Source organism: Paenibacillus dokdonensis (assembly GCF_004916975.1).
In the GTDB taxonomy this organism is placed as follows: Bacteria; Bacillota; Bacilli; order Paenibacillales; family Paenibacillaceae; genus Paenibacillus_AQ; species Paenibacillus_AQ dokdonensis.
This window is the reverse complement of record NZ_STGQ01000001.1, coordinates 1-115,343: the sequence shown is the minus strand read 5'-3', so window position 1 is coordinate 115,343 and position 115,343 is coordinate 1. Positions and strand designations below refer to the sequence as shown.

Below are 115,343 nucleotides of genomic sequence, written 5' to 3'. Positions count from 1 at the left end.
CCGCGTCCGCCTTATGTGCATACTGCCGAGCAGGACGGCATTCACTATATTGTGCTGAACGGTCTGCCTGAGCTGCTGTGGCTTGGCAATCTTGCAGCACTCGAGTTCCATCCATCCCTTCATTACGCCGGAAGCACCTTGCCGTGTGAGTGGATGATCGATCTGGATCCCTCACGGGAAGTCGAGCCGCGTATTATGGAAGCCGCATCCATCGTCGGTAATGTGCTTCATTCGCTGGGAATTGATTCGGTGCCCAAAACATCGGGAGCTACAGGCGTGCAAATCATCGTTCCCATCCATGAGGGGATTACTTTCGATGAGCTTAGGGTCATTGGACTTTTTGTAGGAAGGTTTGTCACCGAAAAGCATCCGGATCTGTTCACGCTGGAGCGTCTAAAGAAAAACCGCGGCGACAGAATCTATTTTGATTACCTTCAACATTATCAGGGTAAAACCCTTGCGGCACCCTACACCCCCCGCGCCAGACCCGGCGCTACCGTATCTACTCCGCTCCACTGGGATGAGGTTGAGAGCAATGTGTCACCGCTGGATTTTCACCTGCTGAATATCGAAGAACGGCTCCAAGCGACTGGTGACCTGATCGCCGCCCTTCCACCGCAGCCGCTAGAGCAAGTTATAAGCCATTTGAACACCAAATAACCCCGTTATGCGGGGATCCTCCGAGGTCCATCCATGTACTTTGCGGGGACCCCGTAAATGTATACATTCTTATATGTCAAAAAGCCCGGAAGATGAATTCTTCCGGGCTTTTGTTACTACACCCCACTGCTCAATAAGAAGTTGGCTTTTGATTGACGCCTAGGGAGCGGAGGAGCGGAATCGTTCTGAAGAAGCGCAGCGTTCGCCTTGGTCAGCGGATTTCTACAGTTGCAACTACTTCATTCAAGAAATCCGGGGACAACAGCGATCGGAAGAATGATCCGCACCGCAGCGGTTTCGCACGCGTCGGTCAACAGCTAACCTTTTGATGAGCCCCACTTCTAATGAATGTCCTTTTTCTTGAACCTTCCACCCTTAACGTCATGGATATTACCAACCGCAAGAAACGCGTCCGGGTCCCAGTCACCGACGATCGACTTAAGTTTTGCTTCTTCGAGGCGGGTGATGACAACGAAAATCACTTTTTTGCTGTCACCTGAGTAGGCACCCTCCCCCTCCAGATAAGTCACGCCGCGTCCAAGACGCTGGGTCAGAGCATCGCCAATCTCTTTGTATCTGTCACTGATGATCCATACAGATTTGGATTGGTCGATACCTTCGTTGGTGATATCAATCACTTTAAAAGCGATGAAATAGGCGATGAGAGAATACATGGCATTATTCCAGCCGAACACAAAGCCCGCACTGGTGAGAATAAACACGTTGATGAACATGATGATCTCGCCAACGGAAAAAGGAGTTTTCTTATTGATCAGAATCGCGACGATTTCACTACCGTCTGTAGATCCCCCTGCACGAATTACCAGGCCTACGCCTGCTCCAAGAATCACGCCACCGAAAATAGCGGCAAGGAGCGGATCGAAGGTAATGGGTTTTACAGGCTCAAGCAGTGCCGTACCTACGGACATGACAATTACGGCTCCGAGAGTTGAGAATGCAAAGGTTTTACCAATTTGCTTATAACCGAGAAACAGAAAAGGAATATTGAGTAAGGTCAGAAAAATACCAAGCGGCAAATGAAAGAGGTGGGCTAACATAATGGAGATACCGGTAATTCCGCCATCGATAATACTGTTGTTCACCAGAAAAATTTCCAGTGCGACAGCGACCATACTTGCTCCGATCAGCATGGCGATGATGCGCGATAAAATCCTAAGCTTAGAAGTCGGTGCGTTAAGCGGTTGCTGCTGTCCATGCGGAAGTTTGGCCCTATCCGCAGTTTGGGCATTAGAAGATCCAGCCATCGAATTCCCCCGATTCTTATCAATTTGGTGTGAATATAAACACGAAAGTTCCATGAGAGGAAAGAAAAGCACTATAAAAGATCCTCCATCAAGTCTTTTCGTGATAAATGTTCTTATTTATTATATCATAGTTTCTGTCTAAGTATTAATGAGATGGGAGATATTCTGTCATGAGAGCATTATTTTTATTTTTAGCTGCTGGTCTGGCAGAGATCGGCGGAGGTTACCTGGTATGGCTCTGGATTAAGGAATCCAGACCTTGGTGGTATGGATTGGTCGGCGCTTTGGTGCTGATTCTGTACGGTATTATCCCCACGCTGCAGCATTTCCCCTCTTTCGGGCGCGTGTACGCAGCGTACGGTGGTGTCTTCGTTGTACTTGCCCTCCTATGGGGCTGGGGGATCGACAAAAACACCCCGGACCTGTACGACTGGATCGGGGCTGCATTTTGCCTGGTAGGCATTTCTATCATCCTGTGGGCTCCCCGCTCCTGAAGGAGCAGGAGTATCTGACAGGCCGAAGCTACAGGAGCGGAGATAGCATACGGCAGAGCATTTCTGCTTTCTTATGTAAAAATGCCCGCTCCTGAAATTCCTTCTTCACTATTTCATGACTGACCCGCATATCCTCCTCAAAGTCCGCAGTGAGCCGGTCGATCGCTGACTGTTCGAACAACACGGCTGTAAGCTCGAAATTACAGAAAAAGCTGCGCATATCCATATTTGCGGTACCCACCGAAGCCAGCATATCATCCACGATCATCACCTTTGCATGAATGAAACCTTTCTGGTATTGGAAGAACTGGACACCGGCCAGCAGCAGCTCCTCCACATAGGATAGCGAAGCCAGGTGGACCAGCCTTGAGTCCGATCTCCACGGAATGATAATACGCACATCCACTCCGCTGACAGCAGCTGTCTTCAGTCCCTCATAAATGCTCGGATCCGGAATAAAGTAGGGCGAAGTGATCCAGATTCTTTTTTTTGCAACGGAAATGGCTGAGAAGCATAGCTCCTGAATCGCATTCCAGTTCTGATCGGGACCGCTGCTGACAATCTGAATCTGTTCGCCCGCTTCGCATTCATGCTCGGGAAAGAGCGCAGGATCGACGATCTTTTCTCCTGAAGCCAGCTGCCAGTCATTCAAAAACACGTTTTGCAGAAAATAGACGGCATCCCCTTCGATCTTCATATGCGTGTCTCTCCAGTAACCCATTTTAGGATATTGCCCCAGGTAATCATCCCCGACGTTCATCCCGCCCACGAATCCCGTCGTTCCGTCCACAACAATGATCTTCCGGTGGTTCCGGTAATTGATGCGCCGGTCGATAAAGGCCAGCAGTGGTGGGAGAAAAAAGTGAAACTCCACTCCTGCCTCCTTAAGTTTGTTCACAAACTCCCGCTTCAATTTATAACTGCCCAGCCCATCGCACATGAAACGGACCTTGACGCCTTCCTTCGCCTTGCGGATCATGATCTCCTGAAATTGGGTCCCAATGACATCATGCCGGAAAATATAGAACTCGATATGTATATGCTTTTTCGCCGCTTCCATCGCTTTCAGCATGGCACCAAACGCTTCTTCCCCATCCGTCAGCACCCTACTGGTATTACAGCCTGTGATCGGGCTTTCCGATAGTCGTGACAGCAGATTGAACAGCCTCTCCTGATGCTCGAATTCGGGATTGTGCATTTCTTCTATTTTCTTGACCGTCACCGCCTGGCTCCACAGTATGGAACGCATTTGGCGGAACAGCCGCGAACCCCGGGTACGTACCCTCCTGCGCGCCTTATAATCTTGAGCTACAAAATAGTAGACTACAAAACCGATAATCGGGCAGCAGAAAAGAATAAACATCCATGCAACCGTTTTGGAAGGATTATGGAACTCGAACAGCAAAATGGTAGCGATTTGAAAAATAAAAATAATTAGTGCGAACAGCAGCCACACCATAGGGCAGCCTCCTTGCCGAAAAATATCGCCGATCGGTTATTTATCCATCATTCACCAAACCAAGCCTTCTTTATTCAATACTTACCCTCAAGAGCGCCCGGCAGACGCAAACGTAAAATGGTAACATTTTAGACATGTTCCGAGCGTTCGTCGAATACATAGATTATAAGACAAGTATAACGACGCTACAGAAAGGAGCTGCCATGAAAGGTGCAACCGCGAATCGACGTATGACACTGCTGGTCATGCGGGATGCCCAGCATTCGGTGAAGCAGATTCATCTGTCCAAACCATTGATGTTGGCCGTACCCGCAGCCGCGGTCCTCTCGCTGTCCGGTCTCGTTCTTGCCATGCAGGCCCATTCCTCCCAGGTGATTACCCAGCTGGAGCAAAAGGTTAACCTCGAAAACATGAAGAACCTTCAGCTTCAAGGCTCGGTCAACAGCCGCGAGCAATCGATCGAGCGACTGCAAAATGAAATTATTAAGCTTTCGTCCCAGGCCAAGGATATGCAGCTGAAAATGGAGCATGTGGATGAGCTCGAGCAGCAGCTGCAGCAGTTTATCGACAAACACAGCACAAGCATGTCCACGGATGATTCCGCTGTTAAAGCGTCTTCCCTGTCCTGGGATGCTTCAGAGCATGTCGGGGGCGAGTTCATTGCCGTGCATGAGAATGAAATGCTGGATCTGGCCCAGGAGACGAAAGACGACTTTCAGGAAATGCAGGAGCTGCTGAAAGCAATGGAAAGCCAGGTCCCCCATACGCTGAAAAAAGCCCAGGAAACCCAGACGCAGATATCAGGTAACCCCACGTTATGGCCAACCTCATCCCAAGTGCTGACGTCGAGCTTCGGATACCGGACAGATCCTTTTACAGGTAAAGCCGCCTTCCATGCAGGTATCGATATTGCCGGCGAGAACGGTGGTCCTGTCTATGCGGCAGGTGCCGGTAAAGTGGTCACAGCTGATGAAAGCGGCGCACGCGGCCGCTATATCATCATCGAGCATCCGAACGGGCTGCAAACCTGGTATATGCATCTCAGTAAAATTCAGGTGGATGTGGGTGAATCGGTAGACAAAGGCGAGCAGATCGCCCTCCTCGGCTCGACCGGCCGCAGTACCGGTCCACATCTTCATTTTCAGGTCGTCAAGAATGATAAGCCCATGAATCCACTCCCGTATATCCGTCCGGAAAAATCCGAATTGTATTAAGGAGGTCCTATGTTGAGCAGATCCAAAGCATCCAAAAATGCGTTTATGCCCACCGATTCCCTGATCGGAAAAGGAACCGAGGTTGAAGGAGCTCTCGCCTGTGAGGCTAATGTGCGTATTGAGGGCAAATTCAACGGAGTCATAGAAAGCCGCGCCTGCGTCACGATCGGGGAGCATGCTGTTGCCCGCTCCGATATCAGCGCCAGGGAAGTCGTTATTGCAGGAAAAGTCTATGGAGATGTACAGGCGGAAGGCAAGCTGACGATCACCCCGACCGGCCAGATGTTCGGAGACGTGCTCGCCGCCTCTTCCCTCGTGATTGCCGAGGGCGGTATTCTCAATGGTTCCAGCAAAATGGAACCGAAGAAGGAACAAGCGGAAGCATTGCCGGCTGTCGATATGCATCTTTTGGAAACGGAAGCAGGCTGACCATTTTGCACCATGCTGCCGGAATCTTTATTTTGCATAGAAAAAAGCCCGCCGCAGCGGGGTGTGCAGAATCAAACACACTCCGTTCCACGGTGGGCTTTTTTTGAACCATCAGCGTTTTATGCAGCGACATCCCTTTTCTTGAAGACATACCAGGAGATCGCCATAAAAACGATATAGTACACGGCAAGCACAGCAAGTGAGAAGCCCAGCGTAATTCCTCCTGGTCCCACATCCGACTGCAGATAACTCGTGAGGTCCATATGCGTGAAAATCAAATACTTGGCCCATGTATAACGCTCAGGACTGAACAGAGTCATAAAAATCCCTTTGGTAAACATGATGAACAGCGCAAGTCCAATCGCGAGACCTCCGGCACGAAATACCGTTGACAGCATAAAGGCAATCGCGACCGTAATAAACAAATTGACATAGTCGCACAGAATATATTGAAGTGTGAAGACAAGCCCGCTCTTCCCTGGCGTGAACATATTGCTATCCGCGCTGCCGGAGAATAAGAGACTGGAAACCAGAAGCGAGACCCCTGTAAGCAGAACTGTGCAGAGCAGGCTGAACAGGATAACCGATACATATTTGGACAGCAGAATTTTCGAACGACTCCACGGTCTGATCAGAAGCAGCTTGATGGTTCCCCAGGAAAATTCGCCTGCCACGGAGTCGGCTGCAATAATCACCGAAAAGATCGTACACAGGAAAAATGTAAAGGTTGAGCTGAGGATTACGCTGTCCCAAATGGAGGTTGCCCCTTCGGAGTCCACCATCGAAAACAGCAACGGAATCACCAAATTAACGACGACGAGAATCCCAAGCATCACCCAAGTCCGGACGCGCCGGTAGATTTTCATATTTTCATTTTGTACGAGACTGAAAAAATTACCCAATTTGGTCACCCCCCGTCATTTCCAGGAACTGTTCTTCCAGTGAACGGGTAACGGTATGTATGCCATACACCTTGATTCCTGCCTGCACCAGTCTGGCATTCGTCTCAGCAATCTCGTCCCGGGTAATCTTTAAGGTGATCATGCTGTCTTGGAGGGCCGCGCCTTCAAGGATAGAGAGCGCCTTTTTCGGATCATCCACCAGGAATCCTGTTTCTATCGCCGCCGATTGACTATCCGCACTGCGGTCTTTGAGCGATCGCACATCAATCAGACGGCCATTTTGTATAATCGCCACACTGTCGCACATCAGTTCCATTTCGGATAACAAGTGGCTGGAGACGAAAACGGTAGTCCCTTCTTCATGGCATAAAAGTCGCAGATAATCGCGAAGCTCCCTGATCCCTTGCGGATCCAGTCCATTCGTAGGCTCGTCCAGAATTAGCAGCTTCGGCCGGTGAAGAATGGCCTGGGCTACCCCCAAACGCTGTCTCATCCCGAGCGAGTAGGTCTTCACCTTGTCGTGAATCCGGTTGTTCAGACCTACAAGTCCGACCACTTCTTGAATTCTGGCCTCGGTAATGCCGGTCATCATGCGGGCAAAATGGCGCAAATTCTGATATCCTGTCAAAAACTTGTACATCTCCGGATTTTCGACAATGGCTCCGACATTGGAAACCGCCGTCTCGAAATGCTCCTTAATGCTGTATCCGCAAATTTTGATATCTCCCTGACTGATTGAGGTCAAACCGACCATCATCCGAATCGTCGTTGTTTTCCCGGCACCGTTGGGTCCAAGGAACCCAAATACCTGTCCGGGCGGAATGTCGAGTGTAACATTTTCTACCAATGTCTTGGAAGAGACCTTCTTCGTCACACCCTCCAGCCGAACCACTGGTTCATGCTGCATTCACTTCACTCCTTTTCGCTTGGTTATCGCCTCATTGTATCATATCCTTTTTGCATATGCTCCATATACTGGAATCTTGTCTCTTTTTCCCCCTGCTTATAACAATTTTTACAATAACCCAAAGGAACAATGGTACGATAATATCCCGTCCGGAAAATAACCATGGTATCCGACACAGGCACCTTTCTCTCACAGCACAAGCAATAGACATACTGCTGATCGTTCATCAGAACCAACTTCCTCTCCTTTGGTATGAAACAAACGCAAAGTGTATCATTCTGCATTTATGGGTTACGAATTGTATCATTACCAGAAATCTACAACAATCATGGATTGATGTCAAGATATTCTGTACGAAAAACAAGGAACCGCCATGGATTATTCATCCAGGACGGTTCAGCTTAGCTTTTTTCTATTGCAAATGCTCTTTAATCAGATTATGGATTCTGCTGCGTTCCTTATCGCTGACGGAGTAGTACCAGATTCCCTTAATCCTTTCTCCTTGACCGCTAATCTCAACCTGTTCAATCTCCTTCAGATCTGTGCGGTAATTTGTAAGAAAGGCCTTCATATCATCAAAAGTAATATCCGTCTTAACGCTGTCTCCCACATCGCCCAGAAGCGACTCTATCTTAACCACATTCGTAATTTTCAACGAGTTTTTAATCACCTGATTCAAAATTTGCCGCTGTCTTGTATTCCTGCCCATATCGCCGCGTGGATCATCGTAACGCATCCGGGAATAGAGCAGCGCTTCTTCCCCATTCAAATTCAGATCCCCCTGATCAAACTGATGCCCTTCATAATAGAAGGAAAAGGGATTGTTTACCTCCACGCCTCCCATAGAATCAATCAAATGGGCGAAGCCTTCCATATTCACTTTGATATAGTAGTTCACGGGATAATCAAGAAAATGCTCAACGGTTTTGACCGACATGCTCACGCCACCGAACGCATAGGCATGATTGATTTTATCCACGGTGCCATGTCCGACAATCTCCGTCCGTGTATCCCTCGGTATGTTGAACATGAGAATGCTCTGCTTCGCCGGATTGACAGTCAGGAAGATCATCGAATCTGAACGACCCCTATCATTTTCCCGCTGATCGACACCCAGGACCAGCACAGTGAAAGGCTTCTTCTCCTCCAGATTGATGGGCTGCACAGTTGTCTTGACAGAGCCGGGCTGTACGCTCGTATCCTTGCCAGTACTAGCCACTGCCGTATTCGGAGATGAATTCCCCTCCTTGCTAACTGGCTTCGGCTGAACTGCAGCATCCCTGCTCTCATAGATCTGATGGGCAGTGGTTTTCACGGATTGATAAATATATGCTGCATATCCGGCCACGCCCAGTACGACGACAACAAACGCAGACGTGAGGATTACAACCCATTTTTTCATGAATCGGATTTTCCACCTTTCTGTTCACGCCTTGTTGATCACAACCGGAAACTTGTAATCAGTAGGCATTATCAGCTCCGAAAAGTACCTTAACGGTCTTGAACATAATAATGATATCCTTCATAAGGGATTGATTGCGTATGTATTCGAGATCGAGCTCCACCATTTCCTGAAATCCCACATGATTTCTGCCGCTGATTTGCCACAGTCCTGTGCAGCCAGGCACGACCAGCAGTCTCATCATGTCATATGAGGTATAGTCGTCAACCTCCCTTGGCAGCGGGGGTCTTGGTCCCACCAGACTCATATGCCCCATGAGCACATTCAGCAGCTGAGGGAGCTCATCCAGGCTTGTTTTACGGATAAACCGCCCCACACGGGTAATCCTGGGGTCATTTCTCATCTTAAACATGGCTCCGCGTATCTCATTCTGATCCATCAGCTTCCCGAGCAGCGTCTCGGCATCACTGACCATAGAGCGGAATTTGTACATTTTAAATACCTTTCCGTTCTTGCCAACCCGGGTTTGAGCAAAAATAACGGCACCTTTAGGATCTTCAGCCTTAATCAGGAGTGCAATCAAGAGCAGCAGCGGCGACAACACCAAAAGCCCGAGAAGGGAAAAGCATACATCCTGTATTCGTTTACTAATCAAAAATAAATTTCGGTTCTTCATTTCAAACAGCGGAACTGCTTCAAACTGACGGCCGGCCTCCAGGGTACTTTTTAACGGATTTATACTGTTCATGAGGAACCTACAGGGCAGTGATATTAAATAGAAGAATTTTTCGGGGGAGCTTTAGTTCGTCCAAAACGGCTTGTTTATCATAAAAATTCACACTGCTCAAGATCCATCCCTCGCTTAATAGATTCCTATTCCCGATTTATACGGCTATTTTGCAAAACCTCCGGCAAAAGCACTATGCAGCCCTTTGATAAATATAGTAAAATGACTTTATCCCATGCACTGCACTTTTTAATTACAGGATTTGAGCAAAAATCCTACGTAAAGACATCAAAAACTTGGCCGCTGCCTTTATCATTCAGGAATTCCATGTAAAAATCATACTTTTGAATGCTGACTCTGCCGCCCATTACGGAACGGGTTATTTTTTTTGCTATGTTCACCTCCCCGTGCTCTTCGGGCTCAAGGAGAACCCCATATTGTTTGGCCTCCGTCAGGCTGTCCTCTTTCCAGAGCAGCTTACCATAAGTCCGGCATATGGGCTGGCCTTCACAGATGATATCGAAGCAGAGCCGTATTTCAGGCACAAGCGGGAAATTCAAATCACTGATGAATACGAGCATCCTGGATTCAATTTCCCATAGAACGACCGGACGGGAACGATTTAAAACGACGGAAGTTTCACCAATTTGATAAATGGATATGTACATTTGCAGATGTATGCCGTATGCCGTCAACATATTCATTGCTTCGACCCTGCCTTATGGTATAAAAGTGTGAATATTGAACTACACTGTTTACTGATACATATTGTTTACCATAGATACAAATAGTATCGATTACATGTTCACTTTACGATACAAACTGTAACAAGTCAATCCCTTTTTAAACATATAGACCTATATTTGATACAATTCGTTACCTTTGCTGAGCAACCATGCAGGCAATTGGAGGAGGTTTATTCATGAATCATGATAATCGCATCGCAGAATTGCGGGATCAACGAGGATGGACTCAGGAAGAATTAGCCCAATCGATCGGCATCACGAGAGCCGCACTCTCCCACTATGAAAAGAACCGCCGCAAACCTGATTTTGAGATTCTGACCAAGCTTGCCGATAAATTCGAAGTAACTATAGACTATCTGATTGGCCGTACGAACCAGTCCAACCGTGTTATGGATCAGGAAGTTCGTGATTTTGTAGATCAATTGGAGCTTTCTGACGGGGATCTGCTGGAGCGGTTTAATCTAATGGTTGACGGACGCAGTCTTACAGAAGAAGAAGCTAAACGGTTTATTGCTTTTGTTCGTATGGAGCGTTCCATGAAATAAACAGAAAAATACCTCAGTGGCCTTAGAGCTGCTGAGGTATTTTTAACTTCTGCTAAAGACGGACTGAAATCTTTGAATGTACGTTGATTACTTCTATCTATTTCTATTGATCCTGTTGTTTGATGTAGTTGTGCCAGCTTTCGGGGTGTATCCCGCATTGTTCCAGCACTTTCAGGATATCCAATTGTTTTTGTGCCTGATGCTCACCATTGGACCGGGCCTCGGTACCAAATTCCTTCTCATCACTCATTGAAGATACCCCTCGCTCCACTCATCAATTTAACAATATAAGATCAGAATGCTGTATTGAATACCCTAAAACAGGTCATTTAGAACCTGGGCGGATAGGACTTTTTTATTATATCTCAAGTGCTTTTATGATGCTGTCGTCTGATGGAAAGTTTGTCTTCTAAATCCGGTTCTATTTTTGTCGAAAAAAATGGGCCTGCGATTTCAGTCTCCATAAGGAGTTAAAATCGCAAACCCATTTTTGGTCAAGCCTGCATGTTCATGTAAAATTTATGACTTAATGACTGCCGGCTCTGGCCAGCTCACGCATGTTAGCTTCAAACGCGGCCAGCAGCGCCGCTTCTCCGGTCAGTCCTTTTTCTTGGACCTTGCGGATGTGCTGAGTCATTCGTTTGTAATCCTTCGGAATAACCCTTACGAATTGCTGCAGGCTTTGTCCCCAGTCCTCCAGCACCTTCTGCCCCATCGCGCTTCCGGTAGCGGACACATGCTTCTGAATCAGCTCTTTCAGTTCTTCTGCCTCTTCGGCTTCTTCCACCCGTTCAAGCAGCACCATTTCCAGATTGCAGCGCTGAATGAAGGTGTTCTCCGGATCATATACATAGGCGATACCACCGGACATACCGGCAGCAAAGTTGCGTCCTGTGCCGCCAAGCACAACTACGCGACCGCCTGTCATATATTCGCAGCCATGGTCGCCAACGCCTTCAACGACAACCGAGGCGCCGGAGTTACGGACTGCAAAACGTTCACCTGCAATCCCGTTGATGTAGGCCTCTCCGCTTGTTGCACCGTAGAACGCAGTATTACCGATAATGATATTTTCCTCAGCCTTAAAGGTCGATTTTTCCGATGGCTTCACAATCAGTTTCCCGCCGGAAAGCCCCTTGCCTGTATAGTCATTGGCATCGCCCACAACCGTCAGCGTCATTCCTTTCGGAACGAATGCCCCGAAGCTCTGGCCAGCGGTACCTGTAAACGTAAAGGTAATGGTATCTGCCGGAAGTCCGGCTGCTCCATATTTCCGCGTTACCTCGCTGCCTAGAATCGTGCCTACTGCCCGGTCTACATTGGTAATCGGCAGCATGCCCTGAACAGCGGCTCCGCTCTCAAGAGCAGGGGCAGCCAAATCAAGCAGATGGCGAATATCCAGCGTTTCTTCCAGACCATGATTTTGAGTTTTACTGTTGAAGCGTGTGCTTCCTTCCGGCATTTCCGGGATATGCAGCAGCGCGGACAGGTCGATGCCCTGCTTCTTCCAGTGCGTGTTCACTACATCGGCATCCAGGCAGTCGGTGCGCCCGACCATTTCCTGAATGGTGCGGAATCCGAGCTCAGCCATCCATTCACGCAGATCCTCCGCCACAAATCTCATGAAGTTCACGACATGCGCCGGATCCCCCATGAAATGCTTGCGCAGTTCCGGATTCTGGGTTGCGACGCCCACCGGACAGGTATCCATCTGACATACGCGCATCATGATGCAGCCAAGGGCAATCAGCGGTGCCGTAGAGAAGCCATATTCTTCTGCGCCGAGCAGCGCTGCCACGGCCAGATCGCGGCCGTTCAGCATTTTACCGTCCGTCTCCAGCACGACACGGTCACGCAGATTGTTCAAAATCAACGTCTGATGCGTTTCCGCAAGACCCAGCTCCCACGGCATACCTGCATGACGGATCGAGCTTTGCGGCGATGCGCCAGTGCCACCATCATACCCGCTCACCAGGATAATGTCGGCTCTGCCTTTGGCTACGCCTGCGGCTATCGTGCCGACCCCAACTTCGGATACCAGCTTCACGTTAATGTTTGCACGTGGATTCGCATTCTTCAGATCATAAATCAATTCCGCCAAGTCCTCGATGGAATAGATATCATGATGCGGCGGCGGTGATATCAGACCGACACCCGGCGTGGATCCGCGGACCTCGGCAACCCAAGGGTACACCTTGCGTCCTGGCAGCTGGCCGCCTTCGCCTGGCTTCGCGCCTTGAGCCATCTTGATCTGGATTTCGTCGGCATTCACCAGGTAGTTGGATGTTACGCCAAACCGGCCTGATGCAACCTGCTTGATCGCACTGCGGCGGGAATCACCATTAGCATCCGGAGTGTAACGGGCAGGATTCTCTCCCCCTTCACCGGTGTTGCTCTTGCCACCGATGCGGTTCATCGCAATCGCCAAGCTCTCATGCGCTTCTTTACTGATCGAACCGAAAGACATCGCGCCCGTTTTGAAACGGCGCATGATGGAGTCGATGGGTTCAACCTCATCAATAGATATCGCAGGTCCAACCGGCTTCAGCTTCAGCAGCGAGCGGATCGTCATCTTCTGCTCATTCTCACCCTGCACCAGCTTGGAGTATTTCTTATAAATCTTGTAGTCTCCAGTACGGACTGCCTGCTGCAGTAAGTGAATGGTTTGCGGGTTGAACAGATGCTCTTCCCCGTCCTTACGCCACTGATATTCACCACCGGAATCCAGTACCTTGTCGTTTCCGTCTTTTTCTGTAAAAGCACGTTCGTGATGGGCAAGCGCTTCAGCCGTTACTTCTTCCAGACCGATACCGCCGATACGCGAAGGCGTGCGTGTAAAGTATTGCTCTACGAATTCCTCTTTCAAGCCAACCGCTTCAAAGATTTGAGCGCCGCGGTAGGATTGAATCGTAGAAATACCCATTTTGGAAAGTATTTTAACCACGCTCTTGGTCGAGGCTTTAATATAATTTTTCACAGCTTTCTCATGCGTTACGCCGCGAAGCAACCCTTGATGGATCATGTCGTCCAGCGTTTCAAAGGCCAGGTACGGGTTGACCGCACTGACACCATAACCGAGCAGCAGCGCGTAGTGATGCACTTCACGCGGCTCACCGGATTCGAGCAGGATGCTCACCTTCGTGCGCGTTCCTTGACGAATCAGATGATGATGCAAGCAAGAAACGGCCAGCAGCGCTGGTATAGCTGCATTTTCACGGTCCACGCCGCGGTCGGACAGAATCAGGATGTTATGGCCCTTGCGGATGACCCGGTCAGCCGCTTGGCAAAGTCCATCGAGCGCCTGACGCAGGCCTTCGGCCCCGTCAGCTGCGGTAAAGAAGATTGGGATCGTCATAGATTTGAAGCCCGGACGGTGCACATGACGGATTTTTGCAAAATCCTCATTAGAAAGAATCGGCGTATCCAATCGGATCTGACGGCAGCTTTCCGGCTCCGGATGCAGCAGATTGCGCTCCGGTCCAATGGTTGTCCCCGTCGCCGTAACGATTTCTTCACGAATCGCATCGATCGGCGGGTTCGTTACCTGAGCAAACATTTGCTTAAAGTAATTGTACAGCCGCTGAGGCTTATCGGACAGCACAGCCAGCGGAGCATCATAGCCCATCGAGGCGAGTGCTTCCATACCGGTCGAGGCCATCGGCTCCAATACCTTACGCAGCTCTTCGAATGTATAGCCAAAGGCCAACTGAAGCTGTGTTACATTGTCATGCTTCGGATTCGGAAGCTCCGGCGCATCCGGCAGCTCATCCAGATTGACCAGATGCTCGTCAAGCCATTCACGGTATGGCTGTTCGGAAGCAATCAATGCTTTAACTTCCTCATCGGAAATAATGCGTCCTTCCCTGGTATCGACAAGCAGCATTTTGCCTGGACGCAGACGGTCTTTGTACAATATATTTTCCGGAGCAATATCAAGGACACCCGCTTCGGAAGACAGAACAATCAAGTCGTCCTTGGTCACATAGTAACGGGAAGGCCGAAGACCATTACGGTCAAGGATTGCTCCGATCTGCACGCCATCCGTAAATGCCATAGCGGCAGGTCCGTCCCAAGGCTCCATCAGTGTGCTGTGGTATTCATAAAATGCCTTTTTGGTTTGACCCATACCCTCGTCGTTGTTCCACGGCTCAGGCACCATCATCATGGCCACATGAGGAAGGGAACGTCCGCTCAGGTACAAAAATTCAAAGGTATTGTCAAACATCGCGGTATCTGAGCCGTCCGGATTAATAACCGGCTTCACTTTGTTCAGATCAGCCCCGAAGACATCGCTCTTAAATAGGGATTGGCGGGCATGCATCCAGTTCACATTACCGCGCAGCGTATTGATCTCGCCGTTATGGATCATGAAACGGTATGGATGCGCACGTTCCCAGCTTGGGAAGGTGTTCGTACTGAAACGGGAGTGAACCAGCGCGATCGCGGTCTCCACCGTTTCGTTTTGCAGATCCAGATAGAATTGACCCACCTGTACCGTGGTCAGCATGCCTTTGTATACAATTTTCCGGCAGGATAAGCTTGAAATATAGAAGGTATCCCCTTCCGGCGTTCCACCATACCGGATATCGAGCTCAACGCGTCTACGGATAATGTACAGCTTACGTTCGAAATTGAGATCTTCTTTCAGGTCGCTGCTGCGGCCAATAAATACCTGGCGCACATACGGCTTCGCTTCCTTCGCCGATTTGCCCAGCATTTCATCATAGGTCGGCACTTCGCGGAAACCGAGGAAGGTCTGGCCTTCTTCCTTAATAATCTGAATCAGCCGGCTCTCATGAGCCTCACGAACGGCCTCATCATGGGAAAGGAACAGCATGCCTGCTCCGTATTGCCCCGGCTCCGGAAGTTCAAAGCCAAGCTTTCGTGCCTCTTCGGCAAAAAAACGATGTGGAATCTGCAGCATAATACCGGCTCCGTCACCGGAATTAGGCTCACTGCCTTGGCCGCCGCGATGTTCCATATTTTCCAGCATCGTCAGCGCCTGACTGACAATTTCATGGGAAGCCCGGCCCTTGATATGAGCAACAAACCCCATGCCGCAAGCATCCTTTTCAAACTGCGGATCATAAAGTCCCTGTTTAGGGGGAAGTACCGTATGTCTCATGGAAAGCAACCTTTCTATCTTCAGAATGAATAATGACTTAAATCCGGGTACGACAAACACAACCCTAGGCGAGACGGCATTGGCTACAAGAACAAAACAGTGACTATAATTGGGGAATGGGGTAAACATACAGCAGCGGACAACCTCGTTGTTATGGGGGAAAGGTTATTCATCTAAATCATCGATATTTATTCAACAAGAATTGGTTTTATTATTTTAACATTGCCCTCTGGGTCTGCGCAATTTAAAGTTTTTATGATCCTGATAAATATTGGTTTGCACTGCCGTATTAAAGTATAGTCAATTAAATAATACATTTAGTGAATAAATATTCATTACCGTGGCTTATATTTCCTTATTTTATTTCCCTCTTTACTAATAGAAGAAATAAAACTGATTTATATTTCATCAGTTAAATAAAAGGGTTATCCCGAAGCCACCATGGCTTGGGATAACCCCTTTTTCACCTTTGTATCTATTATGCGGACACGCTCGGCGCTTGCTGCTGATCAAGAATACCTTTATGCGATTTCATGGAGAAGTATACGAACGTCAGGGCCAAGAATACGATGCCCACGGCGCCGAGTACAGCGGCTTGCTGCCACATCAATGTGAAGTCGCCGGTAGATATAACCGCTTTGAACCCTTTGACACTGTATGTCATTGGCAGAAGCGGATTGAGGCTCTTCATCCAGTCTGGAATCAGCTCCAGCGGGAACGTGCCTGCACTGGTTGTCAATTGGAAGATCAAGAGTACGATGACGACAAAACGTCCAGGCTGATCCAGCCAGGTAACAATGGCTTGAATCATAAACATAAAGGACAAGCTCGTGATAAATGTAAAGAGATAGAAGAGCGGAACGCTCTGTACATCAAGCTTCAATCCGTACAAGATGACAAGAGCAGACAATAAGGACTGCAGCACACTCATCAATACGAAGGAGAATGTCCGGCTGATGAACCGGTTGAAGCCCGAAGCACCCATCACGGATGTATCTCTCATTGGAATAACAATAGTACTAATCAAGGCACCCACAAACAACCCTAGAGACAGGAAGTATGGCGCAAAACCTGTTCCATAATTCGGTACATTGGAGAACTTATTCTCTTGGATGTGAACAGGTTCCGCAAACATTTGGAAGTTCTCGTCACCAGCTTTAACTTCACCCGTTTTCTTAGCTGCTTCATTCAGCTTAGAGGCCAGCTCTCCGGAACCGTCTTTCAGCTTGCCGAGTCCTTCGGTCAATTGGCCAGCGCCGGTATCAAGCTGCTTCGAGCCATCCGCTAAGACAGTTACGCCGCTGCCTAGCTGGCTCATACCGCCCTTCAGCTTGCCTGAACCATCGAATATTTGAGCTGCGCCGCTGGATAATTGCTTGCTGCCAATAGCCGCATCGGCCAGCTTCGTGCCGAACAGCTTCATTCCGTCTTCCAGCTTGGATTGACCTGCTTCGAGTTGGGTTGCTCCTTGAACCAGCTGCTGCTGTCCTTGATGCAGCTGATCCACACCTGTTGTCAGCTGCGTTGCTCCTTCGCTGAGCTGGGTCGCACCACCGGATAGCTGCTGCAATCCATCATGGAGATCGGAGGCTCCGCCTGAAAGCTGCTGTTGAGACTTATGCAGCTGCGAAGCTCCTTCGCTGAGCTGCTGCTGTCCTTGATGCAGCTGTTCACTGCCTTTGGCTACTGTCTGGCTTGCTGCGATCAGCTTTTGCACTGCCGGGTTTTGAGCAAGCTCCGGACTTGACTGAGCTAACTGCTGCAAGCCCTGTGCTACGCCTTGGGCACCCGATGCCACTTGAGCCCCGCCAGCTTCGGCGGCTTTCATGCTTTCGGCCAGCTTGGCGCTGCCTGCTTCCGATTGCTTCAGCCCATCCTGAAGCTTGCCGCTGCCATCCATTGTCGATGCCAACCCGGCTTGAAGCTTGCTGCTGCCGTCTACTGCGGATTGCAGTCCCGCTTTCAACTTTGCACTGCCAGCTTCAGACGCGGTCAGCCCGTCTTTCAATTGTACGGATCCCTGATGCGCGGAGACAACGCCGTCTTCCAGCTGCTTATGTGCTGAACTCAACTGACCCAGACCACTTGCCAAAGTCGTTGAGCCTTCCTTCAGGCTCAAGGCGCCTTTTTGCAGGTCACCTGCTCCGTTTGAAAGCGGCTGAATGCCTTCCTGCAGCTTAACCGTGCCTGCCACCATTTTGCTCAAATTTTCTTTCAGCTTGGCAGCTCCTTCATCAAGCTTCACAGCTCCGTCTGAAATGTCGGATGCACCGCTGCCTGCTTCACCCAAGCCATCAGATACCGTTTTGATTTGATCGAACAATGTCTTGGAATAAGCTTCGGTTACCTTCTCGGATACTTTTGTTCTGATTTCCTTTACGGCTGTTCCTCCGATTTGCGAAGCCAGGAAGTTATACCCTTCATTCGGTTCGAAGATGATTTCGGAAGGCTGCGGATGCTCATCCAGTACCGTCGCGGCTTTGGATGAAAAGTCTTCAGGAATGACAATCGTCATATAATACTTGTCTTCCTCCATCCCCTTCTCCGCTTCCTCGCGGCTTACAAACTTCCAAGCAAAATCATCGCTTTTCTTCAGCTCATCAATGAGCTCTTCCCCAACATGCAGCGACTGGTCCCCATACTCTGCACCGGTGTCCGTATTAACAACCGCCACTGGCAATTGATCCATTTTACCGTAAGGATCCCAGAAGGCTGTCAGGAATAATCCGGCATACATAACCGGAATACAGAGCACAGCTACCATGGAAATAAGCAGCTTCCGGTTGCGGACCGTCGCAGCCATATCCTTGAAAAATACAGATAATGACTTCATGAATGTTTCTCTCCTTATATTCTCTATTGTTTCTTAATACTAAATGACCGTTTTGATCATTTGGTCATTTTGAAGCTAATAAAAACTTCCTTTTCCGGCCGCCTTCTTAGGCTGCTCGTACTTGGAAGCAAGGTCTGCCCCGCTATTTTGATGTGTATGCTGCTTCAGGAAGACTCCGCCAGACCATCTGCTAAAAACAATTGGATATAATGATGAATTTCTTCCTTGCCCAGAGGTTCCCGTATCTGATTAAAATCGGAAGTCAGAGCAATATACAGCTTGAACATAACAATGGCAACCACTTGCGGATCACAAGGTTTGATTTCTCTATGGTCAAGCGCAGAGGTGATTTCTCTCTCCAAGTAATCCAAAATTACACGCTCCAGCTTGGCAATCCCTTCCCTGGCTTTCAGTGTACCGACATCCCGGACCTCTTGGGACAGCTTGATGAACAGCTCATGGTCATCCCTGAATTCCAGCAAAGCGTCCAAGACCCTGTACAGGTTCTCAAAAAAGGTATGCTCCCGCCTGATTTTACTCTCAGCAAGTCCTTTCATCTCCACGATCACACTGTACAAAATTTCATCAAACAGCTCTTCCTTGTTCGTGAAAAATGTATAGATGGTCCCTTTGCCCACGTTCGCGATTTTTGCCACCTGATCCATCGTCGTCGCCTTATATCCAAACAGGGCAAAAGACTGCGCTGCCGCTTGAAGGATTTGCTTCCGACGATCTACCGCAGGCATATCCTTCTCCTCCTTTTCTTTAGATTATTCATTCATTGTACTGACCAGATTTCCAATCCGGTCATATGGTCAATTCATACTTTATCACGTTCAAAGACTGCTGGCAACCCCTCCCAGACATTTTTTTCAGAATCTTTTCTTTTATTTTCACACACTCGTTTTCCATCCTGCTGAAATGACAGCCGTTTATAGATTTTTACCATATCCTCCTGTAAGATAGAGGAAGGAAAAGTGGGTGAAAACATGCGGAAAAAGAGAGTGCTGCTGCTGTCTGAGGGCTTCGGCACAGGCCATACGCAAGCAGCATACGCACTGGCGGCCGGGATGAAGAGGCTCGACCCCAATCTTCAGTGCCGCGTCATCGAGCTCGGTAAATTTTTAAATCCGAAGATGGGTCCCTTAATCCTGTCGGCATACCGTAAAACGGTCAGCAGCAGCCCCAAACTGGTCGGGATGCTCTACCGCAAGCAATATAATAAATCGCTCAACCGACTGACCAAGCTCGCCTTGCATCGGCTCTTTTACACGCAGGCGGCTCAGGTCATTAAACAGCTTAAACCGGATTTGATCGTATGTACGCATCCTTTTCCCAATGCTGTGATCTCACGCCTCAAAAGGCAGGGGATACCCGTGCCGCTCGTTACGCTAATTACGGATTATGATGTCCATGGTACATGGGTTAATAAGGAAGTTAATCAATACCTGGTGTCTACAACCAGGGTCAAAAACTTGCTATTACGCCGGAACGTTCCTTCCTCATCTATTCAAGTGACCGGCATCCCTGTTCACCCGAATTTCTGGGAAAGAGCGGACAAGGAACAGCTGCTTCAAGAGCTTGGACTAAGACGTATGCCGACGGTTCTGATCATGAGCGGGGGCTGGGGCGTTTCCTTTAACAAAGAAATGATAAGTCTGCTGATATCCTGGGCGGATCAGATCCAGCTGATATTATGCACTGGAAGCAATGAAAAACTCCTCCATAAAATGAAAAGCAGTCCTGTACTCAATCATCCTAACATCCACCTGCTTGGCTATACCAATCAGATCGATAAATGGATGGATGTCTCCGATCTGCTCATTACCAAGCCCGGAGGCATGACATGCACCGAAGGCTTGGCCAAAGGCATACCGATGCTGTTTTACGAAGTGATACCTGGCCAGGAGGAAGAAAACGGCCAATACTTCGTGGAGCTTGGAAGTGCAGAAATGATCCACTCCCCCGCTGTCCTGGATCGCTGGCATCATCGCCTGATTCATGAATATGAGTCTGTGGAAAACAGCAGGCTGAAATCTCTGGTTAGTCCTGAGCCAGGCAGCGAGCCATTTTATTGCGCGCAGCAGGTTTACGAATTATTACGACAGTGGAGCCCGCAAACTTCTTCACGAAGCAGCAGGCTATAAACTCGCAAAAACAGCTCCCTCCTAAAAAGGAGGAAGCTGTTTTTTTATCACACCGATGAGCCCTTTGCTTTTAACCAAATCACCATTCTCCAGCATATAGCTGCTGTACAAGAAGTTCAGACGGGCAGCCAAACGGTTCTCCCCATTCATGGCACGCTGCAGTATACGCTGAAGCTCGGGTTCCTGCGCACGGTCCAGCAGTACTGCATAGAGATCGGCGGCATCAAGCGCATCGAAGACAGATGCTTTAAGTCCTGACACATAATCTTTTGGCGGCTCCACTTTGGTGAACACGGGATAACAAGCGGTTAAATGATAATACAAACGTGTCCAGACCGCGAGGCGTTCCTTCTGTTTCACTTCCACACTCCTGCTGAAATGCATCCGGTGTTCCGGAGGTGCTAGATGCAGCAGGCGCTGTGCATTGATCATGGAACGATACTCTGCCTGAATAATATACTGCAGGTGGTGAACGGCGATTGTACCGCTTCCGTTTGTCCGGTAGTTCATCGGGGCTCCCGCCTTTCCTGTAGGCCTATTCAATCATAGTATATGCCCAGGATAGAGAGTGGTGTTTGCTCGGGCAGCCTCAGATTTCGAAGCTCCCCCCCGCCTTCAGTGGATATCCCTTAATCCCTTCCTGACTGAGCCGCTCACAGAAAAGAAGCCCATCCTGATGGATACCCGAAAATGTATTGTAGTGTACCGGCAGCACTTTCTCCGCGTTCAGCCACTTGGCCGCCAGCAATGCATCCTCCGGTCCCATGGTCAGCGCATCTCCGATCGGGAGTGCAGCAGCATCAATTTTGTTCATTTCACCAATCAAACGCATATCACCGAACAACGCTGTATCCCCGGCATGGAAGAAGGTCTTGCCACCCATCGTCAGCAAAATGCCTCCAGGCTCTCCTGCATAAATCCAGGAATCCCCCACCGATACTGAGGAGCTGTGAAAGGCCAGCGTATATTTCACTTTAAAACCGTCAAACGACTGGCTTCCGCCGATGTTCATGCCATAGGTTTGAACACCTTGGCTCCGGCAGTATTCCGCCAGTTCAAACACAGCTATAATCGGGCATTCATTCCCCTTGGCAATCTCGATGCAGTCTCCAAAATGATCCGCATGTCCATGCGTCAGCAGTACAGCATCCACATGAATATCCTTTGGTGAAATTCCCGAAGCGGGATTTCCCGTCAAAAAGGGATCAATAATAACACTTCTGCCTTCAGCCTCAACAAGTACACAAGAATGGCCGTAATACGTAATTTTCATGAATGTGGCACCTCCTACAATAAATTACCCAACATGAACCGGATTGATAAGAAAAAACCTCAATCTAACCCTATTCTATCTAATTGGTATTTATTTGTAAAAAGAGTGGTTTCCGATCCGCTTCTCAAATGTGCGTGTATGATGTACTGTCAGATCATCTGCCAGCTTAAGGGAAAGAAAATAATACGTATCATCCGTCACTGCCTTCTTGCCGTTCAACGCTTCATTGGCAGCATGAATACTATCCTGGTTCGGCTTCACGCGATCAAACCGTCCGTTAGCCACAGGACTGAACTGATATTTTTGATATATAACCTTTTTAATGGTATTGGGAAAATTGGCTGACCGCAGCCGGTTCAAGACAACATTCGCTACTGCAACTTTGCCTTGGTACGGTTCGCCTTCTGCTTCTGCCATAATAATTCTTTGCAGCAGGAGCACATCATCAGCGGATACATTGTACTGCCAGGTCGATTTTGCCTGTTCCGATGGACTTAGCAGTTTGGTCCGGCTGAAGAATAATTTTTTAGGGGGAGTAAGCTGAGGATTCAGCTCTTTCTGATGAGTCGCCTCCACTTTTGTCACCTTCGGTTTTGCGTTCAGCTGCTCAATTTCCAGCTTCGTCTTTGCCTGTGGCGATTTCGCAGGAAGACTTTCGATAAAAATAACCTTCGATTTATTTTTCCACGGATTCAAATTATTTACATTTTGAAGACGCAGGGGCAGTCTGTTATGGGATGATTGTGACGTAATCTGTATATTCGCCGGTTTAGCGGCCTTGACTTCGGTCTTGCTTAAAGAAATCGAATCAAAGCGATTCAGATTCATACTGCTTTTATTCTGCAATTTATTGGCCTGTTCATTTTGAAGAAGCAAACAAATCGCAGAGAAACACACTAGAAGAACTCCGATAAGCAAAGCCATCCAGCGGTTTTGTCGTAGAGTGTACATATTTCTCCTCCTATATTCCGGCACATTCCCTTCTTATGTAACCGAAAACAGAGGGTTTGAAAACCCAAAAAAATTTTCGGTGACTTGCTGCATCCGCGAATACGAGAGTAAACGGAAAAACATGGGTACTTTTTTACAACATCAACAGCTTCGTGACGGCACAATTTTACGGTTCACAGGATACGGCTAAAGGGAAAAGCTATTGTTTTATGTGCAGGAATTTTTTATATGACTAAAAATAAAGCTTGAAAAGTTCAATCTCCTAATCTTCCATGCGGAAGGATTCTAGTATCTCATACATTGGACGATCGTGCAAATGCGTGGAAAAAAGTACAAATTCGTTTATAGTCCAGAAGGCCTCCCCCTCTTCTTGCCCCTTGGGCGCTGTTTGCGGAAGTAATGAGGGCACTGAATCCATTTGAAAAGGCTCATTTCCCGTGTATTTTTGGGCAATTGTGATATGGGGATGATATGGACGGGACTCTTTCACAAACCCGAACTCTTCCATTCCATTAGTCACAGCTTCCTGCAGTTGATTGAGCATATGATTGTAGTCAATTACTCCAGCCCAAAGCACTTTTGGGGAGGTCTCAACACCAAAGATACCGGCTTTCCCAAACTTAAGTTTAAATGGATGAAATTGGTGAGCTATGGTCTGAAGCTTTTTCGAAATGGCAGGTAAGCGGACTGGTTCTACATCCCCCAGAAACTGGATAGTAATATGATAATCCTCCCTGTGCGTCCATTTTTTGAAAGCGAATTCTGTCTGATATTGTTCTCTCCATCCTTCCAGCTTGGACTTTAGTTCCTCAGATAATTTTATGGCTATAAACAGCCGCATCGGCTGCTCCTTTATTTGCTTATCCATGTAAAATATACCCCTTTCCGTAAATTTTCCTTCTATATAATAGCCTCATTTTAGTATATCCCAAAAATGCCTATGTCCTCCAAAAATATAAGACCACAGGAAAACTTTCCCGCGGTCTTGGTAATGATCATTTTCATCCAAATTGTGCTTGATGCAGTCTTGCATACACGCCCCCGCTTTGCAGCAGTTCCTCGTGGCGTCCATGCTCGGCGATTCCCTCTTCCGTTACGACGATAATCCGGTCAGCATTACGGATGGTAGCCAGTCTATGCGCGATCACAAGCGTGGTCCGGTTGACCGCCAAGATTTCCAGCGCTTCCTGGATAATTGCTTCTGTCTCGGTATCGAGTGCAGATGTCGCTTCATCCAAAATTAATATCGGAGGATTCTTGAGAAACATGCGCGCAATGGCCAGTCGTTGGCGCTGTCCGCCAGACAACTTCAGGCCGCGCTCACCAATAATGGTATCAAGCCCAGCCGGCAGTGATGCCACGAGGGATTCCAGATGAGCTTTTTGCACCGCATCCAGCAGATCCTCTTCGCTCGCATTCAAATCCCCGTAGGCGATATTTTCACGGATCGTCCCGCTGAACAGGAATACATCCTGCTGTACCATACCGATCTGTGAGCGGAGCGAATGCTGGGTCATTTCACGGATATCCAGCCCATCAATCATGATGGCTCCTTCTTCCACATCGTAAAAGCGCGGGATGAGACTGCACAGTGTTGATTTTCCGGCACCTGAGGGTCCGACCAATGCTACCGTTTCACCGGCTTGAACCGTCAGATTGATATCCTCCAGAATCCTTCTGTGATTTTCGTAGCCGAATGATACGTCACGGAATTCAATATCACCACGAAGCTGCTTCACTTCCACCGCATTCGGCTGATCCTTAATTTCAGGGTCGGTATCCATCAGGTCACAGAGCGTTTGAAGCCTGCCATCCCCTTTGGATAGCTCTCCATCAAGGCATTGATTTTGTCGATCGGCTTCAGGAAAATATTGACGTACAGCAGAAAAGCAACCAGTTCGCCGTAAGTCAGCTTATTCCGATAAGCAAACCAGGCTCCGCAGATCAGCACGATCAACGAGATCAGTCGTGTCAGCATATACATCCCCGAGACACTAAAAGACATGACCCAGTACGAGCGCAGCTTCGCGAGACGGAAACCGGCATTGCTTACGCGAAAACGCTCGATTTCAAATTTTTCGTTGCCAAAGGATTTGACGACCCGAATCCCGGAAACGCTATCTTCGACGCCAGCATTCAGCTCCGCTATATTGCGGAACATTTCCGAGGAGGCATGGTTCAGCCTCTGATTAAAAAATACAATCATCCATACGATAAACGGCATGATAATGAAAGTGATCAGGGCAAGCTGCCAGTTGACCGTCCACATGATGCAAAACGCTCCGAAAAAAGTCATGACGGCAATAAACATATCTTCCGGCCCGTGATGGGCCATCTCCCCGATATCAAAAAGATCATTGGTCATTCGCGACATCAAATGCCCTGTTTTTGTGTTGTCAAAATACTTGAACGACTGCTTCTGCACATGGTTAAACGCCTGCTGGCGCATATCCGATTCGATATTGATGCCCAGCTTATGCCCCCAGTAGCTCACGATAAACTGCAGCCCCATGCTGATCAGATAGAGGGCGAGCAAGCCGCATCCCGCTGCGATAATCGTTCCCCATGCTCCATCCGGCAGCAGCTTGTCCACCACCCACTGGACTGCGACCGGAAATCCCAGCTCAAGCAATCCCGCTACCACCGCACGCCAAAATCGATCATAAACAGTCTTTTATGTGGACCATAATACGCTATAAACCTTCGAATCAGGCCCGCACTTTGTCCCGTAGCCTTTCCTGCTGCATTTTGCATCATACGCTTGCTAAGCCTCCACATCTATATGTAAGTAACCTGATTATATCGTAAAGATCAAAGTCGGAGACATACCTTTCGTGATAAAATCTTTATATAGAAAAGTTCCCCTTCTTTTCACTGCCTGTTTAAATCTGGTATTCTAGTAGGTAATCAATAAGTACATATCACAGAATGAGGAGGCTTAAGCATGAAACAAATCGTATGTCTTCATTCCCTGACACCGGAACAAATTCATCAGATCGAGCAGGCCGCCCCCGGCTTTGAAATGATTGTAAAGAATAAGAAGGAGCTCGACCCAGAGCAGATCAAGAACGCGGAGATCATCGTCGGTTGGTCGAAAACGATTGCCGAACATGCCCTGCAGGAGGATAGTAAGCTGAAATGGGTACAGACTTGGTCTGCGGGTGTGGATACCCTGCCTTTAGAGCGATTAAGGGATCGGGGCATCCTGCTCACCAACTCCAGCGGTGTGCATGCCATTCCGATCTCGGAAAGCATATTTGCTATGATGCTCTCCTTCTCCCGTCAGATGCATATCGCCGTCCGCCATCAGCTGCAAAAGAACTGGAAATCGGATCTGACCGTTCCTGGACACAGTACGCTGGGCGAGATAAACGGCAAAACATTGGTTATCGTCGGCGTGGGGGAAATCGGCCGCGAAACTGCCCGACTGGCCAAGGCCTTCGGCATGCATGTTATTGGGGTCAGACGCTCGGATAAACCGGAGCCGAACGTAGATCAGATGCTTACGATGAATGGCTTGCATGAGGCTCTTGGGCAAGGTGATTACATCGTGAATGTACTGCCTCTAACGGAGGAAACTCATCATATGTTTGACGCCGCAGCCTGGAAGGCAGCCAAAAAAGGCGCATGCTTCATCAATGCCGGCCGCGGGCCGACGGTTGATACGTCTTCGCTAATTGATGCCTTGAACAGCGGACAAATCAGCGGTGCTGGCCTGGACGTATTCGAACAGGAACCGCTCCCTTCAGACAATCCGCTGTGGACGATGGAACAGGTGATTATTACTCCGCATGTTGCCGGAAGCAATGACCGTTACACCGAGCGGGTGGTTGATATTTTCACGGAAAATGTTAAAGCCTACACCCAAGGGCAAAAGCCGCCGCGCAATCTGGTTGATTACGAACGGATGTATTAATAATAAAAGCCCCAGTCTCTCATTTAGAAGAGACTGGGGCTTTACTATATTAAGCCTCGCACAGCCACACATGGCGTACAAAGCTACCCTTCCATACCTTGCATTCATCCTTGATGCGGTAACCCGCTTCTTCGATTCGGCTTCGCACCTCTTCTTCGGTGGATACGACCACCGCCCGCGGCGCCAGACGATGAAGGCTCGCCAGCATATGCCTCTGATCTTCCGTTGGCAGCACAGAGCAGAGATTATAGGGCATATCTAAAATTGCGGCATCGAACGGACCATCCAGTTCATTCATATCCCCCAGCGTAACCAGCTCCACAGGATAACCGTAGTGCTCCAGATTCGTTCTGGCTCCGCGGATGGCAAGCGGATTGATATCTCTTCCTAGGATGTCCAGCCCCATGGACAAGGCTTCAATCAGCACATTGCCCATCCCGCAGCAAGGGTCCACCGCCCGTAAACCTTCTGTATCCGGTGCCATAATATTAACCAGCGTTCTGGCTGTGGCGGCGCTGAGGCCCGTGGAATAGTTCTGCGGTTTATGGATATGCGAATGCCATGCCCGCTTAGGGTAGTGACATACGCCAAGCAGCCAGGTCCCCTGTATAGAGATCAGCCCTAGCGTAACATCCGGCTTCCTCATATCGGCCTTTCCCTGAATGCGGCTTCCGACGAGCCGTTCAAATGCCCTCTGTTCCTCATAAGGATAAAAATCACCTGATTTGATAAATATCACTTTGAAGGTTTTTTTATCCTCAACAAGCTGTCTCAAACCTGCATGCTCCGCAATCTCTTCCACTGAGCTTCCGCTAAGCAGCACATCCATACGCAGAGACAGGAACGGACTGCGGTCGGGATCGATATCCTGTTGACTTAGCAGCAGTGATTCCTTCCGGTATTCCTCGCTGCTGCCAAATAAAGCCCGCATCTCCATACGGCAAAGCTCCGCTTCCGTCTCATGGCTGGCATACGTATAGAGATAAACCGTTTGACCCTCTGCCAAAACCTGTTGTATATGTTCTTTCATGAATAACCTGTTCCTTTCCCGAGGCCAAATGAACTATATATGATCTCCTAAACAACAGGAGGCTAGCATGCGATAAGAATCAAGCCGCTTCTGATAATCCTGAACAGGCGTAAACACAAGGAATTCATCGCATTCATAGGCGTCTGCAATCAATGCGAGCCGCTCCCTTACCTGCTCCGGTGTGCCGTATACAAGCCGGTTTTGTGATTCACCTCGTACTTCTTGGTCTCCCTGCCCGCTCCGTTCTGGTCCCGGCAGCTTAGCAGCCCGCAGCAGATGCTCTGCCTCCTGCTCCGTCCCGGCACAAATAACCCCAATCGCCACCATCATGCGCGGCTTGTCCAGCAGAGCAGAAGGTTGGAAGCTCTCGCGGTACGTTTTCAGCACCTCGGCTCCGTCACGTTCGCTCATAAATTGTCCAAAGACATAACCTGTGCCATACTCGGCAGCAAAACCTGCACTCTTGCTGTTCGTGCCCAGCATCCACAAATCCGGCTGGATCTGCGGAAAAGGTCTAGCCTGAACCAGCTGTTCTTCATAGACATATCGGTCATTCAGAAGCTTAATCAAGGCACGCATTTTCTTCGGCATATCTGCCACGTTCTGCAGAAAGTTACCGCTAAGCGCCATCGAAGCATGGGCTGAGCCGCCAGGCGCGCGACCAATCCCGAGATCCATGCGTCCCGGATATAAAGCAGCCAGCAGGCGGAAGCTCTCCGCGACCTTCAGCGGGCTATAGTGAGGCAAGAGCAGAGCGCCTGTCCCCAGCCGGATCCGGTTAGTCTTTGCTCCGATATGTGCGAGGAGCAGCTCCGGTGAGGCGCAGGACAGATTCTCCAGATCATGATGCTCAGCTGCCCAATAACGCGAATAGCCCCACTGTTCCGCCGAAGACGCAAGCACCACTGCCTCCCGAAGCGCGGTTTCATAGGAAACCTCTCCTATTCTTGGTACCAATCCAGCGCGCTTAGGCTTATTCCCGTCATGATTTCAGCCCCTCTCACACGAAACGTTTATGAATCTTCTATTTAATCCAGATCGTAAATGGAACCTACCTTTAGTCCGTACAATTCATTATAGATCTTTTCCGCAAAGGCGTCCGTCATGCCGGCGATATAATCGATGACCATGTGCTCCCATGTCCAGATCGGGCGGCTGCTAGCCTGATCCCTCTCGTAACGCTGAAGCCAGTCGGACGGAATAATGGATTTGGATGTGACAGGATCGAGAAAAGCATCCCAGAGATGCTTAATCATCCACTCGCTTCGTTTTTGCAGACGCTGCACGCGCAAATCCCGGATCATGGTGACCCAGGCAAAGCTCTTCAGGACGCTAACGGTACGAAGCATGTCGAGATTTTCTTCATTATCCTTGATAAACGTAACCTTTTTCCAGTCCCCGTCTTCGATGACCCCAAGGTTACTGACGAACAGACTTACCCAGAAGGCCTTGACCTCGCGCCGAGTCCGGGAATAATCATGCTCGCAGGAAGGCAGCTTATCATTCCAGACCTGCAAGAAGGAGGTCATGACCTCTTCTACTTTGAGGCGGATACGGTCCGCGTCCCAGCCTTTCCAGAAAAAATCCTCCAGCGTCATGATCTTCTCTATAATCAGGCGGATAATATAAGGATCATGCAGAAAATGCTCATGAACCTCAATCTTCCCGGCCTTGATCCCATCTTCCAGGTCATGCGCGGAGTAGGCAATGTCATCGCATAAATCCATGAGCTGCGATTCCAGCGTTCTTTTATCGGAGGGAATGCCCCAGTCCCGGCGGATCTCCGAAATATAACTCCATTCATGCTGGTAGAGCCCCTTCTTATTCAACGTACCCGGAAACGGATATTTGTTAATTCCAAGCAGCACCGCATCGGATAAATTAAGGCCGTCCACGTTTTCCCGTTTTTCCAAAAACATAATCAGCCGGAAATTATGCGCGTTGCCTTCAAAATGCTCATATTTATGCCGCATGCGGATGCGCACATCCTGAATTTGCTCGGAGTTCATATATAAGCCTTCAACCGCTTCTTTCGTCTTATCCTTGATAAGCTGATCCAGAATGCCATCCAGCACTTCTTCACCTTTATGTCCAAAAGGCGGATGTCCAAAATCATGGGCAATCGCCGCGCATTCCACGACCTCCGGATCGATCACAAGTCCAGGATTATCTGCCATCTCCTCCGTAACTTCAGGATGTGCACGCACCAAACTTTTGGCCGCTTCGCGGGCAATCTGCGCGACTTCGAGTGAATGTGTCAGGCGTGTGCGGTAGTAGTCACCGGTCCCCGCGCCAAAAACCTGAGACTTGCCCTGCAACCGGCGAAATGTCGGTGAATGAATCAGCCTTGAATAATCCCGTTCATACGTAGCTCTGGACGCATCCAGTCTGGTTTGTTCAGGGTACTGGCGGTGTTCTCTTTTCTCTTTGATATTCATATACAGCACTCCTTGGCTCCAGTTTTTTATTTTTTTCATTATAAGACATTTCGAACCCGCTGTACTTGTAAATTTATAAACGCGTGATGCTTCTTCTATTCGAACATTGCCTTCCTTATCATAAATCTGCACAAAAAAACCGCCTTTCAGACCGTTATCATGGTCCGCATCGACGGCTAATGGATACATAGATTGTAAAATCAGTCCAATCAGTCCATTACTGCTCCTGGCTCCAGTTCCACAATGTGACTTTTCCAATGTGAATACCGGACACGGCAGGGTCATTCTTCAGCTTTAGAATTTCTTTGGTAGGGCCGGTCACTACGGCTCCATAGATTTTAACCCCGTTCTTTTCCACATAATTAAGAGTATCACTTATATCCACAAAAGGAATCAAACTTCTCGCCGCTAATTTATGCTTTTCCAGAATGCGCAGGGTATTGATAAAGTTCTCATTTCGTAGCTCTCCTGAGCCGTAGGAATCCACACCAGGATATGAAGTTGAAGTTGTACTTATTGAGGTGAAGAGTCCTGTTTTTTGTTTTGAACTACTCGTTACCTTCCCATCACCAGGATGCCATATAGGATACGCCGAAAATCCAATTGGGCTCGTCACCATTCCGTAATCGCGTTTTGCCGATCCGCCACCATTGTCTACAGCAAACCAGAGTGGATCAAACGGCTTGCCCTTGAACAGCTTCAAAAAATCATCTGTTGAATATAGCTGTTTATAAGATACATACGCCTCCGTTACCGTGCCTTCAGGCAGCTTCTCCAGCCTTTTCCATTCTCTATCGCTGTCTATGGCTTTATATCCAGGATATTGAAAAAGAACCTTTCCGGTTGCTTCGGCATCTGACCAGGAGAAATCATATAATCGCAGCCAGCTGAATAGAAATGATCCCGAGAAATCTCCTACCTCAAGATTTTCATCCCCCACGCGTTTCATCATTTTCCCGTTTGCTTTCATATTAAAATATGATCCAGCATTGCTGCTCAGATTAACTTTAATATTAGGATAGCCGACAGCGATAGCCGACTCCACCACATCCTTATTAACTTCATTACGATCCGGGTCTCCTGCTGAAAAGTAAATCGCGCTCCCAATCGAAGACAAGAACGTAAACCATATAAATAAACTGATTAGTGTTAATACCGTGCCAAAACGTGCCTTCCATTTCCCTCTTCGGAGCAGTCTTGCTTCCCGCTTATGCATTTTCATCTCTTCAGCAGATAACTTACCGTGCCCCGTGTTCTTCTTGTTTTCTTCACTGTCCAGCATGTTATCCAGATAGGACTGGTAGACTTCCATCTTCTCCAGCTCCTGCTCCAGCTCTAACTTTTCATCGTCCGGCAGTTTTCCATCCCGGTAATCCTGCAGCCTTCGTTTGAAATCATCGCTCATCCCGATCGTTCCTTTCCCGGATCTTCCTTAGCTGCTGCCTGGCCCTAAACAGCAGAATTTTAAAATGCGACAACGTAATCCCCATAATATCCGCGCTTTCCTGGTATGAAAACTGATGCAGATCATTTAAAATCAAAGCCTGCTTCTGCAGATCAGGCAGCTTAGATATCCAATCCTGCAGCGTATCCCTGGCTTCCTTTTGCAACATGACCGATTCGGGTCCTTTCCTGTCATCATCAGGCAGATTATGAAAAAAATCATCCGACGACGTGATACTGCGGCTTTCTTTACGTTTCATATCGATAAAAGCATTGTAGGCCACGCGGAAGAGCCAGGGCTTTATCTTCTCATCCTTGTAATTTTCCAGATGCAAATACGCGCGGTAAAAGGTCTCCTGTACCAAGTCCTCCGCGGCAGCCTCTTCTCCGCAAAGGGTCCGCAAATATCGGTACACTTCAGGCATATATTTCCGGTACACGCTTTCGAGTGTGCTGCGCTTCATCATTTAATCCCCTCATAACAACCACGTTTCAAACAGACAAAAGTTACAGCCTTTTGGAAAAAATATCATTTGGATGTTCTGTGCCTACTTCCATCCCAGCCCTTCAATTCCTCCATGCATCTACAAATCCAACCAAGTAAATGAGAATCAGGACGCAAAAAAGACGGCCATCACCTCATCCAATGAGGTCATGACCGCCGCATTAACAGATATTAATTTTTCATTCTTGGATCCAGTACATCCCGCAGGCCGTCCCCGAGGAGATTGAATCCGAGCACCGTCAGCATGATCGATACACCCGGAAAAACGACCGTCCAAGGCGCCTTCTGAATAAACTGGCGGGAGTCGGACAGCATTTTGCCCCACTCCGGCTCCGGAGGCTGGGCGCCAAGACCAAGGAAGCCGAGGGCCGCCGCTTCGATAATCGCCGTCGCAATACCAAGCGTGCCCTGCACGATGATCGGCGTCAGGCTGTTCGGCAAAATATGGCTGAGGAGAATACGCATATTTTTCATTCCAATCGCCTTTGCTGACGTGATGTACTCCTCATTCTTCAAGCTGAGCACCTTCGCCCGGACCAGCCGGCCGTAAGTCGGAATGTTAACGATTGCGATGGCGTACAGCGCATTTTGCAGCGAAGGCCCCAGAATGGCCACAATCGCAATCGCGAGCAGGATGCTCGGGAATGCCAGCAAAATGTCGAAGAGTCGTGAAATGACCATATCCGCCCATTTGCCAAAGTAGCCCGCAATAATTCCCAGCGCCGTGCCGGCCACAATGGAGCCGATCACTGAAAAGAAGCCGACCCAAAGCGAAATTCCTGCGCCATACAATACCCGGCTGAACAGATCGCGTCCGAGGTCATCCGTCCCGAACCAATGGGCCGAGGATGGTGCCTTCAGGCGGTCCATCAGCTGCTGATCCTTGTAATTAAAGGGGGCAATCAGCGGCGCGATCAGGGCAATCACAACGAAGAAAATAATAATCATGAGCCCGATCATCGCGATTTTATTTTTACGAAACGCCCTCCACGCATCACGCCAGGGGCCTGACACTTCCTCCATGACTGGAGCGGCGGCGTTTGGTTTGACCGTAACTTCTGCCATGTTCTTCCCCCTTATTTGTACTGGATGCGCGGATCAATCAAGGCGTACAGCAGATCCACTATCAGATTAATGACGATAAAAATGAATGCGATAATGAGAATACCACTTTGGATAACCGGATAATCACGGGAGCTGATCGCCTCGAAAATATAACGGCCCACACCCGGCCATGCGAAAATGGTTTCCGTCAGCACCGCTCCGCCGAGCAGCGAACCTGTCTGCAGACCGATGACGGTCAATACAGGAATGGACGCGTTCTTCAGAGCATGCTTATACACCACGAAAAACTGGGATAAACCTTTGGCTTTGGCTGTGCGGACATAATCGGATTTCATGACCTCGAGCATGCTCGAACGCGTCATCCGTGCTATGATCGCCATTGGAATGGTACCGAGCGCGATACTTGGCAATACCAGATGCTTCATGACCGTCCACAGCTGATCCCATCTGCCGGCAATGATGGAATCTATGATGTACAGATTCGTGACCGACTCCACCGGATCGCGCTGGTCCATCCTTCCAATGGAAGGGAGCCAGTGCAGTTTAATGGAGAATATCCACTGTTCCATCAGACCAAGCCAAAAAATCGGCATGGAGACCCCAATCAGTGCGATCACCATGATAATGTAATCAAACCAGGAATTTTGCCTCCATGCGCTGATAATACCGGCATTCATCCCTACAAACGTTGCGAATAACATACTCGTAAAGGTCAGCTCCAGCGTGGCTGCAAGATACGGCATGATCTCTTTCGCAATCGGTTCCTTTGTCCGGACCGATTTTCCCAAATCACCTTTGGCCAGATCACCCAGGTAGGTAAAATACTGCTGCAGCCAGGGCTTATTCAGCCCCAGCTGCTGGCGCAGCGCCTCCTTGGATTGTTCGGTGGCCTTTTGGCCGAGAATCGTTTCTGCCGGATCACCGGGAATGGCATGAATAATGGAGAAGACGATAATGGTCATTCCGATCAGGACCGGAATCAGAATCAACAGGCGTTTCAATACATATGAGCTCAAAGCAATTCACCTGCCGATTATTCAAAGTAAATGTTGCTGTAGGCTTCAGTACCTGTTGGCGACGGCACATACCCTTTCAGATTGGCTTTGGCGGCCAGAATTGGCGTGGTATGCACAAGCGGAATCCATGGAATATCTTTTTTGATAATTTCCTGGGACTTCTTGTACAGCTCTACGCGCTTGTCCTGGCTAACTTCCTTCTGGGCTTCAATCAGAATTTTGTGAAGGTCTTCATTCACATAGAAGCTGCGGTTGTTGCCTGGGATGGAATCCTTATCAAGCAGCGTATAGATAAAGTTATCCGGGTCGCCATTATCGCCTGTCCAACCCATCATATAAATGTCGTCCTTGGCGCCTGCTTTCGTATCATCCAGATACGTTGCCCACTCCGGAGATTGAATGTTGACCTTGACTCCGATCTTTTCGAAATCCGCCTGGATTGCTTCTGCCACCTTCTTGCCATCCGGCATATAAGGACGGGATACCGGCATTGCATAGAATGTGACCGGATCCGGCAGTCCATTCGGATATCCGGCTTCGGCAAGCAGCTGCTTCGCGGTGTCCAGGTTATAGTCATAATCCTGAATGCTGTCATTATGACCCCATAACGTAGGCGGCATTGGATTCACGGCTGGTTTAGCCTGTCCTGCGAAGAAAGCATCCACAATGCCTTGTTTGTTCACCGCATGGCTGAGCGCCTCTCTAACCTTCACGTTATCAAACGGTTTTTTCTTCAGGTTAAAGCCGAGGTATGCGATGTTGAAGGATGGGCGGTTGATTTTTTGCAGATCGCTCTTGCTTTCGAGCACGGACAGGTCATCCGGATTCAAATCCTCCATGAGGTCGATTTCTCCATTTTGCAGCGCATTAAAGCGTGCGGAGTTGTCCGGAATGGAACGTACGATAACCTTGTTCAGCTTCGGAAGCCCTTGCTTCCAGTAGTTCGGATTCTTATCCAAAGTGATGGAATCATTACGCTTCCATTCTTTAAATACAAATGGGCCTGTGCCAACCGGCTCGCTTTTAAAGTTCTCTTTTTTCTCCTTGATCGCTGCAGGACTGCCAATGCCAAAACAGGTCATGGCGATATTTTGCAGGAATGGTGCCTGCGGCTGGGCGAGCGTAAACTCTACCGTATTCGTATCCACAGCTTTCACGTCCTTAATGACCCGGGAGCCCTCAGGACCAAACATGGAATCATAATAGTCGAAGGAATCGCCTTCGAATTTGAATTCGCTCTTTGGATCACTCCAGCGCTGGAAGTTGAACACGACGGCCTCTGCGTTAAAGTCCGTGCCATCATGGAACTTGACCCCCTGGCGCAGCTTGAACGTATACTTCAGACCATCAGGGGATACTTCCCAGCTCTCTGCGAGTGCCGGCTGAACTTCCGTTTCCCCTTCCTTATATTCCAGCAGCGAGTCGAACACCTGATGTCCGATCTTCAAGGACTCTCCATCCGTGACAATGGCTGGATCCAGTGCTACCGAATCCCCGCCGCGTCCAAATACGAGTGTATCCTGCGTCTTTTTCTCCTCTGGCTTCGGATCTTCTTTCTTCTCCGTGCTGTCTGTCGTCTTCGGCGTCTCGGATGCCTGCTTTCCGTCGCTCTTGCTTCCGCATCCCGTTAGCGTAAATACCATCACCATCGTCAGTGCCAGGAAAACGCTCGTCCATCTTTTCATCGTTTTTTCCCCTTTCTTTTCTTACAGATCGATTATGGATACAGTGTTTATATGCGGGACTTTGCATAGGTTCGATTGAACCATTCATTTGCAAAGCCTCAACCAGCGGCTATAAGCCGCATGAAACCGAAGTCATCACTACTGCCTGCCGGATAACTCCGGAGTATACAAATGGCAGGCCGTCATATGCCCGCCTCCGGTATCCAGAAGCTGAGGACGGACCTCACTGCACACCTTCATGGCTTTTGGACATCTCGTATGAAAAGCGCATCCGATCGGCGCATTGGCCGGACTCGGCACTTCCCCCTGCAAAATAATCCGCTGCCTTTTCAAATCCGGATCAGGCTCGGGCACTGCGGAGAGAAGCGCTTGGGTGTACGGATGCTGCGGTGTAGCATACAACTGATGCTTGTCCGCAATTTCCACGATCCGCCCGAGATACATGACGGCAACGCGGTCACATATATGCTTCACCACACTGAGATCATGCGCGATAAAAATATACGTTAGCTTGAACTCATTTTGCAGATCCTGCAGCAGGTTAATGACCTGTGACTGGATCGATACATCCAGCGCGGACACCGGCTCATCCGCCACAATCAGCTTAGGCTGCAGGGCCAGTGCCCTGGCGATGCCGATCCGCTGCCGCTGCCCTCCCGAAAACTGATGGGGATAACGGTGCAAATGCGTCCGGGTTAGGCCAACGACGTCGATCAGCCGCTCAATCCGTTCCTGCCGCTCTTTGCGGCTTGAGATACCGTGAACGATGAGAGGCTCCTCCAGAATGCGCTGCACGCTATGCCGCGGATCCAGCGAAGAGAACGGGTCCTGAAATACAATCTGCATGTCCCGGCGCTGCTTCCGCATGGCCTCCATGGACAGGCCTGTAATCTCCCGGCCTTCGAAGAGCACCTTGCCCTCACTTGGTTCAATCAGCCGCAGAATCGAGCGTCCGGTCGTGGATTTGCCACAGCCCGACTCACCAACCAGACCGAAGGTTTCGCCCCGGCGGACGGAAAACGAAATATCATCGACGGCCTTTATATATCCCAGCGTTTTGTTCCACAGTCCTTTGCGGATAGGAAAGTACTTTTTTAGATGCGAAACCTCAAGCAGTGTCTCACTCATACGGCATCCTCCTGCGGGGTTTCATGAAGCCAGCATCTGCAGCTGTGACCGGTTTCCTGCTCCGTTAAATTTGGCAGCGCTTCCAAACATCTTTGCATGACATGCGGACATCTTGCGGCAAAGCGGCAGCCCTGCATATTTTTGCTGAGGATCGGGACATTTCCGGGAATGGAATACAGACGCTCCCTGGTCTCATTCATACGGGGAACCGATTGAATCAACCCCTGGGTGTACGGATGAAGGGGATTTTTGAAAATGTCATGCACGCTGCCTTCCTCCACAACCTTACCGGCATACATCACCGCTACCCGGTGGCACATTTCAGCGACCACGCCCAGATCATGCGTAATCATCATGACGGCCATTCCCTGCTCTTCATTAAGCCGCCGGATCAAATCCAGAATCTGAGCCTGAATCGTTACATCCAAGGCGGTGGTCGGCTCATCAGCGATCAGTACTTCGGGACTGCAGGCGATGGACATGGCAATCATCACCCGCTGCCTTATCCCTCCTGACAGTTGATGCGGATATTCATCGATAATGGACTCCGCTCTTGCGATACCGACCTTTTTGAGCATATCGAGAGTGATCGAACGCGCCTTTTTCCTGCTGATGCCTCTGTGCAGACGGACGGTTTCCGTAATCTGCTGTCCCACCGTAAACAGGGGATTAAGCGAGGTCATCGGTTCCTGAAAGATCATCGAAATCGAGTTGCCGCGGATTTTGCGCATCTCCCATTCCCTAAGCGGAACGATATCTTTGCCTTTGAATCGTATGGATCCGCTTACAATTTTGCCTGGCGGATTCGGAACCAGCTTGAGTACCGACAATGAGGTCACGCTTTTGCCGCAGCCGGATTCACCAACGACACCAAGCACTTCACCCGGATTCAGATACAAATCGACACCGTCAACTGCCGGAATTTCCCCACGGTCTGTGAAGAAATGCGTCCGGAGATTCTTGATCTCGAGTATTGGCTTGCCCATGCAAAAACTCCTTTGTGCTAAAAATGGGTTGCTCGGGATGAACAATTGAACTTTGGTCAAATGGGTGCAAAAAACAGTCCGCCTGTTCTTCAGCGGCTTCTCATTTAGGTTACATTCGTTTTTAGATTGTCTTTTCGATAAAATCCCCTTTTCTGTTTATTTTGACAAAATTATAACGCTTAAATTTTCGGATAAAGCATTCATCATGTCTGCCATTTCATGCTTTGGGTAAGGTAGAGCCAAGGTAGGTATTATGCCGGGAAAAGTCTGCGAAAGGTTCTGCATGATTGTGAAGTGAAGTCATAGAAGTAAGGAGTGACTTCTGTCTGCATGCGAAGTGAGTAGAACTTTAGATGGATGGATCAAGATCGAAGTAAATCGTTTATTAGCATCAGAAACATCGATTACTATAAATATTTCGTTATTTAATACAAAACTTTACTACAAGAAATAAGCAGTTACAAGAAAAATTTTACAGCATGTAAAATTATATTCGGACAGGATTCTACATTTTTCTACAAAATTAATCATAAAACAGCAGAAATGCAAAACAAAGTACCTTTTTAAGGTCTTCATTTTGCATTTTACGATCTTTTTCGTCTATTTTACCGATACCCGCTTATACCGTTAAATCACCGATGGGCGTCACCGCATCAACGAGCGCCTTTTCCAATTCAATCGTGTACCGCGTTTGGGCTTGCGGACTCCACTTCAGGCAAGAGGACATCATATCAATGACAGGCTGCTTCATTTTTCGTGCCATATCGATGTTGAACAAGGTCAAGCCAGAGCGCCGAGTAAAGAAATCTACCGGAGATGCCACCATTTCTTCATCCAATGCGTAGGCCAGCTGTCCATAAAGCATCAGCGGAAGCTTGAATGTCCCCGCTTTGTCCTTGCCCTCTGCAATGCGCTTGTACACTTTGGAGGCGTTCGTCCCGTACATCCGTGCGATCCTGACCGCCTCCGCTTGCGAAAGTCCTGCCTGTACGCCCATAGGCGTGGTTTTTTGTACAAATGCGTCAAAAGCCTTGGCCCCGCCCATATCTCCGCCTGAAATAGGAAGATGCTTGGTTTGGCATGGCTTGAAAGATCGCTGCTGCGATTCTCCCAGCTTTTTGGCTAACACATCGACAATCGTTTCTGCCATTTTCCGATATCCGGTCAGCTTTCCGCCTGCAATGGTCAGCAGCCCGCTGTCAGACTCCCAAATCTCGTCCTTCCGGGATATCTCCGACGGGTCCTTTCCTTCCTCATAGATGAGTGGACGCACCCCGGCCCAGCTGGATTCAATATCCTTCTCGGTGATTTTCACATCCGGGAACATAAAATTAATGGCATCAATAATATAGCTCCGGTCGCTCTCCGTCATTTGCGGATGCACCGGATTCTGGTCATAAAAGGTGTCCGTGGTGCCCACGTAGGCTTTTCCATCACGCGGGATGGCGAACACCATTCTTTTATCCGGAGTATCAAAATAAACCGCCTGCCGCAGCGGAAACCGGGACTGATTGATCACGAGGTGAACTCCCTTGGTCAACCTGAGCGTTTTACCTTTTTTGGAGTCATCCATCTCCCGAATCCGGTCAACCCATGGTCCGGTAGAATTGACAACCTTGGCCGCCTTGATTTCATAGGCATCCCCTGTCAGAAAGTCCCGCACGACGGCGCCCTTTACCTGTTTCTTGTCACTATAGATGAGGTTTTCCACTTTGGTGTAGTTTAAGGCCGTAGCCCCGTGCTCTACAGCAGCTTTCATGACTTCAATCGTAAGACGGGCGTCATCCGTGCGGTATTCGACGTAGTAACCGCCGCCTTTGAGGCCATCTTTTTTGATGAGCGGCTCTTTTTCTAGCGTTTGCTGGATGGAGAGCATGGAGCGTCGCTCACCCTTTTTCACACCCGCCAGAAAATCATACACCCGCAGTCCGATCGACGTGCTGAACTTACCGAAGGTGCCGCCTTTATGCATCGGGAGCAGCATCCATTCCGGCGTGGTCACATGCGGTCCGTTTTCATACACAATCGCTCTTTCCTTGCCGACCTCCGCTACCATGCCAACCTCAAACTGCTTCAGATAACGCAGTCCGCCGTGAACCAGCTTCGTCGACCGGCTGGAGGTGCCTGCAGCAAAATCCTGCATTTCCACCAAAGCCACTCTCATGCCGCGGGCTGCTGCATCCAAGGCGATTCCTGCCCCCGTAATCCCGCCGCCGATCACCAGGACGTCAAACGTTTCGCCGCTCAGTGCATTTTTTATCTGTTCCCGTTCCGTGTTCGTGAATGTCATGTATGCTCATCTCCTCTGCATGCACTAAAGGCCATAAAGGCGCGCATTTATTCTATCATTTCAGGATTTTGCAAAATTTCACTTGAACGCCATGGCTGCGTTAACTGCTTTTTTCCAGCCTCCATACAATCCTTCGCGCACGTTCTCGTCCATGACCGGCTCAAATTCATGCTGCTTCGCCCACAGCTCCGAAATTTCCTTCTGGCTCTCCCAGTAACCAACCGCGAGTCCCGCCAGATAAGCTGCACCGAGTGCCGTTGTTTCGTTGACGACCGGTCTTTCCACCGGCACACCCAAAATGTCGCTTTGGAACTGCATCAGGAAGTTGTTATGCACAGCACCGCCGTCCACGCGCAGCGTTCTCAGCTCAATGCCGGAGTCCCCCTCCATCGCAGAAATCACATCCCGGGTCTGGTAAGCAAGCGACTCGAGCACTGCCCGGATAAAATGTTCCTTCGAGGTGCCGCGTGTGAGGCCGAAAACCGCTCCGCGTACATCGCTGTCCCAGTATGGAGTGCCGAGACCCACAAAAGCAGGTACAACATACACACCGTCCGTACTGCTGACCCGCGCGGCATAATCCTCGCTTTCCTTGGAGTCCTTGAGCATGCGGAGACCGTCCCGAAGCCACTGCACGGCGGATCCCGCCACGAAAATACTGCCCTCCAGCGCGTATTCCACACGTCCGTTAATGCCCCACGCGATCGTAGTCAGCAAGCCATGCTCGGAGTGTACGGCGGTTTCGCCGGTATTTTTCAGCATAAAGCAGCCCGTTCCATATGTATTCTTCGCCATTCCCTCATCGAAGCAGGCTTGACCAAACAATGCCGCCTGCTGGTCGCCGGCCGCTCCGGCAATCGGAATCTCCTGGCCAAAAAAGTGATGCTTTACCGTGTGGCCGTAGACTTCGGAGGATGGACGCACCTCAGGCAGCATGGATGACGGTACGCCAAGAATCTCCAGCAGCTCCTCGTCCCATGTTAATTCGTGGATGTTGTACATCAGTGTACGGGAAGCGTTGGAGTAGTCCGTCACATGCCGCTTTCCCCCGGTAAACTTCCAGATCAGCCAGGAGTCAATTGTGCCGAAGAGCAGCCGGCCCTGCTCGGCTTTTTCACGGGCGCCTTCCACATGGTCGAGAATCCATTTCACCTTGGTACCCGAAAAATAAGGGTCAATGAGAAGGCCTGTTTTTTCGCGTACGAGGTCGTTATATCCCTTGGATTTCAATTCCTCACAGATCCCGCTCGTCTGCCGCGATTGCCATACCACCGCGTGATATACCGGCTCTTCCGTTTCCTTGTCCCACACGACGGTGGTTTCCCGCTGGTTAGTGATCCCGATTCCTTCGATCTGCTCCGCCTTGACGCCAGACTCCGAGAGAAGCGAAGCAATGACTGACAGAATCGATCCCCAAATCTCGTTGGCATTATGCTCCACCCAGCCCGGATTCGGAAAATATTGCGTGATCTCTTTTTGCGCGGTGTAGACGATTTCTCCCGCTTTATTGAATAAAATCGCGCGCGAGCTCGTTGTTCCCTGGTCCAAAGACAATATGTATTTTTCCATAGCTCTCCCCCGGTTTGTGTAGAATGGATTGTTAAGGTCATGTAAACGCTTTAGTGAATATTGATAAAAAAGAATCAAAATGATTCAATTTATATGCTTACCTCTTATGCTATTCGAAAACCTTTCATATTTGAAGAAGAAAAATTAATTATTTAATTATTGAGCATTGTTGAAGTTCCTTTACTTCGTGCAAGGTGACCGCTACGGTGACGGATCGTTCTTCCGATCGCTGTTGTCTCCAAATTTCTTGATTTTATTTCACTAATGTAAAAATTTGGAGACAAAGGCGACCGCTGGCGCTTCTTCAGATCGATTCCGTCCCCTCCGCTAATTCGATTTGTCTGTTGCTACTTGTGATGTGACACTAATTAAATTAGAAACCTAGGAGTTCAATATCATAATTGTCCACAGAAGCTTTGACTCTTCCACAAAAAATGAAACGGGGCTGTTGTTGTCTTAATCATACCGATAATCTGGAGCCACGTTAGCCGTACATGAAAACATGAATTCCCTCCTGTCCCGTTCAGATGCTTCGAAATCTACAGCAGTTTCAGACGCTGCAAAACCGCCAGCATCCGGTAGAAGTCGTAGCTTCCAAGGACAGGCGTATCGATCAAACCGGCGCTGGTTGCAGATTGCACCGCGGATTCGGCCCATGCCGGTGTTTGCATTTGGTCTTTAACTGTTAAACGGGACATCTGCCCTTCTAAATCATCTACCCTTTTCTGCATAACTTGAAGCTGCTGCTGAAGCTCGGCAACCTGCATCGAATCTCCATCTCCTTTATATTTGTCCGTTGTATCGTACTGTGTCAGATTGTATGTTTTCATAATGGCGATCAGTTTGGCAGGATACTCCGGGTCGGTGGCGTAACCGCCCTTCCCGATCTCTTTGGCAGCTGTTTTGTAATCTGCGTGAAGCACGCCATGGTAACGGGTCGGATTATCACGGGTGCCTTTAAGTAGCAGCTCGGAGTGATCCGCGACCGATTCCGTCCAGGAATGATATTTTCGGAAGGAAGCGTTGACCTTAACCGGCTTACCCTTCACATACTCCGTCGTCGGCATGTCTACGCTTCCCGCCGGCCCCTTACCCTTGATGCCGAACAGATTGTTAGCCTGCTGCGCCAGCCCGCTCGTTCCCCAGCTCGATTCGAGAATCGCTTGGGCGATCGTGAGTGAGGCGGGAATGCCGGTTCGCTGCATGTCGGAGACGGCGCAGGGGAAGATGGTTGAGATGAAGTTAGTTTTGTTCAATGCGGCTCACCTGTTTTCCTGGATTGTTTTAACACCTGATTGCCGTATACCGCAAAAGCTCCGGAGAGTATGCCTTGAATGATTGCTTCAGGGCCAAACCGCGTGAGCCAGATCGTAAGCACTACCGCTGCTACCGTTACGATGTAAACGATTGTCCAGTCAGGGATTTTCGGTGTCTTTTTCAGTATGAATCCGATAATCCAGCATGCCGCTACGACGATTATGAGTTTGGGGTCAATCAATTGCCAAATGGTGTTCCAATCCATTATTGGTTCATCTCCTTTTTGTTATTGTCCTGATAGCTTGATTGCAGTCACGATAGCAGTCATAAAAATAGTAATCGTCGTACCGCTAAGGGTCCGCCACAGCCACTTTTGTCCCTCTTCGATTTTGTCCAAGCGATCCAACGCAGCCTCTGCTTTCTGCAGAGCCGCTTTTGAGGTGTCCCGGGCGAATTCCACATTCGTTGCCAAGGCAGGGACTGACTGCAGTGTTTGTTCAATCCGGGCTAATTGAATTTGAATATCGACAAGCAGTTTCGATTCCGTATCTGCCATTGCATTCACCCTTTCAATATCAGTCATGGGTAACCTCCTTTCGGACCTGAGATTAAAAGCCCTCGAAGGAAGTCGAGGGCATAAATATAGCGCTCCATTTTCGGAACACTTGCTAAGCTACTGTGCTATCTACGACTTCTTTGAGATTAAATAGTACTAGAACCTGTTCGAGTTTATATGCATTTATCATCACTAAACTCCACCCAAACATTCAGCAGCCCACTGTCCTTTGTATACAAGTCATGATTGTCACTTCCTTTCTTTAAGCACCCACATCAGCTATCGTCACCTGATTTAAGCCAAATTATTGAAATTAATTCCTTATAACTAATTTATTGATAATGATACCTGAATAAGTTAGGAGCAATGATATAGCGTTTTGGTTAAACCCTATTTGGTATTCAGCCGACGGGTAGATAGTAGACCCATTGGGGTTTATTGGGTAACTGCCGCTATCAATTCGGGGCATACTTGTTGTACTTTCTATTCTGTATTTGTAAAACTCGCCCGACGTTATCAACACTAATAGTTCATCACCAATCAAGGTCATTGCCCATATGATTCCGGGAACACTGATTAGTGGTGTGTGCGAAGAAGCGATATTTGATGTGTTTAGCGCATAAATGGTACTACTCACTGCACAAAGAATTCGGTTGAATTTATCTTTAACAAACCCAAACAAGCCTGTGACAGGTACCGTCGCTACCGTGTAAAACGAATTAGTTGACAAATTAAATTTTAGGAGCTGATCGCGGAATTTAGCATAGTAATATGTGCCATCATTAGCTACTCTGTAAACAGGGTCACCGTCAGAGAAAGCAGTTACCATTGATACAAAATTCAGTGTGCTCAAATTAAAGAAGCTAAAAGTTACAGCGAATGGGGACCCTCCAGTTCTGCCAGGTACAGCGATGTAATACCCGTCAATAGTCTTGAATGGCATCCCATAAGTAGCCCTGCCATAAGAGCCGCTGTTGATGCCTCCAGCTCGTATGGTAGTAAGAGTGAATGGGTTAACCTCCACTAGGAATGTGGTATTACTGGGGGCGTTACTTGAATAACCTACTGCGATTATTATCAGTCTGCCATCAATTACCGCAGCGCCCCCGATTGGGTAACTTTCTATTCTGGTTGCGCTTGCCACTATCCAGCCATCGCTTCTGTATACTCGAATGAGGCTACTTCTTCCGTATGGGTCAGAGGTAACGCTTACAGAGTAATCGTAACTCCCATCATTAAAAACAAAAGTTTGCGTGAGATCAGCAACGGCTTCCTGATACGCTGCAATATAATTCTTGTTAAATACTTTGGATACTTCAATAATCCTGCCTTTGTTTCCTACCGCAGGGATAATCGTATTCCAGCTATCATTTACGGACACATTCCCTCCAGAGGCGTTGATCGTGTCCACGACCCGTTTTTTTACATCAACGCCAGATTGAAAAACATCTTGCGACCACGTGCCCCAGGTTCCGTTGACGCATATACGCATATAAAGAGATGGCGTTGTGCTGTTTAGCTCAGATGCGGTCTGTACAACATACCCTTCAGCCATGGCTTCCACTCTGACATGATACCAACTACCCGTTTGCTTAAAAGGTGCGTTTGTTAAGTTTTCGCCGGAGTAAAAGCCAACAGTAACAACCGTATTTAGATCCTTATTCGATATGTTAATAGATACCCCTAAATCGTGTGTGAGCTTTGCCTTCTGCCATGGTTTCTCATCCACGTAGGATTTAGCTTTCTCTTCGGCCGCCTTCACCGCCCTCTCCGTAGCCGCCACATCTTCCCTCTCACCGTCCGTCGCATTCGACAGCTGCACGATCCCTTTCTGCGTCGTGCTCGCATCCGGTACATTGACCTTAATCCCCCCCACAGCCTCATCGATCTTATCCCAGTTGTCATTCAGCATCGTTTTAATATTAAAAGTCTCGTTCCCATCTGTTGCCGGGTCTTTCTTCAACAGCCCCAGATTCGGTGTATTGCTCGCCATACTCAAGCACCTCCTGCAAATTTGTTTAATGGTATTTGTTCCATTTGAGCCAACGTCAAAACCCCATGAATTTCGCGAATCAACAGATAGTTAAAGGCATACTTCACCGCCAAGTGGGCTGGTTTGATTTCTTCCAAAGCCGCTTTCAAGTCTTCGAGATTCAGTGGAATGCCGACGGTATCGATAAATTTGACCGTAAAGCCCCATTCTTCCGGCTGAAACGATACTTCAACCTTTCCACCGTCATAGGCTTCGGCCACGTTTTTGACGAGAGCCCCGGAGAATTGGCCCGCTCCGCGCAGCTTGGATTCCACCACGGCGCGCCTTTGCTCCAAAGGCTTTGCCGGATCAGTGGGAATACCCAATTCGAACTCCCAGCGGCCCAGCCCCCAAGTAGCTGTTCGAACATAAAACTGCGCGGCTGCCCCTTCCAGTGCCTGATACAGCAAATCCATCTCCCTGCCCTTGGCATCCAAGTCCGAGTGCATTACCCGAGAGTTCTCGTAGTACGCTGGCAGATAATAAAACAGCTCGCGTCCCCGCAAGCTGCTCCATTCGTTTTTATTCACTTACGCTCACCATCCCCAGTACCGCCACCTCGCCAGACCCGATTTCAATATTCTGCTGAGCTGTGTTCCCGTTAATGGTCAGATCCGAATAATCCACGATGATCGGAATGTCGAGGAGTACGGCGGCAATCCGCGTATAGCGCACCAAGGGATCTTTGCGGTTAAAGGCAATTTGCTGCAAATAAATCTGAATCCCCTCGGCGATAAGCTTCCGGATCTCCTCCAGGGTCGACGGCTTTTCCTGCGTCCGCTGGACTTTGACGGTGATATCGATCGCAACCTCCTCCGCAGGCATCGCGGTCACCACGGGGCCTGCAGGTGCCAGCCCTTCGCCCTGCCCGTCCCGGGTCGGATCGATATGCTGCTGCACGACTTCCACAATTTCTGCGCTTGCCGCGCGCTTGTCTGTATCCAAAAGGTACAGTGCAACCGTGCCTGGCCCCTTCCACAAAGGGACCACTTCAACGCCGCCAACACCGGCGATTTCATTCGCCCACTGCATATACTGTGCCTTGTTTCCACTTGTCCCTTGGCTGCGAACCTTCGCGTAGAAACGTTCCAACAGCGACTGATCCGTCTCGGTATCCGCTCCGCTTCTTGTCGGTTCGGGATTCGTAACAGATGTAATACCGCTTACCGACGAAAACATCACCTGTATCACGCCTGCGGGTACGTTGCTGTTTTTCCCGGGCGTAACTGCCCGTATGGCTGCCGATGCTGCACCATTCTCGTCCAAAATAACCGCTTTCGTAGTGACGAATTCCACCGCGAGCTCACCAGATACGTCATCCGCCGGGGTAGAAACAAAAGTTCCTAAAGGCACCTTCGTTCCTGGTTTTCCTGCAAATACTACACGCCCTGATGAAGCTACCGCTTCACGTCTTGTAATGCCATGCTCTGCTGTCCGCAAATCCAGTTCAGCCGAGCGGAAATTGTCAGTATCGCTGGCCGCCGTGCTGGCAAACCCACGTCTCAGCAGCTCTTGCGCCCAAATCGCTGCCTCAGACAGCATAAACGCGACCGGAGCCTGTGCATCCCAAATAAAAGAACCTTCAGATTTATCGATATCCGAAGGCACCTTATCCAGCATGCGGTTTAATATTTCTTCTTCCGTTTGTTCCTGCAAATATTGCGGCATGTCTGCCATTAGATCACCACGCTTTCGATTGTTTCCATTTCATCATGGATGTTCGTAATGCGGCAGCTGAAGCGGCATGCCTCTCCTTCCCAGTCAAAGGCAAACTGGTCCACGCTTTGCGTCCTAGCATCCGCGAGCAACGTTTCGGTAACCATGCGCCGAATTTCGCTTTCCTGAAGCGCCCGGCTGCTGCTGCCGATCAGACCCTCCAGCTCACTGCCGTAATCCCGGGAATAGATCACATAGCGGTACCGCGGTGTACGGATGGCCTTTTCGCACCAAATGACCCAAGCCTCCTTATCACCTGCCACCGTCATTTTGCGTGTCGGCGACATGATAAATTCGCCAGCCTCAAAATCAAAGCGCCAGCTTCGCCCGAAAACTGCCCCGCTCTTCTCAAATGCTTCCGGTTCTGTCACGTCCGTCCACAGCATATCTCCCGTTTCAGGAAATAGATTAGCCATGTCCGCCCACCACCTTACTGACAATGACCACATCGTTGCCTCCGTTTACCCGAACGGCAAGTACCCGGTCACCCGGTTTTAAGGCAAGCTTGAGACTGACATCTTCCACTTCATTTTTGTCAAAATAAAAAGAGGTGTTCATCTGCTTATTGTCCCAATTCGGCTGCTCAGTCTGGACGGTCGTCCCTGTCACCATATATCGGGGCACCGTAAACAATCCCGGCAGCTCTGCGACCATATAATCCTGAAGCTCATGCTTGAAATCATCCAGTTTGAGGCCAGTCCCTGTAATCGTGCCCATCACAGCGCCCGTGCCTCCGAATGCCTGTTTTGCATGCTTACCGACAGAAGAGTATAGTGCGGATGCCAGCTGTCCGTAAGGATCTTTATTCAAGGTAAAACCTCCTTTTCACGTCATCATAGGTACCAAGCTCGAGCGACATGCTTCCCGGCTCCCCCAATTCCCGGCTGACCGAAATCACCAGCAGCTTCATCCCGCCCAGGATAACGGCATCTCCCGCCCGTACCGTATTGATATCCGGTGCATTCAGGGATATGGTCTGCGAAATCCCGCGCAGCTTGCTATTCGCCAGTTCTTTTGCGGCTGCATTCGACTTTACTTCATCATCCTGGATAATCGCTTGGAGCTGCCCGTATTTATCGATGTCCTTTTCCACGATCGCCATCACTTTAGCTGGAACCTCTTGCCCGCTCTCGCTGGCGGTCGTTGCGAGCACCTTCACTTTGGTTGCGGCTCCTTCTAACGTGCGGGATTGCGTCGTATCCGTTACATGTTCGAGAATATATATTTCTTTGTTCGTTCCAAGCTCATACAATTCCAGCCCGGACGAGATCATACGGGGATGATATAGCTTACCGCCAGCCTTTGCGGTTTCTCTCAGATCAGCAAACATGCTTGCATAGATGGACTGTGTCCGGTAAACCGAACGCCCCAGATCTTTGCCCGTATCCGGCAGTTTGGCGATTTTCAAGTTCCAATCGGATGCATACTTTTTAAAGCGCTGCGTCGCCGTCTGTTTGGCCGGGAACAAATATTCTTCCTCGGATTTATCCAGATAAATCGTCCGGTCATAAACCGTCAGCGTCATCCGCTTGTTTCCGTTATTTGAGCTTTCTACCTCCCACACCACGCCCGGATTCAGGAGCGGAACATAGTCTTTTTTCCCGTAGGGTACGCCGCTGATCCGGATGGCCATGCCTGGACTTATCACCGGCATATCCGGCGTCACTACCAGGTTAACAGTACCTTGATAAGCAACCTGTTCGAGTGAATCGCGGAGATTGATCGCCTCAACCAAGGGAGACAGATCATACTTATCCTGCAAAATCACTTTATAGCTCATGGCAGCACTAGCTTCTGCCCGGGTTTAATAGCACTTGGATTACTGCCGATAATCTTTTTGTTCAATTGATATATTTTCTGCCACTCTGAGCTGTTCCCGAGCTCCAGCTTGGCTATTTTAGATAGCGAATCACCCGATTTGACTATATAGCTCTTGTTCTTTTGCTTCATATCCACACGTGGTTTCTTATTAACCGCTGTCGCAGATTGGCCGCTACTGCCGGCCGCCGTTTTGGCTGCCTTCATTTCCCTCCAGGTCCGAAGCGTAATGTCAAAATAGACATCTCCCGGTTCGCCGCCGCGAAAAGTCGACTGATGAGAGGATACAAATACGGGAACATTCACGGCCGTCTCCGTGATGATAAATCGCAGAGGTGCTTTTAATGACAAAAATTCATTCAGTGTGTTCATGGCGGTTTGCGGGTCCGGTAAATCCTGCTCGCTTCCTTGGCAGAAGGATTCATCGAACTCTTTTGGAAAAAAAGAAGCGAAGGAAATTCCCTTCACTTTATCTCCCTGAGGGAAATCGAATTCCCCATACGACAGGATCGTTGTCGTATCGAAGCCCTTCTGCCGCGAGATCGATACCTCTTCCGGGTTTACCGGAAAAGTGAACTTCTCCCCCTTGCCGTTAATTAGAATAAATTCCATCGATCTACCTTCCTCCTTTCAAGTAGGGCATCCACAAATCATTCATGATGTTTACGGAATATGCTTAGAGGGCGTAAGCCCTTGCCGCAGGCTTTTGATTTTGCGTTGCCTTTTGGAATTCGGCTCTGAGCCGCTGACCAATTTGCTGAATCAAGCCCTCAATGTCAATTGGGTGTTCCTCGTGAACCGTCACCTGCACTGCTCCCGGCGGTAGGTTATAGTTCACCGTCGTTTCTGTTTTAAAATCCTGCAATAAGCCCGAAAAAGTGCTCATCTGCTCAGGGCTGATCTGGACCAGCTGTGGGATGGTTTTGCTGGCAGAAGTGACCGGGGCTGCTGCTGATTGCAGACGGGGACCAATTAAGCCGTCCGTAGCAGCTGCGCTGGCTCCAATAGGGTAAACAGGAACTGGCGGCCCAAAGGAACCACGTGATCCGCTGTGCGTCGGTTGACTGATGATCTCATTCGGTTTTTGGGAGATGTCTGCTTTAGGTTTGTCCTTTTTACCGGAGAAGGTTTTAGAGAACCAACCGTTCACCGAAGAAAAGGTCTCTTTGATCTTAGGAGCATAATCTGCAACCATCCCTCCTACTTTTCCACCAACAAAATCCCCTACCGCTCCCCCAACAACAGAACCGATTGCGGTGCCTACTACAGGAATAGGTATTAAAGATCCTACGGCTCCGCCTAATACAGAACCTATGGCACCTCCGGCGGCCGAGCCTATGGCTTGAGCGCGTTCTTTGCCTGGCTTGGCCTTTACTATATTAAAGGCATCGACAGCATAACCCAACGGACCGAGAAGTTTTTTTCCTCCGCCTTTTAGTAACTTACTGGCGATTCCCGAACCGCTTCCAGCTACCTCGCTTACGGAATGGGTAATGGCACTTGAGGTGCTTGACCCTCCTCCCGAGAAAAGGCCCATGACGGAGTCGGCGACCCCGGTGCCTCCTTCAAGGGTTTCGGTTACAGAAGAAGCAAGATCTACGATTCTCCCTTTGTTGTTCCATATTTTTTTCGCGGTACTCGCAGCCTTCTCTCGTGACGTTCTTCCGCTAATTGGATCCTGTTCTCCCCAATCTTCCTTCAAGTTCCCCCAGTTTTCTTTAACGTCTTTAGCTCCTTTTACCGTCGCGGTTGCGTTTTTGGCAAAAGTCACTCCTGATTTAAACTTTTCCCAAAACGACTTTGGCTGGTTTTTTTCTTCTTCTTTTGGTCCCGAGCCGCCAATTTTAATTGAGTTTAAAGCATTGGCTAAATTAGCAAGATAACCTGCGTTTATAATTAATAGGCGGGAATTGATCATCGATGCTACCGAGTTTGCATTCACGGCCTGGACCATCGGGGTAAAATCCGGAAAGATCAACACTGCCTGCGGCATTGATGGAGCCTTCATCGCGTGCTTCTTTCCGTTGGGCTGTTCTTGTCTGGACTGTTCCTGCCTTACCTCCACCCTCACCGCCCCCGAAGCATTAATAATCTGCGATTTCACCCGATTGATCTTACCGAGAATTCCATCCAGCCCTTTCGAAGCCCGATCCTTCAGCATAATTTCAGGTGCCATGCGGGTTCTTCCGATTCGCATCACACGCCCCTGAATGCGCTCGAAGTAGCGCTCCATAGCGCGCAGCTCCCGGTTGGCCTTGATGACGTTTTTCGGGTCGATGACCAGGTTCATGCGGTAATTCAACGTTTCAGCCATTTGTGATTCACCTCCTTCGATTCATTAATTTTTGGCCGCCATGCGGTCCAGCTCGTCCTCTGTAAAAGCCAGCAGCAGCAGACGTTCACCACGTGGCAGCCTCCAAAAATCTCCGGGACGAAGGTGATGCCGCACCCACAGATGATACAGCATCGTCGTCATTCCCCCGGAGTTGATTAGTTTTTTAAGTCTTCGATCTCAACACCAAAACCGGACAGCTCCAGCACCTTGTCCCCAACGGCGTCCAGTTCTCCCGCAAGCAGCATGCGGCGCACCGCCTGCTCCCCGCCGGACAGCTTCATCCGGCTCGTAATACGCGGGTCACCCCAGCCGCTCAAGGACAAGCCTTTCACTTCGAGCTTGCCGGTCGCTTCCGCAATCAGCAGCGCATTAAACGTCTCGCTGTCCACCTTCTCATCCACCGAACCCTTTACCGTCCGGCGGATCATGCAGCGTTCGCGGATGCTGTCCACTTTGCTGGACGTCAGTCCATGCAGCACAATCTGCATATCCAGACGCTTGATGCGGACGGTTTCCTCCGGCAGCTTCTCGGCGGCCTCAAACAGGCTGTCCAATATTTGTTCCTCTGTCATATGTTCATGCAAGCTCATACATCATTTCTCCTTTATGATGAAATTTAACAATGCTTAGTCTCCGACAATCGGATCTACCAGCTCATAGCCCTCAAAGGTAAACGTGGTCTCCTCCTGCACCTCTTCACCGGCTGTCCAGTTGGCGAGCTGGATTTTGTCCGGCATGCAGCGGATGAGGCGCACGCGTTCGTGGCCAAAAGATTCCGGGTCATCCAGCTTGGAAATGATATCGAATTTGGTGAAGCCGCGCTGAATCATATCGGAGGTCACCTTGTAGCCGCTCATCGTCCCAGTGCCTTTTTTAATGCCGTTTTTGTGCACCTTCCAGTCGTTGCCGACCAGGTTCAGCTCTCTCTTTTCCAATTCCACGCTGGCCTCCAGCTTGTTAATATGCGTCTGCCACACCCCATCGATATAGGCCTGGCCATATGTCCCTAAAATCACTCTTGAAGCATCCAACATTGTTAGTTCCTCCTTATAATTTGAAAGATATTAAATAGATGAATGATTAAACAGCTAAGCATTACTGCACGTAAAAGGTTCCGAACAATTGCTCCATCACGTCGGTCAACTTCACGTTCCACTGCAGGAAAACCTGATCCGGCTCCAGTTTATTCACCGCACTGTCACCATAGTAGGCAGGGTCAAGAATCACGTCATAGCCGTTTGATTCGATGACACCACTGAGCGACAGCTGAGCCAAATATTCCTTCACTGCGCCAATCAACGCCAGGCGACCTTCCTCGGTGTTATTCACCTTGCCAATATATGTCTGTTCCGCAGCACGCTGAAGATCGGCGTTGATCGCATCCATGACACGGATGGTGCGGATTTTCTTCCAAGCATTGTTCTGGCCTTCTGCAGGGCTGACCAAGCTGTTAATGCCGCGCAGCGCCTTGACTTGACGTCCATCGAAAAAGAGCAGGAATACGCCGTTTTTCACTGCTTCTTCCTGTTCAGAGCGGGCCCAGCGGCGGGTCACATCGTCAAAAGGCGTTACCGTATACGTTGCCGATTGATTCAGGCGCTGACCCGCAATCAGACCGGCCACATAAGCAGCCGCCTGTGCAGAGCTGTAATCTGTTCCGGCAAGACGCACGCCTGTTCCGACGTTGATGATGCCTTCATGATTCAAGGCCAGCGAGCGGGCTGATACCAGCTTCACCGCATCCTTGGATACATCATCGGAAGCCGATCCGCCGAAGACGGCCGTCACGCCTCTTCCTTCACGGCGAAGCCGTTTAACCCAAGCCGCGAAGCTTTGCAAAAGCGCCATATCAGCGGCATAATCCAGTGCCAGCACATCAAATTCCTGACCTTCCGCCGCTTCCTGCATGGCGATATAATCAGCATTGGTCAGCTTTCCGCTGCCGCTTGAACCACCCGAAAGTGCAGCACCGCTGACATCGGCCGGAATGCCGCCTTGGCCAAGCACCTTGGCCGTAATCCACACATTGCTGCTGTCCTGATTGATTTGCTCCGCGATGGAAGCCGCCGTACCGTCCGTTCCCTTGTAGGTGCCCAGCAGCTTGGTGCCTTCATATAGTCGAAGCTCACGCGCATCCGGTTCTCCGAGCGATGGCTGTACCGTGACGGCAAGGCCGTTGCCGCGGCTGCCCGGATATTTGGCCTGAAGCTGCAAGACTTCTGCAGGAGAAGCATCCGCATTTTGAAGTGTAATGCTTGCCGCAGCAGCGGTATCATCCGCCAAGCGGTACGCCAACAGCTTTTTCGGTCCGCCAAGAAGGGCGAGATAGAGTGTCGGATACGCAGTTGCTCCATCAAGGGTATCTGTGGAAAAAACTTGCGCAATCGCCGTCTCGCTGCTGATCTCCACAAACTCGCGTACAGGACCCCAATTGGCTTTGACCGGCACAACCACCGTGCCGCGCATGCCTCCTTGAATGGCGGATGCTGCCGCCGCTTTGAAATTCATATACAGCCCCGGCAATACCGGTTTATTCGTGTTTTCCCATGTTCCGCCTGCCATAATTAATCCACCTTCGCTTTCATGAATTGTTCGATTTTTTCCTTGGTCTCGGATACAGTGAACAGCTCGCCTTCCGAGTCATAAAAGGCGCCCGCCATCACTTCCGGTTTGACATCAAACAGATCCTTGGAATGGGCAATCAGCTCCGTGAGCTTATAGCGGGGAGCGCTGTTTCCTTCGGTTTCGTTTTTAATCGTTTTCTTCACAGCCATGTAGGCCACCTCACTTCAAAATGGGATGAATTTCGACGCTGCGGATCAGCGCCGCTTCTTCTGCTGGACGCATCTGCCGCTGCACCAGCGTCAGCCGCAGCTGGCCGTCCAGAAAGGAATCCGCCTGCAAGTCGGCCGACACTTCCGCCACCGACATGTACCTTCGTTGATCGGCATTGATGGGCAGCTGCACCTTCGAACCTAATCCTTCAATCAAGGACACGGCCGTCAGCTGCTCGCTAGCTGCATCCGGTGCGGTAATATGACCGCTGTAATGTTTGCGAACTTCATATAAGGAAGCTCCCGCCATCTTCGTCTCGCATCCGGTCATCCGCCACATCATGGCGAAGTCAGCGGGACCGGATGGCCATGCCGTATAATAGACCGACCATGGCTTACCCAGCAGGCCGCCAGTCCAATCGGTCAATGCTTGCAGCCATTCGTCTGGACCAGCCACAGCATCGCCTGCACCTGCCTCCGGGTTATACACACCAAAGCGCAGCGTACGGCATGCCTTTCCGGTGGCAGGTTCCAGCCTTTCGGCTTCCCTAGCCCCCAGGTAATGCAGCCTAAAAGGAGAATCATCTACGTTCTTCACACGCTTGTGATGCAGACCGCTGATTAGCGCAGCTGCCCAGGTATCCGCCTGATCCAGACCGGCATCACCCGCGTACAGCTTGAGCCGGATCACTTGCCGGTATCCCGCCCAGGAAGATTTCCATATTTCTTCGCCGAAGGCGATCACACCATAGGGCTCCTCGCCCCCTTCGACCGGAGGCTGCACATCGTACAGCCGGTCCTTCAGTATAGGAACAATGCCGATTATCGCTTGCTTGACCGCCGCTCTCATGCTGCAGCCAGCCGAACCTTTTCCCCCTTGGCCCTAAATCCTGCTTCTGCGTTACTAAAGTCTGTTCTCTTTCTCAATACGGCCCCTCCTTCCCGTCGTCATATGCACCGGAAATGCGTTCAAAAGACAATCACCGCATATAAAAACCGGCCCTGATGGCCGGCTCGCATTTGACTGTTTTTGTCTTCGGATTGTCCTCTTGTCTTCATTTCCGATGCTATAATCTTACACCCCTGAATGGGATGCGCTGACGGTGAAACGGATGGATTAAAGAGCATCGGCGGATGAAAATAGTACGAATGTATGTTCGTATTTTAAGGGTGTTGTTTTATTACGATATAAGGATGTGAAGTCCTCGACGTTTACCTTTCTTGAAATTAAAAAACCGGCGACCTTCTCAGGCCCCCGGCTGCTCTTTAGCGTTCTCTCTTCATATCATTATGATCATCGAACAGGCAGCTTCTCATCCCAGCCTCCCCTTCTGCAGATCCCCCAGCTTCAACAATCCTCTGTCCGCAAATGCCAGCGCCATTTTATAAAAAGCCTTGGTCCGGACCTTCGTATACGTGTCCTTACTGACCGGCGGATCCAGAATATAGTTGTAGATCTTATAGTCGAATACATCGTCCTGCTTCAGATAACGTTCGCGGATGATCAGCTGTTCCCGTTCTCCAAGCCGCTCCACTATCGACTCAATTATCTCGCAGTACGCTCTTCTTGCCGCGGGCACGTCCACATTATGAACGGCAATCTGAGCGGTCTGATCCGAGGTCACGTTCGTCGGGCCATGAAAGCGTTCCGTATAAGAAGCCGTCATGCTTGCCTCCCTCGCCTCAAAGGTGATGGTTTTATAAATACGGTATTTTTCAAGCAAAGCCTCGACGGCGGTTTGCGTTTTGCGGCGGTCCAGTTCCGGCAGTCCCTTTTCCATAGGTATGCACTCCTTCTTATTAAATAATTGAATTTACTTCTGGTGTGTTCGTATTTTTGTTCGTATAATAATGTTAACATACCACTTTTTGGTTAATGACGTAAAACAGCAAATTTGAACCTTTTCAGAGGATAAAGACAAGATTATCTCCTCTTTTATGCCTTTTGGTATAAAATACACATCTTTTCTTTACCTTTTGGTAACACAAGGGTATAGTTACGAAGAAAGTGCAGGCTTTATATCGAAGGAGTGGGCATATGGTGGAGAACGAATTTGGAATGATGATGAAGCAGCTGCGAGAGCAGCAAGGTTTAACGATCAATCAATTGGCGGAAGCAGCCGGCATCAGCAATTCGCAAATATCCAGAATGGAGAACGGTGTGCGCGGCATACCCAAAGCCACTACCATCCGCAAACTGGCCGATGCGTTGGATGCTTCATATGGAGAGCTGATGAGTGCGGCGGGCTATCTGGAAGAGGCAGACGGCATGAACGCGGCGGAACAATCACCTGCGTGGGCCACCTACAAGGACAAGCGTGATTTTAAAAAAATGCTGGAAGAAGACGGCGAGCTGATGTTTGACGGGATTCCTCTCGATCAGGAGGATAAGCAGCGGATCAAGGATGTACTAACCGGATTGTTTTGGGAGGCCAAACAAATGAATAAGAGGAAGAAAAACCATAACGGAACTCCGGATGGGAAATAGCTCACCCCAAGCTGGCGACTTTCGACTACAACCGACAAAGCAGGTGAACACTGTGGATGACATCATTCGAAAGTTAACCCGCAAACACAAAACCAGCTGTCCCTTTGAGCTTGCAAGCGCGCTTGGCATACATATCCGCTACACTGATCTTGGCACATCAACCAAGGGGCTGTACTACCGCAAGCTGCGAAGACGGTTTATTGTGATACACAACCAGCTTTCTCCCGAATGGCAGCGATTCGTATGTGCGCATGAGCTCGGACACGACAGGCTGCATAAGGGCATCAACCGTTTTTTTCTGGAAGAGCACTCCTATTTTTCACCTGGTAAGCTCGAACGGCAGGCCAATCGTTTCGCCATTCTGCTGTTGACGGCGGGAACAACTTTTCAACAGGAAGAGACTGTGCAGGATTATTGCAGGCGTAATGGCATCCCGCAGGAAATGCATACTTTTTTTCAACCATAGGACAATAAATGATTCGTTAGTCTTATTACACCTTTCCAATAGTCTATTAAAATATAATAGAAGGAAATATTATCTATTTACTATAGGGAGGTCATGAAGTTACATGGTCAAAAGTAAATGGTTCACTTCTATTCTGCTGAGCACCGGGCTATTGGTCGGTTCGATCGGAACAGCTGCGGCGGCGGATGGAACCTCAGGCGGAACGGCGCCAGCTGCTCCAAGCGGCAAGCATATTACCATCCTGCACACGAATGACATGCATGCGGGCGCAGTCGCTTCTTCACCAGAAATGGGTTTCGCTAAGGTTACGGGGATATTCAATCAATACCGCAGTCAAAATCCGGATACGCTTACGCTGGATGCGGGTGATGCCCTTCACGGTACGCCATTTGCCACACTGGTCCGCGGTGAGAGCATCGTAAAGGTCATGAATGAAATGGGCTACGATGCCATGGTTCCTGGCAACCATGAATTCAACTACGGCTGGAACCGTCTGGTCGAGCTGTCCCAGATGCTGAAGTTCCCTATGCTAAGCTCCAATGTAAAAAAATCGGATGGATCTGATCTTTTTAAACCTTATATCATTAAAGAAGTGGACGGCGTGAAAATCGGTATTATTGGCTTCAGCACACCGGAAACCGCTTATAAAACCAGTCCGAAAAACGTGGAAGGACTCAAGTTCGCCGATCCAGCGGTCGAAGCCAAGAAAATGGTGGATGAGCTGAAAGGGAAAGCGGACGTCATCGTTGCAGTCGGTCATTTGGGCGAAGACAAGTCCAGCATCGATACCAGCCTGAAGCTGGTAAAAGAAGTACCCGGCATTGATGTCTTCATCGACGGCCACAGCCATACCGTACTCGAACACGGTTTGAATGCCGACAACAACACGCTGATTGCCAGCGCCGGTGAATACACCAAATATGTCGGCGTCGTGGATCTGTGGGTAAACGGCGGCAAAGTCGTGAAGAAGGAAGCAAAGCTGGTCGACGAAAAACAGGCTGCAGACATCAAGCCTGATGAAAAAGTCGCCTCTCTCGTGGCTTCCATCCAAAAGGAACAAGAGCCGATCCTGAAGGAAAAAGTCGGTGAAACACCAGTCAAGCTTGAAGGCTCCCGTGAAAAGGCACGCACCAGCGAAACGAACCTCGGCGATCTCTTAGCCGATGCGATGCGCGATGTGAGCAAATCCGATGTTGGCTTGACCAACGGCGGCGGTATCCGCGCTTCCATTGAAGCCGGTACCATTACCAAAGGGGATATCGTAACCGTCCTGCCTTTCGGCAACCAGATCGTACAGCTTAAAGTAACCGGCGAAGATATCGTGGCCGCTCTGGAAAACGGCGTATCCGACTATCCGGAATCCAAAGGCGGCTTCCCGCAGGTATCCGGTGTCAGCTTCAAAATTGATAAGTCCAAGCCAAAGGGAAGCCGCGTGCATTCCGTCATGGTCGGCGACAAAGCGATTGACCTGAAAGCAACATACACACTGGCTACCAACGACTTCATGTCCATTGGCGGCGACGAATACACCATGTTCAACAAATATCCGCAAGCCGGTATGTACGGCGCGCTGGATGAAGCGTTGATCTCTTATATTCAAAAAGGCGGCAATGTGCCAGCTGAGCCGCAAGGACGTATCACCGAAGGTGCAGCGTCTGCAGCTCCTGCTCCACAACCTGAGCCAACCAAGCCGGAAACTCCGGCTCCAGCACCAGAACCGGAAAAGCCGACAGCACCCGTAGTGAAGCCGCAGCCTGAGCCGGCAAAACCGACACCGGTTCCTGCAGCAAGCGTGTATGTAGTGAAAAAAGGGGACTCCCTTTACTCCATTTCCCTGAAATACGGAACGACCTGGAGAGTCCTGCAAAACCTGAATCATATTAAAAATGCCAGCCTGATCTATCCAGGACAAACCATCAAACTGCCAGCTTAAACAAACGGCTGTGCAATAATAAAGGAGCTGTACCCATGCCAGCTAAGGCATGCGGTACAGCTCCTTTTCTTTTCAATACCCAGGTTTATGTGAGGACACCGTCCCGAATATGCGTCGCCGCAAAATTCGGTGGATTGAACCAGTTGCCGCTTTGGGCCCAGGTTGGATCCAGCGGAATCCATTTTTTATTCTCACTCAGGTACACTTCATTCCAGGCATGCGGTCCGTAGCCGCCTTGTCCGTTGTATCCCTGCCCGGTAACCACCCGAACCTGCAGTCCTTGCGAACGGGCCATAACCGCATACAGACGGGCATAGTCAATGCAGACCCCTTTTTTCGTATCAAACGTATTCTGCGGATCCTGCTCATGCCAAATTCCCTTTTGCTCATAGTCATCGACCTTGCCGTAATCGTATTGCACTCTTGAGCCTACCCAATCATACAAGCGCCGAGCCTTTTCCTCATCCGTCTTCGCTCCTTTGACGATATCGGCGGCGGCCGCATCAATATCATCCGGAATCGCATGATCGATGACTTCGTATTTGCGCTGCATAATGCCGCTGAGTTCTTTTTCCACGGCCTTCGTGAATACCGGCAGCTTATCCTTCACCAAATGTCCGGATAATGGCTCAATGACCCGCTGCGCCCCCTCCTGATAAATCGGAGATGCTTCGACATAACGGGTAAAATCAGAACTCGGATACAGTGATACATACACAAACAGCAGCGCCACGACAACAATACAGCGTCCTGCACCGATCAAGAGGCCGATGAGCGCCCCTGACATGCGGCTAAAAATCGATGAGGACTGCCTTGTCCCCGGCGCGAACAGAGCGCCCTTCCCACCAAAAACGAGTACCGTAAGCCAGCGCATAAGCAGGCGTATCATGCTATAGCTCAATATAAACAGCACAGCAAACCGCAGCAGCGGAAAATCAGCCATGGAAGACATGAACGTATAGTAAATCTGTTCCCAGGCTTTCAGGTTACGGTTCGGCATGGAGCTCGTGTACTGCGTCAGCCATTCCTGTACTTTAGGCGATATCCATAGCGTAAAAGGCACGGACAGCACCAGGGCCACCACAATAAAAACTCCCTCCCTGAGCAGGGAGAGGAGTCTTCCGGCCGAACGCGATGCTCCACGGCGCCAGCCTTGAAACAGCGAAACGAGCATAATCAGCAGCAGAAAAATCGAGATGATATTGAATTCCTGCAGACTCTTCATCCATGATTGCAGCATAAGATGACCTCCCTCCAGGTTGCGGCATGGAAAAAGCCTGCTCTACTTACCAGAGGTAACATTTGAGTTATTCTTGGATTCAGCGATAAACGACTGGACGTTGTCGCTGATTTTCCACTGCCCGAGCGATACGCCCCGGAGTGACACATCCACCTTGTCCTTGCCCTTCTGGCCTGTCATCTCCAGATTAGGCGTCGTAATCGTAAAGTTCCCGGCCGCATCCGATGTATATTTCGCTTCTTTGGCTTCCTTCATCATGACATTTGTCGCTTCACTTTTCAGGTTATCCACGGCCTCCGTCTTCACATCGTTCACAACGTCCTTAATTTTCTCCAGTGAAACCCCGCTGTAAACTACCACGGCCACGATGATGACAATGACCAGAGCCCATTTCACCATTGTTTTTACTAGATTCAGGACCACAAACAGCACAATGAGAGCAATAACGATCACCAGCCAGTTTTGCTGCAAAAAATCGGACCAAACCTGCGTATTCATTCACTTACCACTCCCATCAGCCAAAGCTTGTTATCAGACTCTCAATCTATCGAGCATGAGGTCCGCCTTATAGATTATACATGATTACCTTATAGGCTGTCAGCCTGCACTGGTGTGGTCCTCACTCTTCTGAAGTACAGCCATATTGAAAAATAGGGTCTATTCCCCCAAGTACAAGCGTACATGTAGATCATAACTTGTCTTTTGCACAGAAAGGAGCCGCTCACGTGAAAACCGCAATTTGGCTGTACATGTTTTTGTTTCTGGCTTTCTTTGATCTTCATGCCCAATATCCCATCTTAACTCCTTTTGCAGTGTCACTCGGGGCTGCGCCTGTCTTTATCGGCTGGATGATGGGCATTTACGCCCTCACGCATCTGCCGGGTAATTTGATCGCCGGAACCGTCATCGACAGGCATGGCAGCCGCCGTTATATTATTTTCAGCCTCGTTTCAGCCGGAATCGTGCTGCTGCTGCAATCTCAGGTTCATTATCCATGGCAGCTGCTCGTGCTGCGCTCTATCAGCGGTTTTGTCCTGGCCTTTCTCTCCCCCGCCTGCCTGACACTGCTGGCTTCGCTGTCCTCCGACAAAGTGACCCAGGGCAAATTCATGTCAGGACATGGCGTTGTACATACGCTTGCCTCCGTCGTATCACCTGCAGCGGGCGCATTTATCGTTGCCAAAGCCGGATATTCAGCTACCTTCCAAAGCCTGGGATGGCTGCTGATCGCCACCGGACTTATGGCCATATTCAGTGTGCCCGGAGCTGCCCGTAAAGCGGCTCACTCTGCTGCTGAAGCACCTGAAGCGGCGGTTAACCCCACCTCAACAAAAGTCCAAGTACCTTGGCGCATATATATTCTGCCTTTCGTCATTTCATGTTCACAGGGAATACTATTCTTTGAGCTGCCATTACGCTCCACCGGCATGGAGGGAATCAAATCAACCGGCATTCTGTTTTCCATTATGAGTATCGGTGCATTACTCACGCTGAGCATGCTTTTTGTTAACCGTTACTCCCCTTACAAAAGAGTGCTCAGTGGAATCCTGCTGCTCGCAGTTTGCTTCTATAGTCTCGCCGCACTTCAATCCATCCCTTTGACTGCAGCGCTATTCGTTCTCGGGATGGCGAAGGGCGTTATTTTCCCGGCGATGGCCTCATTGTTTATTCAGCTGAGTGGAGGCATTAAACTGGGCAGGGTCTTCTCGCTGCAGTCCATAGCCATGTCCATAGGTTCCTTTATCGGGCCCATCGCAGCCGGGCAGCTGCGCGACTTTGTCTCTCCTTACTTTATTGCCTTTGTACTGCTGATGACAGGACTTATGCTGCTCCCAATCAGCCGCAAGCCGGGCTCCCTGCTGTATCCCAATGTCAATCAAACTCCAGCATCATAGGTTAATACCTAAATCTCCCTCCCTAGGCCTCTGCACAATACTTATGACCTCTACCCACATAAGATACATTGTGTTATGCGACCAGAAAAGAGAGTGGGGTGATAGGTATGGGTCATATAGGTCACTGTGGCTGCGGTCCTGTAGCACCAGTTGCTCCTGTAGCTCCAGTAGTTTCGCCAGTCATGGGAGGATGTAATAACGTTGGAGTTATCCTGGTGCTCTTTATATTGTTGGTAATTATTCTGCGCGCCTTCTGGTGCTAGTCTAATCGATTCTTCAAAGACGGTCTGCCTCCACCCGGACAGATCGTCTTGTTTTTTTTGCATGGCTTGCCGGAAAAGAGCTACACTAAGGGAGAACCGGGGACGAAAGTCATTGTCCTTTCAACATTTCCCGGGGAATTTCGATAGGAGCTTGTCGGCTCCTGTACCCGAGGTGAGATCGTCATGTCCATATTTATTATTGTCGAGGGAAAAAATGACCGCAGCAAGCTCCGCCGGCTGCTTCAAGATGAAATCCGGATTTTATGTACTTTTGGCACGCTCAATTCCATCAAGCTGGAGTCACTGCGCAAAGAAATCAAAGATGAAGAAGTATATTTATTTATGGATAATGACAGCTCCGGTAAAAGAATCCGCGGCGTGCTTCGCGATGCCTTTCCTGATGCGGGTCATATATACACCCGGAGAGGGTATCCCGGGGTTGAAGGTACACCCGTCGAATATCTGGTTGCCCAGCTTGAAAAGGCGGGACTGGAAGAATATATCCTCTATCCCGATCCTCCCTTCTATTCCTGATGGAAAAGCAAATGAAAAAGCGCCCTTGATGTAAGCCTTAACTGGCAAATCAAGCGGCGCTTCCTATGTTATAGCTATATATATTACTGCTTGGCTAGGTCTTCAACATCCTTGGCAAGCGATTCTGCGGTGACATTGTCGGTGTCATTCGCGTTATACAGCTTACGGACATTATTGTCACGGTCAACCAAAGCAATGACATTCGAATGAGCAAAGTTATCTTTGTTGTCGCCCATAATTCCAATTTTAAATGATTTTTCGGCAATATCCCTGATTTTTTTGTCATCGCCTCTCAAGAAATACCAACCGTTATAATCCACGTAAAATTTATCGGCGAACTCTTTAATCTTCTCCCGTGTATCCACCTTCGGATCGAAGGAGATGGAGACAAATTCTGCATCCTTGGCAAAAGTACCGTCTTTAATGAGCTGCTTTTGCGTCTGGGAGAGCAGGAAAGTCGTTACCGGGCATACATCTGGACAACTGGTATAAAAGAAGTAAAAGAGCCTTACTTTCCCCTTGGTATCATCACGCGTTATAGTCTTGCCATCTACATTCTCCAATGAAAAATCTTCAACTTGACCTATCACAGGCAGCTTGGATTTGCCAATCCCTGAGCTGGTATAGATTAGGTAACCTGCCATAATGATAATGACAGCAAGCAAAATCCATGTCCATTTATAACGTTTCAACATTTAGATAACTCTTCCTCTCCCACATTCTACGAGCATCATTACAGTATTAAAATAACCCTAATTGCAAGATCAGGTAGAAGCTATTTGGCAAACTTCTACCTGATCTCTAGAAAAAATCCCATGCCTCCATGGGATTTGTCCGTTATCTATTTTTAATGCACGGTGTTAAGGATCATTACGATAAGGCTTAGGGTCAAGTAGTTAATCGAGAAGATAAACAGCTTCTTAGCCCATGCATCATCATCTTTTGCAGTGAAGCCCTTAAAACCAAGGAAAAGCCAGAAGAGCGACAGCAGCGTTCCGATGATCATAAAGTAAATACCCGTATAACCGAACACATACATCAAAATCGGAATAGGGAGCAGCAGCACCAGATACGGAATAATCTGAATTTTAGTGCGCTTAATTCCTTTCACAACAGGCAGAAGCGGGTAACCGGCTGCTCTGTACTCTTCCACACGGCGAATGCCCAATGCCCAGAAATGCGGCGGCTGCCACAGAAACAACCAAGCGAATAAAAGAATGGCTCCCATATCGACGTTATGGGTCACAGCCACATAACCGATCAATGGTGGCATAGCTCCGGAGATCGCACCAACCGAGGTACTCCATGTCGAAGTGCGTTTGAGCCACATGGTGTACACAATCGCATAAACGAACATCCCGACCATACCGAAGATACCGGCAAGAACACCTGAGAAGATAAACAGGTCAGCCAGTCCAAGTGCACCGAGTATAAAGGCATACCAGAGTACTATGGAAGGCTTCAAGCGTCCGGATGGAAGTGTACGGTTGCGTGTGCGCTCCATCTTCGTATCGAGTTCACGATCAAAATAATTGTTATATACACAGGCAGAAGCCATGACAAGCACGGTTCCCAGCAGCGTCAAGATCATTTTGCCAAACTGAATGTCCCATTGAGACGCGACCCAATAGCCTGCAAAAACAGCAATTAAATTAGAACGGATAATCCCGGGTTTCGTAAGTGTTATGAAATCTTTCCATGTTGCCGACGAATCCGGGGGTGTTTGTTTGATGGAAAGCGTTGCGGAATCCGAAGGAGCCTGGTAACTTAAATGATTGTCCACGCCTTAAGAATCCTCCTTATTCTGTCATTGTGGAGGAAAGATGCCTCCGCTATAAAGTTTATCATATCAAAAGTTAAAAGTGTTTGACAATCCTCTCCAAAATCATTCACCATTTTGACAATTTGGTGACACATTTTAGTATGGTCAATCCCTTATATATTCATCCAAAAGTGGGTAGTAACTATAATAAGGAAAACATGCACTGCAAAATTTGCAAAATTCTCACATGAATTCCCCGCAGGAGCAGGAATTGCATTTCCGGATTTGTTACAATAATAACAAGAACAACATGAAGGAGACATGGTAATGGATACAGCCACACATTTTGTGATGGGACTTAGTCTGGCCGGTCTCGCCTACGTTGATCCAGCGGTAGCTGCAAGCCCAGCGCTTGCCACTGCTGTACTTCTGGGTACGGTCATCGGTTCTCAGGCCCCTGATTTCGACGGGCTATTGCGCTTCAAGAGCAATGCCCTGTATGTAAAGAATCACCGGGGCATCACGCACTCGCTTCCGTTTCTTGTCATCTGGACCGCGCTTATCAGCAGTATTCTAGCGTTGTTGTTCAGTACAGTGCCAGCAGGACACATTATCCTCTGGACAGGAGTCGCCGTATGCGTCCATGTATTCAGCGATTTGTTCAATACGTATGGAACCCAGGCTGTACGGCCATTTTCTGAACGATGGATATCCTGGAACATTATTCACATTTTTGATCCGTTTATCTTTACGACCCATGCTGCTGCCGTTCTCTTATGGAGCACCGGAGCAGCCAAACCGGCCCCGTTATTTTTGGGTCTGTATATCCTGACCGCTATCTACTATGTCTGGCGCACCGTCGTCCATTCATTCAAGACAGCAGAGGTCAAGCGACTTGATCCTACCCGCCAAGGGGGAGAACGTTACTATGTCATACCCACCGTATCCTTTCATAAATGGCATGTCGTCAAAGCTCTGACCGACGGAAGCTATGAGATTGGTGTTATGAACGGTAACGAGCTGGAATGGCGTAAGCATGCATGCAGCGAGCAGCACCCCGCTGTTGAGCATTCCAAGCAGCATCCGGATGTGCAGGCATTTCTCTATTTTACATCATTCGCTGTTGCGGAGGTTGAGAATCTGCCCTGGGGCTATGTCGTTCGCTGGGCGGATGTGCGCTACCGCCACCGGAAACAATATCCGTTTGTAGCCGTGCTGGTGATGGATAAACAATATCAACCCATTAATACGTATGTCGGATGGCTTAGCGCCAAGAAAATGGACAAAAGACTGTCCATTAATTCAGGCTAAAACCTTCATATTAAAATAAGAAGGCTGTTTCCAATTCGGAAACAGCCTTTTCTATGTTTTCCTCCAATTCAAACTTGACGAAAATTGCCCGGTAGGAGAGAATCACCCTAGAGACTCATTTTTACACAAGAAAGCCCGAAGCGCTTTGCGCTCCGGGCTGGCGAATTTATCAGATTATTGACGACCGGACATGGATTGTTCAGCCAATTGAACGAGACGCTTGGTAATATATCCTCCAAGAGAACCAGTTTCACGGGAAGTCATATTGCCGTAATATCCGTCTTGAGGAATTTGAACACCCAGTTCTTGAGCAGCTTCCATTTTCATTTGTTGCAAAGCTGTCTTTGCTTGCGGTACTACCAGATTGTTAGAACCAGATTGAGCCATGTTAAGATCTCCCTTCAATTCTGCGTGTGTGTTAGTAACAAGCTTGCAAGCTTAGTATGGCTCGGTAGCTGAGAGTTATACAGAAAAGAATTCATATCTTGTCTGGAGGTTTTTTACAATGAGTAAAGGATTGTCCCTATGGTTCGCATGCTCGTCCATCCTTCTTCTGGCAGCAGCCGCCATCGCCATGAGCTATAACGGCTGGATTGCAGTTCTTCTTGGCGTGATCGCCATTGGTAATATTGGCTGGGGCTTCGTAATCAAGGCCAAGAAAAACCGTTTAAATGGGCCGGAACCCGAATAATCTTACTTTTTGGGAAGCAGGAAGCCCATCCGTTCCTTGACATCCGTTACGGTGCGTGATGCGGTTTCCATCGCTTTATCGGCGCCTTTTGCAAGAATATCGTACAGCTGCCCGGACTCCCGGATTTCAAAATATCTCTTCTGCAAAGGTTCCAGCACACTGACAACCACTTCAGCCAAGTTTTTCTTAAAGCCGCCGTACATTTGTCCTTCATACTGATTCTGGATCTCTGTCATAGACATGCCCGAACACTCGGAGTAAATACTCATCAGATTGCTGATTTCTGGTTTTTCAGCAGGATCGTAGCGTACCTCTTTTCCAGAATCCGTTGTGGCACGGCTGATTTTTTTGCGAATCTCATCCGGTGTGTCAAGCAAAGTGATATGACTGCCCGGATTCGGGTTGCTTTTACTCATTTTTTTGGACGCATCATCAAGTGACATAATCCGCGCACCCACTTCAGGGATATACGGCTCAGGAAGCGTAAAATACTCACCGAAGCGGTGGTTAAAACGTCCTGCCAGGTCGCGGGCAAGCTCAAGATGCTGCTTTTGATCCTCACCGACAGGTACGAGATCCGCATTGTATACCAGGATATCTGCTGCCATCAGTGATGGATATACAAACAAGCCTGCACCGACGGAATCTTTTCCTGCAGTTTTATCTTTAAACTGTGTCATGCGTTCTAGTTCACCCATGGAGGTCAGGGTCGTCAAGATCCAGCCAAGCTCCGCATGCGGCGGCACATGGGACTGCATGTATACATTTGCCTTATCAGGGTCGATCCCGGCTGCGATGAACAAGGCTGCTACAGCCTCAGACTGCTCTCTCAGAGCCTTAGGCTCCTGTGCTACCGTAATGGCATGCAAATCCACGACCATAAAATTGCAGGCATAATCATTTTGCAGCTTCACAAAATTTTTCATGGCTCCAATATAGTTTCCCAGCGTCAGCTTACCGCTCGGCTGGATTCCGGAAAGTACTGTTTTCATGAAAACCCCTCCATTAATTCGTTTAAATATACAAAAAGGCCCCACGCCCTGAAGGGACGTGAGACCGTGGTGCCACCCTTATTTGCTGACCGGCTTTAGTATGTTGCTCTACTTGAGCAAATAAACAAACTAAAGGTCCGAAACAGCCTTGAATTCCTTAACGTGGAATGATCCGGCCGGCCTACTCGGGAAGAAGCTTCTTCCGTTCAACTCGGCACTCATGGGTCCATTCAGCAAAATCGGCTCCACCGGTTCACATCAACCACCGGCTTTCTGAAGGTTATGCCGTCTTTGCTTACTTGTCCCTGTCATCGTGTTACCATAATCATTAAAAGCCTTTATGCAATGCCTATGATATAGCTGAACTTGGCAAATTGTCAAATCCCTTTTTTATGAATTTAAGATTTCTGCGAACTGCGGGCGAAGGCGTTTTTTTACGTATCACCTCAAAATCTGTTATGATAACTCTATAAGTTTCAACGTAACGATCTGAATTATAGTGGGAAAAGGAGCATCGATATGAAACAAGTGACCAAAGGGCAATGGAATGGTTACGACACGTACATCCTTCATAGTCGTGAGCTTGAAGTCACGCTGCTGCCGTGGCTGGGGAACAATGTGATTTCCATTTGGGACAACATCCAGAGCAGACAAATCATCCGAAGACCCGATGAAAATGATTTGGCATTTTATATGCAAAAACCCTATCATTTCGGTATGCCGATGCTCATTCCGCCAGGCAGAATTCGCGGAGGCCATTTTGAATATGAAGGCCGCGAGTACCAATTCGACCGCAATACCGCTGGTGACAATCATATCCACGGGCTGCACCGTACACAGCCATGGAGAGTCAGCGATATTGAGGAAGATGAAGACGGCTGCGCGGTTACCACCGAATTTCTGACCGCGGACGATCCGCACTGGATGGAACAGTTTCCGGCTCCTCTAAAGCTTGAGATGACCATGCGCCTGCAGGGCGATCGTTTGACCCAGCGTTTAAGGGTTACACATTTGGGTGATCAGCCTGTGCCTTTCGGCATTGGTTTTCATACCTGGTTTCTCCTTGACGAAAAGCCCGGTGACTGGACCCTCCAGCTGCCAGTGGATGCGATTTACGGTCTGGATCAGGACTTGCTCACAACGGGTGAAGTTCTGCCTTTAGGACCGCTGGAGCAGCTTAATGAAGGACTAAATATGCAAGGAACCAATTTTGACACACTGCTTCGAATCGGAAAAGGCCAGCCTGTAGAGGCGACTCTGATGCGCAGTGATGGCTATGGATTCAAATATTCAGCAGATCCCGCGTATTATAAGCACTGGGTACTATATACCAAGGGTGAGGCCAATGAGTTCCTCTGCATCGAACCTTATACTTGGCTGCCGAATGCCCCTAACCTCCCGGTTGGTCCGGATGTTACAGGACTGATTCGCTTGGAGCCCAAGCAGTCCATAGAAATGGATTTGCATTTGAATATGGTTTACCCTGTTCAATCATAAAATAACAATGAAACCAGGCGGTTTTCCGATGCATGTCGGGAGGCCGCCTTTTTGATTTTTCATCTAATAATTTCCAGTTATTTTTGTTCTCTTTTGCTGTATGTTTTCAAATCTTTATATCCATAATAACTTCAACAAGTTCAAAGGAGGTGACAACACATGGGTCAAGCAGGACAAAACCAAGGACGCAGCAACCGTTCCAACAACCTGGTAGTACCTCAAGCAAACTCCGCACTTCAACAAATGAAGTATGAAGCTGCTCAGGAGCTGGGCGTTCAAATCCCTCAAGACGGATACTACGGTAATATGACTTCCCGTGAGACTGGTTCTTTGGGAGGTTATATCACAAAACGTCTGGTGCAAATGGCAGAACAGCAGCTTTCTGGTCGTCAATAATCTGCTTTCGGCATTTGTAAATGTGATATCATGTCGATCAGCGGCAAGGCGGGAGCCGCACCTGCTGATCAAACGGTCTAATCCGTAAGAAAAGGCAACCTTTGTAAAAAGGTTGCCTTTTTTGCGCTTTAACTTACAAAAACTCTTATTATGTCGTCTAACTAATCAAGCTTTTCGCCACTCGGAAAACATTATCGTTTGTGCTGCTATGATAAAAAAACAAGTAATAAATGAGTGCTGTGTAATTAAAAAATTTCTGTAAGTGGATCCGGATATGTATTTCTTGGGTAGCGAATCATCAAATTAGCCATGTTATAATTGGATTCCAGCGTAGCATCGACTACTATCATGCCCTGCCGTACAGCAAATTCGTAGCTAATTTCGCCATGGGTCCAATGCCGTTTGTATTTCAAACTTTCCAGCGCCATCATTCGGAATGAAGAATGTTGAACCGGGGAGAGCCCTGAATCTGCAGAGCGGAGCTCTCCGTTTCGACCTTCCAGCGGATTATGACGGATCCCGAATTTGCCAATAGCATTATTGCGTATTTGCACAAACACCGTCCCTGAGGAAAGCCCGGAAAGTTCTTCTTCAAGCTCTTTAAATACCATATCAAGCTGTCTTGCTAGGGATAATTGCTCGGTTTTTATCATTTTCTTCCTCCTCTCTTCAACTTTCGTCAAAACTCTTTAGGGCTTATGACTCATTATAAGACAGGGTGCTGAATCGCACAACAATTTCAAACATAATTGGGTATTTATTACTATTATTTTCATTTTTTTGATTTATTTTTCGCCGAAAATCCGCTATTTTTCTGGTTTATCTGACAAAATAAATGATTTCCTCTAGGGTTTCATGCCGAAACACAAAAAAACAGGAAGAAGCGCGATTAAGCGGATCTTCCTGTTTTTTATTTACAGATATAATGAGCTTTTTTGCAAACTGCAGAATGTTACGCCAATGTTTCCGTCATGCTCAAAAATTCCTCAATATCTTGCTGTAGCAGATCAGAAGCACTCTGCCAGAAGTCATGTCCTGTTAAATCAGCGTTCAGATGCTTCTTCGCAAGCTCCTCAACCGTCATCGCACCGGTATCCTGAAGCAAAGCATCATATTTATCCGCAAAGCTTGCACCCTGCTGCAGAGCTTGTGCATAAATGCCTGTGCTGAACATATAACCGAAGGTGTACGGGAAGTTATAGAACGGTACGCCAGTGATATAGAAATGAAGCTTAGAGCACCAGAACGTTGGTTCATAAGCAGACAGCGCATCGCAATAGGCTTCCTTCTGTGCTTCCTCCATCAGATCGTTCAACTCTTGAACGCTTAATAGTCCGTTTTTACGTTTTTCGTAGAAGCGGGTTTCAAACAGGAAGCGGGCATGAATGTTCATGTAGAAGGCTACGCTGCGTTGGATCTTGTCTTCCAGCAAAGCCAGCTTCTCCTGCTCATCGCCTGCTTTCTTCACCATTGCGTCAGCAACGATCATTTCGGCAAGGGTTGACGCCGTTTCAGCGACATTCATTGCATAATTCTGGTTGAACACAGGCAGATCATCCATCACATGCTGATGGTAGCCATGTCCCAATTCATGTGCGAGCGTGGAAACATTGGAGGCCGTTCCGCTGTACGTCATGAAAATACGGGTTGCTTTACTGACCGGAAGTGAGGTACAAAAGCCACCAGGACGCTTGCCAGGGCGATCTTCCGCTTCAATCCATGATTTATCAAATGCCATTTCGGCAAAGTCGGCCATTTTCGGGCTGAATTTACGGAACTGTTCTACGATGGTCTCAGCTGCTTCCTGATATGACACCTTCGTAGAAACCTTTCCAATTGGAGCATCAACATCTACCCAGCTCAGCTTCTCAACTCCGAGGAGTTTTGCTTTGCGTTCCATGTATTTCAAAAGCATCGATTTGTTGTCTTGAATAACGCTCCACATCGCATCCAACGTTGCATTGGACATGCGGTTAATAGCCAAAGGCTCCTTCAGAACCTCATCCCAGCCGCGGCGCTCATACAGCTTCAATCTGAAGCCGCCAAGATGGTTCAGTGTATCTCCGCAGTAATCGGCCTTATCAGCCCAAGCTTCCTTCCATTTCACGAACATGGCATCACGGACTTCCTTATCCGCATCATAGAGCTTGTTATGAGCTTGTCCGGCGGAAAGCTGCACCGTTTCACCATTGACCTCAAATGGAATTTTCACATGGCTCACAACCGTGTCATAATGGTCGCTCCAACCATGGTATCCGTCCACGGCCAGATCCAGCGCCAGACTTTCAAGCTCCGGACTCAGCTTTTCACGGGCTTGATCCCGGCTCTCATTCAATACAAAAGCGAATGGCTGAATCTCAGCGCGGCCCATCCAGGCTTTCCATGTCTCATCATTCGTGCGGCCAAGGATATCATCGAATTGTGTCATGATGGTATTCAAGAGCGCATGCAGGTTTGTAATTCGTCCGGCGAGCTGAACCGCTTTGGTATCCCCTTGATTCTGTGCCTGAAGACAGCTGACAAAAGCACTGCCCTCCGAGAGGCGGGAAATACAGCTTCCTAGAGAAGAAATGACGGCATCAAAAGGCTTGGTTTCTTCAAGACTCGTTGGCGCACCAGCGGCGTTAACATCCTTTTTCAGCTTCAGAAGATCCTGTTCGAGAGTGTCCAGGTACGTTAAATATTCGGAAGATGCCGATCCTCCCGGAAAAATGGACTCCAGATCCCATGTCAATTTTAAATTGTTATTCATTACAGATCACCATTCCTTTGTTTAGGATTTCATTTGATTGGTTTTCATGATAAGGTGTATAACTATAAGAAAACGTCTATCGACGTAATTCCACAGTAGCTAGACCACATTAAATTGTTGTTTTCTAAGAAATACGTCTAGGCATTAATAGACCCATTGGAGGGATGCTCGTCATGAGACCATTGCAAATATCACCGGAAACGGCTGTAAAGCTGTCGGAAAAATTGGGAGTTCCGCTTGAAAATCTCATGCACATGCCGCAGCATATTTTGCTGCAAAAAATCGCTGAGCTTGGCAAAGAACAATCGGAAGAGGATCAAGCTGACAAGAAGGACGGACAATGATTCCTTTTGCCAATACATGGCCTTACGATAAGCAAATGGGCGGCATTTATGTGCATGAATGCCCTTTTTGCGGAGCCGGGAATGTGATGTTGAACATCAAGCCCAGTGAACTGAAAGCCATCAATGATGGCAGAAAAAAGCTGGTCGTCTTCCCCTGCTGCAGCAGCCGGTTAAATGTGATCGAGACGGATAACGACTATCTTCGGTTCGATCATCCTGTGCGCTAGGAAAATGATAACCCTTAAACAAAACACGCATGATCTATGCGTGTTTTTGCTTCACTTTAAGCCTGCTTCATTTCGTCTGGAAGCTCCAATTTCCTTGCCACCATTTGCTCGCGCAGAACTCCCCATTGCTCACGGGAAGCACGGATCATCGCTGCATCTATAATATTCTTGTCGTTTATGACTCTTGAGAACCATTTGACCGCTTGGCTGAATTCACCGATTCGGCGGTTCATTTCCCCGATCAAATAGAGCAGACGGGCATTATTAGCCCCTACGCCTTCAAGTTCATAAACCTTTATGTACGAATCCAAAGAATATTTCAAGAAACGCTGCTCCTGCTCTTCATCCCCTCTGTAACGATACAGCCAGGCAATGTGATGAAGCAAACTTGCAACGATCCGCTCCTTTTCCCCAATCGTCTGAGCAACCAGCAGAGCAAGCTTGTACGTCTCAAGGGCGGCTTCCCATTCCCTGTGCCCGTTGAAATCACGCTCTATCCAGCGGCTGCTGATTTTGTCGGCAAAGCGATTTTTCTGGGCGTCATTCAGCCGTTCCGTCGAATTTTCCGTGGAAGCGAATCCGCATTTCGGACAAACTCTGACAACATAATAATCCGGATTTTCATCCTTGTAATAGGAACAAAAATCAGAATCCGTCCGGATGGCCTTTTTGAAGCTGGGACGCACGCGAGAGGAATTAAATTCATGTTCGCAATAATAACAGGCTATTTTGATGGAGTATAGAGGTTCTAAAGTCACATCCCCACGTTCCTTTCATGTCTTTCGTCTAGATCTCCCACGATCCAAGGTGTATGATGCAAAACTGTCAAGCAGGACCCGAAAGCCGGATGAGGCGTCATGGCTCCATTTTTAGCAAGTGAAAATTATTTCCATTATATCAAAAAACAAAAAAAGGCGCTAAACGTTTGTTTAGCACCTTGGCGTATTCAGTAGCTGCTCCAATCCTCTTCGCCGGAATGGACCAGTGAGGCGCGAATGACATACACGAAAGCGCAGACAAGAACACCGGCGACAAAACTCATGATCTCATCACTCCATCCATATATTGAAATTTGAATATTGAATAGTAGTTGGTTTGTATATTTTAACATACATTCGTCAAAAAAACATTATTTTTTGTAAACGCTTTCTAACATATTTTGTACTGTTTGTCCGATGCAAAACATAAAATTAGGAAAACAGGATTGATTCGAATGACCCATTCATTAACAGGAAGGTGTGACTATGTCCGTAAAAAAGCTGGGTCTTCCGCTTATGATGGCTTCGCTCGTCAGTTTGCTCCTTCTCATGCTCTTTTTTCCCGGGGCTTACCTCGAATCTGCCCTGCGTGGACTGGCCATCTGGTGGGATGTTCTCTTCCCTTCCCTGTTCCCGTTCTTTATCATTTCGGAGATGATGCTGGGCTTTGGAATCGTGCATTTATTCGGTACGCTCATGGATCCTTTGATGAAGCCGCTCTTCCGCATACCGGGCAGCGGAGGCTTTGTTGCAGCTATGGGTTATGTTTCCGGTTATCCAATCGGAGCCAAGCTGACGGCCAAGCTGTGGGAGCAAAATATGGTTACGCGGGACGAGGGAGAACGGCTGGTGGCCTTTACAACATCGTCAGATCCTATCTTTCTGATTGGTGCGGTATCCGTAGGCTTTTTTCATGACCCCAAAATTGCTGTCATTCTGGCGGCTGCCCATTACGGCGGTGGATTCCTGATCGGGCTCCTCATGCGCTTTCACGGTAAACAGAGCGCCACACCTGACGGTCCAAACGCTTCACGTACGGCTCCAGCCGCTGTAAAAGGCAGCCGCGTCCAGAGAGCGTTTACCGCTATGCATCAGGCGAGAATGCAAGACGGCCGAAGCATGGGCGAAATGCTGCGGCAAGCGGTTGAATCCTCTTTAAAGCTTATTATTGTCGTAGGAGGGCTAGTTGTATTCTTTTCGGTGTTCCTGGAGCTGCTAACACAGGCTGGTGTAATGAGGATCCTTTATTTTATTCTCGATCAAATGCTCACCGCTGTTGGCTTTCCCCCTTCATTGTCTGAAGCGCTGGTCGGGGGGCTTTTTGAAGTAACCCTGGGAGCACGTTCTGCGGGAGAAGCGGCTTCTTCTGTACCTTTGCCATATAAAGCGGCTGCAGCGGCATTTATTCTGTCCTGGGGGGGACTTTCGGTTCATGCCCAGATTGCGAGCATTTTGCATGCAACCAATTTGCGCTACCTGCCCTTTATGATTGCACGTCTGATTCATGCCATTTTGGCAGCATTTCTTGTCATGCTGTTATGGAATCCGCTTATGGGCAGCTTCATGCCTTCTCCCGTATTTAGCCAACCGGATATGGACATCGCTTCGGCTGCAGGCGGCATTGCGGATCGAATTGCATTCTTTTGTATCCTGATTGTCTTCATGATCGCGGCCTCTTCCGTATGGTGCTTGATCCGCGCTTTATGGCGTGCTGGAAACCGCAATCCGGCCAAATGAACATTGTGTTATGCTCCGATATTGTTTATGATCGTTATATACCCAAATAAAGGAGCTTAACTCTCTTGAGATATTATGTCCTGGATCGCGGTGATCAGTTGTCCGTTGATTTGAGCGAGCAGTTCCATAAGCTAGCCGCACAACGCGGGTTTCGATTGGATGCCGAATCTCCCGAGATTGTCATTTCGATTGGCGGAGACGGTACCATGCTACATGCCTTTCATACGTTTATTGACCACATTCCCGATATTGCTTTTGTTGGCGTTCATACCGGCCATCTCGGATTCTATGCTGACTGGCAGGCAGACGAGCTGCCCCAGCTAATCGATCTGATGAGCTCTGCCAGCAAGTCCGGTTCCATCCGTCCGCGGATCGTCAGATACCCGCTGCTTGAGCTGGAAATTCACAGGAAATCGGGCAATGCTTCTTATATTGCACTCAATGAATTCACGCTAAAAGGCGTGGATGGGACGGTCGTTGCCCAAGTGGATATTAACGACCAGACCTTTGAAATGTTCCGCGGTGACGGGATCTGTATCTCGACTCCATCCGGCAGCACGGCTTACAATAAAAGTCTTGGCGGGGCCATGGTGCATCCGACGATTGAGGCGCTGCAAATCGCGGAAATTGCCTCCATCAACAACCGCGTGTTCCGTACGATGGGTTCCCCTTTGCTGCTGCCAAAGCATCATCACACGGATATTTTCTCGCGGAAGGAACAGCGTCTTTTGCTCACCATTGATCATGTCAACATTCAGGTTGATGATCTGATCTCGGTGCGATGCCAGGTTGCGAAGGAAAAGGTAAGCTTTGCCCGCTATCGCCCGTTTCCGTTCTGGAACCGCGTTCGCGAAGCCTTTCTTGGATAAAACATAAATTATGGTTTACAGTATATAAAAAAGCGGCTCCCTATTGGGAACCGCTTTTAACTTTCTCCGGCTTCTCAGACTTCTCGGTCTTTTCAGTCTTCTCAGGTTTTTCAGACTTTTCAACCTTTTCAGTCTTCTCAGACTTTTCAGACTTCTCAGACTTCTCAGACTTTTCAAGTTTTTCGGGCTTATCCGGTTTTTCGGGCTTTTCCTTATCCTTCGGCTGGGCCTCCCGGTTCTTTTGCAAGACGAAATAAGCACATCCGAAATTGCAGTATTCATTGATGTAATCCACCATGCCGGAAAAGGCTGTATCTTTGGTGGATTTAGGATGCTTATCCCGGTAAAATCCCTTTAACCGAAGCTGGTTATAGCCCCAGTCTCCGATAATGTAATCGTAGCGATCCAGCACTTCGCTGTACCGCTCACGAAAGGCTTCAGGGTTCCAGCCGTTTTTATGGTCTTTCAGCAGCTCGTAGCTTTTTCCGCCTATGAGAATCAAATGTGCTCCCCCTGCCTTTCATTCAAAGAAAATCAATCTTTATTATTTCTGGCTTGCCGCTGATTTCACCTGCTCATGCGCATGGTAGGAGCTGCGGACGAGCGGGCCGGATTCCACGTGGCTGAACCCTCTCTTCATGCCTTCTTCCTTCAGCTTGGCAAACTCATCTGGATGATAGTATTTAACAACGTTCAAATGCTTCGGAGACGGCTGCAAATATTGGCCAATGGTCATGATATCGCAGTTCACAGCACGCAAATCATCCATCGCCTGCAAAATTTCGTCCCATTCTTCCCCTACACCCAGCATGATGCTCGATTTGGTCGGAATATTAGGCTGCATTTCCTTCGCTCTTTTCAAAAGCTCCAGAGAACGGTCATATTTCGCTTTGGCGCGAACACGATTCGACATGCGTTCAACGGTTTCGATATTATGATTCAAAATATCCGGTTTGGCGTCCATCACGACTTTGAGAGCGTCCCAGTTTCCCATAAAGTCAGGAATGAGAACCTCGACACTGCACAGCGGCATGCGCTTGCGGACAGCCTTGACGGTTTCGGCAAAAATCATCGCGCCGCCGTCGGAAAGATCATCCCGTGCGACACTTGTGACAACACAGTGCTGCAGCCCCATGTTCTCAGCGGCTTCAGCCACCCGTTCAGGCTCCTGCAGGTCAAGCTCGGTAGGTCTACCCGTATTGACTGCGCAAAAACGGCAGGCACGTGTACATATATCACCCAATATCATAAAAGTCGCTGTACGGTTTGCCCAGCATTCATATATGTTAGGGCAACGCGCTTCTTCACACACGGTATGTAGTGTCTTCGAGCGCATCATGCTCTTGATCTCTTGATAATTGTCACCGGTCGTCAGTTTGATGCGAATCCAGTCCGGCTTCGGCTCCTTGACGGTTTGATTAGGCAATGTTCTGACCTTCTTTCGCTCATGATTAACTGCTGCATGCCCCATATTATATCATGAACTTACCCAAAATACTTCCATTTACCAAGCGGGATAAAATGACTTCTCTTGTATCACTCTATGCTTATGCCCGTCCCGTCCGGAAAAAAGGCCTATAAGCTGCTAGCAGGAGGTTGACGATGAGATTATCCGTTTCAAAGCTGAGTATAACCCGCCGTTCAATAATTTGCGCTGCTGCCGCAGTGATTACCTTCGGAACCATTGCTTCTCCTACATGGGGGTCTTCCAGTCCCACTCTTACGCAATCCGCGGAGTCCTTGGACAAACTGAGCCGTGAGGAAATACTTACCTCAAGAAAAAAGCTCTACGAGAGCATTGCCGCAGTCACCCATATCCCATGGTATCGTCTGGCTGCAATTGATCAATATGAACATACGCTCACGAAGGTTCATCCGAAGGATCGACATCATCCAGCGCGTTTAACGGGCATTTTTATGAATGAACCGGTGTGGACCGGCTTGTTCAACCCTGACCAGAGCGACAGCAACCCACGCTCCATCAGTATTTTTAACGGTTATGGCAAAGACGGCTCGGGCGATGGGCAGGCAGATATGAATAATGATATGGATGTGCTATACAGCATGGCCTCCTACCTGCTTCGTTACGGGCAGTCCGAGGATGATTTCAGCATAGCCCTTTGGGAATATTATCATAATAGCCGCTCCGTACAGCGCATCCGTCAATTTTCCAAGCTGTATGAAAAGTTCCATACACTCGATCTGTCGGGTCACGCATTCCCCCTTCCCATCTCGGATTCTTACGCCTATCGCAGCACATGGGGAACCGGCCGAAGCTGGGGCGGATACCGGATTCATGAGGGGACGGATATTTTTGCCCCTTATGGCATGCCGGTAAGAAGCACTTGCTACGGCATTGTGGAACTGAAAGGATGGAATCCATTCGGCGGCTGGCGTATCGGAATACGGGATCTGGATAATCGCTACCACTACTATGCGCATTTGCAGGGTTATGAAAAAAATCTGAAACAGGGCGACATCGTCCTCCCGGGTCAGACAATTGGGTGGGTCGGAAGCTCAGGATATGGAAAGCCAGGAACACAGGGGAAATTCCCGCCTCATCTGCATTATGGTATTTACCGGGACAGCGGGCTTGTTGAATGGTCCTTTGATCCTTACCCACTGCTGCGCCACTGGGAAACGGAGGAACGGCAGGCAATCAAGAAAAGCAAAAAAGGAACCTCCTGAAGTTCAGGGGTTCCTTTTTCTTTTACAACCCATTACTATTGCTCGCGCCCGTGAAGCTTACACGGCATTACTTTGTTTCTGAGGTTTCTGATTTTTCGCTCTTTTCACTGGACTCTCCCGGCTCCCCGGTAGATATTCCAGGAATGGCAGGTGTTTCTTTTTCATGTCCGCTTTGGCCTGTCTGTGAGGATGCAGCGTTTCCCGTAATTCCAGGCAGTGCAATATTCGGAGCGCCCGCATTTCCTACTGGCTGCCCCTGGCTGTTGTAATAGTACATAGGCACATCCCCGACCACCATCAGATAAGAAACCGGAATTTCCGTATCAATGACCTCCGGCTCCATATCGAAAGGAACAACAACAGCCACCTCGACTGTCACATGGATGTAGACTTCTACCAGTACCATGTTAATACCGGCATCCTTTTCCCTCGTATTCAGATCCACCTTAACGGCCCCTTGCGGCTCAATACGGATTGGAACATTCGGTCCGAACGAAGCGATGAGCGGACTTCCCAGCGCTTGGCCGAGCGGGATACTCTCAGAGAGCATACGCTTGTTTTGCAGTGTGGTTTGGACGACTTTAAAGGTATCCGAAGTGATTTTCATATGCTCGGCGTAATTCAGCATAAATCCGGAGACTTTACCGGAGGAATCCATTTTCCAGTCAATCAGCTGTTCCGCATTTCTGCCCTCTGCCACCTGTGAAGCAATGGCTTCATTAATGGCATCTGTGCCGATCTGCTTCATGCGGATTTTAGCCAAATGCATAATTGGAGGCTTTAAGTGATTTTCTACATACGCAAAAAATTGCAGCAGCAGGATCAGGAATATGAGCGCACCGATCAGCCATACCTTCCTCCGGCTTCGCGGCTTGCCCGCTCCTCTGCTCCGCCATCTCGCTCTTCTTTTCATGTCTCGCCCTATCCCCCTTTTGAAGAAGAGGTCGCTTACCTTATCAGCATATGTCCCTGTCCCTCAAAAAAGAAGAGCAAGCCTAAGTCACTTCCTGGTTGGCGGAATGTGGAGTCAGCATATACTTTTGATATAATGGAAAAACAATCTAATGATGTAATTCAAAAAAATTCGATGTACCCGTATCTTTTTACCACTGACCAAACGTTTTATATATAGAGGCCTCTCAAGGAGAGTGATTAACATGTTAATCCACAAGGAAATGGAAGAAATGTACCCTAAGCTTAAATATTTTTGCCTGCGTGTGACCGGCAATTCTTGGGACGCCGAGGATCTGGCGCATGATTCCTTACTCAAGGCTGAAAGGTTCTATCAAAAGAACCCTACTGGCAAACGTCAGGCCAGCTTTCCGCTTCTGGCGACCATTGCACGCAATCACTGGATTGACCAGCTGCGCAAAAAAAGCCGCGAAACAGCAGGTCAGCCCATCGAGACGCAGTCACGTGAAAAACCGCTGGAGCTGCTAATGAGCGGGCTGGAAACGCTGATGGAGCGGCTGACTCCAAAACAGCTGCTTGTATTTGTGCTGAAGGATATTTTCGAATACAGGCTGTCTGACATCGCTGATTCGCTTGAAATGAATGAAACAGCCGTCAAATCGCTGCTGCACAGGGCACGCCGTAAATTGAATGAAGATGAGACTCCGGAAATTCCGGCATCGGGGCAAGAATGGGATCAGGTCGATGCGGACTGGTTCCAGCGGCAGCTGCTGGTCGCTATCCGGATGGAGCAGCCAGAGCTGCTGAAGAGGCTCGCCCTCTCCCTGCGGATTGCGAATCAGACGAAACCATCGCCTACTCAGCTTGGATACCGTTCCGGCTCTGCTTCATCTTCCCTTCGTTTACGCGCGGCATAGCCCTTTCGCTTTTTATCAGAAGGAGGCTATAATGATGAATACAATACCTTACGTAGTAGAGCAGACCCGTCTTGGCGAACGCTCCTACGATATATATTCCAGACTGCTGAAGGACCGGATCATTTTCCTGGGTTCTGAGGTCAATGATCAGGTGGCCAACAGCATTATCGCTCAGCTTCTCTTCCTGGCTGCCGATGACCCAGAAAAGGAAATCTCACTGTACATTAACAGCCCGGGCGGATCTACCTCTGCCGGCTTTGCGATCCTCGACACGATGGATTACATCAAGCCGCAGGTCAGTACGATCTGTATGGGGATTGCAGCTTCCATGGGAGCCTTCCTCTTCCTCGGCGGTGCCAAGGGCAAGCGCTATTCGCTTCCGAACAGCGAATTTATGCTGCATCAACCGCTCGGAGGCGCTCAAGGTCAGGCCACCGATATTGATATTTCCGCCCGCCGGATACTCAAGCTGAGGGAAAAGGTGAACCAATATATTGCGGACAAAACAGGCCAGCCCCTTGAGAAAATATATCGCGATGCCGACCGTGATTTCTATCTCACTGCCGAGGAAGCGCTCGAGTATGGTATGGTGGATCGGATTATTACACAGCCTTTGGCATAAAGATCAATGCGTTGATGAATCAAAAAAAAGCTGTCCGAAGAATATTCGGACAGCTTTTTCACTTACAGCAGTACCAGTGAAAGAATCAGAAATTGAACAGAACCGAAAATCTCCATGATACCAACCCTCATCGGCTTCAACGGCTTGCCGGAGTACATCCATGTCTTGATCAACGGATAAACAAAAGGAATACACATCCAAGGACTGAGCGTGAACAGCGGCAATACGAATGAGATGCAATGATAGACCTTTGCATAGATCGTCCACCGTTTATTTTTTCGCTCACGGAATACGGATTTGACGAAGAACACAGTCCCGGTAAAATACAAGAAATTGAACAGCAGGACATCTGCCAGCTCCCTGTCCCATGTCCCTCCTCCAAGCAGGTACGCCGCGGCACCTCCCGTACAAAAGAGCATAATCGCGCAAATATCGTTCAACAGGGCCCGCTCGGCCTTGTGGCGGACATGCCATACATTGATGAGAATCAGCAGAATTAGGATAGGGGCAAACCTGAATAGCCAAGGCTCCACCAGCAGTACCGGAATGAGGCACAAAACGGCGGCGGCTGCATAACCTGCTCCCCAACGAAGCCATAGGCTCTGCTTGGTTGTCTTTTTCAAAGCCTGCATCAGCGGATACGATGACAAATACAGGAACATCCAGGCCAGAAATAGCGGAAGATGCAGAAGGACGGGCTTCGCCGCCATCATGCTGATGATAAAGGGCATGCTGACCATTGCCCAGCCCCCATGCTCTCTTGGAATGACAATGCTTGTCTTTTTCATTGATCTTCCGCCCCTTTTTTTCCTTGGCTGGCTGTTCACGGTTCCGATCAACATCTGTCAGCCGCCGATATAGGACATCCCTATTTTCTTCCGCTTCGATGCCGTTTGCTCCGTCCGCTCTTCCGAGTATCGGTCTTCTCGCTTCGCCCACACCCCGCGGATGGCCGCAAGCAGCTCTTCATCCGTTGCACCGCCGCGAAGGAGTGTGCGAAGATCATAGCCTTTGGAGGCAAAAAGGCAGGTATATATTTTGCCGTCCGAAGACAATCGCAACCTCGTACAGGAGGAACAGAAGGCTTCCGATACGGATGAAATAAAGCCGACCTCTGCCTCTCCGTCCTTGTAGCGGAAGCGTTTGGCCACTTCTCCGGGAAAACGGGGCGCAGCCGGTACAAGCTCCTCTGCTCCGCCTAACATTTCAAAAATTTCCTTTTTCGTTACCACGCGCTGCAGACTCCAACTGTTGTCATTGCCCACATCCATAAATTCGATGAAGCAGAGCGTGATGCCCAGTTTCTTAAAGTAAGCCGCCATCGGAAGAATCTCCTGATCGTTGACACCCTTTTGCACAACCATATTCACTTTGACCTCGAATCCGGTCTCCCTGGCAATCTCCATATTGCGGAGAATGATTGACGGTTTAATACCACGGCCATTGATATGACCGAACAGCTCCGGATTCAGCGCGTCCAGGCTGACATTCACCCGGCGGAGTCCTGCATCGTACAGACTCTCTGCCTGCTGTCCGAGCAGGAGCCCATTCGTCGTACAGCCGATATCTTCGATTCCCTGAATCGCTGTCAGCATCCGTACAAGCTCGGGAAGCCCCCGCCGCAGCAGGGGTTCACCCCCGGTCAGGCGGATCTTTCGGATACCAAGTGAAGCATATAACCGGGCCAGACGGGCAATTTCCTCCCATGACAGCAGCTGATCCTTTGGCATAAATGCATAATCATCTCCAAAGATTTCCTTCGGCATGCAGTAAGCACAGCGGAAATTACAACGGTCCGTCACGGAAATCCGCAGATCGCGCATCGGCCGTGACAACGGATCTATCATGGGATTCCCTGTCATGTTCTCGCTTCCTTTCTTGGTGCTCCTCTGCCCGCTTCTAACCCCGCAGCTGTGGAGTGCTCATGAGCTTCTTGTTTCCTACGCCCAAATGACTGCCGGGCGGATTAAAGGTGATATCGCTAAAGGTGCCCACGTACTGAATAATGTCACCTGATTCATCTTTTACCGCATTAATGGTTAATAGCTCTAAATATTCCTCGCCATTCTTTCTGCGGTTCCAAATTTCCCCCTGCCAGCTTCCCTGCTCTTTGATTTCAGCCCACATGATGTTGTAGAAATCAGTGGATTGACGGCCGGATTTCAGTACACTCGGATTTTTGCCGATCACTTCTTCCTCCGTATATCCCGTAAGCTTTGTGAAGGCAGGATTGACGGCATTAATTCTTCCTTTCAGGTCTGTGACCAGAATCCCTTGACCGGTAGAGTTAAATACCTCGGAGGATACCGCTAATTTATCCTGAAAATACATCCACACAACGATAACCAGACTGGCAAGCGCTACCTGCGATAATGCCATAAATCCAATGGAATACTGGCCGGTAACCGAGTGGATAAAGGAGAGCATCAGCGGCGGGAAGAATCCTCCCAGTCCGCCCATCATGGACACAATACCGTTCGTAATGCCGGCTTGTTTGTTGAAATAGAAAGGCACGAGCTTGAAGATGATCCCGTTTCCAAGACCGGCGCAAACCGCGATGGTTAAGCATCCGACTGTGTACAAGCCAATAGATGGTGAAAAGGCTAGTAGAATGGCTGCAATTGTGAGACCGATAAATACCCCCATTAACAAGAACAGCGGTTTGAATTTATCCGCAAGCCAGCCGCCAACCGGGCGCAAAAAGGTGGCGACCACGATAAAGCCTGCGGTCCGCATGCCCGCGTCAACCTTTGCCAGCTCAAAATTCGTCACCAAAAAGTTTGGCAGATACACCGTAAAGGCTACAAATGAACCGAACGTGATGAAATAGAACAGAGAGAAAAACCACAGTTTTTCATTTTTATAGACTCCCTTGATTTGTTCCATCAGAGGCGTCTTGACCTTCGTTTCTTTGCGGTCTCCCATGAATACGTTCAATACGGCGAAAATAAGCAGCAGAATCAAATATAACTGAACGGTTCTGGACCATCCGATTTGGGTAGCAATAACAGGTGCAGCGAACGTAGTGATTGCCGTACCGACATTGCCCATCCCGTAAATCCCGTTCACTAGCCCCAGCTTTTCTTTTGAATAATATTTAGGAAGCGAAGTCACACCAACGGAGAACACGGCGCCCCCGACTCCGAGGAACAAGCCTCCGATCACGAGAGACGTAAAGGATGAAGCCGTGCTGATAAAATATACCGGAAACAGCAGCAGTATAAAGCTGGCTATGAAAACAATTCGTGCGCCAACCACGTTGGCGTAATACCCTAGCGGCAAACGCAGAACCGAGCCCAGTACTACCGGAATCGCCGTCAGGATCGCGAGCCGGTCCGCCGGGATGGAGATGTCCTCCCGAATAAACGGCAGCAGCGCGGAGATGATGACCCATACCATAAAGCCAAGCACCAAATTCATTGTCTGCAGCGGCAGCTGCATTTTTTTGATCATTCCAATCACCTTTTCTGAACGTAATGAATGGCAGTTTTGTTGATCCCCATCTCCTATTGTAAGTGCCTGCATTCACAAAGATAATAGGGAAGTTCCCTGAACCTCGTCAGGGAACTTCCCTATATCAAGCAGCAGGGACCTCTCCTATCCCTTAAGGGATACTAGAAATCCAGCAGTTTTTTCTTTAGCGCGTATTCAACCAGCTCCGGCCGGCTCTTCAGATTCAGCTTTTCCATGATCTTGGCCTTGTGAGCCTCCACCGTCTTAACCGATACGAACAGCTTTTCCGCGATTTCCTTGTTGCCATAGCCCTTGGCAATCAAGGGCAGGATCTCAACCTCACGTTTGGACAAGCTGTTAAACGGATCATTGTCCGCGCTCTCGCTGTCCTTTTTGATAAATTCCCTTACAAGCGAAGTCGCCATCTGTGGATGGATATAGGTACCTCCCTTATGTACCATGCGGATGGCCGAGACCAGCTCTTCATCGGGCGCATTTTTGAGCACATAACCGGAAGCCCCGTTTTTAAGCACATGAAACAGGTAATCATCATCGTCATACATCGTTAAAATCAGTATTTTTGTTCCCGGAAAATCACTGCTGATCTTACCGGTGGCAATCAGGCCGCTTTCGCCAGGAGGCATACTGAGATCCATCAGCAGCACATCGGGTTGATGCTTCGCCACCATCGTGTAAGCCTCAATGCCGTCAGCCGCCGTCGCGACGACCTCCATATCCTCCTGATAGTTCAGGATCATGGAGAAGCCGCTTCGGACCACCGCATGATCATCTGCTATGACAATTTTCATCGTACATCGGCCTCCCTCTTGTTATCCTGTGATAATGGAATGCGGAGCTCCACCGTTGTTCCTTCGCCGGGAGCGGAATTCAGCATAAACTGGCCGTCGACAAGCTCGGCGCGCTCACGCATTCCGTATAGGCCGAGACCGGTGCCTTTGGCTTCGCTGTAATTCATGTTAAAACCGGCCCCGTCATCCTTGACGGTCAGCTGAAGACTGCCGTTCTCTTCGCATAACCGGACATGTACCTCATCCGTGCCCGCATACTTCAGCGCATTCAGCACGGCTTCCTGGCACACGCGGTATACCACGGTTTCGATCTCGCTGCCATATCTGGCTGCCGACAGCTCCGCGGAGAAATTCACCAGGAGCCCGTAGTTTTTCCCGATCCATTTAAAATGTGAGCGAAACGCAGCCTCAAGTCCCAAATCATCCAATGAGGATGGCCGAAGCTCAACCGACAAATGACGGATATCATCAAGCAGCCGGGTCAAGGAGACCTCGGTCTGCTGCAGCTTCCTCATTACGTCTTCTTCTACATTCATATACTTAACGACGCGCAGGTCAACAAGCGAGCTGAGCAGCTCCTGGGCCACACTGTCATGAAGCTCCCGGGATATTCGTTTTCGCTCATCCTCCTGCGCTTTTATAACATATTTAAGTAAATTCGAGCGCTGAAGCATCTCCTGCGTCTTCTGCTGCTTCGTCAAATCCAAAAGCATTAACACCCGAATGCCCCGGTCCTCATCAATGGTATGATAGCTGGCTGCATAAGGAACAACCCCTTCGCCGCGAGTCTTGAGATAAACCTGAAACGAGGAAAAGTCCCCCTTCGGATAGTCCAAATAACATTTGGAGCAGGCCATTTGATCCTTTTCATCCGTATAGCCCTTACAGGTTTGGCAAAAGGAATCATCCACGCCGGCATGCATCCGCTCGATCACTTCGATGTCGAGAATGCTTTCTGCCGCCGGATTCATGGCGACTACGCTGCCCTTTTCATCAATAAAAAAAATCGCTTCCATGCTGTTTACATACATTTTTCTAAGCAGCTCGCTTAAATGCTCATCTGTCATTTGAATCAAGGCTGCGACACCTCCTTGGCGCAAAAAGCCCCAAAGGCTGTTCCGAGCCCTTCTTGAAATATGTCAAAGGAAGCTTTATTCAACCGATTTTCCGCGCGGTATCCCACGAGCAAAACTCCCATAACACGAGTACCATCCCACAGCGGCACAGCTCCAAGGCTTTTTAGCTGCTCCGCAACAATGATGGGGTAATTAAACAAATCCCGCGATTCAATATCCGTATTCACATTTTGAATAAGCATCGGCTTACCCGTCTTAAATACAATCCCCGCGATTCCTTTGCCGGAATGGAGAACAATGCGCTTGTAACGATCATTGATATTTCCAGAAGCAAACTGCCAGGTTAATACGAATCGGTCCTCAGCCGGCTGCACCAATGCCATGGACACGAAGTCGAATTGAAACCGATCCCGGAGCCCGTCAATTTCCTCTTGGTAATGAAAGATCGGCTGATTCATCATAGCGATAACTCCTCTGACGTAGAAAAGAAGGCTCTTCGCCTTCTCTCATCTACGATTCATATTTGCGGTGCTTTCTATACAGGATATATCTTCTGCCTGCATAATTCAACGGAACGCTCCACACATGCACCAGGCGGGTAAACGGCCACAGTGCGAAAATACCAAAACCCGCAAGCATATGAATTTTAAAAGACAAAGGTACATTTTCCATCAGTGAAGCATCCGGCCGTAAAATAAACAGATCCCGGAACCAGACTGAAATGCTTTCCCGGTAATTGAAATCCGGCTGAATCGCATTGGAAACCAGCGTGCTATACATCCCCATGAATACAATAAACAGCAGCAGAACATTGACAATCATATCGGATGCGGTGCTGAGCTGGCGGACATTTTTAATCGTAAATCTACGGGAGGTGAGCAAAATCATACCCGCCAGCGTTAAGAAACCGAAGGCACTTCCGATATATACCGCCCCGATGTGATACATATGGTCACTGACCCCTACCGCCTCCATCCAGGATTCGGGAATGCCAAGGCCTGCCACGTGACCGCCGATGACCGGTATGATGCCCAGATGGAACATCAGGCTGCCCAGCTTAAGCTTCTTTTTCTCAATAAACTCGCTGGACTTTGCCGTCCAGTTGAATTGATCTGTGCGGTAGCGGTATATATGGCCGACTATGAAGACTGCAACACATACGTAGGGAAAGATGACCCACAGAAACTGATCAATCATGCTCATGCGCGGCAGCCTCCTGAATGATGCATGCTTTGAACGTCTCGCGGAGACCTTGAATGAGATGAAAATAAGGGCTATTAAACTTCTCTAAAGCTTTCAGAAGATGATAGGTTCCGTCCTCCATGACCGCAATCATCAATTCCAGGCTTTCCGCTGCTTCTTTCTCATGTCCCTGCCACTGAGCAGCATACAAAAATTCACACATGAGGGGCAGGTAATCAGAGAGCTCCGAGCTCATGATATCCAGGCCGAACAGCTGATACGTCTCCTTAAGTCTGGCAAGCATCTGCCCACGTTCCCTGCCCTCTTCGAATTTAGAATATGTCATATATAAAGTAGACTTTTTCTGAAAATCAAAGGTCTGAACATACAACTCCTCAATTTGTTCCATGCTGTATTCATGCGTGAGATCCCAGTAGGTTCGAACCGATGCATAGGCAGGATGGGAGGAGTCCAGAGACTCCTCCATGACTGACGGATGAAAATCCAGCTTTTCCGGATAGGTGAGCATCTGGGCAAAAAATCCGAACACATCTTTATATTCATGCAGCTTTCCGAAATTAATCACGCCAGATCCCCCCATAGAAGTTTTCTTCATACAGTTCTTTGCCGCTCTTGCCCTGCGGGCTTGCCGGCCCACAGCCGCTGCAGCTTGACCCGAAGCCTTCCGAGCCTTGGGAACGGTAAACATCCATATGGCTTTCTTTATGTGAAGTAGGGACCTTAAACCGGTCGTCGTATTTCGCAATCGCGAGAAGCCGGTACATCTGTTTCATTTGATGGGTGGTCAGACCGACCCGCGCGAGCCGCGACTCATCAAATTCTGAACCTGTTGACTCGGCACGCATGTATGAGCGCATCATGGCCATTTTTTGCAGGGCTTCCTTCACGGTAACGGTATCACCTGCCGTCAGCAGATTCGCCAAGTACTGAATCGGTGTACGCATCTCTTCAATAGCCGGGAAAATCATGTCCGGGTTCTCGATTGAATCCCGGCCCTCAAAGTAATTCATGATCGGACTGAGCGGCGGAACATACCATACCATGGGCAAAGTCCGGTATTCGGGATGGAGCGGGAAGGCAAGCTTGTATTCGATGGCCAGTTTATATACCGGCGAATTTTGAGCTGCCTCAATCCATTCTTCCGTCAGACCGTCCTTGCGGGCCTGTTCAATAACCGCTGGATCATTAGGATCCAGGAACAGGCTGCACTGCGCCTGATACAAATCCTTTTCATCCGGTGTGGATGCCGCTTCCTGCACCCGGTCAGCATCATACAGCATAACGCCCAAATACCGGATGCGGCCCGTGCAGGTTTCTGAACATACCGTTGGCAGTCCTGCCTCAATTCTCGGGAAACAGAAGGTGCATTTCTCGGCCTTGTTCGTTTTCCAGTTGAAATATACCTTTTTGTAAGGGCAGCCCGTCATGCAATACCGCCAGCCGCGGCAAGCCTCCTGGTCCACCAGTACGATGCCGTCCTCATCCCGCTTATACATGGCTCCGGAAGGACAGGATGCGACGCAGCTAGGATTCAGGCAGTGCTCGCACAGGCGGGGCAGATACATCATGAATGCCTGTTCGAAGTTAAACTGAATTTCTTCTTCAATCTTCTCTATATTAGGATCCTTGGGTCCGGTCACATGCGCGCCAGCCAGATCATCTTCCCAGTTCGGGCCCCATTCCAGATTCATCTTATCTCCGGTCACGGCAGAATGCGGACGGGCGACCGGCTGATGCTTTTTCTCGCCGGAATTCGTCAGATGTTCATAGTTATATGTCCATGGCTCATAGTAATCTTTCATTTCAGGCATATCAGGATTGTAAAAGATTTTGCCAAGCGCGATTTTGGACAGCCTGCTGCCTGATTTCAGCTGCAGCTTACCCTTTTTCAGCATCCAGCCTCCCTTGTACTTCTCCTGATCCTCCCACCGGACGGGATAGCCGATACCCGGTTTCGTTTCTACGTTATTGAACCACATATATTCGGCCCCCGGACGGTTCGTCCAGGTGCTCTTGCAGGTCACACTGCAGGTGTGGCAGCCAATGCATTTATCCAGATTCATGACCATGGCGACTTGTGCTTTAATCTTCAAGCCAATCCACCTCTTTCATTTTGCGGACAGCCACGTACACATCCCGCTGATTTCCGATCGGTCCATAGTAGTTAAACCCATAACTAAGCTGAGCATATCCTCCGACCATCTGGGTCGGTTTTACATGTATTCTCGTCGGCGCATTATGGCTGCCGCCGCGATCCTTCGTGATCTCGGAGCCCGGAACATTGATATGCTTATCTTGAGCATGGTACATATACATCGTCCCTTTAGGCATCCGGTGACTGACAACAGCCCGGGCGGTAACAACGCCATTGCGGTTGTATACTTCCAGCCAGTCGTTGTCCTGAATATCATTCGCCGCCGCGTCATCATTGTTCAGCCATACAGTCGGACCACCGCGGAACAACGTCAGCATGTGCAGATTATCCTGGTAGGTGCTGTGGATGTTCCACTTGCCATGCGGCGTCAGGTAACGGAGCACAAGCGTATCCTTGCCCCCGGTAATCTGCTTGTCGCGCGGGCCGAACACCATTGGCGGAAGCGTTGGTTTATATACCGGAAGAGCTTCCCCGAACTGCAGGAATATTTCATGATCGATATAAAAATGCTGTCTGCCGGTCAGCGTACGGAAAGGCACCAGGCGCTCAATATTCGTCGTGAACGGTGAATACCGTCTTCCCATTTTGTTCGATCCGCTGAACACCGGCGTTGGAATGACTTCACGCGGCTGAGCCGTAATGCTTTGAAATGTAATGCGCTCAGCTGCGCGGTCTGCAGAGATGTCCTTCAATGCAACCCCAGTATCCTGCTCCGCAGATTCCCATGCGCGCTGCGATACTTTACCATTCGTGGCCGAGGATATATTCAAAATGGCATCTGCCGCATTCCTAGCGGTATGAAGCTTAGGCAGCCCATTTTTGATCGTGTCATCATAATAGGTGCCGTTCATGCGTTTTAGCTCTTCATACTCCTCGGCAACCGAGAAGCTGACGCCATGCGCCCCCACTTTACCTGTAGCCAAGTTCGGACCGAGCGTAACGAATTTGTCGTAGATTTTCGTGTAGTCCCGCTCCACCACCGTCAGGTTGGGCATTGTTTTACCAGGAACGGCTTCAATCTCGCCCTTGCGCCAATCCTTTACTTCTCCGTAAGGCTGGGCAATCTCGTTAATAGAGTCATGGGTCAGCGGCGTGGTCACAAGATCTTTGTACACTCCAGGCAGATGTGTTTTAGCCATTTCCGAGAAGCTCTGGGCAATCGTTCTGTAGATATCCCAGTCTGAGCGTGATTCCCAGAGCGGATCCACTGCCGGATTAAATGGATGCACGAAAGGATGCATATCCGTTGAAGATAAATCCGTTTTTTCGTACCAGGTTGCTGCCGGAAGAACCACATCCGCATACATCGGAGTCGATGTCATCCGGAAATCAAGGGCTACGAGCAGATCCAGCTTACCTTCCACATCGTCGCGCCAGACCATCTCCTCAGGCTTCTCATCTTCATTCGGTGTGGAGAGAAGACCATCCGACGCTCCAAGAAGATGCTTCATAAAGTACTCCTGCCCTTTGGCGGAGCTCGAGATCAGATTCGAACGCCATACAAACAGCGACCGCGGGAAGTTCTCCGGCGCATCCGGATCTTCAGCCGCAAATTGTGTATCCCCTGAGATGATTTGTTCCAGCGTATGCTTCACGATTTCTTCGTTGGTTGTTTTCCCCTGCTGCGCTGCTTCCTCTGCGAATGTCAGGCTGTTCTTGTTAAACTGCGGATAAGATGGAAGCCAACCAAGCCTTGCAGCAAGCACGTTATAATCAGCCGGATGCTGGTAACGGATATCCCCACCCGTAGGCGATTTCAGGGAATCGGCACCCATTTCTTCGTATTTCCACTGATCCGTCGCAAAGTAGAAGAACGAAGTCGCGTTCTGCTGGCGCGGCGGTCCCTGCCAGTCCTTCGCAAAAGCAACCGTAGACCAGCCTTCGATCGGACGGCATTTTTCCTGTCCCACATAATGCGCCCAACCTCCGCCGTTCACCCCTTGTGATGCGGTCAGGATAACCAGATTCAGAATGGAGCGGTAGATCGTATCGCTGTTGAACCAGTGGTTAATCCCGGCACCCATGATGATCATGGAGCGTCCTCCGGTATCCAGCGAATTTTGCGCAAACTCCCGGGCGATCTGAACCACGACCGATGCTTTAACTCCGGTTATGTTTTCCTGCCAGGCAGGTGTGTAGAATGAATTCGCATCATCGTATCCGGCGGCTTCAAGCTCACTTCCAATTCGAGCGATTCCATACTGGCTCAGCATCAGATCGTAGACGGTGGCCGCTAAACGCTCCGTTCCGTCGGAGAGTTGAATCTTTTTCGCAGGAATTTTGCGTTCAAAGGTTCCATTCGCATTGTTATCAAAGAAAGGAAAACTAATGTCATGCCACTGCGCCCCCTGAGGCTCCACGGACAGTGCCGGAGCAATAACGGAGCCGTCTTCACGTTCAAGGATCAGATTCCATTTCTTATCCTGCTCCCAGCGTTGGCCCATCGTACCATTCGGGACCATGATTTCACTCGTCACTTCATCGATAATCACCGGCTTCCACTCGGCATGCTGTGAAGTATCTCCGAGATCACTCGCCCGCAGAAAGCGACCTGCCTTATAACCACCCTCATGCTCATCCAGTAGTATGAGGAAAGGCATATCCGTATATTGTTTAGCGTAATTCAGGAACATCGGCTCCTGACGCTCATGATAGAATTCATTCAAAATGACATGCGTCATCGCCTGGGCAATCGCCGCGTCTGTTCCGGGATTCGGAGCCAGCCAGTTGTCGGCAAACTTGACGTTCTCTGCATAGTCCGGCGCGACCGACACCACCTTGGTGCCTTTGTAACGCACTTCGGTCATGAAGTGTGCATCCGGTGTCCGGGTTAAAGGTACATTGGAGCCCCACATGATCAGATAACCGGCATTGTACCAATCGCTTGATTCCGGAACATCCGTCTGCTCCCCCCAGATCTGTGGAGATGCAGGCGGCAAATCCGCATACCAGTCGTAAAAGCTCAGCATCTCGCCTCCAAGCAGGGAGATGAATCTGGCCCCCGAGGCATAGCTGATCATCGACATGGCAGGAATAGGTGTAAAGCCGGCAATCCGGTCAGGACCATATTTGCGAATCGTATATATTAACTGGGCGGAGATCAGCTTTGTGGCATCCTGCCAGGACACACGTACATGACCGCCTTTACCCCGCGCTTGTTTATAGGATTTGGATTTCTCCGGGTCTTCGACTATGCTGGCCCATGCTGCAATCGGATCGCTGTGCTGGCTTAATGCCTCATTCCACATACGCCATAAACGGCCGCGCATATAAGGATACTTCACACGCAGCGGACTGTATTCATACCAGGAGAACGAGGCACCCCGCGGACATCCGCGCGGTTCAAATTCCGGCATATCAGGTCCGCAAGATGGGTAATCGATCTGCTGATTTTCCCAAGTGATGATCCCATTTTTCACGAACACCTTCCAGCTGCAGGAGCCTGTACAGTTAACGCCATGCGTCGTACGCACGACCTTATCATGTGACCAGCGCTTGCGGTACATATCCTCCCACTCCCGGCTTTTTTCCTCGAGAACAGACCAGTTGTCTGAGTAGCTTTCTAATTTTTTGAAGAACTTCAGTCCCGACTTTCGTTTCATAGGACGCTTCAACTCCTTCTGTGTATATGACCATGATTGGGGAATCAAGGTGTCGTCCATTCGTATAACTTTATTATGAGCGCCGCCTCTTACGGTTCCTATTAGGGAAACTCCTATATCCCTTCGAGAATTCCCTTGGTTGATGGGGGTAGAGGTGCTGGAAGGAATATGATTGCTTCGCGGTCTGGCAAGATGGTAAAAAATCCCGGTGGAGACTGCTGCTTTTGCGCATGTTACGGGGATGGATTCAGGGTTCGGAGGTACAGTTACAAAGGTGTATCTTAAAAATCGTTACAAAAAAGCCCCTTCTTCACCTTGTGAAGAAAGGGCTGTAATGACCGCATGTATCCTTATGAACTACACCACTGCACGCATGCGTTCGAACAGCACGTTGTTCTCCAGATGGATATGCTCGAAGGTATCCTTTTCAAGCATCGCCAGCCGCTGGTAAACGAGCCGGTACGTACCGCAGGCATCGACGGGAGGAGCAAAATCACTGGTTATTTCCCGCAGCTCCTTCAACAAGTCACCTGCCTGCTCATGCTCCTGTTCCAGCTCGGACACATGCGGCTTAAGTTCCTCTGCGGCTTGGAGACTCGGATTGGTAACAAATTTCAAAATAAGCGGGAATACATTCAGATCCTCATCCTCAGTATGCTCCAGCAGCTCTTTGCTCAAATCCGCAAAAATCGCCTGCACTCGCAGCAGCTCAGGATGATGTTCGCCATGAACACGAGCCAGCTTCGTCACATATGGTGTCAACGCTGGCAGCTCTTCTCGCAGAAAAGCATGATGCTTGTGCTGAATATATTCAATCAGCTCTGGTTCAGTCAGCTCACCGGGACGACTCTCCTGGTAGTCCGCCATCTTCGTCTCCAGGGTCTTTATCTCTTCAAGAACCACCGCAGGGTCCAGCTTTCTTTTATACGCCGCTTCCTCCAGAGGAACCTTTCCACCGCAGCAAAAATCAATGCGCAGTGCACGGAATAAATCTGCCGTTTGTGGTACAGCCGTTACGATATCGGACACTTGCGTTTGTAATGTGAATGAATTCATATCAAGGACCTCCAAATAGTGGTTGGATGCGCAGAATGTTATTTCTATTTACAGACCCAGTATAAGAAAATCCCGGCTCGATTCGTGTGATTACAGTCATAACGAAAATCAACGATCTGTGAACTTCCGTTCTCTTTAAATCTCGATTCTCCAAATATTATTGTTGACGCATACAGTTACGATCTACCATACTTGTATGGTAGTATGGAACTAAGGAGGTGACCAAGATGGATGAAAGCATGTTTCAACAGTCAGGCTCGGCTGGTAGCGCCGTATATCAGCAGCTCAAACAGCAGATTGTCAGCCTGGAGCTTGCGCCCGGCACCACCCTGTCCGAGAAAGAAACTTCATTAAACTTTCAGGTAAGCCGGACTCCTGTCCGCGAAAGTTTCGTCCGGCTGGCCCAAGAGGGACTTGTATGGGTTCTCCCCCAACGTGGAACGCGAGTATCGCTCATTGACTCGGATATGGTTGAAGAAGCCCGGTTTATGCGCGAACAGTTGGAGAAGGCTGTGATCCGGCTCGCTTGCGAAGCTTTTCCAGCCGACAATCTTGCAGCCCTGGAAAGCAATCTCGAACAACAGCAGGAATCCACACAACAGCATGACGGCAAGAAAATGTTCGAGCTGGACGAGGCCTTTCACCGCATCCTGTTTGAGGGCTGCCGCAAGAACGGCACATGGAATGTCATTCAGCAAATGAATGCCCATCTCAACCGTACCCGTGTCCTATGGCTTTGGACCGAGCCTCATTGGGAGCTTCTCTATGAGCAGCACCGGGAGATTTTTCTCGCTGTGAAGCAGAAGAATGCGGACCATGCCGAACAAATCATGAAGGAGCATATGCAGCTCAGCATTGCCAACCTCCCGATACTCAAGGAGCGCTTTCCCGAATATTTCAAGTCATCCTGATGACCGGACAGCCAAAAGGCTACAGCTGGCAATCCCGATATTCATTACATGATAAGGTGGTGCAGGAATGCGTATGGTATTCCGCTGGTTCGGCGAAGGGAACGACACCGTTTCGCTCGGCCAGATCAAACAAATTCCCGGAGTCGAAGGTATCGTATGGGCGCTGCATGATGTTCCGGCTGGAGAAGCATGGCCCATGGATAAAATCAATCAGGTCCGCGATCAGGCAGCAGCCTATCACTTCCATCTGGACGTGGTCGAAAGCGTCAATGTGCATGAAGATATTAAGCTCGGTCTCCCGAGCCGTGATCAATATATTCAAAACTACATCACTACGATCGAACGGCTGGCTCAGGTTGGTGTTAAAGTGATCTGCTATAATTTCATGCCGATTTTCGATTGGGCACGTACCGATTTACATAAACTTATGAATGATGGTTCAACTGCACTCTTTTTTGAAAAATCCAAAATCAACGATATTGATCCATTCAAGCTTGTGAAAGGGATTAATCAAAACAGCAAACTTACCATGCCGGGATGGGAGCCGGAACGTCTTGCGCATCTGACCTCGCTGTTCGAGGCTTACAAAGGGGTTTCTTCCGAGGAGTTATGGGGGAACCTCTCGTACTTCCTAAAAGCCGTTGTTCCGGTTGCGGAGCGCTGCGGCATTCAAATGGCTATCCATCCGGATGATCCGCCTTGGCCGATTTTTGGTCTGCCCCGCATCATTACCGGTCAGGAAAGCCTGCGCCGCCTGCTCTCGCTGGTGGACAGCCCGTCCAATGGTATTACGCTGTGCAGCGGTTCGCTGGGTGCCAATCCGGACAACAACATAGTGTCTATGATTAACGAGTTCCATGACCGCATTCCTTTCGCCCACATCCGTAATGTCCGCGTGTATGAAAATGGTGATTTCATCGAGACATCCCACCGCACCCAAGACGGAACCGTTGATATTACTGGAATCGTCAAAGCCTATCACGACAATGGTTTTGAAGGTTATGCCCGACCGGACCACGGCCGTCATCTTTGGGACGAGGAATGCCGCCCGGGTTACGGACTGTATGACCGCGCGCTCGGCATTATGTATCTATGGGGTCTATGGGATGCTCTGGAGCGAGTTCAACCCCTTCATAGGAAAGAGGGATCTGTATGAGTATTCTGCCCTTACACCCTGCTCTGAAAGGAAAAACTGCAGTTATCACCGGTGGCTCCGGCGTGCTCTGCCATGCTATGGCTATGGAGCTTGGACGCCAGGGTGCCCGTGTAGCCATCTTGAACCGGACCATCCAGAAAGGGGAACTTGTTGCCGAAGAAATTCGCGCAGCAGGAGGCACGGCTGCAGCAATCGCCTGCGATGTCACAGATAAGGACAGTGTGACAGCAGCCGAAGAACTGGTGCGCGAGCTGTTTGGTGGATGTGACATACTGATCAATGGAGCGGGAGGCAACCATCCAAGCGCGAATACGACGAATGAAATTTATCATACGGGTGATGAAGGTCTTCCGGATATCACCTCATTCTTTGATGTCAGCGTACAGGGATTCCGGAATGTCATGGATTTAAATTTTATCGGAACTTTCCTCCCTACACAGATATTTGCTAAAAATATGATTGGCCGCCCGGGAGCTACCGTACTTAATATTTCATCCATGAGCTCGGTAAGTCCGATGACAAAGGTACCTGCCTACAGTGCAGCCAAAGCTGCCATTAATAATTTCACGCAGTGGCTGGCCGTACATCTGGCCGAATCCGGAATTCGCGTCAATGCCATGGCTCCGGGCTTCTTCCTGACGGAACAGAACCGTACACTGCTCACCCATGCGGATGGTTCGCTCACTGAACGTTCGCATAAAATCATCACCCACACGCCAATGCGGCGGTTTGGTGTTCCCGAAGATTTGCTTGGTACCCTGCTCTGGCTCGTGGACGAATCCACTTCAGGATTTGTCACCGGTACGGTCATCCCCGTGGACGGCGGCTTTATGGCATACTCCGGCGTTTGACCATGCATATTTCACAAGCAAAAGAGGGGCTTTCCAAGGTCATTCAGACCTTGAGAAGCCCCTCTTGATTATGATTCAACAGACAATACAACCATTCCGATTCCTGATAGGGTCATCAGCTGCATTTGCAGTTCATGTACTTCTTCTTCACCGAACAAAACGCTCCATTCCCCCAAATCAGGAAGTGTTATAATACTCTCACCCGGGCTACCGTGATAGATAACATATAAGTGCTTGGAGGTATCGCCTCCTGCATGATTGCGAAGCGTGAAAGCCACGCTGCCGACTGGCGTCTCCTCAAATTCAAGATGTTCCCTAATCTCCGCCGCAGTACGCAAACGGAAAGCCGGATGTTCCTGCCGAAGCCGGATTATCTGCTGCATGTACCTGACATCACTTGAATGAGCGGCACAGCGTTCCCAATCGAGCCAGTTTACCTCATCCGGTGATTTATAGCTGTTTTCCACTCCATTTTTGGTCCGCATAAATTCCTGGCCTGCGTGGATAAACGGAATACCTTGGCTTGTCAAAATGATTGCCGACCCCAAACGATGCATCTTTTGGCGTTCATCGTCTGTTCTCTCTTCCGTCGAAAGGACCAGCTTGTCCCACATCGTATGATTATCATGGCATTCCACATAATTTACGCTTTGAACAGGTTCAACGGCGAACTGCCGCAGTTTACCGTTATATTCAATTCCGCCTGCGATGCCTTTTCGGATATCATTCTCGAATCCGCTTGCACCGCTGATAAAGCCCTTGTTCTCATGAATAAAAATGCTGCCTTTGATCGCATCTCTTAATCCATCATTGAACTGTCCGATTCCCGGAAGCTGCCGGGCATTCACCTGATTAGCCCGCTTATCAGCCATCAGTACCGTATTCATGTTCCAGCCCTCTCCGATGGTGATGATGGAGGGATCGATTTCATCCAGACGCTGGCGGATTTCATTCATCGTTTCAATATCCATCAAACCCATCAAATCAAACCGGAAACCATCAATGTGGTACTCTTTTACCCAATGAAGAATGGAATCCACAATAAATTTGCGGCCCATTTTCCGCTCCGAAGCAAATTCATTGCCGCAAAATGCCCCGTTCGAGAGAGAACCATCCTCTTTGTAACGCAAATAATAGCCAGGGACAAGCTTGGTAAAGTTAATCAGGTACCAGTCATATACATGGTTATACACCACATCCATAATGACGCGTAAGCCCTTATCATGAAGTGTCTGTATCATCTGCTTCATTTCGGTAATCCGCACAGAAGGTTCATTCGGATCCGTCGCATATGAACCTTCCGGAACATTATAGTTTTTCGGGTCATAACCCCAATTGTACTGAGGCAGGTCCAGCCGCGATTCATCTACACTTTCGGTTGAAAAGTCATACACGGGTAACAATTGGACATGAGTAACCCCAAGACTTCGGATGTGTTCGAGTCCTGTCGGTATATTATTGGGACCCGTTGTCCCTTCCTCAGCCAAACCGAGATACTTCCCCGGACGAGAATTCCCGCTGCCCGGATGAATGGACAAATCCCTCACATGCAGCTCATAGATCACCGCGTCCACGGGAGAATGCAGAGGAGGCTTGTCTTTTGTCCAGTGACTCGGGTCGGTTGCCGAGAAGTCCAAGATTGCCCCCCTGTCTCCATTTATGCCAACGGCTGCCGCGTATGGGTCCACCGCCTCATTCCACTGCTCGCCAACTTTCACCTTATACTTATATCCAATGCCTTTGTAATCGCCTTCAATATGAAGTATCCAGGTCCCCCCGACATCCCGGGTCATCTCCATCTCCTCTGCAAACGTACAGGCCCAGACCGGATAGAGCACCACCTTCGCTTCGGAAGCTATGGGAGCCCATAGTCGAAATCTCGTTTCTTCCGGCGCATAACGCATGCCAAGATCGTTGCCATCGTAAGCAAAAAGCTCGTCAAACTCCGCATCAAATACAGAAACGCCGTTCGTGACCGCCGGATCACCGTAGTCTATAACGACATCATGTTCCTTTTGTACTGCCACTTCAGCCACTCTCCAATATTTTGTAATTATGTCCATTATAGCAAGCAACACTGGAGGTTGCGTCAGCTTTTTTCAGATTGATTAGTCCCATCTGTATTGGCCACGTCAGTAAATACCCTATTGTGTTCTGATTGACCCTTTTACAGGTATGTATGCATAAAATTACGAATTCACACGTAAGATGCAGTTTTTATGCAAAATAAAAAAGAGTCATCTACATGACTCCTTTCGATTCGTGCTCCTAAGAATATAAGCCAGTCCAGCTACAGACTCAATGAATATCGGTTTACAGATGCGAGTTAGTGGCCTATTGATAATGCCGCTGCCGCATCGCCTCAAACAGCATCACCGTCGAAGCCATGGCCACATTCAGTGACTCCGCCTGGCCTTTCATCGGAATAATCAGTGAGTCGTCCACCAGCTTCTGCGCTTCAACCGATACCCCTTTTGCCTCATTGCCTAAGAGCAGCCAGGAAGGTCCAGTAAAATCATACCCATAACAGGTTGATGTCGCCTGCAGGCTTGTACTGATGATGCGCACCCCATTCTCCTTAGCTTGAGGCAGCAGCTCCAGCAAATCCCCTTCCACTACCGGCAGATGAAAAATCGAACCCATCGTGGACCGGATCGTTTTCGGATTATAGATATCCGCCGAACCCCGTCCTATGATCACGCCGTCAGCTCCCGCTGCATCCGCCGTGCGGATAATGGTGCCGACGTTGCCGGGATCCTGAACACCATCAAGAACGATAACCAGACTGTTTTTCAGCTGCAGCAGCACGTCAATGTCAGTCGGCCGTTTTCTGACGACCGCAAACACGGGCTGCGGTGTTTTTGTATCTGAGCACTTAGCAATGACTGCTGCTGACACACCAATCCATTCCACTTCCGTAACTCTCCCCGCCATCTGCGAGGAGAGCTCTGAGGGAATACCCTGCTCCACATCAAAGGCCACGCATTCCAGATCAGCCCCCGATCGCAGAGCTTCCTGCACCAAATGAATGCCCTCAATTACATATTTATGCTGCTTGTCCCGGTGCTTCTTCTCAAGCAGCTGCGCCCATTCCTTCGCGCGGGGATTTTGCGGTGATAATATATCCATGAATACCGTCCTTTTGCTTGCTCATAAGCTTAATATGCCCGTAGCATCACTTTGGATACGCGAGCTCCAGCTTTGTCAGATCTCTTTTTTCACCCACAATGACGAGAATATCGCCTTCTTCAAGCAGGTCATCCGCATACGGTGAAATATTCATTTTATTTCCGCGCTTGATCGCCATGACGTTACAGCCAAACCTTGCGCGCACGTCCAGCTCTTTCAGGTTTTTGCCAACCATATCCTGTGAAGCCTTCATTTCAACAATGCTGTAATCATCAGAAATTTCAATGTAATCCAAAATATTAGGAGAAGTTAGATGATGCGCAACCCTCATGCCCATATCCCGCTCCGGATAAATAACCTTGTCTGCCCCGATTTTGTTGAGAACCTTGCCGTGGAGTTCGTTTTGAGCCTTGACAATAATCGTCTCCACGCCGATATCTTTGAGAATAAGCGTTGTCAGAATACTCGATTGGATATCCTCACCGATCGCAACAACCACCACATCGAAATTTCGAATACCGAGCGCACGCAGCGCTTCCTCGTCCGTGGAATCGGCCGATACGGCATGTGTTACAATATTGGAAACCGCCTGGGTACGCTGCTCATCCGAATCAATAGCCAGGACGTCGAATCCCATTTCGCTGAGCGCGTTGGCTACACTAAATCCGAAACGCCCCATACCTATGACGGCGTACTGCTTTTTCGCCATTTTTTAACCCCCCGGGTTATAGAAGTCTATCCTGATTATTATATCACAGAGCACAAAAAACTTGAATTTTGGTTCACCTCACGGGGAACATTATGAAGGCATCATGATCTTTTGGATGGAGGGAAAATAATGCCGATTACACTTGATTTGCGCCAGGCCATCGTTCACAAAGTGCATGGCAGCAATGACGCGGATCTCCGCGGGATGATTGAAGGCTCGGTGGATGGACCGGAGCAGGCTCTGCCTGGGCTCGGAGTTATTTTTGAAATGATCTGGAAGAACATAGACACGAAAAAGCAGGATGAACTGGTCCACATCGTGCAAGAGCATCTAAAGACGGTAACCCCTGGTCCATTGACCTGATTATTAGCAAAATAAAAAACCCTTCGCAGCTTTCGCGAAGGGTTTTTACTATATTTAAGGAGCTGTGTCCAGGAACTTGGCGTTCGGATTTTTATCCATGGCCGTACGCATTGCATATTCATTTTCAAACAGGACGACATAGTTGCCCTTCTTATCTTTGACCAGCGTGGAATTGATCCGGAATTTGCTTGGATCGATGTCCTTGTCGATAATCCAGCGTGCGAACTGATATGGCATCCGCTGCAGCTGTACATCTACGCCGTATTCGCCCTTCATCCGGTATTCAAATACCTCGAACTGGAGCTGGCCCACAACGCCGAGAATGGTATCATCGAAGCTGACGGTACGGAATACTTGGATCGTACCCTCTTCTGTCAGCTGATCAATCCCCTTCTGGTACTGCTTATGCTTCAGTGCATTCTTAACCGTCACCTTGGCAAAAATCTCTGGTGAGAAGGTTGGCATTTCATCAAATACCACTTCACTACCCTGACTGAGCGAATCCCCAATACGGAAAATACCCGGGTCAAAGAGACCGATAATGTCACCCGGATACGCCTCTTCGACGATATCCCGGTCCTGTGCCAGGAACTGCTGCGGCTGCGATAGCTTGATATCCTTGCCCACACGAATATGCTTCACACTCATGCCGCGCTGGAACTTACCGGACACGATCCGCATAAAAGCGATCCGGTCGCGGTGAGCCGGGTTCATGTTCGCCTGGATCTTGAAAACATATCCGGAGAACTTCTCATCCGAAGGCTCAATCACGCCAGCGGTACTGGTGCGCGGCTGTGGTTTCGGTGCCAGCTGCAGGAAGTTCTCAAGGAACGTCTGCACACCGAAGTTATTAATCGCGCTTCCGAAGAAGACTGGTGTCAATTCACCTTTAAGGACTTTATCCATGTCAAAAGGATCGCCCGCTACGTCCAGCAGCTCAAGATCTTGGCACAGCTGATCATGCAGGTACTCTCCGGCCATTTCACGAATAACCGAATCATTGTAGTCTTCAACCTTTTGCACTTTAATCGTGGAATGGTCGTTGCCTTGGAAAAGCTCCACCTGGTTTTTCATACGGTCGTACACGCCGCATAATTCGCGTCCTGTACCAATCGGCCAGTTCATTGGAACAGAGCGGATACCGAGAACCTGCTCAAGCTCTTCCATCAGCTCAAACGGGTTACGCCCTTCACGGTCCAATTTATTGATGAATGTAAAAATCGGAATCCCGCGCTTCGCACATACCTGGAACAGCTTAATGGTCTGTGCTTCGACACCTTTGGCAACGTCAATCAGCATGACTGCACTGTCGGCAGCCGTCAACGTACGATAGGTGTCTTCACTGAAGTCTTGGTGACCCGGTGTATCCAGAATGTTGATGCGATGACCCATATAATCAAACTGCATCACGGAAGAAGTTACCGAGATCCCCCGCTGTTTCTCGATTTCCATCCAGTCACTGGTTGCATGCTTGCTGGCTTTACGGGCTTTTACTGTACCGGCTAACCGGATAGCTCCCCCGAATAGCAGCAGCTTTTCTGTCAATGTTGTTTTACCCGCATCCGGATGGGAAATGATTGCGAATGTTCTTCGCTTTTCAACTTCCTGCTGCAAGGCCTGATCTATCGCTTTGCTCATTTCACTATTCCCTTCATAACTAAAGTCATGTCTATTATTGTACCACAATCCATACGCAAATCACCCCCATGCAAGAGCTGCATGAGGATGATTTATTTTCATATTCATGTCGGGTAGTGAAAACCTAAGGCGGATCTAGTCGGAAAGCTGCAGCAGGCCTCGCAATCAACATCATTTCATGTCTCATGGCGCCTGTTAGACCTCCCGGTAATATATTATTTATTCAGCTGCCAAACCACGTTGTCTTCATCTTGTCCGTTGACCGGCCACCAGTGAAAGCCATCCTCAGCAAGCAATTGATCGGCTTCTTTAGGACCCCATGAACCTGCTGGATAATGGCAAGGTCCTTCAGCATCCTGCTTCCAGGCTTGCGCAATGCGGTCCACGAAGGACCATGCCGAGGCAACCTCGTCCCAACGGGTGAAATATGTCGAATCTCCGCGTGCCGCATCATGCAGCAGTCGCTCATATGCTTCCGGTGAATTGATGCCTACCATGCAGCTTTGGCAGAAATCCATTGCCAGCGGCTCAATTTCGGACTCGGAACCCGGTTTCTTCGCATTGATCTTCACATAAATGCCTTCCATCGGATTGACACGGATAACCAAGAGGTTGGGTTCAAGCTTATGCTTTTGCCCAAGATAGACATTATTCGGCATGCCTTGGAATTCAACAACGATTTCGGTTGTTTTGACTGGAAGTCTCTTGCCGGTACGGATGTAGAACGGTACACCTGCCCAGCGGAAGTTATCCACGAATACACGAGCCATAAAGTATGTTTCGGTATTGGACTGTGGATCCACTTTATCTTCATCGCGGTAAGCCGGTAAATCGCGACCACGTGAACTGCCCTGTACATATTGTCCGCGGACAACGTTTTTCTTCACTTCTTCCCCATTGGCATAAGGACGGAGTGAGCGAAGAACTTTCACCTTCTCATCACGGATATCCTCCGGTAGCAGACGGCTAGGCGGCTCCATAGCGACCATCGTGAGCATTTGCAGCATATGGTTTTGTCCCATATCACGCAGTGCCCCGGCATGATCATAATATCCGCCGCGTTCTTCAACACCGACGGTTTCACCGAGAGTGATTTGTATGTTTGAAATATGCTTATTGTTCCATAGCGGTTCAAAGAAAGCATTCGCGAAACGAATCACTTCGATGTTTTGAACCATTTCCTTACCGAGGTAATGGTCAATCCGGTAAATCTCTTCTTCCTTAAATACCTGACGGATTTGTTCATTCAGCTCTTCAGCCGATTTCAGATCGTAACCGAAAGGTTTCTCGATAACAAGGCGCTGCCAGCCATCACCTTCCAGCATGCCGCCTTTTTGCAGGTTAAAGGACACGCTGCCGAACAGTTCAGGAGCAAGTGCCAGGTAGAAAATACGGTTGCCTGGGATATGAAAACATTCTTCCAACGCGACGGTTTGTTCGTTCAGTTCACGGAAGCCATCCACATTGTTGATATCCAGGGATTTATATTCAAAATGCTGTGCAAATGATTTGAAATCTTCGTTATTCTCCGCTTTGTACCGGCAAAATTCCTGTATGGAGTTATAAATATCCTCACGGAATTCTTCCTGTGTACGCGGACGCCGCGCCACGCCGATAACGGCAAAGTCCTCAGCCAGCTTACCTTCACGGTATAAACTATAGATCGCCGGAAACAGCTTGCGTTTAGCCAAATCCCCGGTTGCTCCAAAAATAAAAAATACAGCGCCTGGTGTTTGCAACATTTCCAAATTTTGATTTTCAGCCATGGCCCTCATTCTTTCCTATATAGTATAGTGTATTTTTTTATACAAAAAAGGAATTGATACCCGCACTCCTACAGGTACAAGCATTTTCTAGCGATTATAGATGATTCAGCTCCGCTGAAAACGATACATTCTATAATCTTAAAAATGATGTTACGTCATTTTAGCATATTCATGAAAATGATGCTATTAGTTTTCTTACAAAAATACTCAGATATTATGACCATTCTTTACAAAAAGAATCCCTTATTTCAATATTCGATCGTGATCATTGGGAGCCCAATGGTGACGCGGTTTTTCCCGCTCATATCATCCTCATGGACAGCTACCTGCATGTTCAGCCATGTGTTTTCACTTCTTACACGCGAGGTGAGAGATGGCACTTGGTACGCATTACTTACCGTTGTAGCGTCCGCATAGGTTTCTTTTTGAACAGCTTCCATTGTATTTTGCAGACTGCCTTCAATACGATTCATCGTATCTGCAGCCTTTACTTTATCATGATCATTAGCGTTTCCCTGTAAGGATGCATTCCATTCAGCTTCAATGCCTGAATCACGCATTTTCTGGCCGTATTGCTCTTGCAAATCGGAGAGATTGCTCCATTGCGCGGGATCCCCGGCCTCTAATTGGATAATAACGTAACTTTGATCAGCGGAAATCTCCTGCCAGTTAAAACGTATATTTACCGCATTTTTTTCGTCGATAACCCGGTAGGTTGTGTGTCCGTTCTCCATCAGTTCACTTATAGGTGACAGTTGAAGTGATTGGGATAATTTCTGGGCAGCTGCTTCGGCACCCTCTCCCCCGCTTCCATCCCATGAGCCCTGCCATTTTACAACGACACGTACCGGCTGATCCACCACTTGGTTCCCGAGGTCAAGCAGCGTACGCAGCTCATCATGCTCAGCCTTGGCTTCTGCTGTTGTCATTCCGTTCCAGAAATATCCCAGCATGCATCCCAATAAGGTCATACATACCAACCCAACGCCCGTCCATTTAGCTGCTGCCTTCATACCCTATCCATCCCCTCGACCCTAAACTATCAATCTACTAAAAAGGATGTCCGGGTTCAGAGACTTTTATACCTTAGATGTGGCACGGATAATTGGGTGAATGACCATGACCCATAAGCCTAATCGTGAATACATTGATAACAAAAATATAAGAGGGAGGATTGACCTTTTACATGATCCCTGTTTACCCCCTTTCAGAGGATAACATCCTTCAGCATCGCGGCAAAATGGTGCTGGCATGTACACATGACGGCAGAACCTACATCGGAAAGTTAACGCATTGCAAAGATGGTCACATCATATTGAATGGTGAAGAAGAAACGGCATTGCATGCCGCCAATGTCAAAACAACCAAAAAACGTCCGAACGCGGCCAAGAGTAAAAAGCCTGCGCCCAAAGCCCAAGTTCGCGCATTATACCCTCCTTATGGATATGGATATGGGTACGGTTATCCGTCTTACGGCTATGGCTTCGGCTTTGGTTCCGGTCTTGCCCTGAGTCTTGGTTTGCTTGCGCTGCTCTTTTTAATCTAAAACATAAAATGCACCCGCTGCAGCTTCCCCAGGATCCCTTCTCAGGTCCCCCGGTTGGCAGGCAACGGGTGCATTTTTTTGAGCAATGAAACCACTTTATTCGGCAAGTCCGTTTTTATAAGCGTAAATCGCGGCTTGAGTCCGGTCATCCACACCCAGCTTGGCGAGGATATTCGTGACGTGAAACTTGACCGTCTTAATGCCAATGATCAGATCATCAGCGATTTCCTGATTGGATTTCCCCTTTGCGACCAGTTTCAGTACGTCCATCTCACGCTCTGTAAGCTCCTTATGAGCAGGTGCCTCCGTCTCCGCATGACGAAACCGATTCATCATTTTGGAGGCAACCTGGGATTCCAAAACAGACTGTCCGCGTGCTGCAGCGCGGATTGCCTCTGCAATCTCACTTGCTCTCGATGTTTTCAGCAGATAACTGAAGGCGCCTGCTTCAATCACGGGGTACATCTTCTCGTCATCCAGATAGCTGGTCAGCACGATAACCTTACAATCAGGATAAAGCTTGAGCAGCTGTCTTGTTGCTTCAATCCCATCCATTCCGTCCATGACCAGATCCATCAGCACGACATCAGGCTTATATTCATCAGCCAGACGGATGCCTTCCTCGCCGCTGCCAGCCTCGCCCACGACCTCGATCCCCTCTTCCGTACCAAGGACAGCCGCCAAGCCGATGCGTACCATTTCATGATCATCCACAAGCAGCACCTTAATTGCCGGCTTTTCCAATTCCTCCATGTTCCTCATCCCCTCCCTTTTCTTCATTTACGATCGGAATCGTAATTTCGATCCGCGTTCCTTTACCGGGAGCTGTAATGAATTGAATCGAACCGCCAATTTCATTCACCCGTTCCTGCATATTCGAAAGGCCGTAAGAAGCCTGTTTTTTCTCATCCAGCTCAAATCCCTGCCCGTCATCACGCAGCATCACCCATACGGTTTCATGCTTCTGTTGAATCCGGATTTCCATTTTTTCTGCCTTGGCATGCCGCAGCGTGTTAGACATAGCCTCTTGAATGATTCGGAACAGATGATTCTCGATTCCTTTCATCAGTTGAATGCCCTCATCCATCTCAAACACGATATCCATCGGTACCTTAACCTTAAGCTCTTTAACCAGTTCTTTCAAGCCCTGCTCGAGCGGCTTACCTTCAAGGTACACCGGCCGTAAATGCAGCAGGAGCGCTCTCATCTCCGACTGCGCCACAGCAGCCATTTCCTCAATCAAGGCAACCTGACGTTGTGCCTTATCAAAATCCTTAACCAGCGTTCTCCCCACAGCTGTCGCCGTCATCGATATCGCAAACAGCTGCTGTGATACCGCATCATGCAGCTCTCGGGCAAGGCGCTGCCGTTCCTCCACGATTGCAGACACTCTTGCCTGTTCAGCTAGCTGAGCGTTATTGGTGGACAGGCGCTGGAGCGAAGTGACCTGCTCCTCCCATTTCTTGCTGATCCGTCCCAATTGTTCGCCAAGCCGGCCCACTTCGTCCACTCCAAGCTCGGGAACATCACGTGTTAAATTCCCCTTTTCCCAGGATAACAGCGTCTCCCGCAGCAGCTCGAGTCTTCTTTTCGTACGATAACTCTGATAAAAGCCGTATATAGCCCCAATGCCCACTGGTACGATAATCAAGGTCGTAACGGCCTGTACCACTCTCGTCCAGGAGTCAAAAGGTGCCAAATATCCATATGTATACATCACATAAAAAATAATAAACAGCAAAATAAAAGAAAGAAGGGCCCCCTCGCCCATGCTCCGGGAGACCATATTAACCGGCTTCTTTGATTTCATGCGGGGAACCCCCTACTCTCTATGATATATTAATATCCAAATCTCCAATGAGATAAGAAACAATAAATTTCACTTTTTGGTCGCTGGTGTCATAATTCGGTGATTTCCAGTTCAAACGGTTCATCATGCCATTGTCACGTTGTCCCCGGAACTCAATGGAACCAAACAGGACAAACGCCTCAATCTCCACCCCGTAATATTCCGGAATATTGAGATCCATATCCCCCATAATCCCTTGAAACATCATCACGGTTTGATGATCCTCCGGCATAGCCAGTGACAAATCAAGATCCGCTTCTCCAAGCACATGCCATACACTCATGCTGCGCATCACCCAGGGCTGCTGATCCCAGTCAAAATGAGAGGAAAAGTTCTGCTTTTGCATGAAACCTTCCTTCGGCTGAACCTTTTTCGCCTTGATAAAAAAGAAACCAAGTGACAGAAGCGCAATACCCAACACCATCATCAGATGATCAAGCAGCAGCAAAATGGCACCGACGGCCAGCAATCGATAGCCTCTCTTCACCTTACCGCTACGTATTGTATAGATTCCCATTAACAAGAACAAGAGTGCGACGATGGTAAAGAAGCCGAACCACTTGCCGAACAGCATGAGAAGGCCAATGCCGATAAGTATAAGCGCAATGATGCGATTTCTTTTTTCCATGCCGCACCTCCTTGTGATGTCTTGTTACACTTATAGTAAAGGTCGGAAAAGCCATATGGTGCACAATCCACCAATATGGCTCTCCTCTTTTCAGATCGACTGAACGAAAGAATTCGCTATCTTTATTCCATTCCGTATAGCACAGAATGAGATGAAGATCTGTTTACTTCACTTCATTCTGTATAGCACAGAATGAGGTGAAGAACCGTTTACTTCACTTCATTCTGTATAGCATATCATATTGTCCGATATCTTGAATATACTTATTCTTTCGTTGTTTTGGAGGCGCTGCTTGAAGGGTTCATTTTGCTTTTCAAAGCGTTCAGCTGTTCTTCCACCTTCAATTGCTTCTCAGCGTCAACCGGGCTCGTGAATGTGCTGGCTGCCGGACGGTAAGGGGCACGCATAACATCGGCTTCAGCTTCCAGCTGCATGATTTTTTCTTCCATGCGATGGAATCCAAGAGATGCGCCGCCGCCTTCAATGGTATGCAGGCTGTTGATTTGGGACATTTGCTTCTTGGCCTTTGCCATTTGTGCGCGGGTAACCAATTCATTGCGTTTATTGCGCATTTTGTAGAATTCATCTTTCATGTCATGCAGCTGCTGCACCAATTCCTTAGCTTGGGTTTCGGACTGCACATGGAGATCGCGGTATTCCGAAATCTTTTGATCGAAGTAAATCTTTTCTTCCAAAAGCTTGCGGGCTACTTCTTCCTGACCGTTCTTCAGAGCCAGCTCAGCTTGAGCCTCACGCTGTACGGACATTTTCTCCGCTTCTTCAACACGCTGCTTCATGCGGCGCTCATTAGCCATTTGCTTTGCAACGGTTACCTCAGCTTCGTGAATTTCAGCCTCCATATCGCGGAGATATTGATTAAGCATTACAATCGGATCCTCTACCTTATCCAACAATTCATTTACCGACGCCTTTGTCATATCTTTCAGTCTTTTAAATACTCCCATGTTTTACACTTCTCCCTTCTCATATTGAGACAGTTTTTTCTTCAGATCTTCAAGTTCTTTCTTCATAGCTTTCTTTTCGATATCTTCCATCATGGCATCCAGATTGGATGCTTGGGAGGAGAAACCTCCAGCAGGTCTACTGCCAAAAGAAGGATCGTTATATTTGGTTCTTGGATCAAAGGAAGGGCCGCTGTTGCTGCCGTTTCCTCCGTAATAATTGCCGTTGCCGGGCTGGCCGCCATAATAGCCGCCTGCTCCGGGGCCAGGACCATGTCCGTACGGATTGTATGGAGGTACAGGCTCTTTCGGAACCACCAGGGATGCGATGAAATAGATGAACAGCGTCGTTCCACCGGTGAAGAATATGGAGATGACAAACAGAATCCGCAGCAGTGTTGAATCCATGCCTATTGTCTCCGACAATCCGCCGCAAAGCCCTGTTACCATCTTATCTCGGGTCGAACGGTAGAGTTTACTCATGCTGTTACTCCTTTCCGCTGTTATTCAGCTTTTGTTTCAAACGGGCCAGTTCCTTTTCCAAAATACCAGATACCGTATCACTGGCCTGGTCTAAGTACTGTTGACCCATGCGGCGCAGATCGCGCAGGCTTTGAGCTTCGAGCTCCCAATCAGATATCCGGTCTTCCAGGCGGTTGAACATTTTAGGTACGTCCTGACCGCTGCCGTAGCCGTCCATCCGTTGGTTCATACGCTGCTGAAGCCGAAGCGTCTCCATGCGTGCCGCATAGTATTGACGTTTGTTATATACGGTTTGATACTCCATTTTCAGGTCATTCAGTTGGCTTTCCAGATCGATCAAAGACTTTCTGGTTGTATTCAGCAGTTCGCTGTACTGGTCCAGCTTTTCTTCATAAATGATCTTTTCCTGCAAAGCCAGCTTGGCGAGATGATCCTCTCCGGCCTTTAAGGCCAGCAGCGCTTGCTCTTCACGTTTGCTTTTCATCGATTCCGCCTGATCAACCTGCTGCTTCAGCTGTCTCATATGTGCTGAGGACTGCTGTACAAGCTTTTCTGCTTCGACGATGTCATCCCGTGTAGTTGCCAGAAACTGATCGATCAATCGCACCGGATCCTGACTTTGCTCCAAACGTTCATTTAAATTAGCTGCGGTGATATCCCTCACCCGACGAAAAACACTCATTTTGTGTAGCCCCTCCTTATTCGTTTTTTCCTTCATAGAAGTTATTTATGTTAGTAGGAATTTCTTTTCCCCTTCAGAAGGGAGATTCCGAAAATCACTAGCGCGATACCGAGCAGCGGTCCGATGAACCAGGACAGTTTCGCCAGCAGCGATAAAACACCGAACGCTAGGATGATGGTTCCGATTAACACTCTGCCTCTACGAATTCCGTAATAGCCAAGGACGATCATCAGAATCGGGAAAAGCAGACCAATCAGTTTACCAAACAGTGGTGCGAACAATCCGAAGAGCATCAAAGCCCCAATAGCGATTAATACGATTGCTGTTCCGTTGTTGCGTTTTTTCATGCATTTCTCACTTCCTTTCATTGCATCAACCTTATGTCTTTATTTTAGGTGGTTCTGCCTCTTTCCAAAACAGACTGCAGACGGTTTTTCATCCTAGACCTTAGTCGGGGAACTCTTCAGACTTAAGGCTATCCGGTGTTTATTCACTATGTACCTCTCCCATGCACTATGCCCTACACGCGCAAAAAGAGCGCTGGATATCCTCCATGCGCTCTTCAACGGCTATAGTATTCTGCCTACTGAACTCCCATTAAACATTCGCCTGAATCGTTTCCTTTGGAACGGCAGCGCTTTTTCCATTATGCTTCACCAGGAAAATGAACAAGAGCGCGACCAGCATACCACTTGATGCATAGATGAACAAAGAACCGTATCCAAACTGATCGATGATCCAACCCAGCAGTGGAGGTGAAGCAATGGCTGCGAGTGATGATACCAGATAGTACAGACCCGTTCGCGTTCCAATACTCGTTTCGCTGCCGATGGATACCACAAACGGGTAGGAATTGATGTTGATCAAAGCCCAGCACATGCCGCCCAAGGCAAGCATAATACGGAGAAGCAGCACGGTTTTCGCCAGAGGAATGGCCGCAAACACAAGAAACAATCCGATAACACCGAAGATAATAATTTTACGTTTACCATACCGGTTGCCGAGCCAGCCGCTTGGAATCGCAAACAGCACGAAAAATAATGAAAAGAACGTGAGTGAGAATCCGGACGCCTGTTCTGATAATCCCATGTAGTGCTTACCGTATAAGGTAAACATCGCCTCGACCCCTTGATAGGAGACGAACCAGAAAAAGATCGCGATGAGCAGCAGCACCGTCGTACGGTCCAACTCCCCCCGCAGCTTGATTCTCGACTGCTTTTCCGCAGGAACCGATACGATGACATCTCTTTTTTCTTTGATGAATCTCACCAATATAAACAAGCAAATCAATGTGATGACAGCTGCTGCGATAAAAGGAAAGGCTGGATTCGCTCCATATAACATCGAACCGGCTCCAAAAGCCAAAATACCGCCAAAACCGCCCATGAAGTTAATAATTCCGTTTGCCTTCGTACGCTGATGATCCGGAGTGATATCCGGCATTAGGGCGACCGTAGGCGATCTGTACACGCTCATGGACAAGTTCATCAGCATCATGAAGAGAACTAATGTAATAAAGCTCGTATGAAATGGTATTAAAATCACAAACACGGCGGCGAGTGGCATTCCGATGATCATAAACGGCATACGCCTGCCAAAGCGGGTATTTGTCTTATCGCTCAGGTTACCAATCCATGGCTGCAAAAATAAAGCAAAGTAATTATCGATGGTCATCATAAAACCAATTAATGAAGCTTTGTGGATATATGAATCCAGAAAGAAAGGTACAAATGCATTATACAGTGCCCAGGTGATACTGATACTGAAAAATCCGAATCCAAGCAGCCATGTTTTCTTCATGAAGAATGAACCTCCGTTTCAGCAGGTAACAACGCTAGATGGCATAAGTCTGCTGTTACGTGTAGTTGAAGCGTTTTCAAAACGAATGGATTAAAAGATTTGCCAGGTGCTACTAGGCGGGTGGTCGTGAGGATGTCTTTCAATCAGCAAGCCCCCAATCGGTTTTTATTTTTTCTATATTATACAATAAGTTTATTTACATATTGTTTATTTTTTAATGCATACAACAATGGAATGTAAATTTATTCATTTCATTATTCAGATGGACTCCAACCAACAAAAAAACACTTCATCTGATTGTTCAGATAAAGTGCTTTTTAAAGCATTATGCTGGTGAAGGGACTTGAACCCCCACTCCGTCGCCGGAAGCGGATTTTGAGTCCGCCGCGTCTGCCATTCCGCCACACCAGCAAGTAAAGAATAATACGCGCCCTAAGAGATTCGAACTCCTGGCCTTTTGATTCGTAGTCAAACGCTCTATCCAGCTGAGCTAAGGGCGCATATGAGATTGTAATGGAGGCGCCACCCAGATTCGAACTGGGGATAAAGCTTTTGCAGAGCTGTGCCTTACCACTTGGCTATGGCGCCATAAAATTATTGGAGCGGACGACGGGAATCGAACCCGCGACCCTCGCCTTGGCAAGGCGATGCTCTACCGCTGAGCCACGTCCGCATAACTGGCTGGGGATATAGGATTCGAACCTATGCATGACGGAGTCAAAGTCCGTTGCCTTACCGCTTGGCTAATCCCCAACATAATAAAAAACTATGGGGCGACCGATGGGTCTCGAACCCACGAATGCCGGAACCACAATCCGGTGCGTTAACCCCTTCGCCACGATCGCCATAATGTATAGTTCTTTATAGAAAGATTACAATGAAATAATGGGCGACCGATGGGTCTCGAACCCACGAATGCCGGAACCACAATCCGGTGCGTTAACCCCTTCGCCACGGTCGCCATATTCATTATAAAATTTAATTGGCAGGGGCAGCAGGAATTGAACCCACACCAACGGTTTTGGAGACCGTTGTTCTACCTTTAAACTATGCCCCTAAAATGGTGGAGGCTGATGGATTCGAACCACCGAACTCGTAGAGAGCAGATTTACAGTCTGCCGTGTTTAGCCACTTCACTAAGCCTCCGAAAATGGTGCCGGCGAGAGGACTTGAACCCCCAACCTACTGATTACAAGTCAGTTGCTCTACCAATTGAGCTACACCGGCTTTTATACTTATAAAATTACATGGTGGCTCGGGACGGAATCGAACCGCCGACACGAGGATTTTCAGTCCTCTGCTCTACCGACTGAGCTACCGAGCCTAACTATATCACTTATGAGAAAACAGTGCAAATATAAAATGGCGGAACCGACGGGATTCGAACCCGCGATCTCCTGCGTGACAGGCAGGCATGTTAGGCCTCTACACCACGGTTCCACGGCCTTTATGGGGTCCCCGGAAAGTAATCGGAATATGCTGCAAAGCATCTCTTCACTTTTTGGGGATAAATTGCGGGGGCAGGATTTGAACCTGCGGCCTTCGGGTTATGAGCCCGACGAGCTACCGGGCTGCTCCACCCCG

Annotated in this window: 110 protein-coding genes, 13 tRNA genes and 1 pseudogene (1 of these 124 running past the window's edge); 28 read left to right on the top strand and 96 right to left on the bottom strand. The window is 48.9% G+C overall.

The window, feature by feature from the left end:
* Positions 1-660, top strand: partial view of a non-homologous end-joining DNA ligase gene (gene ligD / locus E6W40_RS00610; protein ID WP_136603706.1) — the 3' portion only. The gene continues 231 nt to the left of window position 1, outside the view; 660 of the gene's 891 nt are visible here — the last part of the coding sequence; the start codon falls outside the window, past its left edge; it ends in the stop codon at positions 658-660.
* Between the two features lie 341 nt (positions 661-1,001).
* Here the strand turns inward: ligD and E6W40_RS00605 are convergent, their stop codons facing one another.
* Positions 1,002-1,925 carry a YitT family protein gene (locus E6W40_RS00605; protein ID WP_136603705.1) on the bottom strand — a complete coding sequence of 308 codons (924 nt, stop codon included), beginning with the start codon at positions 1,923-1,925 and terminating at the stop codon, positions 1,002-1,004.
* A 170-nt stretch (positions 1,926-2,095) separates the two neighbouring features.
* On the opposite strand from E6W40_RS00605, the gene E6W40_RS00600 reads away from it, so the two are divergent.
* A complete protein-coding gene (locus E6W40_RS00600; RefSeq protein WP_136603704.1) occupies positions 2,096-2,419 on the top strand; it encodes a YnfA family protein in 324 nt (107 codons plus the stop codon).
* Between the two features lie 28 nt (positions 2,420-2,447).
* On the opposite strand, the gene cls is transcribed toward E6W40_RS00600, so the two are convergent.
* On the bottom strand, positions 2,448-3,878 hold the full coding sequence (cls, locus tag E6W40_RS00595; RefSeq protein WP_136603703.1) for a cardiolipin synthase: 1,431 nt from the start codon (positions 3,876-3,878) through the stop codon (positions 2,448-2,450).
* 203 nt (positions 3,879-4,081) lie between these two features.
* On the opposite strand from cls, the gene E6W40_RS00590 reads away from it, so the two are divergent.
* Both E6W40_RS00590 and E6W40_RS00585 read left to right on the top strand, forming a co-directional pair.
* The gene (locus E6W40_RS00590; protein ID WP_136603702.1) at positions 4,082-5,092 is read left to right on the top strand and encodes a M23 family metallopeptidase; all 1,011 of its coding nucleotides are present in this window, start codon (positions 4,082-4,084) and stop codon (positions 5,090-5,092) included.
* Between the two features lie 9 nt (positions 5,093-5,101).
* A complete protein-coding gene (locus tag E6W40_RS00585) occupies positions 5,102-5,521 on the top strand; it encodes a bactofilin family protein (protein WP_211146952.1) in 420 nt (139 codons plus the stop codon).
* Between the two features lie 119 nt (positions 5,522-5,640).
* Here the strand turns inward: E6W40_RS00585 and E6W40_RS00580 are convergent, their stop codons facing one another.
* The 5 genes from E6W40_RS00580 to E6W40_RS00560 form a co-directional block, all read right to left on the bottom strand.
* A complete protein-coding gene (locus tag E6W40_RS00580) occupies positions 5,641-6,423 on the bottom strand; it encodes an ABC transporter permease (RefSeq protein WP_136603701.1) in 783 nt (260 codons plus the stop codon).
* Positions 6,416-7,330 (bottom strand): ABC transporter ATP-binding protein, encoded by a 915-nt coding sequence (locus E6W40_RS00575; protein ID WP_136603700.1) that lies wholly within the window; start codon positions 7,328-7,330, stop codon positions 6,416-6,418. Before E6W40_RS00575 ends, E6W40_RS00580 begins: the two co-directional genes overlap by 8 nt.
* Positions 7,331-7,742: 412 nt before the next feature.
* Positions 7,743-8,732 carry an LCP family glycopolymer transferase gene (locus tag E6W40_RS00570; protein ID WP_136603699.1) on the bottom strand — a complete coding sequence of 330 codons (990 nt, stop codon included), beginning with the start codon at positions 8,730-8,732 and terminating at the stop codon, positions 7,743-7,745.
* A gap of 58 nt (positions 8,733-8,790) precedes the next feature.
* A complete protein-coding gene (locus tag E6W40_RS00565) occupies positions 8,791-9,480 on the bottom strand; it encodes a sugar transferase (RefSeq protein ID WP_136603698.1) in 690 nt (229 codons plus the stop codon).
* Between the two features lie 254 nt (positions 9,481-9,734).
* Positions 9,735-10,163 (bottom strand): hypothetical protein, encoded by a 429-nt coding sequence (locus tag E6W40_RS00560; protein ID WP_136603697.1) that lies wholly within the window; start codon positions 10,161-10,163, stop codon positions 9,735-9,737.
* 218 nt (positions 10,164-10,381) lie between these two features.
* Between E6W40_RS00560 and E6W40_RS00555 the strand changes: the two genes are divergently transcribed.
* Positions 10,382-10,750, top strand: a complete 369-nt coding sequence (locus E6W40_RS00555; protein ID WP_136603696.1) for a helix-turn-helix domain-containing protein — start codon at positions 10,382-10,384, stop codon at positions 10,748-10,750.
* A 103-nt stretch (positions 10,751-10,853) separates the two neighbouring features.
* On the opposite strand, the gene E6W40_RS29335 is transcribed toward E6W40_RS00555, so the two are convergent.
* The 4 genes from E6W40_RS29335 to E6W40_RS00540 all read right to left on the bottom strand — a co-directional run bounded on the left by E6W40_RS29335 (position 10,854) and on the right by E6W40_RS00540 (position 19,454).
* Entirely contained in the window at positions 10,854-11,000 is a 147-nt protein-coding gene (locus tag E6W40_RS29335) for a hypothetical protein (RefSeq protein WP_168928784.1), read from the bottom strand.
* Between the two features lie 276 nt (positions 11,001-11,276).
* The gene (gene gltB / locus E6W40_RS00550; protein ID WP_136603695.1) at positions 11,277-15,875 is read right to left on the bottom strand and encodes a glutamate synthase large subunit; all 4,599 of its coding nucleotides are present in this window, start codon (positions 15,873-15,875) and stop codon (positions 11,277-11,279) included.
* Positions 15,876-16,353: 478 nt separating this feature from the next.
* On the bottom strand, positions 16,354-18,708 hold the full coding sequence (locus E6W40_RS00545) for a YhgE/Pip domain-containing protein (protein ID WP_136603694.1): 2,355 nt from the start codon (positions 18,706-18,708) through the stop codon (positions 16,354-16,356).
* 164 nt (positions 18,709-18,872) lie between these two features.
* Complete coding sequence (locus tag E6W40_RS00540) at positions 18,873-19,454, bottom strand: TetR/AcrR family transcriptional regulator (RefSeq protein WP_136603693.1); 582 nt, start codon at positions 19,452-19,454, stop codon at positions 18,873-18,875.
* Between the two features lie 243 nt (positions 19,455-19,697).
* On the opposite strand from E6W40_RS00540, the gene E6W40_RS00535 reads away from it, so the two are divergent.
* Complete coding sequence (locus tag E6W40_RS00535; protein WP_136603692.1) at positions 19,698-20,855, top strand: MGDG synthase family glycosyltransferase; 1,158 nt, start codon at positions 19,698-19,700, stop codon at positions 20,853-20,855.
* Between the two features lie 21 nt (positions 20,856-20,876).
* On the opposite strand, the gene E6W40_RS00530 is transcribed toward E6W40_RS00535, so the two are convergent.
* The 5 genes and pseudogenes from E6W40_RS00530 to E6W40_RS00510 form a co-directional block, all read right to left on the bottom strand.
* Positions 20,877-21,365, bottom strand: coding sequence for a ferritin-like domain-containing protein (locus E6W40_RS00530; protein ID WP_136603691.1), 489 nt, complete (start codon positions 21,363-21,365; stop codon positions 20,877-20,879).
* Between the two features lie 79 nt (positions 21,366-21,444).
* Complete coding sequence (locus E6W40_RS00525) at positions 21,445-22,128, bottom strand: metal-dependent hydrolase (protein WP_136603690.1); 684 nt, start codon at positions 22,126-22,128, stop codon at positions 21,445-21,447.
* A gap of 90 nt (positions 22,129-22,218) precedes the next feature.
* Positions 22,219-23,079 carry a cell wall hydrolase gene (locus E6W40_RS00520; protein WP_136603689.1) on the bottom strand — a complete coding sequence of 287 codons (861 nt, stop codon included), beginning with the start codon at positions 23,077-23,079 and terminating at the stop codon, positions 22,219-22,221.
* 262 nt (positions 23,080-23,341) lie between these two features.
* Positions 23,342-23,947, bottom strand: coding sequence for an RNA 2',3'-cyclic phosphodiesterase (gene thpR / locus E6W40_RS00515; RefSeq protein ID WP_136603688.1), 606 nt, complete (start codon positions 23,945-23,947; stop codon positions 23,342-23,344).
* Between the two features lie 133 nt (positions 23,948-24,080).
* Positions 24,081-25,791, bottom strand: a pseudogene (locus E6W40_RS00510) (ABC transporter ATP-binding protein).
* 232 nt (positions 25,792-26,023) lie between these two features.
* Between E6W40_RS00510 and E6W40_RS00505 the strand changes: the two are divergent.
* Complete coding sequence (locus E6W40_RS00505; RefSeq protein WP_136603687.1) at positions 26,024-26,995, top strand: D-2-hydroxyacid dehydrogenase; 972 nt, start codon at positions 26,024-26,026, stop codon at positions 26,993-26,995.
* A 49-nt stretch (positions 26,996-27,044) separates the two neighbouring features.
* Here E6W40_RS00505 and E6W40_RS00500 read toward each other — a convergent pair whose 3' ends face one another.
* The 30 genes from E6W40_RS00500 to E6W40_RS00360 form a co-directional block, all read right to left on the bottom strand.
* Positions 27,045-28,025 carry a TRM11 family SAM-dependent methyltransferase gene (locus E6W40_RS00500; RefSeq protein ID WP_136603686.1) on the bottom strand — a complete coding sequence of 327 codons (981 nt, stop codon included), beginning with the start codon at positions 28,023-28,025 and terminating at the stop codon, positions 27,045-27,047.
* A gap of 33 nt (positions 28,026-28,058) precedes the next feature.
* Positions 28,059-28,928: an MsnO8 family LLM class oxidoreductase gene (locus E6W40_RS00495; protein ID WP_246072771.1), complete on the bottom strand. Its 870-nt coding sequence runs from the start codon at positions 28,926-28,928 to the stop codon at positions 28,059-28,061.
* A 125-nt stretch (positions 28,929-29,053) separates the two neighbouring features.
* On the bottom strand, positions 29,054-30,463 hold the full coding sequence (locus E6W40_RS00490; protein WP_136603684.1) for a deoxyguanosinetriphosphate triphosphohydrolase family protein: 1,410 nt from the start codon (positions 30,461-30,463) through the stop codon (positions 29,054-29,056).
* Between the two features lie 217 nt (positions 30,464-30,680).
* A complete protein-coding gene (locus E6W40_RS00485; protein ID WP_136603683.1) occupies positions 30,681-31,868 on the bottom strand; it encodes an anti-sigma factor in 1,188 nt (395 codons plus the stop codon).
* Positions 31,858-32,373 carry a sigma-70 family RNA polymerase sigma factor gene (locus tag E6W40_RS00480; protein WP_246072769.1) on the bottom strand — a complete coding sequence of 172 codons (516 nt, stop codon included), beginning with the start codon at positions 32,371-32,373 and terminating at the stop codon, positions 31,858-31,860. The genes E6W40_RS00485 and E6W40_RS00480 overlap by 11 nt, the downstream gene beginning before the upstream one ends.
* Before the next feature lie 209 nt (positions 32,374-32,582).
* A complete protein-coding gene (gene nikC, locus E6W40_RS00475) occupies positions 32,583-33,476 on the bottom strand; it encodes a nickel transporter permease (RefSeq protein ID WP_136603681.1) in 894 nt (297 codons plus the stop codon).
* 11 nt (positions 33,477-33,487) lie between these two features.
* Positions 33,488-34,492: an ABC transporter permease gene (locus E6W40_RS00470; protein WP_136603680.1), complete on the bottom strand. Its 1,005-nt coding sequence runs from the start codon at positions 34,490-34,492 to the stop codon at positions 33,488-33,490.
* Positions 34,493-34,509: 17 nt separating this feature from the next.
* Complete coding sequence (locus E6W40_RS00465) at positions 34,510-36,177, bottom strand: ABC transporter substrate-binding protein (RefSeq protein ID WP_246072767.1); 1,668 nt, start codon at positions 36,175-36,177, stop codon at positions 34,510-34,512.
* 138 nt (positions 36,178-36,315) lie between these two features.
* Positions 36,316-37,305: an ABC transporter ATP-binding protein gene (locus E6W40_RS00460; RefSeq protein ID WP_136603679.1), complete on the bottom strand. Its 990-nt coding sequence runs from the start codon at positions 37,303-37,305 to the stop codon at positions 36,316-36,318.
* Positions 37,302-38,291, bottom strand: a complete 990-nt coding sequence (locus E6W40_RS00455; RefSeq protein ID WP_136603678.1) for an ABC transporter ATP-binding protein — start codon at positions 38,289-38,291, stop codon at positions 37,302-37,304. Before E6W40_RS00455 ends, E6W40_RS00460 begins: the two co-directional genes overlap by 4 nt.
* Positions 38,292-38,910: 619 nt before the next feature.
* A complete protein-coding gene (locus E6W40_RS00450) occupies positions 38,911-40,581 on the bottom strand; it encodes a glycerol-3-phosphate dehydrogenase/oxidase (RefSeq protein WP_136603677.1) in 1,671 nt (556 codons plus the stop codon).
* Between the two features lie 78 nt (positions 40,582-40,659).
* Positions 40,660-42,150: a glycerol kinase GlpK gene (gene glpK, locus E6W40_RS00445; protein ID WP_136603676.1), complete on the bottom strand. Its 1,491-nt coding sequence runs from the start codon at positions 42,148-42,150 to the stop codon at positions 40,660-40,662.
* A 539-nt stretch (positions 42,151-42,689) separates the two neighbouring features.
* A complete protein-coding gene (locus tag E6W40_RS00440; protein ID WP_136603675.1) occupies positions 42,690-43,406 on the bottom strand; it encodes a glycoside hydrolase family 73 protein in 717 nt (238 codons plus the stop codon).
* Positions 43,403-43,672 (bottom strand): phage holin family protein, encoded by a 270-nt coding sequence (locus tag E6W40_RS00435; protein WP_136603674.1) that lies wholly within the window; start codon positions 43,670-43,672, stop codon positions 43,403-43,405. The genes E6W40_RS00440 and E6W40_RS00435 overlap by 4 nt, the downstream gene beginning before the upstream one ends.
* Before the next feature lie 21 nt (positions 43,673-43,693).
* Entirely contained in the window at positions 43,694-43,990 is a 297-nt protein-coding gene (locus E6W40_RS00430) for a hemolysin XhlA family protein (protein WP_246072765.1), read from the bottom strand.
* A gap of 286 nt (positions 43,991-44,276) precedes the next feature.
* Positions 44,277-45,956 carry a pyocin knob domain-containing protein gene (locus tag E6W40_RS00425; protein ID WP_136603673.1) on the bottom strand — a complete coding sequence of 560 codons (1,680 nt, stop codon included), beginning with the start codon at positions 45,954-45,956 and terminating at the stop codon, positions 44,277-44,279.
* Positions 45,957-45,958: 2 nt separating this feature from the next.
* The gene (locus E6W40_RS00420) at positions 45,959-46,525 is read right to left on the bottom strand and encodes a YmfQ family protein (RefSeq protein WP_246072763.1); all 567 of its coding nucleotides are present in this window, start codon (positions 46,523-46,525) and stop codon (positions 45,959-45,961) included.
* Positions 46,518-47,672 carry a baseplate J/gp47 family protein gene (locus tag E6W40_RS00415; RefSeq protein WP_136603672.1) on the bottom strand — a complete coding sequence of 385 codons (1,155 nt, stop codon included), beginning with the start codon at positions 47,670-47,672 and terminating at the stop codon, positions 46,518-46,520. Before E6W40_RS00415 ends, E6W40_RS00420 begins: the two co-directional genes overlap by 8 nt.
* Positions 47,672-48,127 carry a DUF2634 domain-containing protein gene (locus E6W40_RS00410; protein WP_136603671.1) on the bottom strand — a complete coding sequence of 152 codons (456 nt, stop codon included), beginning with the start codon at positions 48,125-48,127 and terminating at the stop codon, positions 47,672-47,674. Before E6W40_RS00410 ends, E6W40_RS00415 begins: the two co-directional genes overlap by 1 nt.
* On the bottom strand, positions 48,120-48,521 hold the full coding sequence (locus E6W40_RS00405; RefSeq protein ID WP_136603670.1) for a hypothetical protein: 402 nt from the start codon (positions 48,519-48,521) through the stop codon (positions 48,120-48,122). Before E6W40_RS00405 ends, E6W40_RS00410 begins: the two co-directional genes overlap by 8 nt.
* On the bottom strand, positions 48,514-49,491 hold the full coding sequence (locus E6W40_RS00400; protein ID WP_136603669.1) for an XkdQ/YqbQ family protein: 978 nt from the start codon (positions 49,489-49,491) through the stop codon (positions 48,514-48,516). The genes E6W40_RS00405 and E6W40_RS00400 overlap by 8 nt, the downstream gene beginning before the upstream one ends.
* Positions 49,488-50,141, bottom strand: coding sequence for a LysM peptidoglycan-binding domain-containing protein (locus E6W40_RS00395; protein WP_136603668.1), 654 nt, complete (start codon positions 50,139-50,141; stop codon positions 49,488-49,490). The genes E6W40_RS00400 and E6W40_RS00395 overlap by 4 nt, the downstream gene beginning before the upstream one ends.
* A gap of 64 nt (positions 50,142-50,205) precedes the next feature.
* Positions 50,206-51,843, bottom strand: coding sequence for a tape measure protein (locus E6W40_RS00390; RefSeq protein WP_136603667.1), 1,638 nt, complete (start codon positions 51,841-51,843; stop codon positions 50,206-50,208).
* Between the two features lie 24 nt (positions 51,844-51,867).
* Positions 51,868-51,996, bottom strand: a complete 129-nt coding sequence (locus E6W40_RS30220; RefSeq protein ID WP_280531354.1) for a hypothetical protein — start codon at positions 51,994-51,996, stop codon at positions 51,868-51,870.
* A 23-nt stretch (positions 51,997-52,019) separates the two neighbouring features.
* Complete coding sequence (locus E6W40_RS00385; RefSeq protein WP_136603666.1) at positions 52,020-52,454, bottom strand: phage tail assembly chaperone; 435 nt, start codon at positions 52,452-52,454, stop codon at positions 52,020-52,022.
* 36 nt (positions 52,455-52,490) lie between these two features.
* Positions 52,491-52,898, bottom strand: coding sequence for a phage tail tube protein (locus E6W40_RS00380; RefSeq protein WP_136603665.1), 408 nt, complete (start codon positions 52,896-52,898; stop codon positions 52,491-52,493).
* A 61-nt stretch (positions 52,899-52,959) separates the two neighbouring features.
* Positions 52,960-54,426 (bottom strand): phage tail sheath family protein, encoded by a 1,467-nt coding sequence (locus E6W40_RS00375; RefSeq protein ID WP_136603664.1) that lies wholly within the window; start codon positions 54,424-54,426, stop codon positions 52,960-52,962.
* 2 nt (positions 54,427-54,428) lie between these two features.
* Complete coding sequence (locus E6W40_RS00370) at positions 54,429-54,638, bottom strand: YqzN/YkzM domain-containing protein (protein ID WP_136603663.1); 210 nt, start codon at positions 54,636-54,638, stop codon at positions 54,429-54,431.
* Positions 54,639-54,648: 10 nt separating this feature from the next.
* Entirely contained in the window at positions 54,649-55,488 is an 840-nt protein-coding gene (locus tag E6W40_RS00365) for a hypothetical protein (protein WP_136603662.1), read from the bottom strand.
* 463 nt (positions 55,489-55,951) lie between these two features.
* Entirely contained in the window at positions 55,952-56,419 is a 468-nt protein-coding gene (locus E6W40_RS00360; RefSeq protein WP_136603661.1) for an ArpU family phage packaging/lysis transcriptional regulator, read from the bottom strand.
* Between the two features lie 257 nt (positions 56,420-56,676).
* Between E6W40_RS00360 and E6W40_RS00355 the strand changes: the two genes are divergently transcribed.
* From E6W40_RS00355 to E6W40_RS00345, 3 genes are all read left to right on the top strand, one after another.
* Positions 56,677-57,126 carry a transcriptional regulator gene (locus E6W40_RS00355; protein ID WP_136603660.1) on the top strand — a complete coding sequence of 150 codons (450 nt, stop codon included), beginning with the start codon at positions 56,677-56,679 and terminating at the stop codon, positions 57,124-57,126.
* A 52-nt stretch (positions 57,127-57,178) separates the two neighbouring features.
* The gene (locus E6W40_RS00350) at positions 57,179-57,592 is read left to right on the top strand and encodes an ImmA/IrrE family metallo-endopeptidase (protein WP_211146951.1); all 414 of its coding nucleotides are present in this window, start codon (positions 57,179-57,181) and stop codon (positions 57,590-57,592) included.
* A 103-nt stretch (positions 57,593-57,695) separates the two neighbouring features.
* The gene (locus E6W40_RS00345; protein WP_136603658.1) at positions 57,696-59,525 is read left to right on the top strand and encodes a 5'-nucleotidase C-terminal domain-containing protein; all 1,830 of its coding nucleotides are present in this window, start codon (positions 57,696-57,698) and stop codon (positions 59,523-59,525) included.
* Positions 59,526-59,610: 85 nt separating this feature from the next.
* Here the strand turns inward: E6W40_RS00345 and E6W40_RS00340 are convergent, their stop codons facing one another.
* Positions 59,611-60,765, bottom strand: coding sequence for a transglutaminase domain-containing protein (locus E6W40_RS00340; protein WP_136603657.1), 1,155 nt, complete (start codon positions 60,763-60,765; stop codon positions 59,611-59,613).
* A gap of 42 nt (positions 60,766-60,807) precedes the next feature.
* Positions 60,808-61,263, bottom strand: a complete 456-nt coding sequence (locus E6W40_RS00335; RefSeq protein WP_136603656.1) for a hypothetical protein — start codon at positions 61,261-61,263, stop codon at positions 60,808-60,810.
* A gap of 227 nt (positions 61,264-61,490) precedes the next feature.
* Here E6W40_RS00335 and E6W40_RS00330 point away from each other — a divergent pair, with 227 nt between their 5' ends.
* Positions 61,491-62,660: an MFS transporter gene (locus tag E6W40_RS00330; RefSeq protein ID WP_136603655.1), complete on the top strand. Its 1,170-nt coding sequence runs from the start codon at positions 61,491-61,493 to the stop codon at positions 62,658-62,660.
* A 446-nt stretch (positions 62,661-63,106) separates the two neighbouring features.
* On the top strand, positions 63,107-63,457 hold the full coding sequence (locus E6W40_RS00325; protein ID WP_136603654.1) for a toprim domain-containing protein: 351 nt from the start codon (positions 63,107-63,109) through the stop codon (positions 63,455-63,457).
* An 83-nt stretch (positions 63,458-63,540) separates the two neighbouring features.
* On the opposite strand, the gene E6W40_RS00320 is transcribed toward E6W40_RS00325, so the two are convergent.
* Together E6W40_RS00320 and cyoE are read right to left on the bottom strand one after the other, a co-directional pair.
* Complete coding sequence (locus E6W40_RS00320; RefSeq protein WP_136603653.1) at positions 63,541-64,152, bottom strand: SCO family protein; 612 nt, start codon at positions 64,150-64,152, stop codon at positions 63,541-63,543.
* Between the two features lie 152 nt (positions 64,153-64,304).
* Positions 64,305-65,240, bottom strand: a complete 936-nt coding sequence (cyoE, locus tag E6W40_RS00315; protein ID WP_136603652.1) for a heme o synthase — start codon at positions 65,238-65,240, stop codon at positions 64,305-64,307.
* 306 nt (positions 65,241-65,546) lie between these two features.
* On the opposite strand from cyoE, the gene E6W40_RS00310 reads away from it, so the two are divergent.
* Complete coding sequence (locus E6W40_RS00310; RefSeq protein WP_136603651.1) at positions 65,547-66,530, top strand: metal-dependent hydrolase; 984 nt, start codon at positions 65,547-65,549, stop codon at positions 66,528-66,530.
* Positions 66,531-66,704: 174 nt separating this feature from the next.
* On the opposite strand, the gene E6W40_RS00305 is transcribed toward E6W40_RS00310, so the two are convergent.
* Positions 66,705-66,917, bottom strand: a complete 213-nt coding sequence (locus tag E6W40_RS00305) for an alpha/beta-type small acid-soluble spore protein (protein ID WP_136603650.1) — start codon at positions 66,915-66,917, stop codon at positions 66,705-66,707.
* 118 nt (positions 66,918-67,035) lie between these two features.
* On the opposite strand from E6W40_RS00305, the gene E6W40_RS00300 reads away from it, so the two are divergent.
* The gene (locus E6W40_RS00300; protein WP_136603649.1) at positions 67,036-67,221 is read left to right on the top strand and encodes a hypothetical protein; all 186 of its coding nucleotides are present in this window, start codon (positions 67,036-67,038) and stop codon (positions 67,219-67,221) included.
* Between the two features lie 2 nt (positions 67,222-67,223).
* Here the strand turns inward: E6W40_RS00300 and trpS are convergent, their stop codons facing one another.
* Positions 67,224-68,213: a tryptophan--tRNA ligase gene (gene trpS / locus E6W40_RS00295; protein WP_136603648.1), complete on the bottom strand. Its 990-nt coding sequence runs from the start codon at positions 68,211-68,213 to the stop codon at positions 67,224-67,226.
* A 519-nt stretch (positions 68,214-68,732) separates the two neighbouring features.
* Between trpS and E6W40_RS00290 the strand changes: the two genes are divergently transcribed.
* Together E6W40_RS00290 and E6W40_RS00285 are read left to right on the top strand one after the other, a co-directional pair.
* Positions 68,733-69,710 carry an aldose 1-epimerase gene (locus E6W40_RS00290; RefSeq protein ID WP_136603647.1) on the top strand — a complete coding sequence of 326 codons (978 nt, stop codon included), beginning with the start codon at positions 68,733-68,735 and terminating at the stop codon, positions 69,708-69,710.
* A 159-nt stretch (positions 69,711-69,869) separates the two neighbouring features.
* Positions 69,870-70,106: an alpha/beta-type small acid-soluble spore protein gene (locus E6W40_RS00285; protein ID WP_136603646.1), complete on the top strand. Its 237-nt coding sequence runs from the start codon at positions 69,870-69,872 to the stop codon at positions 70,104-70,106.
* A 245-nt stretch (positions 70,107-70,351) separates the two neighbouring features.
* Here E6W40_RS00285 and E6W40_RS00280 read toward each other — a convergent pair whose 3' ends face one another.
* Together E6W40_RS00280 and E6W40_RS00275 are read right to left on the bottom strand one after the other, a co-directional pair.
* A complete protein-coding gene (locus E6W40_RS00280) occupies positions 70,352-70,759 on the bottom strand; it encodes an O-methyltransferase (RefSeq protein ID WP_136603645.1) in 408 nt (135 codons plus the stop codon).
* 299 nt (positions 70,760-71,058) lie between these two features.
* Positions 71,059-72,858: a M3 family oligoendopeptidase gene (locus E6W40_RS00275; protein WP_136603644.1), complete on the bottom strand. Its 1,800-nt coding sequence runs from the start codon at positions 72,856-72,858 to the stop codon at positions 71,059-71,061.
* A gap of 173 nt (positions 72,859-73,031) precedes the next feature.
* Between E6W40_RS00275 and E6W40_RS00270 the strand changes: the two genes are divergently transcribed.
* The gene (locus tag E6W40_RS00270) at positions 73,032-73,202 is read left to right on the top strand and encodes a YycC family protein (protein WP_136603643.1); all 171 of its coding nucleotides are present in this window, start codon (positions 73,032-73,034) and stop codon (positions 73,200-73,202) included.
* Complete coding sequence (locus tag E6W40_RS00265) at positions 73,199-73,429, top strand: hypothetical protein (RefSeq protein WP_136603642.1); 231 nt, start codon at positions 73,199-73,201, stop codon at positions 73,427-73,429. Before E6W40_RS00270 ends, E6W40_RS00265 begins: the two co-directional genes overlap by 4 nt.
* Before the next feature lie 56 nt (positions 73,430-73,485).
* Here E6W40_RS00265 and E6W40_RS00260 read toward each other — a convergent pair whose 3' ends face one another.
* Positions 73,486-74,187 carry a DUF2225 domain-containing protein gene (locus E6W40_RS00260; protein WP_136603641.1) on the bottom strand — a complete coding sequence of 234 codons (702 nt, stop codon included), beginning with the start codon at positions 74,185-74,187 and terminating at the stop codon, positions 73,486-73,488.
* Between the two features lie 486 nt (positions 74,188-74,673).
* Here E6W40_RS00260 and ylbJ point away from each other — a divergent pair, with 486 nt between their 5' ends.
* A complete protein-coding gene (gene ylbJ, locus E6W40_RS00255) occupies positions 74,674-75,924 on the top strand; it encodes a sporulation integral membrane protein YlbJ (protein ID WP_136603640.1) in 1,251 nt (416 codons plus the stop codon).
* Between the two features lie 65 nt (positions 75,925-75,989).
* Positions 75,990-76,793 (top strand): NAD kinase, encoded by an 804-nt coding sequence (locus E6W40_RS00250; protein WP_136603639.1) that lies wholly within the window; start codon positions 75,990-75,992, stop codon positions 76,791-76,793.
* Between the two features lie 40 nt (positions 76,794-76,833).
* On the opposite strand, the gene E6W40_RS00245 is transcribed toward E6W40_RS00250, so the two are convergent.
* Positions 76,834-77,295, bottom strand: coding sequence for a YutD family protein (locus tag E6W40_RS00245; protein WP_136603638.1), 462 nt, complete (start codon positions 77,293-77,295; stop codon positions 76,834-76,836).
* Positions 77,296-77,337: 42 nt separating this feature from the next.
* Positions 77,338-78,219 carry a lipoyl synthase gene (lipA, locus tag E6W40_RS00240; RefSeq protein WP_136603637.1) on the bottom strand — a complete coding sequence of 294 codons (882 nt, stop codon included), beginning with the start codon at positions 78,217-78,219 and terminating at the stop codon, positions 77,338-77,340.
* Positions 78,220-78,395: 176 nt separating this feature from the next.
* On the opposite strand from lipA, the gene E6W40_RS00235 reads away from it, so the two are divergent.
* Entirely contained in the window at positions 78,396-79,481 is a 1,086-nt protein-coding gene (locus E6W40_RS00235; protein WP_136603636.1) for a M23 family metallopeptidase, read from the top strand.
* A 67-nt stretch (positions 79,482-79,548) separates the two neighbouring features.
* On the opposite strand, the gene yunB is transcribed toward E6W40_RS00235, so the two are convergent.
* Positions 79,549-80,394 carry a sporulation protein YunB gene (gene yunB, locus E6W40_RS00230; protein WP_136603635.1) on the bottom strand — a complete coding sequence of 282 codons (846 nt, stop codon included), beginning with the start codon at positions 80,392-80,394 and terminating at the stop codon, positions 79,549-79,551.
* A gap of 244 nt (positions 80,395-80,638) precedes the next feature.
* Between yunB and E6W40_RS00225 the strand changes: the two genes are divergently transcribed.
* Positions 80,639-81,310: a sigma-70 family RNA polymerase sigma factor gene (locus E6W40_RS00225; protein WP_136603634.1), complete on the top strand. Its 672-nt coding sequence runs from the start codon at positions 80,639-80,641 to the stop codon at positions 81,308-81,310.
* A gap of 34 nt (positions 81,311-81,344) precedes the next feature.
* Positions 81,345-81,932 (top strand): ATP-dependent Clp endopeptidase proteolytic subunit ClpP, encoded by a 588-nt coding sequence (gene clpP, locus E6W40_RS00220; protein ID WP_136603633.1) that lies wholly within the window; start codon positions 81,345-81,347, stop codon positions 81,930-81,932.
* 62 nt (positions 81,933-81,994) lie between these two features.
* On the opposite strand, the gene E6W40_RS00215 is transcribed toward clpP, so the two are convergent.
* The 11 genes from E6W40_RS00215 to ric form a co-directional block, all read right to left on the bottom strand.
* The gene (locus E6W40_RS00215) at positions 81,995-82,720 is read right to left on the bottom strand and encodes a YwiC-like family protein (protein ID WP_136603632.1); all 726 of its coding nucleotides are present in this window, start codon (positions 82,718-82,720) and stop codon (positions 81,995-81,997) included.
* Positions 82,721-82,777: 57 nt separating this feature from the next.
* Positions 82,778-83,794: a GTP 3',8-cyclase MoaA gene (gene moaA, locus E6W40_RS00210; RefSeq protein WP_136603631.1), complete on the bottom strand. Its 1,017-nt coding sequence runs from the start codon at positions 83,792-83,794 to the stop codon at positions 82,778-82,780.
* A gap of 37 nt (positions 83,795-83,831) precedes the next feature.
* The gene (locus E6W40_RS00205; RefSeq protein ID WP_136603630.1) at positions 83,832-85,385 is read right to left on the bottom strand and encodes a nitrate/nitrite transporter; all 1,554 of its coding nucleotides are present in this window, start codon (positions 85,383-85,385) and stop codon (positions 83,832-83,834) included.
* A 161-nt stretch (positions 85,386-85,546) separates the two neighbouring features.
* Positions 85,547-86,194, bottom strand: a complete 648-nt coding sequence (locus E6W40_RS00200) for a response regulator transcription factor (protein ID WP_136603629.1) — start codon at positions 86,192-86,194, stop codon at positions 85,547-85,549.
* The gene (locus E6W40_RS00195) at positions 86,191-87,270 is read right to left on the bottom strand and encodes a sensor histidine kinase (RefSeq protein WP_136603628.1); all 1,080 of its coding nucleotides are present in this window, start codon (positions 87,268-87,270) and stop codon (positions 86,191-86,193) included. The genes E6W40_RS00200 and E6W40_RS00195 overlap by 4 nt, the downstream gene beginning before the upstream one ends.
* Positions 87,267-87,731, bottom strand: coding sequence for a GAF domain-containing protein (locus tag E6W40_RS00190; protein WP_136603627.1), 465 nt, complete (start codon positions 87,729-87,731; stop codon positions 87,267-87,269). Before E6W40_RS00190 ends, E6W40_RS00195 begins: the two co-directional genes overlap by 4 nt.
* Positions 87,732-87,780: 49 nt before the next feature.
* Positions 87,781-88,473 (bottom strand): respiratory nitrate reductase subunit gamma, encoded by a 693-nt coding sequence (gene narI / locus E6W40_RS00185; protein WP_136603626.1) that lies wholly within the window; start codon positions 88,471-88,473, stop codon positions 87,781-87,783.
* Positions 88,460-89,038 carry a nitrate reductase molybdenum cofactor assembly chaperone gene (narJ, locus tag E6W40_RS00180; RefSeq protein WP_136603625.1) on the bottom strand — a complete coding sequence of 193 codons (579 nt, stop codon included), beginning with the start codon at positions 89,036-89,038 and terminating at the stop codon, positions 88,460-88,462. The genes narI and narJ overlap by 14 nt, the downstream gene beginning before the upstream one ends.
* Positions 89,031-90,566 carry a nitrate reductase subunit beta gene (gene narH / locus E6W40_RS00175; protein ID WP_136603624.1) on the bottom strand — a complete coding sequence of 512 codons (1,536 nt, stop codon included), beginning with the start codon at positions 90,564-90,566 and terminating at the stop codon, positions 89,031-89,033. Before narH ends, narJ begins: the two co-directional genes overlap by 8 nt.
* A complete protein-coding gene (locus tag E6W40_RS00170; RefSeq protein WP_136603623.1) occupies positions 90,556-94,230 on the bottom strand; it encodes a nitrate reductase subunit alpha in 3,675 nt (1,224 codons plus the stop codon). The genes narH and E6W40_RS00170 overlap by 11 nt, the downstream gene beginning before the upstream one ends.
* A 357-nt stretch (positions 94,231-94,587) precedes the next feature.
* Positions 94,588-95,286, bottom strand: coding sequence for an iron-sulfur cluster repair di-iron protein (gene ric, locus E6W40_RS00165; RefSeq protein WP_136603622.1), 699 nt, complete (start codon positions 95,284-95,286; stop codon positions 94,588-94,590).
* A gap of 227 nt (positions 95,287-95,513) precedes the next feature.
* Here ric and E6W40_RS00160 point away from each other — a divergent pair, with 227 nt between their 5' ends.
* The 3 genes from E6W40_RS00160 to E6W40_RS00150 all read left to right on the top strand — a co-directional run bounded on the left by E6W40_RS00160 (position 95,514) and on the right by E6W40_RS00150 (position 98,204).
* Entirely contained in the window at positions 95,514-96,197 is a 684-nt protein-coding gene (locus tag E6W40_RS00160) for a GntR family transcriptional regulator (RefSeq protein WP_136603621.1), read from the top strand.
* A 67-nt stretch (positions 96,198-96,264) separates the two neighbouring features.
* Positions 96,265-97,353 carry a mannonate dehydratase gene (uxuA, locus tag E6W40_RS00155; protein WP_136603620.1) on the top strand — a complete coding sequence of 363 codons (1,089 nt, stop codon included), beginning with the start codon at positions 96,265-96,267 and terminating at the stop codon, positions 97,351-97,353.
* Complete coding sequence (locus E6W40_RS00150; protein WP_136603619.1) at positions 97,350-98,204, top strand: SDR family oxidoreductase; 855 nt, start codon at positions 97,350-97,352, stop codon at positions 98,202-98,204. Before uxuA ends, E6W40_RS00150 begins: the two co-directional genes overlap by 4 nt.
* A 68-nt stretch (positions 98,205-98,272) precedes the next feature.
* On the opposite strand, the gene pulA is transcribed toward E6W40_RS00150, so the two are convergent.
* From pulA to E6W40_RS00135, 3 genes are all read right to left on the bottom strand, one after another.
* Entirely contained in the window at positions 98,273-100,231 is a 1,959-nt protein-coding gene (pulA, locus tag E6W40_RS00145) for a type I pullulanase (protein WP_136606757.1), read from the bottom strand.
* 307 nt (positions 100,232-100,538) lie between these two features.
* Positions 100,539-101,333 (bottom strand): TrmH family RNA methyltransferase, encoded by a 795-nt coding sequence (locus E6W40_RS00140; protein WP_136603618.1) that lies wholly within the window; start codon positions 101,331-101,333, stop codon positions 100,539-100,541.
* A gap of 46 nt (positions 101,334-101,379) precedes the next feature.
* Positions 101,380-102,042, bottom strand: coding sequence for a potassium channel family protein (locus tag E6W40_RS00135; protein ID WP_136603617.1), 663 nt, complete (start codon positions 102,040-102,042; stop codon positions 101,380-101,382).
* A gap of 129 nt (positions 102,043-102,171) precedes the next feature.
* Here E6W40_RS00135 and sspI point away from each other — a divergent pair, with 129 nt between their 5' ends.
* A complete protein-coding gene (gene sspI / locus E6W40_RS00130) occupies positions 102,172-102,405 on the top strand; it encodes a small acid-soluble spore protein SspI (RefSeq protein WP_136603616.1) in 234 nt (77 codons plus the stop codon).
* A gap of 54 nt (positions 102,406-102,459) precedes the next feature.
* Here sspI and E6W40_RS00125 read toward each other — a convergent pair whose 3' ends face one another.
* The 3 genes from E6W40_RS00125 to E6W40_RS00115 form a co-directional block, all read right to left on the bottom strand.
* Complete coding sequence (locus tag E6W40_RS00125; protein ID WP_136603615.1) at positions 102,460-104,043, bottom strand: peptide chain release factor 3; 1,584 nt, start codon at positions 104,041-104,043, stop codon at positions 102,460-102,462.
* Between the two features lie 215 nt (positions 104,044-104,258).
* A complete protein-coding gene (zwf, locus tag E6W40_RS00120) occupies positions 104,259-105,809 on the bottom strand; it encodes a glucose-6-phosphate dehydrogenase (RefSeq protein ID WP_136603614.1) in 1,551 nt (516 codons plus the stop codon).
* 248 nt (positions 105,810-106,057) lie between these two features.
* Complete coding sequence (locus E6W40_RS00115; RefSeq protein ID WP_136603613.1) at positions 106,058-106,822, bottom strand: YwmB family TATA-box binding protein; 765 nt, start codon at positions 106,820-106,822, stop codon at positions 106,058-106,060.
* A 173-nt stretch (positions 106,823-106,995) separates the two neighbouring features.
* Between E6W40_RS00115 and E6W40_RS00110 the strand changes: the two genes are divergently transcribed.
* Positions 106,996-107,355 carry a hypothetical protein gene (locus E6W40_RS00110; RefSeq protein ID WP_136603612.1) on the top strand — a complete coding sequence of 120 codons (360 nt, stop codon included), beginning with the start codon at positions 106,996-106,998 and terminating at the stop codon, positions 107,353-107,355.
* A 96-nt stretch (positions 107,356-107,451) separates the two neighbouring features.
* Here the strand turns inward: E6W40_RS00110 and E6W40_RS00105 are convergent, their stop codons facing one another.
* From E6W40_RS00105 to E6W40_RS00005, 21 genes are all read right to left on the bottom strand, one after another.
* A complete protein-coding gene (locus E6W40_RS00105) occupies positions 107,452-108,108 on the bottom strand; it encodes a response regulator transcription factor (RefSeq protein ID WP_136603611.1) in 657 nt (218 codons plus the stop codon).
* Complete coding sequence (locus tag E6W40_RS00100; RefSeq protein WP_136603610.1) at positions 108,080-109,165, bottom strand: sensor histidine kinase; 1,086 nt, start codon at positions 109,163-109,165, stop codon at positions 108,080-108,082. Before E6W40_RS00100 ends, E6W40_RS00105 begins: the two co-directional genes overlap by 29 nt.
* A 19-nt stretch (positions 109,166-109,184) precedes the next feature.
* Entirely contained in the window at positions 109,185-109,832 is a 648-nt protein-coding gene (gene liaF, locus E6W40_RS00095; RefSeq protein WP_136603609.1) for a cell wall-active antibiotics response protein LiaF, read from the bottom strand.
* Between the two features lie 263 nt (positions 109,833-110,095).
* Entirely contained in the window at positions 110,096-110,797 is a 702-nt protein-coding gene (locus E6W40_RS00090) for a PspA/IM30 family protein (RefSeq protein ID WP_136603608.1), read from the bottom strand.
* A 3-nt stretch (positions 110,798-110,800) separates the two neighbouring features.
* Positions 110,801-111,277, bottom strand: a complete 477-nt coding sequence (locus tag E6W40_RS00085) for a PspC domain-containing protein (RefSeq protein ID WP_136603607.1) — start codon at positions 111,275-111,277, stop codon at positions 110,801-110,803.
* 4 nt (positions 111,278-111,281) lie between these two features.
* The gene (locus tag E6W40_RS00080) at positions 111,282-111,959 is read right to left on the bottom strand and encodes a PspA/IM30 family protein (protein WP_136603606.1); all 678 of its coding nucleotides are present in this window, start codon (positions 111,957-111,959) and stop codon (positions 111,282-111,284) included.
* 50 nt (positions 111,960-112,009) lie between these two features.
* Positions 112,010-112,306, bottom strand: a complete 297-nt coding sequence (locus tag E6W40_RS00075; protein WP_136603605.1) for a LiaF transmembrane domain-containing protein — start codon at positions 112,304-112,306, stop codon at positions 112,010-112,012.
* Positions 112,307-112,556: 250 nt separating this feature from the next.
* Complete coding sequence (locus E6W40_RS00070; RefSeq protein ID WP_136603604.1) at positions 112,557-113,759, bottom strand: SLC45 family MFS transporter; 1,203 nt, start codon at positions 113,757-113,759, stop codon at positions 112,557-112,559.
* 328 nt (positions 113,760-114,087) lie between these two features.
* Positions 114,088-114,170: transfer RNA gene (locus E6W40_RS00065), tRNA-Leu, on the bottom strand.
* Between the two features lie 15 nt (positions 114,171-114,185).
* Positions 114,186-114,259, bottom strand: a tRNA-Arg gene (locus tag E6W40_RS00060).
* 14 nt (positions 114,260-114,273) lie between these two features.
* A tRNA-Cys gene (locus E6W40_RS00055) sits at positions 114,274-114,347 on the bottom strand.
* 10 nt (positions 114,348-114,357) lie between these two features.
* Positions 114,358-114,432, bottom strand: a tRNA-Gly gene (locus E6W40_RS00050).
* A 5-nt stretch (positions 114,433-114,437) separates the two neighbouring features.
* Positions 114,438-114,512 (bottom strand) — tRNA-Gln (locus E6W40_RS00045).
* Between the two features lie 16 nt (positions 114,513-114,528).
* Positions 114,529-114,604, bottom strand: a tRNA-His gene (locus tag E6W40_RS00040).
* 43 nt (positions 114,605-114,647) lie between these two features.
* A tRNA-His gene (locus E6W40_RS00035) sits at positions 114,648-114,720 on the bottom strand.
* A 22-nt stretch (positions 114,721-114,742) separates the two neighbouring features.
* Positions 114,743-114,816, bottom strand: a tRNA-Trp gene (locus E6W40_RS00030).
* Positions 114,817-114,820: 4 nt separating this feature from the next.
* Positions 114,821-114,905 (bottom strand) — tRNA-Tyr (locus E6W40_RS00025).
* A 5-nt stretch (positions 114,906-114,910) separates the two neighbouring features.
* Positions 114,911-114,986 (bottom strand) — tRNA-Thr (locus E6W40_RS00020).
* A gap of 21 nt (positions 114,987-115,007) precedes the next feature.
* Positions 115,008-115,083: transfer RNA gene (locus E6W40_RS00015), tRNA-Phe, on the bottom strand.
* Between the two features lie 39 nt (positions 115,084-115,122).
* Positions 115,123-115,199 (bottom strand) — tRNA-Asp (locus E6W40_RS00010).
* A 72-nt stretch (positions 115,200-115,271) separates the two neighbouring features.
* A tRNA-Met gene (locus E6W40_RS00005) sits at positions 115,272-115,343 on the bottom strand.

Excerpts from the sequence above, each read along its gene's own strand:
- yunB (WP_136603635.1), bottom strand. The coding sequence starts at position 80,394 with ATGAAAAGAAGAGCGAGATGGCGGAGCAGAGGAGCGGGCAAGCCGCGA.
- E6W40_RS00600 (WP_136603704.1), top strand. The coding sequence starts at position 2,096 with ATGAGAGCATTATTTTTATTTTTAGCTGCTGGTCTGGCAGAGATCGGC.
- E6W40_RS00545 (WP_136603694.1), bottom strand. The coding sequence starts at position 18,708 with ATGAAGTCATTATCTGTATTTTTCAAGGATATGGCTGCGACGGTCCGC.
- E6W40_RS00310 (WP_136603651.1), top strand. The coding sequence starts at position 65,547 with ATGGATACAGCCACACATTTTGTGATGGGACTTAGTCTGGCCGGTCTC.
- E6W40_RS00480 (WP_246072769.1), bottom strand. The coding sequence starts at position 32,373 with ATGATGAAGCGCAGCACACTCGAAAGCGTGTACCGGAAATATATGCCT.
- ric (WP_136603622.1), bottom strand. The coding sequence starts at position 95,286 with ATGAATTCATTCACATTACAAACGCAAGTGTCCGATATCGTAACGGCT.
- E6W40_RS00200 (WP_136603629.1), bottom strand. The coding sequence starts at position 86,194 with ATGAAAATTGTCATAGCAGATGATCATGCGGTGGTCCGAAGCGGCTTC.
- E6W40_RS00160 (WP_136603621.1), top strand. The coding sequence starts at position 95,514 with ATGGATGAAAGCATGTTTCAACAGTCAGGCTCGGCTGGTAGCGCCGTA.
- E6W40_RS00530 (WP_136603691.1), bottom strand. The coding sequence starts at position 21,365 with ATGAACTACCGGACAAACGGAAGCGGTACAATCGCCGTTCACCACCTG.
- zwf (WP_136603614.1), bottom strand. The coding sequence starts at position 105,809 with ATGGCTGAAAATCAAAATTTGGAAATGTTGCAAACACCAGGCGCTGTA.
- E6W40_RS29335 (WP_168928784.1), bottom strand. The coding sequence starts at position 11,000 with ATGAGTGATGAGAAGGAATTTGGTACCGAGGCCCGGTCCAATGGTGAG.
- E6W40_RS00525 (WP_136603690.1), bottom strand. The coding sequence starts at position 22,128 with ATGAAAATTACGTATTACGGCCATTCTTGTGTACTTGTTGAGGCTGAA.
- E6W40_RS00410 (WP_136603671.1), bottom strand. The coding sequence starts at position 48,127 with ATGGCTAATCTATTTCCTGAAACGGGAGATATGCTGTGGACGGACGTG.
- ylbJ (WP_136603640.1), top strand. The coding sequence starts at position 74,674 with ATGTCCGTAAAAAAGCTGGGTCTTCCGCTTATGATGGCTTCGCTCGTC.
- E6W40_RS00570 (WP_136603699.1), bottom strand. The coding sequence starts at position 8,732 with ATGAAAAAATGGGTTGTAATCCTCACGTCTGCGTTTGTTGTCGTCGTA.
- E6W40_RS00585 (WP_211146952.1), top strand. The coding sequence starts at position 5,102 with ATGTTGAGCAGATCCAAAGCATCCAAAAATGCGTTTATGCCCACCGAT.
- E6W40_RS00275 (WP_136603644.1), bottom strand. The coding sequence starts at position 72,858 with ATGAATAACAATTTAAAATTGACATGGGATCTGGAGTCCATTTTTCCG.
- trpS (WP_136603648.1), bottom strand. The coding sequence starts at position 68,213 with ATGAAAACAGTACTTTCCGGAATCCAGCCGAGCGGTAAGCTGACGCTG.
- E6W40_RS00560 (WP_136603697.1), bottom strand. The coding sequence starts at position 10,163 with ATGAATATGTTGACGGCATACGGCATACATCTGCAAATGTACATATCC.
- E6W40_RS00430 (WP_246072765.1), bottom strand. The coding sequence starts at position 43,990 with ATGACTGATATTGAAAGGGTGAATGCAATGGCAGATACGGAATCGAAA.
- E6W40_RS00400 (WP_136603669.1), bottom strand. The coding sequence starts at position 49,491 with ATGAGCTATAAAGTGATTTTGCAGGATAAGTATGATCTGTCTCCCTTG.
- thpR (WP_136603688.1), bottom strand. The coding sequence starts at position 23,947 with ATGGATAAGCAAATAAAGGAGCAGCCGATGCGGCTGTTTATAGCCATA.
- E6W40_RS00500 (WP_136603686.1), bottom strand. The coding sequence starts at position 28,025 with ATGAAAGAACATATACAACAGGTTTTGGCAGAGGGTCAAACGGTTTAT.
- E6W40_RS00270 (WP_136603643.1), top strand. The coding sequence starts at position 73,032 with ATGAGACCATTGCAAATATCACCGGAAACGGCTGTAAAGCTGTCGGAA.
- E6W40_RS00135 (WP_136603617.1), bottom strand. The coding sequence starts at position 102,042 with ATGGCGAAAAAGCAGTACGCCGTCATAGGTATGGGGCGTTTCGGATTT.
- E6W40_RS00320 (WP_136603653.1), bottom strand. The coding sequence starts at position 64,152 with ATGTTGAAACGTTATAAATGGACATGGATTTTGCTTGCTGTCATTATC.
- E6W40_RS00300 (WP_136603649.1), top strand. The coding sequence starts at position 67,036 with ATGAGTAAAGGATTGTCCCTATGGTTCGCATGCTCGTCCATCCTTCTT.
- E6W40_RS00125 (WP_136603615.1), bottom strand. The coding sequence starts at position 104,043 with ATGAGCAAAGCGATAGATCAGGCCTTGCAGCAGGAAGTTGAAAAGCGA.
- E6W40_RS00565 (WP_136603698.1), bottom strand. The coding sequence starts at position 9,480 with ATGAACAGTATAAATCCGTTAAAAAGTACCCTGGAGGCCGGCCGTCAG.
- glpK (WP_136603676.1), bottom strand. The coding sequence starts at position 42,150 with ATGGAAAAATACATATTGTCTTTGGACCAGGGAACAACGAGCTCGCGC.
- E6W40_RS00450 (WP_136603677.1), bottom strand. The coding sequence starts at position 40,581 with ATGACATTCACGAACACGGAACGGGAACAGATAAAAAATGCACTGAGC.
- E6W40_RS00505 (WP_136603687.1), top strand. The coding sequence starts at position 26,024 with ATGAAACAAATCGTATGTCTTCATTCCCTGACACCGGAACAAATTCAT.
- E6W40_RS00605 (WP_136603705.1), bottom strand. The coding sequence starts at position 1,925 with ATGGCTGGATCTTCTAATGCCCAAACTGCGGATAGGGCCAAACTTCCG.
- E6W40_RS00110 (WP_136603612.1), top strand. The coding sequence starts at position 106,996 with ATGATCCCTGTTTACCCCCTTTCAGAGGATAACATCCTTCAGCATCGC.
- E6W40_RS00355 (WP_136603660.1), top strand. The coding sequence starts at position 56,677 with ATGGTGGAGAACGAATTTGGAATGATGATGAAGCAGCTGCGAGAGCAG.
- E6W40_RS00140 (WP_136603618.1), bottom strand. The coding sequence starts at position 101,333 with ATGGATATATTATCACCGCAAAATCCCCGCGCGAAGGAATGGGCGCAG.
- E6W40_RS00460 (WP_136603679.1), bottom strand. The coding sequence starts at position 37,305 with ATGAGTGAGACACTGCTTGAGGTTTCGCATCTAAAAAAGTACTTTCCT.
- E6W40_RS00345 (WP_136603658.1), top strand. The coding sequence starts at position 57,696 with ATGGTCAAAAGTAAATGGTTCACTTCTATTCTGCTGAGCACCGGGCTA.
- E6W40_RS00435 (WP_136603674.1), bottom strand. The coding sequence starts at position 43,672 with ATGGATTGGAACACCATTTGGCAATTGATTGACCCCAAACTCATAATC.
- E6W40_RS00385 (WP_136603666.1), bottom strand. The coding sequence starts at position 52,454 with ATGAGCTTGCATGAACATATGACAGAGGAACAAATATTGGACAGCCTG.
- E6W40_RS00335 (WP_136603656.1), bottom strand. The coding sequence starts at position 61,263 with ATGAATACGCAGGTTTGGTCCGATTTTTTGCAGCAAAACTGGCTGGTG.
- narI (WP_136603626.1), bottom strand. The coding sequence starts at position 88,473 with ATGAGCATGATTGATCAGTTTCTGTGGGTCATCTTTCCCTACGTATGT.
- E6W40_RS30220 (WP_280531354.1), bottom strand. The coding sequence starts at position 51,996 with ATGCTGTATCATCTGTGGGTGCGGCATCACCTTCGTCCCGGAGATTTT.
- moaA (WP_136603631.1), bottom strand. The coding sequence starts at position 83,794 with ATGACAGGGAATCCCATGATAGATCCGTTGTCACGGCCGATGCGCGAT.
- E6W40_RS00365 (WP_136603662.1), bottom strand. The coding sequence starts at position 55,488 with ATGAGAGCGGCGGTCAAGCAAGCGATAATCGGCATTGTTCCTATACTG.
- E6W40_RS00535 (WP_136603692.1), top strand. The coding sequence starts at position 19,698 with ATGCGGAAAAAGAGAGTGCTGCTGCTGTCTGAGGGCTTCGGCACAGGC.
- E6W40_RS00375 (WP_136603664.1), bottom strand. The coding sequence starts at position 54,426 with ATGGCAGGCGGAACATGGGAAAACACGAATAAACCGGTATTGCCGGGG.
- E6W40_RS00415 (WP_136603672.1), bottom strand. The coding sequence starts at position 47,672 with ATGGCAGACATGCCGCAATATTTGCAGGAACAAACGGAAGAAGAAATA.
- uxuA (WP_136603620.1), top strand. The coding sequence starts at position 96,265 with ATGCGTATGGTATTCCGCTGGTTCGGCGAAGGGAACGACACCGTTTCG.
- E6W40_RS00080 (WP_136603606.1), bottom strand. The coding sequence starts at position 111,959 with ATGAGTGTTTTTCGTCGGGTGAGGGATATCACCGCAGCTAATTTAAAT.
- E6W40_RS00380 (WP_136603665.1), bottom strand. The coding sequence starts at position 52,898 with ATGTTGGATGCTTCAAGAGTGATTTTAGGGACATATGGCCAGGCCTAT.
- E6W40_RS00075 (WP_136603605.1), bottom strand. The coding sequence starts at position 112,306 with ATGAAAAAACGCAACAACGGAACAGCAATCGTATTAATCGCTATTGGG.
- E6W40_RS00235 (WP_136603636.1), top strand. The coding sequence starts at position 78,396 with ATGAGATTATCCGTTTCAAAGCTGAGTATAACCCGCCGTTCAATAATT.
- E6W40_RS00485 (WP_136603683.1), bottom strand. The coding sequence starts at position 31,868 with ATGAGCGATGATTTCAAACGAAGGCTGCAGGATTACCGGGATGGAAAA.
- E6W40_RS00425 (WP_136603673.1), bottom strand. The coding sequence starts at position 45,956 with ATGGCGAGCAATACACCGAATCTGGGGCTGTTGAAGAAAGACCCGGCA.
- liaF (WP_136603609.1), bottom strand. The coding sequence starts at position 109,832 with ATGGAAAAAAGAAATCGCATCATTGCGCTTATACTTATCGGCATTGGC.
- E6W40_RS00085 (WP_136603607.1), bottom strand. The coding sequence starts at position 111,277 with ATGAGTAAACTCTACCGTTCGACCCGAGATAAGATGGTAACAGGGCTT.
- E6W40_RS00090 (WP_136603608.1), bottom strand. The coding sequence starts at position 110,797 with ATGGGAGTATTTAAAAGACTGAAAGATATGACAAAGGCGTCGGTAAAT.
- E6W40_RS00455 (WP_136603678.1), bottom strand. The coding sequence starts at position 38,291 with ATGGGCAAGCCAATACTCGAGATCAAGAATCTCCGGACGCATTTCTTC.
- E6W40_RS00115 (WP_136603613.1), bottom strand. The coding sequence starts at position 106,822 with ATGAAGGCAGCAGCTAAATGGACGGGCGTTGGGTTGGTATGTATGACC.
- E6W40_RS00340 (WP_136603657.1), bottom strand. The coding sequence starts at position 60,765 with ATGCTGCAATCATGGATGAAGAGTCTGCAGGAATTCAATATCATCTCG.
- E6W40_RS00290 (WP_136603647.1), top strand. The coding sequence starts at position 68,733 with ATGAAACAAGTGACCAAAGGGCAATGGAATGGTTACGACACGTACATC.
- E6W40_RS00325 (WP_136603654.1), top strand. The coding sequence starts at position 63,107 with ATGTCCATATTTATTATTGTCGAGGGAAAAAATGACCGCAGCAAGCTC.
- E6W40_RS00370 (WP_136603663.1), bottom strand. The coding sequence starts at position 54,638 with ATGGCTGTGAAGAAAACGATTAAAAACGAAACCGAAGGAAACAGCGCT.
- cls (WP_136603703.1), bottom strand. The coding sequence starts at position 3,878 with ATGGTGTGGCTGCTGTTCGCACTAATTATTTTTATTTTTCAAATCGCT.
- clpP (WP_136603633.1), top strand. The coding sequence starts at position 81,345 with ATGAATACAATACCTTACGTAGTAGAGCAGACCCGTCTTGGCGAACGC.
- E6W40_RS00520 (WP_136603689.1), bottom strand. The coding sequence starts at position 23,079 with ATGTACACTCTACGACAAAACCGCTGGATGGCTTTGCTTATCGGAGTT.
- E6W40_RS00540 (WP_136603693.1), bottom strand. The coding sequence starts at position 19,454 with ATGCCTGCGGTAGATCGTCGGAAGCAAATCCTTCAAGCGGCAGCGCAG.
- E6W40_RS00225 (WP_136603634.1), top strand. The coding sequence starts at position 80,639 with ATGTTAATCCACAAGGAAATGGAAGAAATGTACCCTAAGCTTAAATAT.
- E6W40_RS00280 (WP_136603645.1), bottom strand. The coding sequence starts at position 70,759 with ATGATAAAAACCGAGCAATTATCCCTAGCAAGACAGCTTGATATGGTA.
- E6W40_RS00100 (WP_136603610.1), bottom strand. The coding sequence starts at position 109,165 with ATGAAATCAAAGAAGCCGGTTAATATGGTCTCCCGGAGCATGGGCGAG.
- E6W40_RS00205 (WP_136603630.1), bottom strand. The coding sequence starts at position 85,385 with ATGATCAAAAAAATGCAGCTGCCGCTGCAGACAATGAATTTGGTGCTT.
- E6W40_RS00555 (WP_136603696.1), top strand. The coding sequence starts at position 10,382 with ATGAATCATGATAATCGCATCGCAGAATTGCGGGATCAACGAGGATGG.
- sspI (WP_136603616.1), top strand. The coding sequence starts at position 102,172 with ATGCCGATTACACTTGATTTGCGCCAGGCCATCGTTCACAAAGTGCAT.
- E6W40_RS00070 (WP_136603604.1), bottom strand. The coding sequence starts at position 113,759 with ATGAAGAAAACATGGCTGCTTGGATTCGGATTTTTCAGTATCAGTATC.
- E6W40_RS00265 (WP_136603642.1), top strand. The coding sequence starts at position 73,199 with ATGATTCCTTTTGCCAATACATGGCCTTACGATAAGCAAATGGGCGGC.
- E6W40_RS00395 (WP_136603668.1), bottom strand. The coding sequence starts at position 50,141 with ATGGAATTTATTCTAATTAACGGCAAGGGGGAGAAGTTCACTTTTCCG.
- E6W40_RS00215 (WP_136603632.1), bottom strand. The coding sequence starts at position 82,720 with ATGAAAAAGACAAGCATTGTCATTCCAAGAGAGCATGGGGGCTGGGCA.
- E6W40_RS00190 (WP_136603627.1), bottom strand. The coding sequence starts at position 87,731 with ATGATGAATCAGCCGATCTTTCATTACCAAGAGGAAATTGACGGGCTC.
- E6W40_RS00390 (WP_136603667.1), bottom strand. The coding sequence starts at position 51,843 with ATGGCTGAAACGTTGAATTACCGCATGAACCTGGTCATCGACCCGAAA.
- E6W40_RS00575 (WP_136603700.1), bottom strand. The coding sequence starts at position 7,330 with ATGCAGCATGAACCAGTGGTTCGGCTGGAGGGTGTGACGAAGAAGGTC.
- E6W40_RS00490 (WP_136603684.1), bottom strand. The coding sequence starts at position 30,463 with ATGAATATCAAAGAGAAAAGAGAACACCGCCAGTACCCTGAACAAACC.
- E6W40_RS00305 (WP_136603650.1), bottom strand. The coding sequence starts at position 66,917 with ATGGCTCAATCTGGTTCTAACAATCTGGTAGTACCGCAAGCAAAGACA.
- E6W40_RS00105 (WP_136603611.1), bottom strand. The coding sequence starts at position 108,108 with ATGGAGGAATTGGAAAAGCCGGCAATTAAGGTGCTGCTTGTGGATGAT.
- nikC (WP_136603681.1), bottom strand. The coding sequence starts at position 33,476 with ATGGCAGAAGTTACGGTCAAACCAAACGCCGCCGCTCCAGTCATGGAG.
- E6W40_RS00150 (WP_136603619.1), top strand. The coding sequence starts at position 97,350 with ATGAGTATTCTGCCCTTACACCCTGCTCTGAAAGGAAAAACTGCAGTT.
- E6W40_RS00285 (WP_136603646.1), top strand. The coding sequence starts at position 69,870 with ATGGGTCAAGCAGGACAAAACCAAGGACGCAGCAACCGTTCCAACAAC.
- gltB (WP_136603695.1), bottom strand. The coding sequence starts at position 15,875 with ATGAGACATACGGTACTTCCCCCTAAACAGGGACTTTATGATCCGCAG.
- E6W40_RS00465 (WP_246072767.1), bottom strand. The coding sequence starts at position 36,177 with ATGAAAAGATGGACGAGCGTTTTCCTGGCACTGACGATGGTGATGGTA.
- E6W40_RS00360 (WP_136603661.1), bottom strand. The coding sequence starts at position 56,419 with ATGGAAAAGGGACTGCCGGAACTGGACCGCCGCAAAACGCAAACCGCC.
- E6W40_RS00170 (WP_136603623.1), bottom strand. The coding sequence starts at position 94,230 with ATGAAACGAAAGTCGGGACTGAAGTTCTTCAAAAAATTAGAAAGCTAC.
- E6W40_RS00590 (WP_136603702.1), top strand. The coding sequence starts at position 4,082 with ATGAAAGGTGCAACCGCGAATCGACGTATGACACTGCTGGTCATGCGG.